83 protein-coding genes and 1 pseudogene are annotated in these 91,894 nt (G+C 73.3%); 36 read left to right on the top strand and 48 right to left on the bottom strand.

Annotated features, from left to right (window positions below):
• Positions 1 to 123: 123 nt before the first annotated feature.
• The 3 genes and pseudogenes from M3185_RS11000 to M3185_RS11010 all read right to left on the bottom strand — a co-directional run bounded on the left by M3185_RS11000 (position 124) and on the right by M3185_RS11010 (position 3,799).
• A pseudogene (locus tag M3185_RS11000) lies at positions 124 to 1,288 on the bottom strand (IS3 family transposase).
• 434 nt (positions 1,289 to 1,722) lie between these two features.
• Complete coding sequence (locus M3185_RS11005) at positions 1,723 to 2,835, bottom strand: zinc-binding dehydrogenase (protein ID WP_251333721.1); 1,113 nt, start codon at positions 2,833 to 2,835, stop codon at positions 1,723 to 1,725.
• A gap of 61 nt (positions 2,836 to 2,896) precedes the next feature.
• Positions 2,897 to 3,799, bottom strand: coding sequence for a LysR family transcriptional regulator (locus tag M3185_RS11010; protein ID WP_251333722.1), 903 nt, complete (start codon positions 3,797 to 3,799; stop codon positions 2,897 to 2,899).
• Between the two features lie 178 nt (positions 3,800 to 3,977).
• Here M3185_RS11010 and M3185_RS11015 point away from each other — a divergent pair, with 178 nt between their 5' ends.
• From M3185_RS11015 to M3185_RS11030, 4 genes are all read left to right on the top strand, one after another.
• Positions 3,978 to 5,372: an MFS transporter gene (locus tag M3185_RS11015; protein ID WP_285859772.1), complete on the top strand. Its 1,395-nt coding sequence runs from the start codon at positions 3,978 to 3,980 to the stop codon at positions 5,370 to 5,372.
• Between the two features lie 106 nt (positions 5,373 to 5,478).
• A complete protein-coding gene (gene mmsB, locus M3185_RS11020) occupies positions 5,479 to 6,456 on the top strand; it encodes a 3-hydroxyisobutyrate dehydrogenase (protein ID WP_308222198.1) in 978 nt (325 codons plus the stop codon).
• A gap of 43 nt (positions 6,457 to 6,499) precedes the next feature.
• The gene (locus tag M3185_RS11025) at positions 6,500 to 8,065 is read left to right on the top strand and encodes a CoA-acylating methylmalonate-semialdehyde dehydrogenase (RefSeq protein WP_251333724.1); all 1,566 of its coding nucleotides are present in this window, start codon (positions 6,500 to 6,502) and stop codon (positions 8,063 to 8,065) included.
• Between the two features lie 608 nt (positions 8,066 to 8,673).
• The gene (locus tag M3185_RS11030) at positions 8,674 to 8,898 is read left to right on the top strand and encodes a hypothetical protein (RefSeq protein ID WP_251333725.1); all 225 of its coding nucleotides are present in this window, start codon (positions 8,674 to 8,676) and stop codon (positions 8,896 to 8,898) included.
• Positions 8,899 to 9,086: 188 nt separating this feature from the next.
• On the opposite strand, the gene M3185_RS11035 is transcribed toward M3185_RS11030, so the two are convergent.
• A complete protein-coding gene (locus tag M3185_RS11035; protein ID WP_251333726.1) occupies positions 9,087 to 9,608 on the bottom strand; it encodes a MarR family winged helix-turn-helix transcriptional regulator in 522 nt (173 codons plus the stop codon).
• A 72-nt stretch (positions 9,609 to 9,680) separates the two neighbouring features.
• Between M3185_RS11035 and M3185_RS11040 the strand changes: the two genes are divergently transcribed.
• Positions 9,681 to 11,612, top strand: coding sequence for an ABC transporter ATP-binding protein (locus M3185_RS11040; protein ID WP_374238501.1), 1,932 nt, complete (start codon positions 9,681 to 9,683; stop codon positions 11,610 to 11,612).
• A gap of 74 nt (positions 11,613 to 11,686) precedes the next feature.
• The gene (locus M3185_RS11045; RefSeq protein WP_251333727.1) at positions 11,687 to 11,869 is read left to right on the top strand and encodes a hypothetical protein; all 183 of its coding nucleotides are present in this window, start codon (positions 11,687 to 11,689) and stop codon (positions 11,867 to 11,869) included.
• A gap of 20 nt (positions 11,870 to 11,889) precedes the next feature.
• On the opposite strand, the gene M3185_RS11050 is transcribed toward M3185_RS11045, so the two are convergent.
• Positions 11,890 to 12,618 carry a hypothetical protein gene (locus M3185_RS11050; RefSeq protein ID WP_251333728.1) on the bottom strand — a complete coding sequence of 243 codons (729 nt, stop codon included), beginning with the start codon at positions 12,616 to 12,618 and terminating at the stop codon, positions 11,890 to 11,892.
• Between the two features lie 316 nt (positions 12,619 to 12,934).
• On the opposite strand from M3185_RS11050, the gene M3185_RS11055 reads away from it, so the two are divergent.
• The gene (locus M3185_RS11055; protein ID WP_251333729.1) at positions 12,935 to 14,152 is read left to right on the top strand and encodes an MFS transporter; all 1,218 of its coding nucleotides are present in this window, start codon (positions 12,935 to 12,937) and stop codon (positions 14,150 to 14,152) included.
• An 11-nt stretch (positions 14,153 to 14,163) separates the two neighbouring features.
• Here M3185_RS11055 and M3185_RS11060 read toward each other — a convergent pair whose 3' ends face one another.
• Entirely contained in the window at positions 14,164 to 15,426 is a 1,263-nt protein-coding gene (locus M3185_RS11060; protein WP_251333730.1) for an MFS transporter, read from the bottom strand.
• A 3-nt stretch (positions 15,427 to 15,429) separates the two neighbouring features.
• Entirely contained in the window at positions 15,430 to 15,789 is a 360-nt protein-coding gene (locus tag M3185_RS11065) for a universal stress protein (RefSeq protein WP_251333731.1), read from the bottom strand.
• 290 nt (positions 15,790 to 16,079) lie between these two features.
• On the opposite strand from M3185_RS11065, the gene M3185_RS11070 reads away from it, so the two are divergent.
• The 3 genes from M3185_RS11070 to M3185_RS11080 are packed head-to-tail and all read left to right on the top strand — an operon-like array spanning position 16,080 to position 19,118.
• Positions 16,080 to 17,039, top strand: a complete 960-nt coding sequence (locus M3185_RS11070; protein ID WP_251333800.1) for a tripartite tricarboxylate transporter substrate binding protein — start codon at positions 16,080 to 16,082, stop codon at positions 17,037 to 17,039.
• Complete coding sequence (locus M3185_RS11075) at positions 17,036 to 17,611, top strand: tripartite tricarboxylate transporter TctB family protein (protein WP_251333732.1); 576 nt, start codon at positions 17,036 to 17,038, stop codon at positions 17,609 to 17,611. Before M3185_RS11070 ends, M3185_RS11075 begins: the two co-directional genes overlap by 4 nt.
• A 1-nt stretch (position 17,612) precedes the next feature.
• Positions 17,613 to 19,118, top strand: coding sequence for a tripartite tricarboxylate transporter permease (locus M3185_RS11080; RefSeq protein ID WP_251333733.1), 1,506 nt, complete (start codon positions 17,613 to 17,615; stop codon positions 19,116 to 19,118).
• A gap of 202 nt (positions 19,119 to 19,320) precedes the next feature.
• Here the strand turns inward: M3185_RS11080 and M3185_RS11085 are convergent, their stop codons facing one another.
• Positions 19,321 to 20,862, bottom strand: coding sequence for an NCS1 family nucleobase:cation symporter-1 (locus tag M3185_RS11085; protein ID WP_251333734.1), 1,542 nt, complete (start codon positions 20,860 to 20,862; stop codon positions 19,321 to 19,323).
• 270 nt (positions 20,863 to 21,132) lie between these two features.
• On the opposite strand from M3185_RS11085, the gene M3185_RS11090 reads away from it, so the two are divergent.
• From M3185_RS11090 to M3185_RS11100, 3 genes are all read left to right on the top strand, one after another.
• Positions 21,133 to 21,633 (top strand): RNA polymerase sigma factor, encoded by a 501-nt coding sequence (locus M3185_RS11090; RefSeq protein ID WP_251333735.1) that lies wholly within the window; start codon positions 21,133 to 21,135, stop codon positions 21,631 to 21,633.
• Complete coding sequence (locus M3185_RS11095; RefSeq protein WP_251333736.1) at positions 21,630 to 22,250, top strand: methylated-DNA--[protein]-cysteine S-methyltransferase; 621 nt, start codon at positions 21,630 to 21,632, stop codon at positions 22,248 to 22,250. The genes M3185_RS11090 and M3185_RS11095 overlap by 4 nt, the downstream gene beginning before the upstream one ends.
• Before the next feature lie 154 nt (positions 22,251 to 22,404).
• Positions 22,405 to 23,982 (top strand): sodium:solute symporter family transporter, encoded by a 1,578-nt coding sequence (locus M3185_RS11100; protein WP_251333737.1) that lies wholly within the window; start codon positions 22,405 to 22,407, stop codon positions 23,980 to 23,982.
• An 85-nt stretch (positions 23,983 to 24,067) separates the two neighbouring features.
• Here M3185_RS11100 and M3185_RS11105 read toward each other — a convergent pair whose 3' ends face one another.
• From M3185_RS11105 to M3185_RS11125, 5 genes are all read right to left on the bottom strand, one after another.
• Positions 24,068 to 25,189 carry an NAD(P)/FAD-dependent oxidoreductase gene (locus tag M3185_RS11105; protein ID WP_251333738.1) on the bottom strand — a complete coding sequence of 374 codons (1,122 nt, stop codon included), beginning with the start codon at positions 25,187 to 25,189 and terminating at the stop codon, positions 24,068 to 24,070.
• Between the two features lie 62 nt (positions 25,190 to 25,251).
• Positions 25,252 to 26,298 carry a Gfo/Idh/MocA family protein gene (locus tag M3185_RS11110; RefSeq protein WP_251333739.1) on the bottom strand — a complete coding sequence of 349 codons (1,047 nt, stop codon included), beginning with the start codon at positions 26,296 to 26,298 and terminating at the stop codon, positions 25,252 to 25,254.
• Positions 26,298 to 27,059, bottom strand: coding sequence for an amino acid ABC transporter ATP-binding protein (locus M3185_RS11115; protein WP_251333740.1), 762 nt, complete (start codon positions 27,057 to 27,059; stop codon positions 26,298 to 26,300). Before M3185_RS11115 ends, M3185_RS11110 begins: the two co-directional genes overlap by 1 nt.
• Positions 27,056 to 27,865 carry an amino acid ABC transporter permease gene (locus M3185_RS11120; protein WP_251333741.1) on the bottom strand — a complete coding sequence of 270 codons (810 nt, stop codon included), beginning with the start codon at positions 27,863 to 27,865 and terminating at the stop codon, positions 27,056 to 27,058. Before M3185_RS11120 ends, M3185_RS11115 begins: the two co-directional genes overlap by 4 nt.
• 76 nt (positions 27,866 to 27,941) lie before the next feature.
• Positions 27,942 to 28,799 carry an ABC transporter substrate-binding protein gene (locus M3185_RS11125; protein ID WP_251333801.1) on the bottom strand — a complete coding sequence of 286 codons (858 nt, stop codon included), beginning with the start codon at positions 28,797 to 28,799 and terminating at the stop codon, positions 27,942 to 27,944.
• Positions 28,800 to 28,983: 184 nt separating this feature from the next.
• Here M3185_RS11125 and M3185_RS11130 point away from each other — a divergent pair, with 184 nt between their 5' ends.
• Complete coding sequence (locus M3185_RS11130) at positions 28,984 to 30,066, top strand: LacI family DNA-binding transcriptional regulator (protein WP_251333742.1); 1,083 nt, start codon at positions 28,984 to 28,986, stop codon at positions 30,064 to 30,066.
• 63 nt (positions 30,067 to 30,129) lie between these two features.
• Here M3185_RS11130 and M3185_RS11135 read toward each other — a convergent pair whose 3' ends face one another.
• Genes M3185_RS11135 through M3185_RS11155 form a run of 5 tightly spaced genes read right to left on the bottom strand, consistent with a single transcriptional unit; the run spans position 30,130 to position 37,117 of the window.
• The gene (locus M3185_RS11135; RefSeq protein ID WP_251333743.1) at positions 30,130 to 30,549 is read right to left on the bottom strand and encodes an allophanate hydrolase-related protein; all 420 of its coding nucleotides are present in this window, start codon (positions 30,547 to 30,549) and stop codon (positions 30,130 to 30,132) included.
• The gene (locus M3185_RS11140) at positions 30,539 to 31,891 is read right to left on the bottom strand and encodes an allophanate hydrolase (protein WP_251333744.1); all 1,353 of its coding nucleotides are present in this window, start codon (positions 31,889 to 31,891) and stop codon (positions 30,539 to 30,541) included. The genes M3185_RS11135 and M3185_RS11140 overlap by 11 nt, the downstream gene beginning before the upstream one ends.
• The gene (uca, locus tag M3185_RS11145) at positions 31,888 to 35,538 is read right to left on the bottom strand and encodes an urea carboxylase (RefSeq protein WP_251333745.1); all 3,651 of its coding nucleotides are present in this window, start codon (positions 35,536 to 35,538) and stop codon (positions 31,888 to 31,890) included. The genes M3185_RS11140 and uca overlap by 4 nt, the downstream gene beginning before the upstream one ends.
• Positions 35,539 to 35,540: 2 nt before the next feature.
• Entirely contained in the window at positions 35,541 to 36,215 is a 675-nt protein-coding gene (locus M3185_RS11150) for an urea amidolyase associated protein UAAP2 (RefSeq protein WP_251333746.1), read from the bottom strand.
• Between the two features lie 50 nt (positions 36,216 to 36,265).
• Positions 36,266 to 37,117, bottom strand: coding sequence for an urea amidolyase associated protein UAAP1 (locus M3185_RS11155; protein WP_251333747.1), 852 nt, complete (start codon positions 37,115 to 37,117; stop codon positions 36,266 to 36,268).
• A 146-nt stretch (positions 37,118 to 37,263) separates the two neighbouring features.
• Here M3185_RS11155 and M3185_RS11160 point away from each other — a divergent pair, with 146 nt between their 5' ends.
• From M3185_RS11160 to M3185_RS11175, 4 genes are all read left to right on the top strand, one after another.
• Positions 37,264 to 37,944 carry a TetR/AcrR family transcriptional regulator gene (locus tag M3185_RS11160; protein ID WP_251333748.1) on the top strand — a complete coding sequence of 227 codons (681 nt, stop codon included), beginning with the start codon at positions 37,264 to 37,266 and terminating at the stop codon, positions 37,942 to 37,944.
• Positions 37,945 to 38,017: 73 nt separating this feature from the next.
• Entirely contained in the window at positions 38,018 to 39,802 is a 1,785-nt protein-coding gene (locus tag M3185_RS11165; protein WP_251333749.1) for an N-acetylglutaminylglutamine amidotransferase, read from the top strand.
• A gap of 88 nt (positions 39,803 to 39,890) precedes the next feature.
• Entirely contained in the window at positions 39,891 to 40,616 is a 726-nt protein-coding gene (locus M3185_RS11170) for a hypothetical protein (RefSeq protein WP_251333750.1), read from the top strand.
• Positions 40,617 to 40,686: 70 nt separating this feature from the next.
• A complete protein-coding gene (locus M3185_RS11175) occupies positions 40,687 to 41,862 on the top strand; it encodes a zinc-dependent alcohol dehydrogenase (RefSeq protein WP_251333751.1) in 1,176 nt (391 codons plus the stop codon).
• A gap of 45 nt (positions 41,863 to 41,907) precedes the next feature.
• On the opposite strand, the gene M3185_RS11180 is transcribed toward M3185_RS11175, so the two are convergent.
• Both M3185_RS11180 and M3185_RS11185 read right to left on the bottom strand, forming a co-directional pair.
• A complete protein-coding gene (locus M3185_RS11180; protein WP_251333752.1) occupies positions 41,908 to 42,645 on the bottom strand; it encodes a neutral zinc metallopeptidase in 738 nt (245 codons plus the stop codon).
• Between the two features lie 115 nt (positions 42,646 to 42,760).
• Positions 42,761 to 44,059 (bottom strand): saccharopine dehydrogenase NADP-binding domain-containing protein, encoded by a 1,299-nt coding sequence (locus tag M3185_RS11185; protein WP_251333753.1) that lies wholly within the window; start codon positions 44,057 to 44,059, stop codon positions 42,761 to 42,763.
• 127 nt (positions 44,060 to 44,186) lie between these two features.
• Here M3185_RS11185 and M3185_RS11190 point away from each other — a divergent pair, with 127 nt between their 5' ends.
• The 3 genes from M3185_RS11190 to M3185_RS11200 all read left to right on the top strand — a co-directional run bounded on the left by M3185_RS11190 (position 44,187) and on the right by M3185_RS11200 (position 48,320).
• Positions 44,187 to 45,017, top strand: a complete 831-nt coding sequence (locus M3185_RS11190; RefSeq protein WP_251333754.1) for a tryptophan-rich sensory protein — start codon at positions 44,187 to 44,189, stop codon at positions 45,015 to 45,017.
• Positions 45,018 to 45,171: 154 nt separating this feature from the next.
• Complete coding sequence (locus tag M3185_RS11195) at positions 45,172 to 46,863, top strand: FAD-dependent oxidoreductase (protein ID WP_251333755.1); 1,692 nt, start codon at positions 45,172 to 45,174, stop codon at positions 46,861 to 46,863.
• Complete coding sequence (locus M3185_RS11200; RefSeq protein WP_251333756.1) at positions 46,860 to 48,320, top strand: ATP-binding protein; 1,461 nt, start codon at positions 46,860 to 46,862, stop codon at positions 48,318 to 48,320. The genes M3185_RS11195 and M3185_RS11200 overlap by 4 nt, the downstream gene beginning before the upstream one ends.
• Before the next feature lie 3 nt (positions 48,321 to 48,323).
• On the opposite strand, the gene M3185_RS11205 is transcribed toward M3185_RS11200, so the two are convergent.
• Positions 48,324 to 50,258 carry a glycoside hydrolase family 15 protein gene (locus M3185_RS11205; RefSeq protein ID WP_251333757.1) on the bottom strand — a complete coding sequence of 645 codons (1,935 nt, stop codon included), beginning with the start codon at positions 50,256 to 50,258 and terminating at the stop codon, positions 48,324 to 48,326.
• 92 nt (positions 50,259 to 50,350) lie between these two features.
• On the opposite strand from M3185_RS11205, the gene M3185_RS11210 reads away from it, so the two are divergent.
• A complete protein-coding gene (locus M3185_RS11210) occupies positions 50,351 to 51,706 on the top strand; it encodes a glucose-6-phosphate dehydrogenase (RefSeq protein WP_251333758.1) in 1,356 nt (451 codons plus the stop codon).
• Between the two features lie 58 nt (positions 51,707 to 51,764).
• Here the strand turns inward: M3185_RS11210 and M3185_RS11215 are convergent, their stop codons facing one another.
• Positions 51,765 to 52,673 (bottom strand): PIG-L deacetylase family protein, encoded by a 909-nt coding sequence (locus tag M3185_RS11215; protein ID WP_251333759.1) that lies wholly within the window; start codon positions 52,671 to 52,673, stop codon positions 51,765 to 51,767.
• A gap of 215 nt (positions 52,674 to 52,888) precedes the next feature.
• Positions 52,889 to 53,338 carry a DUF6640 family protein gene (locus M3185_RS11220; protein WP_251333760.1) on the bottom strand — a complete coding sequence of 150 codons (450 nt, stop codon included), beginning with the start codon at positions 53,336 to 53,338 and terminating at the stop codon, positions 52,889 to 52,891.
• A gap of 172 nt (positions 53,339 to 53,510) precedes the next feature.
• Here M3185_RS11220 and M3185_RS11225 point away from each other — a divergent pair, with 172 nt between their 5' ends.
• Complete coding sequence (locus M3185_RS11225; RefSeq protein ID WP_251333761.1) at positions 53,511 to 53,732, top strand: hypothetical protein; 222 nt, start codon at positions 53,511 to 53,513, stop codon at positions 53,730 to 53,732.
• 87 nt (positions 53,733 to 53,819) lie between these two features.
• Here the strand turns inward: M3185_RS11225 and M3185_RS11230 are convergent, their stop codons facing one another.
• Together M3185_RS11230 and M3185_RS11235 are read right to left on the bottom strand one after the other, a co-directional pair.
• Complete coding sequence (locus M3185_RS11230; RefSeq protein ID WP_251333762.1) at positions 53,820 to 54,665, bottom strand: hypothetical protein; 846 nt, start codon at positions 54,663 to 54,665, stop codon at positions 53,820 to 53,822.
• Between the two features lie 286 nt (positions 54,666 to 54,951).
• Entirely contained in the window at positions 54,952 to 56,451 is a 1,500-nt protein-coding gene (locus M3185_RS11235) for an FAD-dependent oxidoreductase (RefSeq protein ID WP_251333763.1), read from the bottom strand.
• A 119-nt stretch (positions 56,452 to 56,570) separates the two neighbouring features.
• Here M3185_RS11235 and M3185_RS11240 point away from each other — a divergent pair, with 119 nt between their 5' ends.
• Positions 56,571 to 57,638, top strand: a complete 1,068-nt coding sequence (locus M3185_RS11240; RefSeq protein ID WP_251333764.1) for a spore photoproduct lyase family protein — start codon at positions 56,571 to 56,573, stop codon at positions 57,636 to 57,638.
• Positions 57,639 to 57,651: 13 nt separating this feature from the next.
• On the opposite strand, the gene M3185_RS11245 is transcribed toward M3185_RS11240, so the two are convergent.
• The 5 genes from M3185_RS11245 to M3185_RS11265 form a co-directional block, all read right to left on the bottom strand.
• The gene (locus M3185_RS11245) at positions 57,652 to 58,002 is read right to left on the bottom strand and encodes a cupin (RefSeq protein WP_251333765.1); all 351 of its coding nucleotides are present in this window, start codon (positions 58,000 to 58,002) and stop codon (positions 57,652 to 57,654) included.
• 51 nt (positions 58,003 to 58,053) lie between these two features.
• Complete coding sequence (locus M3185_RS11250) at positions 58,054 to 58,572, bottom strand: methylated-DNA--[protein]-cysteine S-methyltransferase (protein ID WP_251333766.1); 519 nt, start codon at positions 58,570 to 58,572, stop codon at positions 58,054 to 58,056.
• Between the two features lie 9 nt (positions 58,573 to 58,581).
• On the bottom strand, positions 58,582 to 59,319 hold the full coding sequence (locus M3185_RS11255; protein ID WP_251333767.1) for a hypothetical protein: 738 nt from the start codon (positions 59,317 to 59,319) through the stop codon (positions 58,582 to 58,584).
• A gap of 90 nt (positions 59,320 to 59,409) precedes the next feature.
• The gene (locus tag M3185_RS11260) at positions 59,410 to 60,513 is read right to left on the bottom strand and encodes an alkene reductase (protein ID WP_308222196.1); all 1,104 of its coding nucleotides are present in this window, start codon (positions 60,511 to 60,513) and stop codon (positions 59,410 to 59,412) included.
• 60 nt (positions 60,514 to 60,573) lie between these two features.
• Entirely contained in the window at positions 60,574 to 61,401 is an 828-nt protein-coding gene (locus M3185_RS11265; RefSeq protein ID WP_251333768.1) for a helix-turn-helix domain-containing protein, read from the bottom strand.
• A gap of 84 nt (positions 61,402 to 61,485) precedes the next feature.
• Between M3185_RS11265 and M3185_RS11270 the strand changes: the two genes are divergently transcribed.
• Positions 61,486 to 62,046 carry a VOC family protein gene (locus M3185_RS11270; protein WP_251333769.1) on the top strand — a complete coding sequence of 187 codons (561 nt, stop codon included), beginning with the start codon at positions 61,486 to 61,488 and terminating at the stop codon, positions 62,044 to 62,046.
• A 32-nt stretch (positions 62,047 to 62,078) separates the two neighbouring features.
• Here M3185_RS11270 and M3185_RS11275 read toward each other — a convergent pair whose 3' ends face one another.
• The 4 genes from M3185_RS11275 to M3185_RS11290 all read right to left on the bottom strand — a co-directional run bounded on the left by M3185_RS11275 (position 62,079) and on the right by M3185_RS11290 (position 66,551).
• The gene (locus M3185_RS11275; RefSeq protein ID WP_251333770.1) at positions 62,079 to 62,507 is read right to left on the bottom strand and encodes a VOC family protein; all 429 of its coding nucleotides are present in this window, start codon (positions 62,505 to 62,507) and stop codon (positions 62,079 to 62,081) included.
• A gap of 431 nt (positions 62,508 to 62,938) precedes the next feature.
• Complete coding sequence (locus tag M3185_RS11280) at positions 62,939 to 64,528, bottom strand: alkaline phosphatase D family protein (RefSeq protein ID WP_251333771.1); 1,590 nt, start codon at positions 64,526 to 64,528, stop codon at positions 62,939 to 62,941.
• Positions 64,529 to 64,687: 159 nt separating this feature from the next.
• Entirely contained in the window at positions 64,688 to 65,512 is an 825-nt protein-coding gene (locus tag M3185_RS11285; RefSeq protein ID WP_251333772.1) for a PKD domain-containing protein, read from the bottom strand.
• A gap of 238 nt (positions 65,513 to 65,750) precedes the next feature.
• The gene (locus M3185_RS11290; protein WP_308222197.1) at positions 65,751 to 66,551 is read right to left on the bottom strand and encodes a DUF6318 family protein; all 801 of its coding nucleotides are present in this window, start codon (positions 66,549 to 66,551) and stop codon (positions 65,751 to 65,753) included.
• A gap of 95 nt (positions 66,552 to 66,646) precedes the next feature.
• Here M3185_RS11290 and M3185_RS11295 point away from each other — a divergent pair, with 95 nt between their 5' ends.
• Genes M3185_RS11295 through M3185_RS11315 form a run of 5 tightly spaced genes read left to right on the top strand, consistent with a single transcriptional unit; the run spans position 66,647 to position 72,398 of the window.
• A complete protein-coding gene (locus tag M3185_RS11295; protein ID WP_251333774.1) occupies positions 66,647 to 67,330 on the top strand; it encodes an NUDIX hydrolase in 684 nt (227 codons plus the stop codon).
• Position 67,331: 1 nt separating this feature from the next.
• The gene (gene nadA / locus M3185_RS11300; RefSeq protein ID WP_251333775.1) at positions 67,332 to 68,630 is read left to right on the top strand and encodes a quinolinate synthase NadA; all 1,299 of its coding nucleotides are present in this window, start codon (positions 67,332 to 67,334) and stop codon (positions 68,628 to 68,630) included.
• Positions 68,627 to 70,333 carry an L-aspartate oxidase gene (nadB, locus tag M3185_RS11305; protein WP_251333776.1) on the top strand — a complete coding sequence of 569 codons (1,707 nt, stop codon included), beginning with the start codon at positions 68,627 to 68,629 and terminating at the stop codon, positions 70,331 to 70,333. The genes nadA and nadB overlap by 4 nt, the downstream gene beginning before the upstream one ends.
• Positions 70,327 to 71,226: a carboxylating nicotinate-nucleotide diphosphorylase gene (gene nadC / locus M3185_RS11310; protein WP_251333777.1), complete on the top strand. Its 900-nt coding sequence runs from the start codon at positions 70,327 to 70,329 to the stop codon at positions 71,224 to 71,226. The genes nadB and nadC overlap by 7 nt, the downstream gene beginning before the upstream one ends.
• A 2-nt stretch (positions 71,227 to 71,228) precedes the next feature.
• Positions 71,229 to 72,398 (top strand): cysteine desulfurase family protein, encoded by a 1,170-nt coding sequence (locus M3185_RS11315; RefSeq protein ID WP_251333778.1) that lies wholly within the window; start codon positions 71,229 to 71,231, stop codon positions 72,396 to 72,398.
• A gap of 19 nt (positions 72,399 to 72,417) precedes the next feature.
• Here the strand turns inward: M3185_RS11315 and menE are convergent, their stop codons facing one another.
• Together menE and M3185_RS11325 are read right to left on the bottom strand one after the other, a co-directional pair.
• A complete protein-coding gene (gene menE, locus M3185_RS11320) occupies positions 72,418 to 73,950 on the bottom strand; it encodes an o-succinylbenzoate--CoA ligase (protein ID WP_251333779.1) in 1,533 nt (510 codons plus the stop codon).
• A gap of 126 nt (positions 73,951 to 74,076) precedes the next feature.
• Complete coding sequence (locus M3185_RS11325; RefSeq protein WP_251333780.1) at positions 74,077 to 74,559, bottom strand: MarR family winged helix-turn-helix transcriptional regulator; 483 nt, start codon at positions 74,557 to 74,559, stop codon at positions 74,077 to 74,079.
• 181 nt (positions 74,560 to 74,740) lie between these two features.
• Between M3185_RS11325 and M3185_RS11330 the strand changes: the two genes are divergently transcribed.
• From M3185_RS11330 to M3185_RS11345, 4 genes are all read left to right on the top strand, one after another.
• Positions 74,741 to 75,691, top strand: coding sequence for an SDR family NAD(P)-dependent oxidoreductase (locus M3185_RS11330; RefSeq protein ID WP_251333781.1), 951 nt, complete (start codon positions 74,741 to 74,743; stop codon positions 75,689 to 75,691).
• 81 nt (positions 75,692 to 75,772) lie between these two features.
• Positions 75,773 to 76,666, top strand: a complete 894-nt coding sequence (locus M3185_RS11335; protein ID WP_251333782.1) for an amidohydrolase family protein — start codon at positions 75,773 to 75,775, stop codon at positions 76,664 to 76,666.
• Positions 76,663 to 77,859, top strand: a complete 1,197-nt coding sequence (locus tag M3185_RS11340; protein WP_251333783.1) for an acyl-CoA dehydrogenase family protein — start codon at positions 76,663 to 76,665, stop codon at positions 77,857 to 77,859. Before M3185_RS11335 ends, M3185_RS11340 begins: the two co-directional genes overlap by 4 nt.
• Before the next feature lie 35 nt (positions 77,860 to 77,894).
• Positions 77,895 to 78,371, top strand: a complete 477-nt coding sequence (locus M3185_RS11345; protein ID WP_251333784.1) for a MaoC family dehydratase — start codon at positions 77,895 to 77,897, stop codon at positions 78,369 to 78,371.
• Positions 78,372 to 78,476: 105 nt separating this feature from the next.
• Here the strand turns inward: M3185_RS11345 and M3185_RS11350 are convergent, their stop codons facing one another.
• From M3185_RS11350 to M3185_RS11395, 10 genes are all read right to left on the bottom strand, one after another.
• On the bottom strand, positions 78,477 to 79,097 hold the full coding sequence (locus M3185_RS11350) for a superoxide dismutase (protein ID WP_251333785.1): 621 nt from the start codon (positions 79,095 to 79,097) through the stop codon (positions 78,477 to 78,479).
• Positions 79,098 to 79,213: 116 nt separating this feature from the next.
• Positions 79,214 to 79,744, bottom strand: coding sequence for an SRPBCC family protein (locus M3185_RS11355; protein WP_251333786.1), 531 nt, complete (start codon positions 79,742 to 79,744; stop codon positions 79,214 to 79,216).
• 425 nt (positions 79,745 to 80,169) lie between these two features.
• On the bottom strand, positions 80,170 to 81,378 hold the full coding sequence (locus M3185_RS11360; protein ID WP_251333787.1) for an MFS transporter: 1,209 nt from the start codon (positions 81,376 to 81,378) through the stop codon (positions 80,170 to 80,172).
• Positions 81,375 to 81,752 carry a DMT family transporter gene (locus M3185_RS11365; protein WP_251333788.1) on the bottom strand — a complete coding sequence of 126 codons (378 nt, stop codon included), beginning with the start codon at positions 81,750 to 81,752 and terminating at the stop codon, positions 81,375 to 81,377. The genes M3185_RS11360 and M3185_RS11365 overlap by 4 nt, the downstream gene beginning before the upstream one ends.
• On the bottom strand, positions 81,742 to 82,059 hold the full coding sequence (locus tag M3185_RS11370; protein ID WP_251333789.1) for a DMT family transporter: 318 nt from the start codon (positions 82,057 to 82,059) through the stop codon (positions 81,742 to 81,744). Before M3185_RS11370 ends, M3185_RS11365 begins: the two co-directional genes overlap by 11 nt.
• A 3-nt stretch (positions 82,060 to 82,062) precedes the next feature.
• Positions 82,063 to 83,985, bottom strand: a complete 1,923-nt coding sequence (locus M3185_RS11375) for an amylosucrase (protein ID WP_251333803.1) — start codon at positions 83,983 to 83,985, stop codon at positions 82,063 to 82,065.
• A 370-nt stretch (positions 83,986 to 84,355) separates the two neighbouring features.
• Positions 84,356 to 85,294, bottom strand: a complete 939-nt coding sequence (locus M3185_RS11380) for an ABC transporter substrate-binding protein (protein ID WP_251333790.1) — start codon at positions 85,292 to 85,294, stop codon at positions 84,356 to 84,358.
• Positions 85,295 to 85,361: 67 nt separating this feature from the next.
• A complete protein-coding gene (locus tag M3185_RS11385) occupies positions 85,362 to 86,033 on the bottom strand; it encodes an ABC transporter permease (RefSeq protein WP_251333791.1) in 672 nt (223 codons plus the stop codon).
• A complete protein-coding gene (locus tag M3185_RS11390; RefSeq protein ID WP_251333792.1) occupies positions 86,030 to 86,719 on the bottom strand; it encodes an ABC transporter permease in 690 nt (229 codons plus the stop codon). The genes M3185_RS11385 and M3185_RS11390 overlap by 4 nt, the downstream gene beginning before the upstream one ends.
• Positions 86,716 to 87,825: an ABC transporter ATP-binding protein gene (locus M3185_RS11395; protein ID WP_251333793.1), complete on the bottom strand. Its 1,110-nt coding sequence runs from the start codon at positions 87,823 to 87,825 to the stop codon at positions 86,716 to 86,718. The genes M3185_RS11390 and M3185_RS11395 overlap by 4 nt, the downstream gene beginning before the upstream one ends.
• A 105-nt stretch (positions 87,826 to 87,930) precedes the next feature.
• Between M3185_RS11395 and M3185_RS11400 the strand changes: the two genes are divergently transcribed.
• On the top strand, positions 87,931 to 88,458 hold the full coding sequence (locus M3185_RS11400) for a 2'-5' RNA ligase family protein (protein ID WP_251333794.1): 528 nt from the start codon (positions 87,931 to 87,933) through the stop codon (positions 88,456 to 88,458).
• A gap of 27 nt (positions 88,459 to 88,485) precedes the next feature.
• Here M3185_RS11400 and M3185_RS11405 read toward each other — a convergent pair whose 3' ends face one another.
• Complete coding sequence (locus tag M3185_RS11405; RefSeq protein WP_251333795.1) at positions 88,486 to 88,941, bottom strand: GNAT family N-acetyltransferase; 456 nt, start codon at positions 88,939 to 88,941, stop codon at positions 88,486 to 88,488.
• A 67-nt stretch (positions 88,942 to 89,008) separates the two neighbouring features.
• Positions 89,009 to 90,010, bottom strand: coding sequence for a LacI family DNA-binding transcriptional regulator (locus M3185_RS11410; protein WP_251333796.1), 1,002 nt, complete (start codon positions 90,008 to 90,010; stop codon positions 89,009 to 89,011).
• 238 nt (positions 90,011 to 90,248) lie between these two features.
• On the opposite strand from M3185_RS11410, the gene hisD reads away from it, so the two are divergent.
• Complete coding sequence (hisD, locus tag M3185_RS11415) at positions 90,249 to 91,595, top strand: histidinol dehydrogenase (RefSeq protein ID WP_251333797.1); 1,347 nt, start codon at positions 90,249 to 90,251, stop codon at positions 91,593 to 91,595.
• Positions 91,596 to 91,894 lie beyond the last annotated feature (299 nt).

Raw genomic sequence — 91,894 nt, forward strand, 5'->3', positions numbered from 1 at the left:
AGCAGGCCTCGATGATCCGCCGCTACATCGCCTGGCGTAACCGCCACGCCCACGACCACCGCCTGGTCGAAGTTCTCGACAAAGCCGCCACCATCCACATCGCAAAAGCTGCCTGACACGGCACTAGCTTCCAGCGGTGGTGAGCGCCTGCGGCGTTCGAGCGAGGTCGTAGTCGTGCGGGGTGGCGTACTCGAGTGCGTAGTGTCGGCGGCGTCGGTTGTAGAACACTTCGATGTACTCGAAAACCGTGTTCGCCAGCTCGATCCGGGTCTTCCACTTCTGGCGGTTCAGCAGTTCGACCTGCATCGTCGACCAGAAAGCGTCTCCATCACGGCATTGTCGAGGCCGTCGCCGACCGTGCCGAACGACGGCAGCAGCCCGGCCGAGCGGATCTTCTGCGTGAACACCCACGAGGTGAACTGAACCCCGTGATCAGCGTGGACGATGCCGCCGGCACCGGGGTCGCCGGGCGCGGATGGCCATGTCCAGGACATTGATGACCAGGGTGGAGTCCTGCTTGGAGTCGATGGCCCAACCGATGATCTTGCGGCTGCAGGCGTCGAGCACCGCCGCGCAGTCGACCGTGCCCTCCCGGGTGGGATGCTCGGTGCTGTCCGTGACCCACAGTTCGTGCAGCGCCAGGCGGTGGAACGTCCGGTTGACGAGGTCGTCTGCGCTCACCACGCCTCCAAGGCGATTGATGCGGGCCGGGCAGCCCGCCGCTTCTTGCGCGCGTCATCAGCACGGAGATAAGCCGGCTCGAGCAGGGGATGCCCATGCCGATGGTGAGTTCCGCGTGGATGCGGCGGTACCCGTAGGTGCCCCGAGAGGCCACGTAGATCTCGCGGAACAGCCCGGTGAGCCAGCGTCGACGGAGGTCAGTGGAGCTGGTCGCACGCTTGGGCGTACCGGTAGTAGCCCTGGCGGGAGACGCCCAGAATGCGCCAGCAGGTGTGGACGGGAGCCCCGGCCTCGACGAGACGATCGATCACCGGGTGCGCCCTTTGGGGCAGACTCCGTCCTGCTCATCGAGCCAGGTGGCCGCGCGGCGCAGTATCGCGATCTCCTGCTCGAGCTGGCGGATGCGGCCCCGGGCCGCCCGCAGCTCAGCCGATTCCCGGGTGCTGCGACCGGGCCGGCGGCCCTGGTCGATGTCGTCCTGGCGCAGCCAGAACTGGAGCGTGACGGGGTGGATACCAAGATCAGCCGCAGTCTGCTTGACCTGACGGCCCTCACGCACGAGAGCGATCGCTCGCGCACGGACCTCAGGAGGGTAGGGGTGAGGCATAGCGACGAGCCCTCCATGAAGGCCTTCGGCTAGCGACCACGACCGGAAACCGAGCTGCAGGTCAGGTCAAGGTGCCACCTATGTGTGTATCAGCCCCTTTCTCTCCCAACACGAAGTATAAGAACTATGCCATTTCTGAGAACCAGTTCCACTGGGAGTCGCAGAATTAAACCACTCCGCAGCCCCCGGTAGGTCAGCGTTATCATCACCACGTTGAGCGGGCAGCAGCATCATGCTCTTTGTCAGAGACTTTTAAACTAACGACGTTGGGACGTCTCTCTATATTTTCCTGGGCCCAGTGGACTACGTCTCGCATGAGGGCTTCAGGCCCATGTCAATCATGTGACGTCTACGACGGTCGATGCCCTCGACAGTGTTTACCGCCCCGAGCACAGTAGCCCCCCAGCAAGGCACCACCGGTCCGAGATTGGGCGTCAGTCCTCCGGAAACTCGATGATCTGACGTACCGCCCGCCCCGCGTCCAGCTCGTCCATCGCCTCGTTGATCTGCTCGAGCTGAACGTGGGAGGTGATCAGCTTCTCCAGCGGCAGCACGCCGTCGCGCCACATTCGCTCGTACTTGGGGATGTCCACCGCCGGCACGGCCGAGCCGAGGTAGCTGCCGATGATCTGCCGGGCCTCAGCGGTGATCTTCAGCGGCTCGATGCTGGACATCGCGCCGGGCGCGGGCAGGCCCACCGTGACGGTCACGCCGCCGGCGGCGGTGGCGTTGACCGCCGTCTCGAACGCCCGCGGGTGCCCGGCAGCCTCGATGACGACGCGCGGCTTCTCCTCCAGGGCCACCAGCTCGTCCGGGGTGAGCGCCTCGTCGGCACCGAACTCCTTGGCCAGCTCCAGCTTCTCGGCCAGCGCGTCCACCGCGATCACGCGGCGGCAGCCCACCGCCTTGGCCACCAGCAGCGCGGCCAGCCCCACGCCGCCGAGGCCGACCACCGCCACGGCGTCGTCGGGAGTGGCCTTCGCCGCGTTGATCACGGCCCCTCCCCCGGTGAGCACCGCGCAGCCCATGACGGCCGCGACCGCGGCGGGGACGTCCTCGCCCACGGGGACCACGGAGCGCCGGTCGACCACGGCGTGGGTGGCGAACCCGGAGACGCCCAGGTGGTGGTACACCTGGCCGCGCTCGTCGGAGAGGTGCATGGAGCCCTCCATGAGGGTTCCCGCGGTGTTGGCCTTCGTGCCGACCGTGCAGGGCAGCAGCCCCTCGGTCCGGCACGCGGCGCACTCCCCGCAGCGCGGCAGGAACGCCATGACCACGTGCTGGCCCTCGGCCAGGTCGGTCACCTCTGCGCCCACGGCCTCGACGACGCCGGCCGCCTCGTGCCCCAGCAACATCGGCAGGGGCCGCGGGCGGTTGCCGTTGACCACGGAGAGGTCGGAGTGGCACACGCCGGCCGCCGTGATCCGCACGCGCAGCTCGGTGGGCCCGGGCTCGCCGAGCTCGAGTTCCTCGACGCGCAGGGGCTGCGACTCGGCGTACGGGGCGGAGGCCTCCATGGTCTCCAGGACGGCTCCACGAATCTTCACGACGACCTCCGCAACGAGAACTGAGCTGTGACGCCGTTCACGGTACCGCCGGAACGCGCGATCAGCGAGGTGCCGCGAGAAGCTCGGCCCGCATGTCGTCCACGGCCGCCCGGATCGCGGCCGTCACGGCCTGCACCGCGGGCCGGCGCAGCAGGTCGGCGCGCGAGACGACCCAGTAGGAGACGGGGAACGTCAGCTCGTACGGGAACAGCCGCACGAGGTCCCCGGCGCGCTCGGCCAGGAAGCACGGCAGCAGCCCGATCCCGGCCCCGGCGCGGGTGAGCTCCACGTGCACCACGGAGGACGTCGCCCCGACCGCCTGCCGCATCCGGGGGAAGTGGGCGCCCGGGATGGCCAGCTCCGCGACGTCCTGCATGGACTCCACGAAGTAGATCAGCGGGTGCTCCTGGACCTGCTCGGGGGACTCGATGGCCGGGTGGGCGGCGAGGTAGTCCGGCGAGGCGTAGACGCCCAGGGAGTAGTCGGCCAGGTGGAAGGCCTCCTTGCGGGAGACGTCCGGGCGCCCGACGACCACCTCCAGGTCGATGCCCACGGGGTTGGTCTGCGCCCGGCGGGCGGCGTTGATCATCTCCAGCCGCACCCCGGGCTGCTCCTCGATGAGCCGCCGCATGGCCGCGCCCATGACCACGCCGCCGAAGCCGTCGGGGGCGATCGCCCGGACCACGCCGCTCACCGAGCTCCCGCGCCCGCCCGGGGCCAGCGGCAGGGAGCCGAGGGCCAGCTCGATCTCCTCACCGGCCGCCACGAACGTCCGGCCCAGCTCGGTGGGCTCCCACATGTCCCCCGAGCGCACGAGCAGGCGGGCGCCCACGGTGCGCTCGAGGCCGGCCATGCGCCGGGAGACGGTCGTGTGACTGAGCCCGAGGGCGCTCGCCGCGCCCGAGTAAGACCCGTGCCGCACCACGGCCAGCAGCAACAGGAGGTCATCTGCACCGTGTGACAAGGCCATACCTTCCCTGATTCGCCGACTGCCGGGGGTCGACGCGCACTACCGACCAGTATGTGCGTTTTTGCACAGGCGGGGCGATGTTCTGGTCATTGAGATCCACATCACAGCGTCGCACACTGGACGCACCGTGGCCTGATCGGACGCACGGGGCATTTCACCTGGGAGGACGAGCATGAGCACTGAGGACAGGGTCGCCGCCGTCGCCGACCCGAACGACTCTCCCGAGAACCGGGGCGGCCTGAGGAAAGTCGTGGCGGCCTCCATGGCCGGCACCGTCGTGGAGTGGTACGAGTTCTTCCTCTTTGCCACCGCGTCCACCCTGGTCTTCGGCCCGCTGTTCTTCGTGGACACGGGCAACCCGCTGGACGGCATCATCAAGGCCTTCCTCATCTACGCCGTCGGCTTCGTCGCCCGGCCCCTGGGCGGCATCGTCTTCGGCCACTTCGGCGACAAGTACGGCCGCAAGCACCTGCTGCAGGTGGCCATCGTCCTGGTGGGCGTGGCCACGTTCCTCATGGGCTGCCTTCCCACCTTCCAGCAGGTCGGCTACTGGGCGCCCGCGCTGCTCGTGGTCCTGCGCTTCGCCCAGGGCTTCGCCGTCGGCGGCGAGTGGGGCGGAGCCGTCCTGCTCGTGGCCGAGCACTCCCCCAACAAGGAGCGCGGCTTCTGGGCGAGCTGGCCGCAGGCCGCCGTGCCGCTGGGGAACCTGCTCGCCACCATCGTGCTGCTGATCCTGTCCTCCGTCCTCACCGACGAGCAGTTCCTCTCCTGGGGCTGGCGCGTGGGCTTCTGGCTGTCCGTGATCATCGTGGCCGTCGGCTACTACATCCGCACCCACGTCACGGACGCCGCGATCTTCAAGGAGACCCAGGAGGAGGTCATCGAGGCCAAGGGCGCCGCCTACGGCGTGGCCGAGGTGTTCCGCCGATACCCGCGCGGCGTCTTCGGCGCCATGGGCCTGCGCTTCGCGGAGAACATCCTCTACTACATCGTGGTGACCTTCTCGATCACCTACCTGAAGACGCAGCTGGAGATGGACACCAGCCGCGTCCTGCTCCTGCTCCTCGTCGCCCACGTGATCCACGCGATCACCGTGCCGATCGTGGGCCGCTTCACCGACAGGCTGGGCCGCCGCCCGGTCTACGCTTCCGGCGCCACGCTGGGCATCGTCTGGGGCTTCATCGCCTTCCCGATGTTCAACACCGAGAACGACTGGATCATCCTGGCGGCCATCGTCCTGGGCCTGATGATCCACGCGCTGATGTACGCCGGGCAGCCGGCCATCATGGCGGAGATGTTCCCGACCCGCATGCGCTACTCGGGGGTCTCCCTGGGCTACCAGGTCACCTCGATCGTCGCCGGCTCGCTGGCCCCGATCATCGCCACCGCCCTGCTGCGGCAGTTCGACTCCTGGGTGCCGATCTCGATCTACATCGCGGCCGCCTGCGTCGTCACCCTGGTCGCCGTAGCCACGCTGAAGGAGACCCGCGGGATCTCCCTGCAGTCGGTCGACGCCGAGGACCGGCGCCGGCTCGACGCGGAGCGCGCCGAGGGGCGCAGCCGCTGACCGCCGACGGCCCGCGCGACCGCCCCGGGACGGACCGAGCCATCGGTCCGTCCCGGGGCGCGCGCCGCGCTCCGGGACGGAGCGCAGGGAACCAGCCGGTGCAGGCATCGGTGAGGACTCCAGTGAAGACACCAGAGAAGCAGCACTCAGAAGGGACTCGACCATGACCACCATCACCTGGATCGGCCTGGGGCACATGGGCAACCCCATGTCAGCCAACCTCGTCAAGGCCGGCTACGACGTCCGCGGGTTCGACCTCAGCGAGGAGGCCATGAGCGCGGCGGAGGCCAACGGCGTGCGCACCTGCCGCTCCATGCAGGAGGCCCTCCAGGGCGCCGACGTCGTCTTCACGATGCTCCCCAAGGGCGAGCACGCCCGGGCGGTGTACCTGGGCGAGGAGGGCATCCTCGAGTCCGCCCCCGAGGACGCCCTGCTCATCGACAGCTCCACGATCGACGTCGAGTCGGCGCTCGCCCTGCACAAGGCCGCCGACGCCGCCGGGTACGTCTTCGTGGACGCCCCGGTCTCCGGCGGGATCAGCGGGGCGGCCGCGGGCACCCTGACCTTCATGATCGGCGGCCACCCCCGGGCCGTGGAGGCCGCCTCCCAGTACATCGAGCCGATGGCGGGCAAGATCGTCGCCACCGGCGAGGCCGGGACCGGGCAGGCCGCGAAGATCGTCAACAACATGATGCTGTTCATCTGCCTGGAGGCCTGCGCCGAGGGCTCGGTCCTCGCGGACCGGCTAGGCCTGGACCCGCAGGTCTTCTGGGACATCGCCTCGGTCTCCTCCGGCAACTCCTGGGCGCTGCAGACCTGGTACCCCGTGCCCGGCATCGTGGACTCCGCCGCGGCGAACAACAACTTCGAGGCCACCTTCAGCGCGGTCCTCGCCGCCAAGGACGCGGGCCTTGCGCTGATGGCCGGCGAGCAGACCGGCGTGGACCTCCCGGCCGCGCAGCTCGTGGCGGAGCGGCTGCAGCGGCTCATCGACGAGGGCTACGGGAACAAGGACTGCTCCCTCATCGCCAAGTACGCCGCACCGGACGGCAGGATCCGGGGCTGGGATCCGGAGCAGGCCTGAGCGCCTCCCCACGACCGGCCACCGAACAGGACAGGACAGGACCATGCAGGACACCAAGCACAGCGCCGAGAACACCGCCGCGAGCACGCCCCGGGAGACCGCCGAGGGCGTGGCCGAGGAGGTGACCGGCAGCGTCGTCGAGCACTGGATCGGCGGCCGGCGCCACGGCGGCTCCCAGCGGACCGCCCCCGTCTACGACCCCGCGACCGGGGAGGTCACCAAGCACGTGCTGCTGGCGTGCCCCGAGGAGGTCGCGACCGCCGTGGAGAACGCCGCGGCCGCGCTGCCCGCCTGGCGGGCGACGAGCATGTCCAAGCGCACCACGATCATGTTCAAGGTCGAGAACATCATCCGCGAGCGCATCCAGGAGCTCGCGGCGGTCATCACCGCCGAGCACGGGAAGGTCCTCTCCGACGCGGCCGGGGAGGTGGCGCGCGGGCTGGAGAACGTGCAGTTCTGCACGGGGCTGATGCACCACATGAAGGGCGAGTTCCTCGAGCAGGCCGCCACCGGGGTGGACGTCCACCAGACCCGCCAGCCCGTGGGCGTGGTCGCGTGCATCACCCCGTTCAACTTCCCGGCCATGGTGCCGCTGTGGATGATCACCACCGCGATCGCCGCCGGCAACACCGTGATCCTCAAGCCCTCCGAGCGGGACCCCTCCGCCGCGGTGTGGATCGCGGAGGCCTTCACCGAGGCCGGGCTGCCGGACGGGGTGCTCAACGTGGTGCACGGGGACAAGGTGGCGGTGGACGAGCTGCTGACCAACCCGCTGGTGAAGGCCGTGTCCTTCGTGGGCTCCACCCCGATCGCCAAGTACATCTACGAGACCTCCGCCGCCAACGGCAAGCGCGTGCAGGCCCTGGGCGGGGCGAAGAACCACATGGTGGTCATGCCCGACGCCGACCTCGACGGCGCGGCGGACGCGGCCGTGTCCGCCGCCTACGGCTCGGCCGGGGAGCGCTGCATGGCGATCTCGGTGGTGGTGACCGTGGGGGACGTGGCCGACCCGCTGATCGACAAGATCAGGGAACGGATCGGGAAGCTGACCATCGGCCCGGGCAACGACCCGGCCTCGGAGATGGGGCCGCTGATCACCGCCCAAGCCCTCGAGCGGGTCAACGGCTTCGTGAGCGGGGCGGAGGCCGAGGGCGCGACCGTCGTGGTGGACGGCACCCGGCAGCAGTTCGACGCAGGCGGGTTCTTCACGGGTGTCTCGCTGATCGACCACGTGCGCCCGGGGATGAAGGTCTACGACGAGGAGATCTTCGGCCCGGTGCTGTCCGTGGTGCGAGTGGACAGCTACGAGGAGGCCGTGCGGCTGATCAACTCCAACCAGTACGCCAACGGCACGGCCGTGTTCACCCGCGACGGCAAGACCGCCCGGGAGTACGAGTTCGACATCGAGGTCGGCATGGTGGGCGTCAACGTCCCGATCCCGGTGCCGATCGGGGCGTTCTCCTTCGGCGGCTGGAAGAGCTCCCTGTTCGGGGACACCCACATGTACGGGCCGGAGTCGTTCAACTTCTACACCCGCCGCAAGCTCGTCACCACCCGCTGGCCCGAGCCCTCGGAGTCCCAGATCAACCTGGGCTTCCCGACCCACTGACGGTCCGGCCTCCCGGACCCCGACGACGCCGGCCCGCGCCTTCCGCACGGAGGGCGCGGGCCGGCGTCGTCACACAGCAGGCGACAATGTCATATTGTCCATCGCGAAGAATTTGGCTCTGCAATATGCGATGAATGAGGAAAGACGAATGGAATAGCTTTGCGCCAGCCAATTCCTGCATTCCCTGAGGGCTGCCCCGCTGTGACCAGGAGAAACGGGCGGACCGACCGGTCATGAGCACGGGGGAGGGGCCCGGAGGCCACCGTGCTGAGCGGGGGCCACGGCACCGACTTCAGCGGCGGGCGGGGCCGAGACAGAGCTGTTACGGTGTTCTCCCTGGTCGCAGGCTTGAGGCCCGCGCAGGCACGCTCCTACGGTGATATCACCTGGCTCGCAGTCGGACCTGCGGCCCAGGCCGGAAAACAACCTCCCGCGTGCATGGACGTCTCCTTTTCATGCCATTTCTCAGGCCGCGTCATGCATGCCTTTCCTTAGGAAACATCATGGAGAATCTGCGCAGGAATCTTGCGAGCGCTTTCATCGCCGCCGCCCTTCTCGGGGGATCCGCCGCCACCCCGGCCGCCGCAGGCGGTGATTACGACGACGACGTGTACTACTACTGCGATGAGCACGATGAGTACTACGAGAAGGACGAGTACTACAAGCACCACCACGACCACGACGACGACAAGGACGACGACGACCACGACCACGACTGGGCGTGGCATTACGACGACAAGGACGACGACTGGGACGACCACGACGATGACGATGGGGAGGGGAAGCACGAGAAGGACGACGACGACCACGGGCACCACCACGGGCAGCACTAGGAAGGTGCCCGCAGTCAGTGATCCGGCAGTCACGGGACCGAGCGAGGCGCTTCAGGCGAGGGGCGTGAGTGCCTGACGTCCCCGCGGGCGAACGCCTCGCGGCAGCTCTCCGCACAGCATCGGTGCCCCACCCGCCCGGCGGGTGGGGCACCGATGCTGTGCGCCGCCCGGGGACTTCCCCGCTGCAGTCACCCGGACAGCGGCGGCCCCTGCTCCGGGGCGTCCGTGGTGAGCAGGCGGAGCAGCCGCTCCAGCTCGGCGCGGTCCTGTGCGCCCAGCCGTGAGAAGTACTCCTCGGACTCGCGGTGCCGGTCCTCCCGGACCCTCGCGCGCAGGGCCTCCCCCCGGGGCGTCAGCGACACCAGGGTGGCGCGCCGGTCGGTGGGGTCGGGCACCCGTTCCACGAGGCCCTTCTCCTGCAGCAGGTCCACGACCTCGGTGGCCGAGCGCGGGGCGATGTGCAGGACGTCGGCCAGCTGCTTCAGGCGCAGCCCGGCGGCCCCGGAACCGGCGCCGGAAGAGCAGGTCCCGTGCCGCTCGGAGCCGTGCTCCCGCGGCCCACGGTGCCCGGCGATGGCGTTGAGCGCCCGGAACTGGTGCGGGGTCAGGCCGAACGGCGCCAGCTGCAGGGCCCACCGGTGCCGCAGCCGCCGGAAGACGATGTGCAGGAGCTCGCCGAGGGGGGCCGGGTCGGGATCGCAGTGGGGCATGGCCCCATCCTAATGGTCTTGTCGGTTACCTCATAGAGAGGTAACCTCCTTAATACTTCCCGAGGAGGTCCCATGACGACGACCCAGGACACCGGCCGCGCCCGCACGTCCCCGCACCACGGCGGCGGGTCCGGTGGCGGCGTGCCCGGCATGCCCGGCGCCAGCCCCTCCGGCGGGGGCGGCGGCCGTCCCGCCCGGCTCGACCCCGCGGACCGCGAGCAGCTGGCCGGCCACCCCGTGAGCCTGCGCCGCATCGCGGCGCTGTTCGCCCCGCACAAGGGCACGATCGCCGTCGTCGTCCTGCTCATCACCGCGTCCTCGGTGATCAACCTCGCCCAGCCGTTCCTGGTCCGCGGCGTCATCGACGACGCCCTGCCGCAGCGGGACACCCGTCTGCTGCTGCTGCTGACCGCCGCGATGGTCGGGATCGCCGCGCTGACCGCCGTGATCGGCGTCGTCCAGACCTGGATGGCCACCGCGATGGGCCAGCGGGTCATGCACGCCCTGCGCGTGGACCTCTTCACCCACCTGCAGGCCCAGTCGCTCGGGTTCTTCACCCGGACCCGCGGCGGGGAGGTGCAGTCGCGGCTCACGCACGACATCTCCGGCATGCAGTCGGTGGTCACCACCTCCGCCACCGGGGTGGCCTCCAACCTCACGACCGCCGTGGCGACGGCCGCGGCGATGGTGGCGCTGTCCCCGGCGATGAGCCTCGTCTCCCTGGTGGTCCTGCCCCCGGCCGTCTGGCTCTCCCGCCGCGTGGCGCTGATCCGGCGCGACGTCACCGACGAGCGCCAGCGGGAGCTCGCCCTGCTCCACACCCAGGTCGAGGAGGGGCTCTCCGTCTCCGGGGTCCGGCTGGCCAAGACCCTGGGCACCACCGCGCGGGACGCCGCCCGCTTCACCGACCGCTCCGGCACGCTCGTGGGCCTCGAGCTGCGCAGCCAGCTGGCCGGGCGCTGGCGGATGGCGACCATGCAGGTCGTCTTCGCGGCCATCCCGGCGGTCATCTACCTCGCCGCCGGCTTCCCGGCCACCAGCGGCGGGATGACCATCGGCACCCTGGTGGCCTTCACCGCCCTGCAGGGCACGATCTTCCGCCCCGTCATGGGACTGCTGAACATCGGCGTGCAGTGGGTGTCCGCGCTGGCCTTCTTCAGCCGGATCTTCGAGTACCTCGACCTCGAGCCGCAGGTCAAGCCGCCGGCCGTGCCCGTGCGGCTGGACCCCGCCACCGTGCGCGGGGAGGTGCGCCTCGAGGGCGTGCACTTCGCCTACGACGGCGGGACCGAGGTCCTGCGCGGCATCGACCTGGTCCTGCCCGCGGGGACCACCACCGCCGTCGTCGGCCCCACCGGCTCCGGCAAGAGCACCCTCGGCTCCCTGCTGCCGCGGCTCAACGACGTGACGGAGGGCCGGGTGACGATCGACGGCACCGACGTGCGCGACGTCGACCCGGCGGACCTCGCGCGGATCGTCGGCGTCGTCTCCCAGGAGACCTACCTGGTCCACGCCTCCGTGCGCGAGAACCTCCTGCTCGCCGATCCGGAGGCCCCGGACGCCGAGCTGTGGCGGGCGCTGGGGGCCGCGCGCATCGCCGACACCGTCGCCCAGCTGCCGGACGGGCTGGACACCCTGGTGGGCGCCCGCGGCCACCGCTTCTCCGGCGGGGAGCAGCAGCGCCTCGCGATCGCCCGGACCATCCTGCGCAACCCGCCCGTGCTGGTCCTCGACGAGGCCACCAGCGCGCTGGACAACACCACCGAGGCCCAGGTCCAGGAGGCCCTCGACCGCCTCGCCGCCGGCAGGACCACCCTGACCATCGCGCACCGGCTCTCCACCGTCGAGAACGCCGACCAGGTGGTGGTGCTCGAGGGCGGACGCATCGCCGAGCGCGGCGCGCCGCGGCAGCTGCGCGCCGCCGGCGGCCCGTTCGCCCGGCTCGCCGCGCGCACGGGCCGCGGGGACGGGGACGCCGCCTCCGGAGCCCTGTTCACGCGCTGAGGGGCGCGGCACCGGCCCGGTACGCTGGATCCGCACCCGCCCCACGCCCACGAGGCCCCGGAGAGGACGCCGCCATGAGGACACTCGTCGCCACGCTGCTCGTGGCCGCCCTGGTCATGACCTCGGCGGGGGCGCTGCTGACGTCCGTGGGCGTCGGGGAGTGGCTGCCGGTCGTGCTGCTCGCCGGCCTCGCCCATCTCGGGACGTTCCACCTGTACCGGCGCTGGCGGGAGAAGCTGGACCGCCCGGAGGACTGAGCCCCCGCAGGCCGGTCGGCTCAGGCGAAGTCGGCCTTCTCGAGCACCACGTGCACGCTCGCGGGCCCATCCCCGGCCGGGCAGGTCACGAACCCGGCCGTGGCCGCGAGGTAGGCGCGGGCGATCGCGCGGTCCATGCCGCGGTCGTGCTCCAGGAAGTCCAGGGCGGTGGCCATGGCCCGGCGCAGCGTCGAGGCCTGCCGGCAGGTCCCCCCGTCGGCGTCGTCCTGGGCGTCCGCGTCCGGCGTCCCGAGGGCGACCCAGCGCTCGCCGGTCTCGGCGAACGCGTGCCGGAAGGCCACCGAGGGCGCCAGCCCGGACCCGGGCCGGCACACGGTCAGGCGCAGCGGCCCGTGCGGGGTCCCGTCGGTGTCACCCTCGCCCGGGACAGGCCCCGTCACGGAGAACACCGCCCCGTCGGTGCGCACCGGCAGGTAGAGCACGGCGCGGGCCGGCGCCAGCGGGTCCTCCGCAAGCGCCTCGACCTTCACCACGTCCCCGGGCCGGGCCTCGGCGAGGAGCACGCAGCCCGCTTCCCCGGAGCGCTCGTCGTCAGCGGGGTCCACGCGGCCCCACGGGATGCTCCCGGGCACGGTCTGCGCGCCGGCGGAGCGCCGCACGCCCACGCCCGAGGAGGGGTGGGCGGCCATCGCCGCGGCGGTCGCGGCGGGCACACCGGCGACCACCCGCAGCGCCGGGCGGCGTCGGGGCCGGGGCGCGGGGGCGCGGCGGCCGGCGTGGTCGGTCATGGTGGTCTCCTCGGGGGGAAGGTCGAGCGCGATGGTCCGACAGTAAGGAGGGCGTGTTTCCGCACGGTCACCCGGTGTTTCCGGGCCGTGACGGGCCCTGCCGTACCCATGATGCAGGGGCCACCCCAACGTGTGACAGTGTTGCGCGCCCCGTCCCGGCCGGCCCTTTGTCCGGACATTTGTGCGGTCAATCTGACCAAGATCACATCCCAGGGGCCTTGGGCGTGGCCGGCAGCGGGCATAGCATCGATCGAGTCCCCTTCTCGGGCTCGATGAAGAGCCACCACGCCCGCTCTTCCCGCCCGGAAGGAATCCCATGTCGGCACCCCGCACCGCCCTGCTCCAGATCGTCAACGCCCCCGGCCCCACCGGCACCCGGCTCGCCCTCCTCGCCCTCGCCCTGGGCGGCTTCGGCATCGGGACCACCGAGTTCGCCTCGATGGGCCTGCTGCCGTTCGTGGCCGAGGACTTCGGCGCCTCGATCCCCGCCGTCGGCCGGTCGATCTCCCTCTACGCCCTGGGAGTGGTCGTCGGCGCGCCCCTCATCACGTCCCTGGCCGCCCGGGTGGAGCGCAAGACGCTCCTGCTCGCGCTGATGGTCGTCTTCACCGTGGGCAACGGCCTGTCGGCGGCCGCGCCCTCCCTCGAGTGGCTCTACGTGGCGCGCTTCCTCTCCGGCCTGCCCCACGGGGCCTACTTCGGGGTCGCCGCCGTGGTGGCCGCCTCCCTCGTCGCCCCCGGGCGCCGCGGCACCGCCGTGGCCCGCGTCATGCTGGGCCTGACGATCGCCAACATCGTCGGCGTGCCCGCCGCCGCCGCGCTCGGCGGCGCCCTCGGCTGGCGCACGGCCTACCTGCTGGTCGTGCTCCTCGGTGCCCTGACCGTCACCGCGCTGGCCCTCTGGGTGCCGCGCACGCGCAGCGAGGGCATGGCCTCGGCGGCCCAGGAGATCCGCGCCCTGAGCCGGCCGCAGGTGGCCCTGACGCTGCTGGCCGGGTCCGTCGGCTTCGGCGGCATGTTCGCGGTCTACACCTACATCTCCCCCACCCTCACGGAGCTCACCGGCCTCGACATCGGCACCGTCCCGTGGGTGCTGGCGGTGTTCGGCGTGGGCATGACCGTGGGCTCGCTGCTGGCCGGCCCGCTGGTGGACCGCTCGATCGAGGGCTCCGCGCTGGGCGCCGGAGCCGTCTCCGCGGTGGCCCTGGCCTTCTTCGGCCTGTTCGTCCACCTCCCGGCCGCGGCCGTGCTCGGCGTGCTGTGGATCGGGATCATGGGCTCGATCTTCACGACCTCGCTCCAGGTGCGCCTGCTGCGCGAGGCCAAGGACGCCCCGTCGCTGACCGCCGCGATGAACCACGCGGCCTTCAACCTGGCCAACGCCCTGGGGGCCTTCCTGGGCGGCGTGGTGATCTCCGCCGGATGGGGTTACCGCGCCCCGGCCTGGACAGGCGTCGGCCTGGCCGTGGTCGGCCTGCTCATCCTGGGCAGCGCCATCCGGCAGCGCCGGAGTGCCGCGGCCGAGCGCCGGTAGCGCGCCACGGCCTATCGCCGGGCCGTCTTCTCGGCCCCGCTCACCACGAGCACCGCGCACGTGAACCAGATGGCCCCGGCCGGGCCCAGCGGCGCCGCGACGAGACCGGCCAGCAGCGGCATCGCCACCTGCCCCACCCGGTTGCCCACGAGCCGGACCGCGAGCGCCGAGCCGCGCCACGAGTCGGGCACCGCGGTGGACACCAGCGTCATGGTGATCGGCTGCCCCAGGCCCAGGCAGAATCCGCCGACGAACAGCAGCACCGCGGCGAGCCAGGGCATCTCGATGACGGCCGGCGGAAGAGCGAGGGCGAGCCCCGCGCCGTAGAGGCTGACCAGCAGCATGGCCCGCCGGGACATCCGGTGGGCGAGCCAGGGCAGCAGGACGCGGGAGAGGATCGAGGCGCCGCCGCGCACCGCGAGCAGGGCCCCCACCCACGCCGGAGAGACCCCGGCCCGCTCCCCCACCAGGGGCAGGAACGCCGTGAGGATGTCGAGCATCGCCAGCAGGGCCAGGGATGCCAGCATGTGCGAGGGAATCCCGGGCACGCGCAGGATCCGCGCCATCGACGCCCGCGGCGCCGGCTCCTGGACCGCCTCGAGCTCGGCCGTGGCGGGATGGGCCTGCACCGCGGCGGCGCCGTCGGTCCGCTGCGCCCGCCCGCGCCCCGCCCCGGCGGCGAGGGCACGCAAGAGCATCACCGGGACCACGAGCAGCGAGAGCCCGGCCCCGATCCACAGCGACAGCGTGATGTCGGCGATCCGCTCGGAGGAGGCGACCCCGTTGCCGGAGCCCAGCAGCAGGCCGGCCAGCAGCGGTCCCGCCAGCTGGCCCGCCGAGAACGCGGCGGTGAACCAGCCGAAGCCCTTGTCCAGCTGGCCCTCCGGGGAGTAGCGGGCAACCGCCGCCTGCCCTGCGATCGTGAACACCAGGTGGCCCATGCCCAGCACGGCGCTCGCCACCGCGACGAGCGCCACGCCGGGCGCTGCGGCCAGGCCCAGCGCCCCGAGGCTCAGGACGAGGGCACCGGCGACCACCATGGTCCGCAGCTCCCGCACGCGGTCGGTCATCCGGCCCAGCCACATGGCGGTGGCCAGGGGCAGCACGGCGTAGGAGGCCGTCACCAGGCCGACCGTCACGGAGTCGGCGCCCAGGGCCAGGAGCTTGTAGGTGGTGACCGGGCGGACCAGGTTCAGCGCCGTCTGCGTGAGCAGCGCACCGATCACCAGGAACCACAGCCACGCCCCGGAGCGGGCGGAAGCAGCTGGCGGCATCCCTCAGGAGCGCCGGGGCTTGACCGCGATCACCGGGGCGTTGGCCTCGAGGAGGACCTGCTGGGCCGCACTGCCGAGCAGCAGCTTGCCGACCGGGCTGCGGTGCTTCACCCCGATCACGATCGCGGAGGCGCCGACCTCCTCCGCCGCGTCGAGCAGCTCGCCCACGGCGTCGCGGTTGCGGGCGTCGGGGGTCCGGAAGCTGACGGGCACGCCGTCGAGCTCCGTGGTCTCGGGGTCCAGCTGGGTGCCCTCGAGGTTGAAGACCAGCAGGTCCTCGCGGCGGCGGGCGGACTCCTCGACGGCGGCCGCGAGCGCGGCCTCGCCCTCGGGGGTGCTGGTTCGGGCGACGACGACGGTCATGGGGGCCTCCGCAGTGGGGACGGGAATGGGGACGAAAAGCGAGTCCCACCCTACGGCGGAACCTGTGACGGGTCTCTCCTTGCGCGTGAGCAGAACGAGCAGAACCAGCACAACAATCACTACCGTGTGAAATCGAACACAACCCCGGGGCGTGATCCCTGTCACGTTATGTTTCCGTGAGCGGCTCGGTCAGAGCCACGCACCGGTCCATCACGACGGAAGGCACGATCTCCGTGAGCTCATCTCCCGCCCCGGCACCGCCGGGCACACGGCGCAAGCACCCGATCGCCATGACGGTCTACGGCATCGCCGCCGCCGTGGTCATCGGACTGGCCTCCTTCTTCTCGATCCAGTCCGCCAACGCCGGCTCCGACCTCCGCTCCAACCTCACCCTCATCGCCCCGGCGAGCCCGGGCGGCGGCTGGGACACGTTCATGCGCGAGCAGCAGCAGGCCATGCGGGCCAACAGCCTCGTGAACAACACCCAGGTGGTCAACATCCCGGGCGCCGCGGGCACCATCGGCCTGGGCCAGTTCTCGACCATGGCCGGCCGGGCCAACAACCTGATGGTCACCGGCGCGGGCCTGGTGGCGGGCGTCGAGCAGCTGGACTCCCCGGTCACCCACGAGGACGTGCGCCCGATCGCCCGCGTGGTCGAGGAGTACGACGTCGTGGTGGTCCCCGCGGACTCGCCCTACGAGACGCTGGAGGACCTCGTGACCGCCTGGAAGGCCGACCCCAAGGCGGTGGCCTGGACGGGTGGCGGCACCTTCGACCAGCTGGTGATGGCCGAGTTCGCGGTCGCCGCGGGGATCACGCCCTCCCAGACCACCTACATCCCCAAGTCCGGCGGCGGCGAGGCCACCCAGGCCCTCATCACCGGCACGGCGCAGGCGGCCACCTCCGGCTACAAGGACGTCGCCGACCAGATCGACGCCGGGCGCCTGCGCGCCCTCGGCCTGGCGGCGCCCCAGAAGCTGGAGGGCGTCGACATCCCGACGCTCACGGAGCAGGGCTACGACGTGGACCTGGCCAACTGGCGCGCCGTGCTCGCGCCCCCGGGGATCACCGACGAGGAGTTCGCCGAGCTCAAGGCTCTGCTGGAGGAGACCATCGCCACCCCCGAGTGGCAGGACGCCGTGGAGCGCAACAAGTGGACCGAGGCCTACCTGGACGGGGAGGAGTTCACGGACTTCCTCGCCGCCGAGGAGGAGCGGATCGCAGAACTGCTGGAGGCAATGGACCGATGAGCACTTCGTACACCGACAACACGACCGAGCCCTGGTCGGCCGCCGGGGACGACCCGCAGCAGCCGCCACGGGAGACCGGCTCCGGGCACGGCTTCTGGCGCGGCCGCAGCGGCCTGGTCCTGCCCCTGATCATGGCGGCCTTCAGCACCTACCTGCTGCACGGCATCCTCACCATGGAGGTGCCCGAGGGCACCGACTTCCCGGGCCCCCGGTTCTTCCCGGGCCTGCTCATGGTGGCCGGCTACGTCCTGGCCGCCCTGCTGGTGCTCCACTACCTGCGCTCCCCGGAGCCGGCCGAGGAGCTCTCCGACCGGACGTACCGCACCTACACGGACTGGTCCGCCCTGGCCTGGGCGGTGGGGGGCTTCATGCTCTTCGCCCTGCTCCTGGAGCACCTGGGCTGGATCCTGGCCGCGGCGCTCCTCTTCTGGTGCGTGGCCCGCGGGGTGGGCTCCAAGCGCCACCTCTTCGACATCTCTCTGGCGCTGACCCTGTCGAGCGTCATCTATCTGGCGTTCGACGTCGGACTCGGGCTCAACCTCCCGTCCGGCATCCTGGGAGGCGGTTTCTGACATGGACACACTCAGCCTGTTGATGCAGGGCTTCGAGGGAGCCCTCACCCCGATGAACCTCATGTGGGTGGTGATCGGCTGCCTGCTCGGCACCGCGGTGGGCACCCTGCCCGGCATGGGCTCCTCGATGGCGGTGGCCCTGCTGCTGCCGCTGACCTTCTCGCTGGACCCCACGGCGGCGTTCATCATGTTCTCCGGCGTGTACTTCGGCGGCCTGTTCGGCGACTCGACGATGGCCATCCTCATGAACACCCCGGGCCAGGGCTCGGCGATCGCCTCCACCTTCGAGGGCCACAAGATGGCCAAGGACGGCCGCGCCCCGCAGGCGCTGGCCACCGCGGCCATCGGCGCCTTCATCGGCGGCATGACCGCCTCCGTCGTGGTCGTCTTCCTGGCCCCGGCGCTGGCGAACCTCTCCGCGAACTTCGGCCCCGCCGAGTACTTCGCCCTGGCGCTGTTCGCCTTCGTCGCCACCTCCTCGGTGGTGGCCGACTCGGCGATCAAGGGCCTGGCCGCCCTGGTCATCGGCCTCGGCATCGCCACCGTGGGCATCGACTCGATCTCCGGCACCGAGCGCTTCACCCTCGGCTCCCCGGACCTGTTCGACGGCGTCTCCCTGATCACCGTCTCGGTGGCCGTCCTGGCCCTGGGCGAGGCCCTGCACGTGGCCTCGCGCATCCGCCGCGACCCGGCCGCCCACCAGATGAAGCTCGCCTCCCGGCCCTTCCTCTCGCGTAAGGAGTTCCGCGAGGCCCTTCCGGCCTGGGCCCGCGGCACCGTGATCGGTCTGCCCTTCGGCGTCATCCCCGTGGGCGGGGCCGAGGTGCCGACGTTCATGTCCTACGACCTCGAGCGCCGCCTGGACCGCCGTCGCCCGGCCCCGACCTTCGGCCGCGGCTCCATCCGCGGCCTGGCCGCCCCCGAGGCCGCCGGCAACGCCACCACCGGCACCGCCATGGGTGCGCTGCTGGCCCTGGGCCTGCCGATCTCCTCCACCGCGGCGATCATGCTCGCGGCGTTCCAGCAGTACGGCCTCCAGCCCGGCCCGCTCCTGTTCGACCGCGCCCCGGACCTGGTGTGGTCCCTGCTGGCCAGCTTCTTCGTGGCGATGCTCGTGCTGATCGCCATCAACCTGCCCTTCGCCCGGGTCTGGGCCAAGCTGCTGCGGATCCCCCGCCCCTACCTCTACGCGGGGATCACGGTGTTCTGCGGGCTGGGCATCTACGCGACCTCCGGCTCCACGTTCGACCTGTTCCTGCTGCTCGGGCTCGGCCTGCTGGGCTTCGTGATGCGCCGCCACGGCATGCCGCTGGCCCCGCTGATGATCGGCATCGTGCTCGGCCCGCTGGCCGAGACCAGCATGCGCGACGCCCTGCTGTCCTCCAACGGCGACTACTCGGTGTTCGTCTCCGGGCCCATCCCGCTGGTGCTCTACGGCCTGCTGCTCGTCGTGCTGGTCGTGACGGTGCGCAACAAGATCGTCAACCGCGTGAAGCAGGACGTCTAGTCCCACCCGCCCCACGGACGAACGGCCCGGCCGGAGGATCTCCTCCGGCCGGGCCGTTCGTCCGTGGGGCGGGCTCAGGCCACCGTGAAGGCCTGGAGCAGGCCCGGGCACCGCCGGGGCCGCGGCGCGGCGAGCTCCCCGCGCGACGCTCCGGGCGCGCCCGGGGTGGTGTTCGGGTCGACCACCGGGAGCCGCGGGCCGCTCACGGGCGCGCCTCCGCAGCCGCGCCGGGGGTGGCCCCGGCCGGGGCCTCGGCGGTCTCCTTCCAGGGGCCGTGCACCGAGGCCACCCAGTAGATCGCCGCCCCCAGGGCGCACCCGATGAACCAGTTGAACGCGGCCGCCCCCGCCAGGCTCGGCACCAGCACGATGACGAGCCCGACCAGCGCGGCGGCCGCCGTGGCGAGGACCGCGTTGGGGTTGACGCCGTTGCGGTACCAGTACCTCCCGCCGGGGTCCATCGAGTAGAGGGCCTCGACGTCGATGCGCTGCTTCTTGACCACGTAGAAGTCGACCAGCAGCACGCCGAAGAGCGGGCCGATGAACGCGGCCAGGGTGTCGAGCGTGTAGTGGATCAGCTCGGGGCTGCTGTAGAGGTTCCAGGGAGTGATGAGCACCGAGCCCACGGCGGCGATCATCCCGCCCGCGCGCCAGGAGATCCTGCGCGGGTCGACGTTGGAGAAGTCGAAGGCCGGGGAGACGAAGTTCGCCACGATGTTGATCCCGATGGTCGCCACCGTGAAGGTCAGCGCGCCCAGGAGGATCGCCCAGGTGCTGTCGAGCCGGGCGACGGTCTCGATGGGGTCGGTGAGGAGCTCCCCGTAGACCGGGACGGTGGCCGCCGCGCAGGTGACGGTCAGCAGGGCGAAGAGGGTGAAGTTCACGGGCAGGCCCCAGAAGTTGCCGCGCTTCACGTCAGCGAAGCTGCGGCTGTAGCGGGAGAAGTCGCCGAAGTTGAGCAGGGGTCCGGAGAAGTAGCTGACCACCAGGGCCACGGCGGTGAGCATCACGGGCAGCGCCTCCCAGCCGGTGAACTCCACGGTGCCCAGCGTCCAGTTCACGTTCTGCCACCCGGCGGTGGCCACGAGGTAGATCGCCAGGGCGAACATCACCACGTACACGGCGGGCCCGGCCCAGTCGATGAACCGGCGGATCGAGTCCATGCCGCGCCAGAAGACGAGGGCCTGGGCGACCCACAGGACCGCGTAGCCGACCCAGCCGAGCGCGGAGAGCCCGAGGAAGCCGTGCTGGTCCACGTCGGCGTACGCGCCGAGGGACGGCCACAGCCGGAGCATGACCACGACGAGCGCGTTGGAGGCCAGGTAGGTCTGGATGCCGTACCAGGCCACGGCGATGAGCCCGCGCACGACCGCCGGCAGGTTCGCGCCCCGGACCCCGAAGGCCACGCGCGCCGTCACGGGGTAGGGCACCCCGGCCTGCTGGCTGGGCTTGGCCACGAGGTTGGCGAAGACCTGGACGATCACGATGCCGACGACGAGGCAGACGAGCACCTGCCAGCTGGCCAGGCCCAGGGCGAAGAGGCTGCCCGCGGTGACGTAGCCGCCGACCGAGTGCACGTCGGACATCCAGAACGCGAAGATGTTGTACCAGGACCACTTCTGGTCCTTCAGCGGGGCGAGGTCCTCGTTGCTGAGGCGCTCGTCGTGGCCGGGGCGCACAGCCCCCCGGGCCGGAGCAGGTGCCGCGGCGGCCGGCGGGACGGAATCAGGAGCGACGGTGGACATGGCGTCGGCCTTCCAGAGGGGCGCTCCGCGGCGTGCGCGGGGCACGGCGGGGACGCAGTGGATGAAACGTCGGTATCGACAATTTCAGTCAACGGGCGTCTTGTTTCATCACCGTTTCCGCACGGGGCACAGCCCGTTAACACCGGAACCCACCGGTAGTCCGGCGTCCCCGGCGCCGCCGGCGCCGCCCGGCATCCCGGGGCGGCGCCGGGCACGGCGGGTTCCGGCGCGGCACCTCACGTTCCGGCCGCCGCGGACGTCTACGGGGTGATGGAGACGAAACAGCCTTTCGAGACGGTGGTCGCCCGGCACGGCCCGGTCGTGTGGCGGGTCTGCCGAGCGGTGCTCGGCGGCCACGCCGACGCCGAGGACGCGTGGTCGGAGACGTTCCTGGCCGCGCTGCGCGCCTACCCGGTGCTCCCGGCGTCGGCGGACGTGCAGGCCTGGCTGGTCACGATCGCCCACCGGAAGGCGATCGACGTGGTCCGCGCACGGACCCGTCGGGCGGTGCCGGTGGCGGCCCTGCCGGAGCGGGCCTCGTCCCCGGGCGTCCCGCCCGAGGACGCCGCACCGCTGTGGGCCGCGGTGGCCGCCCTGCCGCCCAAGCAGCGCCGCGTCGTCGCCTACCGCTACCTGGGCGGGCTGCCCTACCGGCAGGTCGCCGAGCTGGTGGGCGGGACCCCCGAGGCCGCCCGCCGCGCCGCCGCCGACGGCCTCGCCACCCTCCGCCGCACCCTGGCGGAGCCCGACCGGAAGGAGCACGAGCGATGAGCACGGACACCGAGGACGGGGCGCTGCAGGAGCTGCTGGGCGCCGCGCCCGCCCCCGAGGACCTCCTGCGCCGGCTGCACGGCCGGCTCGAGGACGACGCCGCCCGGGCGGGGGTCCTCGACGTGGCCTGGACGACCGTCGACACCCCGGTGGGCCCGCTGCTGCTGGCCGCCACGGAGCACGGGCTCGTCCGCGTGGCCTACGAGCGGGAGGACCACGGGACGGTGCTGGAGGAGCTGGCCCGGCGGATCAGCCCCCGGGTCCTGCGCGCCCCGGCCCGCCTGGAGCCGGCCGTGCAGCAGCTGCAGGAGTACTTCGCCGGGACCCGCACCCGCTTCGACCTCCCGCTCGACCGGTCCCTCTCCCGCGGCTTCCGCCGCCTGGTCCAGGAGCACCTGCCCGAGATCGGCCACGGGCGCACGCAGAGCTACGGGGACGTCGCCCGCGCCGTGGGCCGCCCCGGCGCGGGCCGCGCGGTGGGCACCGCCTGCGCCACGAACCCCCTGCCCGTGGTCGTCCCGTGCCACCGGGTGCTGCGCAGCGACGGCAGCCTCGGCGGGTACGTCGGCGGGCCCAGGGCCAAGACCGCGCTGCTGGCGCTGGAGGGCGCGGCCTGACCCGGCACCGGCGGCCCGCCCCGGCCCCAGCCGCCCGGCGCGGTTAAACACGACCGTTACGGAGGAGAAACGGCCGCGCCGCACCCCGCCGGTAGAACTTATCTGTCAGATGACAGAAACTCCGCTCGGGCGGAGCCCAGGCTGGGAGAAGCACATGATCATCATGGGGGTCGGCATCACCGTTCTGGCGGTGCTCATCATCGGCGTGGTCGTCGCCCGCAAGGTCGACGGCGACAGCACCAACTACCTCGTGGCGGGGCGGCAGCTGGGCATGCCCCTCGTCGCCGTGTCGCTCACCGCCGCCGCGGTGGACTCGAACGCGACCGTCGGCAACACGGACCTCACCTCCAGCTACGGCTTCTGGGCGGGGGCGTCCCTGGCCCTGGGCCTGGCGCTGTGCCTGCTGCTCGCCGGGCTCTTCCTGGCCAGGCCCATGAACCGGATGCGGCTGTTCACCCTCGGCGACTTCTTCCGGATCCGCTACGGCCGGACCACGGAGGCCACGGCCTCCGTCATCATGATCTTCGCCTTCACGTTCCTGCTGGCCGGCAACCTGGTCGCCTGCGGCTTCCTGCTCGAGTACTTCGCGCACGTCCCGTACTCGCTGGGCGTGGTGGTGGCCAGCGCACTGGTGCTCAGCTACACCCTCGCCGGCGGGCTGTTCTCCGACGCGTACACCGCGGTGCTGCAGACCGCGATCACCGTGGTGGCCGCCGTGGCGCTGATCGTGTGGGTCGCCCTCACCTACGGCATCGTCGTCCCGGAGGGCATGGGCCCGTTCGACCTCGAGCAGCTGACCTCCTCGGAGGCCGGCGCCCCCGTCAACTGGGCCACGCTCATCGCCCTCGGCGTCGGCGACCTCGTGGCCATCGACTTCATGCAGCGCATCTTCGGCGCCAGGAGCCCGAAGGCCGCCCAGCGCTCCTGCTTCCTGGCCGCGGGCACCACCGCGGCGATCGGCACGGTCTTCGCCCTCGTGGCCCTGACCGCCTCCTCCGTGCTGGGGCTCACCGCCGAGGACGGCCCGATCCTCTACACCCTGCTCGGGGAGTACGCCCCGCCGCTGCTGGCGGTGCTGGTGCTCTCCGGGATCGTGGCGGCGTCCTTCTCCACGGCCTCCGGGGCCATCCTGGCGACGTCCGCCGTGACCGTGCGCAACGTGTTCAACGTGCGCCGCACCGAGATCACCGGCGCCCACGACCCGCTGCTGCGCTGGACGCGCCTGGCCATGCTCCCCGTGGTGGTCGTGGGCATCCTGCTGGCCGTCCGGGTCAGCCAGACCGGCATCCTGCTGACCCTGGCGTTCGACCTGATGCTCGCGAGCCTGTCCGCCTCGTTCCTCCTGGGCACGTTCTGGAAGCGCCCCGGGGCCCGCGCCGCCCTGGCCGCCGCGGGCGTGGGCCTGGTCTCGCGCCTGGTCTTCCTCGTCCTGACGCCCACGATCTACGGGGCGCCCAACGACCTCCTGTACGTGCAGAACCCCGTCTTCACCAGCGCGTTCGACGGCTGGGCCACCCTGGTGGCCGGGGCCCTCGGCTGGCTCACCTACGTCGCGGTCGGCTGCACGGCGCCGCGCCCGCAGGCCGAGACGGACACGCAGCGGATCGAGCTCTACCGCCTGTACCGCGAGCAGACCCCCTCCGGGTTCGCGCCGCGGGTCCGCACGGCCCCGGCCGGTACGGCACCGCAGGCCGCCACCCCGGCGGAGGAACCGCTCCCGGCGGGCCTCTGAGCAGCGTCCCCCCACACCGCACGGGGCGCCGGTCCGACGGACCGGCGCCCCGTGCGCCGTGCGCCGTGCGGGCTTCCCGCAGCGGCTACTGCGCGAAGCGCTCCGGCCGGAAGGTCTCGAGCAGGGGGTGCTTCTGGCCGGACAGCACCTCCCCGGCGAGCAGCTCGCCGGCGATCAGGCCCAGCGTGGCGCCCGAGTGCGTGAAGGCCACGAAGCAGCCCGGGACCTTCTCCAGCTCGCCGAACACCGGCTCGCCGTCGCCCGGGATGGGCTTGTGGCCCAGCTTCCAGTTGCCCGGGGCGAGCCGCGGGTTGCCGGCGACCAGCGCGGAGGCCTCGTCGAGCAGCTCCTGGACGACCTCCTCGGAGACGGTGAAGGAGCCGTCCTCGTGCTCGACGATCTGCTCCTCGTACCAGTCGTGGTCCACGGCCAGCGTGCTGCCCGGGTTGGGCCGCACGGCCGCCCGCGGGGTGTTCAGCACCGCCGTGACGCCGTGGTCCACCGGCTCGGTGACGACGAGCATGGAGACCGGGGACCCGTTGTCGATCACGACCCCGTGCTCGGCCACCACGGACGGGGTCGCCGCCCCGCAGGCCACCACCACGGCGTCGGCGGCGTGGACGGTGCCGTCCGCGGTGCGCACGCCCGTGGCGCGGCCGCCGGCGGTCTCCACCGAGCACCGCCCGGCCCCGGTGACCAGCTCTCCGCCGCGGGCGGTGAACTCCTCCATGAGGTGCTCGACCAGGTGGGGCAGGCTGACCCAGCCCTCCCCCGGGTTGAAGACGGCGACGTCCTCCACGGCGGTGGCGTCGATGTTCGGGGTCACCTCGGCGACCTGCTCGGGCTTGAGCAGCAGGGAGGCGTAGCCGTGGGCGGCCTCGTGCTCGTGGCGGGCCTCGGTGGCGGTCGCCTGCCCGGGCACGTCCCAGAACAGGCCGCCGTCGAAGCGCAGCCAGTCCCGCCCGGGGTCCTGGGCGAAGAGGGTGCGGTAGCGGTCGACGCCCAGGGTGCGCAGCCGGTGGTACGGCTCCGACCGGGCACCGGCCGAGTTGAGCCAGGACAGGGACCGGCCGGTGGCCCCGCTGGCGAGCTCCGTCTCGGTGACCAGCGCGACGGAGGCCCCGCCGCGCAGGAGGTGGACGGCGGTGGAGACGCCGAGGACGCCGCCGCCGAGGACGACGACGTGCTGGGGGTGGGTTGCGGACACGGTGCACGCTCTCTTTCTGTGGGTTCTGGATCGGGGCCCGCCCCGCCGGGGGCGGGCGGAGGTCAGTTCAGGCCGTGGACGCGCTCGATGACGCGCAGGACCTCCACGGCGTCGGCCGGGTCCACGGGCACCGGCCCGTCCCGGCGCAGGCACGCGGCGAGCCGGCGGTAGAAGGCGGGGTAGTCCCCGCGCTCGGCCGGCACGGGGGCCAGGTCCTCGCCGGCCCCGAGCACCCCCCAGCGGTCCTCGGGCTCGACGCCGTAGCCGGGGTCGGTGGGGGCCGTCCCGGCGTCCAGCGCCGGCTCCTGCCCGTCCAGGCCCCACTTGGTGTACGCGGCCTCGGAGCCCAGCACGTGGAAGCGGGGGCCGACCTGGGCGGCGAGCCCGTTCATCCACAGCCGGGAGCGGACGCCGCTCTCGTGCAGGAGGGAGACGAAGGTGTCCTGGTCGGCGTCGGAGACCCCCGGGTCCCCGTGCCGGGCGGCCTCGGCGTGCACGGCCCGGACCGGGCCGAACAGCTGCAGGGCCTGGTCGACGAGGTGGGCGCCGAGGTCGTGCAGGATCCCGCCCGCCTCGGCGACGGGGGCCTCGTCCTTCCAGGACCCGAAGCCCTCCGGCATCCACCACTCGAAGCGGGACTCGAAGGTGCGCACGTCGCCGAGCGCGCCGGCCTCGACCAGTTTGCGCAGGGTGAGGAAGTCGGCGTCCCAGCGGCGGTTCTGGAACACGGTGAGCACCACGCCGGCCGCGGCCGCCCGCCGGACCAGCTCCTCGCCCTGCGCCGCGGTGGGGACGAAGGGCTTGTCCACCACCACGTGCAGCCCCCGCTCGATCGCGGCGCCCGCCTGGGCGAAGTGGGTGCCCGGCGGGGTGCCGAGCACCACGAGGTCCAGCTCCAGCTCGCCGGCGTCGACCAGGGCGAACAGCTCGTCGCCGCTCGCGACGACCCGGGCCCCCGGGTGCTGCCCGGCGGCCCGGGCGGCCCGGCCGGGATCACCGGTGACGACCGCGTCCAGGGAGTACTGGGGGTCGGCGGCGATCAGGGGCGCGTGGAAGACCCGCCCGGAGACGCCGTAGCCCAGGACCGCGGTGCGGATCGGCGCGGGCATCAGAGCACCTCCGAGAGGAAGCGGCGCAGCCGGTCGCTGCGCGGGTCGTCGAAGATCTGCTCGGGGGTGCCGGCCTCCACGATCTCGCCCTCGTCCATGAACACGACCTGGTCGGCGGCCTTGCGGGCGAAGTTCATCTCGTGGGTGACCACCACCATGGTGATCCCGGTGCGCCCGAGCCCGGCCATGAGGTTGAGCACCCCCTTGACCAGCTCCGGGTCCAGGGCCGAGGTGGCCTCGTCGAAGAGCATGACCTCCGGCTCCATGGCCAGGGCCCGGGCGATGGCCACCCGCTGCTGCTGGCCCCCCGACAGGTCCCGGGGCCGGTGGTCGGCGCGCTCGGCCAGCCCCACCTCGGCCAGGTGCTTGCGCGCCAGGGCGCGGGCCTGGGCCTTGGGCAGGCTGCGGACCCGGGCCGGGGCCAGGGCCACGTTCTCCAGGGCGGTGTGGTCGGGGAAGAGGTTGAAGTGCTGGAAGACCATCCCGATCCGCCGGCGCAGCACGTCGGGCTTCACGCCCAGCACGCTCTGCCCGCCCAGCAGCACCTCCCCGCTGCGGGGCTCGTGCAGGCGGTTGATCCCGCGCAGCAGGGTGGACTTGCCGGACCCGGAGGGGCCGATGATGCAGGTGGTGGTCCCGGCCGGCACGGTCAGGCTCACGTTGCGCAGCACCTCCACCTCCCCGAAGGCCAGGGTGAGGTCGCGGATCTCCAGGGTGGAGCCGTGGTAGGTCTCCACGGGGGCGGTGGCGGCGGCGGTCATGCTCTGCTCCCAACGGTCGGTGCGGTCGTTCCAGCGGTCAGCGGTGCGGCGGCGTCGAGCTCCTCGACTTCCTCCAGCCCGCTGGAGGGGGCCACGGCGCGGCGGCGCCCGGCGCGGAAGCGGTGGTCGAAGTAGTTCACCAGGTGGGTCAGCGGGACGGTGATGATCAGGTAGAACACCCCGGCCATCACCAGCGGGGAGAGGTTGCCGGTGAGCACCGCCGCGTCCTGGCCCACCCGGAACAGCTCGCGCTCGGAGACCAGCAGGCCCAGGAAGTACACCAGGCTGGAGTCCTTCACGATCGCGATGAACTCGTTGACCAGCGCCGGCAGCACCCGGCGGATCCCCTGCGGGACCACCACCAGGTACATGGCCCGGGAGTAGCTCATGCCCAGGGCCCGGCAGGCCTCCAGCTGGCCCTTGTCCACGCTCTGGATCCCGGCGCGGAAGATCTCCCCGATGTAGGCGCTGGCGATCAGGGCCAGCGCGGCGATGCCCAGCGGGTACGGGGAGGCCCCGAAGATCGACTGGCTGAACCGGGCGAAGCCCTGCCCGATCAGCAGGATGGTCAGGATCGCGGGCAGCCCGCGGAAGATGTCGGTGTAGATCCGGGCCGGGACCCGCAGCCAGCGGGTGCGGGAGATCCCGGCCACGGCCACGACCATGCCCAGCACGAGGCCGATGGCGGTGGCGCACACGGAGATGATGAGGGTGTTGACCAGCCCGACGGTCAGCAGCTGCGGCAGCACCGCGAGCATCGCGTCGACGTCGAGGAAGGTCTTGGTGATCGTGTCGATCCAGTCCATGAGGTGCTCTCAGACGCTCGGAGGAACGGCGGGGACGGGGCGGGGGTCCGGCGGCGGGCCGGACCCCCCGGGACCGTCAGGAGGTGGGCTCGGCGCCGGCGGTCTGCTCGGCCTCGGGCAGGTACTGGTCGGGCATCGGGGAGCCGGGGAACCACTTCTGGTACAGCTCCTTCCAGGTGCCGTCCTCCATCGCCTCGGCGAGGCCCTCGTTGAGGGCGTCGCGCAGGGCGGTGTTGCCCGGGGCCACCGCGAAGCCGGCGGGGGCGTCGAAGGAGGGGATGTCGGCGGCGCTGACCAGGTCGTACTGCTCGATGTAGGACTTGGCGGCCTCGTAGTCGAGGAAGTGGGCGTCCACGGCGCCGCTGTTGACGGCGGAGATCGCGGCGTTGTTGTCCGGGAAGCGCACCAGCTCGGTGCCGGTGAAGTTCTTCACCGCGTAGGCCTCCTGCAGGGTGCCCTGCACCACGCCCAGCCGGCGCCCGGCCAGGTCCTCCACGGATCCGATGCCGGAGTCCTTCGGGGTCACGGCCGAGAGGTAGCCGGCGAGGTAGCCGTCGGTGAAGTCCACGGTCTGCTTGCGCTCCTCGGTGATGCCGATGGCCGCCACGCCGACGTCGAACTGGCCGTTGGCCACCGCCGAGAGCAGCCCGGAGAAGTCCTGGCCGGTGAACACGACCTCCTCGATCCCGGCCCGCCCGGCGACGTCGCGGAAGAGCTCGACGTCGAAGCCGGTGAACTCCCCGCTCTCGTCGGTGAAGGTGTACGGCTTGGAGTCCCCGAGGCTGGCCACGCGGATGGTGCCCGGGTCGATGAGGTTGTACGGGTTGTCCTGCGCGGACTCGGCGGCGTCGCTGCCGGCGCACCCCGTGAGGGCCAGCAGGACGGCGCACAGGGCGGCCACGACGGCCAGGAGGCGGGAGGTGGTGCGTCCCATCATGTTGTTGCTCCAATGCTCGGGAGTCGTCGTCGGGACCGGAGGCCCCCGGACTCGCCAGGTCGAGTTCACCTGCTTTGAGACCGGTCTCAACCGGCGGGTTGAGACCGGTCTCAGAACTGGTATGTTGAGAGAACTTACGTAGTGATCCGCGCCACGTCAAGAGGTGTCACGAAAGGTTTACATGAGCCCCGATCCCGCCCGGCCGCGAGAGGTCACCGTGGCCGACGTCGCCCGGGAGGCGCGCGTCGCCAAGGCCACCGCCGCCCGCGCCCTGGGCGGCTACGGGGCCGTCAGCGACGCCGCCCGCTCCCGCGTGCTGGCCGCGGCGGACGCGCTGGGCTACCGGCCCAACGAACTGGCCCGCAGCATGAACACCGGGCGCTCGCACACCATCGGGGTGGTGGTCGGTGACATCGAGAACCCCTACTTCGGCGTGGCCACCCGGGGGATCTCCGACACCGCCAAGGCCGGGGGCTACGACGTCATCCTGATCAACACCGACGAGGAGGTGGAGGCGGAGGTCGACGCGGTGCGCGTGCTGCTGGACAAGCGCGTCGACGGGCTCGTCGTGGCTCCCTGCTCGTCCTGGAGCACCGGCCACCTCGCCGAGGTGACGGCGTCCGGGCGGCCCCTGGTGCTGCTGGACCGCCGGCTCGACGGCCTCGGGGTCGACGCCGTGGAGGCCGACATGGTGCCCGCGGCCCGGGAGTGCACGCGCCACCTCGTCGAGGCCGGCCACGAACGGATCGCCTACGTCTCCACGGCGGACGAGCCGGCCGGGGGCTACCGCTTCGGCGCGCCCCTGCAGGCCTCCCCGGTGACCGACCGCCTCGCGGGCATGGCCGCGGCGCTGGACGAGGCGGGGCTGCCGCGCCGGCCCGAGTACGTCCGCCTCGGCGCGCGGACCGAGGCGGACGTCCGGCGCGTCACCCGCGAGCTGCTGGAGGCCCCGGAGCCGGTCACCGCCGTCATCGCCTCCGACAGCCTGGTCGGGGTGAGCGTGCTGACCGCCGTGCGGGAGCTCGGCCTGCGCGTCCCGGAGGACCTGTCCTTCGTCATGTTCGACGACCTGCCGTGGACCACCCTGGTCGACCCGCCCATCACCGTGGTCGCCCAGCCGACGTTCGACATCGGCACCGCCGCCGCCGCCGTCCTGCTGGAGCGGCTCGAGGGGCACGGGGGCCCGCCGCGCACCCAGAGCTTCCCGGCCCGCCTGGTGCGGCGCGGGTCCGTAGGCCCCCCGCCGGCCGGGCCCCGCCGGTGACGCCCCGCCCGTGACGCCCCGGCGGTGAGGCGCCGCCGGCGAGGAGGGCGGCGCGCGGCCCGCTCAGGCCGCGGACTGCCGGTACGCCGCCCAGCCGCCGTGGGCGGTGATGTCCTCGGCCCCCTCGACGGCGTAGGGCTCCACGAGGAACCCGGGCAGCCCGCGGCCGTCGGCGAGGGCGACCTTGCCGATGGCCATGGGGGCGGGCAGCCCGGCCACGAACGCCCCGAAGGCGGCAGGGGCCAGCGCCCAGACCTCCACGGCCAGGGCTGCCCCGCCGTCCGGGGCGCGGACCACGCCCGGCTTGGGCGGCACGGTGTCCAGGGCGAACATGCGGTACTCGGCGGCCGTGGTGGTGGCCTGCACGAACCGGGCGGACAGCGCGAGCAGCTGGGCGTTGAGCGGCTGGCCGCGCAGGTGCGCGCCCGCGACCACGAGCAGCACCTCCGCGGCCCCTGCGCGGGCGGGGGGTTCAGCAGTCACCGAAGCCGCCCTCCCGCGCCACGTCGACCAGCCGGTCGTCCTCGAACGTGCCGCCGACCAGCTGGACGCCGAACGGCAGGCCGTCCACCCGCCCGGCGGGCACCGCGAGCGCGCTGAGGTCCAGCAGGTTCACGAAGTTCGTGAACCGTCCCATCCGGCTGTTGGCGCCCACGGGGTCGGCCTCGACCTCGGCCAGGGTGGGGTGGAACGTGGTGGTGGGCAGCACGAGCGCGTCGACGGTGGCGAACACCGAGCGGGCCCGGCGGGTGCAGCCGTCCAGGAACTCCTGGTCGGCGAACACCCGGTGGGCGGGGATCTGCCCGGCCGCGGCGATGATTCGCCCGACGGTGGGGTCCACCGCGTCCCGGTGGGCGTCGACGAACGCGCCCACGGCCGTGTACCGCTCGGCGACGAACGCGCCGTCGTAGAGCAGGGACGCGGCGGCGAGGAACGGCTCGACGTCGACGGGCACCGCCCGGAAGCCCCGCTGCTCGAACTGGCGCACGGCCCCCGCGTACGCCTCGGCCCAGCCGGGGGCGAGCTCCCCGAGCTGCTCGGCGGGGGCGTAGCCGACGACGCGGTCGAGACCGGCCGGCCGCAGCGGGGCGCTGGCCCGGGAGCGGGCGTCGCCGTCGTCGATCCCCGCCATGACGGAGGCGGCGAGGCGGGCCAGGCCGAGGTCCCGGGACATGGTGGTCACCACGTCCTGGGTGCGGCAGGCGGGCACGACCCCGGTGGAGGGCACGACGCCCTTGGTGGGCTTGACCCCGTACAGCCCGTGCAGGGCCGCGGGCACCCGGCCGGAGCCGGCGGTGTCGGTGCCGAGGGCGAAGTCCACGAACCCGAGGGCCACGGCCACCCCGGAGCCGCTGCTGGACCCGCCGGAGATCCGGGCGGGGTCCTCGGCGTGCCGGACGGCGCCGTAGGGGCTGCGGGTGCCCACGAGCCCGGTGGCGAACTGGTCCAGGTTGGTGCTGCCCATGACCACCGCGCCCGCCTGCTTGAGCCGGCGCACCACGGCGGCGTCCTGCGCCGGCTCGTAGCCGAACGCGGGGCACGCGGCGGTCGTGGGCAGGCCGGCCACGTCGATGTTGTTCTTCACCGCGAACAGGGTCCCGGCCAGGGGCAGGTGCTCGCCGGCGGCGCGGGCGGCGAGGGCGCGGGCGACGTCCCCGGCCACGTCCTGCGGGGGGCGCAGCCCGATCCAGACCTCGGGCCGGTCCGCCTCCTCGACCAGCCGGTAGCGCTCGGCCACCAGCTCGGCGGCCTCGCGCGCCGCCGCGGTCGCCGGTGCGCCCGCCGGTGCGCCCGCCGGTGCGCTCGTCGCTGCTGTCGTCGTCATCGGTGCTCTCCTCGCTCCTGGATGCCTTCTCGGCCCGTTGCGGCCGGTGCCGGCTCGGCCGCGTCCGTGCGGACCACGGCCAGCACCGCCCCGGGGCTCACCTGCGCGCCGGGCTCGACGACGATGCGCTGGACCACGCCGTCCGCCGGGGCCTGCACGGGGGCCTCCATCTTCATGGCCTCGACCGCCATGAGGGTCTGGCCCTCGCGGACCCGGTCCCCCACCTGCACGTCCACGCGGAAGACGTTGGCGGCGAACTGGGCCTCGACGCCCTCGCACCCGTCGGGGATCTCCACGGCGACGTCGTCGGGCGCGGCCAGCCCCTCGAGGGCGGCGGCGCGCTCGAACTCGCCGGCCTCGTCCCACGCCTGGCGCTCGGCGTCGAAGGCCGTCTGCTGGCGGTCCTTGAACGCGTCGATGCTCTCGCGGTTGTCGGCGAGGAAGCGCTCGTACTCGGCCATGGAGAACTCGCCCTCCTCGATCCGCAGGGGCAGCCGGCCCGCGGCCATGTCGGCGCGCATGGTCGCGAGCTCCTCGGAGGAGACGGGGTACCACTTGATCCGGTCGAAGAAGCGCAGCAGCCACGGCGTGCCCTCCTCGTAGGGCCCGCGCTGGCGGTGCGTGGACCAGACCTGCGTGGTGCGGCCCACGAACTGGTAGCCGCCCGGGCCCTCCATCCCGTAGATGCACAGGTAGGCCCCGCCGATGCCCACGGCGTTCTGCGGCGTCCAGGTCCGGGCCGGGTTGTACTTCGTGGTGACCAGCCGGTGCCGGGGGTCCACCGGGGTGGCGACGGGCGCGCCGAGGTAGACGTCGCCGAGGCCCAGGACCAGGTACTCGGCGTCGAAGAGCACGGAGCGGACGTCCTCGACGGAGTCCAGGCCGTTGATCCGGCGGATGAACTCGATGTTCCAGGGGCACCACGGGGCGTCGTCGCGCACGCCCTTCTCGTAGCGGCGGATGGCCTCGCGGGTCGCGGGGTCGTCCCACGACAGGGGCAGGTGCACGGTGCGGCTGGGCAGGCGCAGGTCGTGGGTGGCGGGCAGCTGCGCGTCCACGGCGAGCACCCGCGCCAGCGCCTCGTCCAGGCCGAGCCGGTCCGGGTCGAGGTGGACCTGCAGCGAGCGGATGCCGGGGGTCATCTCCAGCACGCCGGCCAGGGCGCCGTCGTCGACCTGCTCCTGCAGGGCGCGGCGCAGGGCCTCGACGCGCATCCGGGAGGCGATGTCCAGGGTCATCTCGCCGTACTCGACGAGCACGTTGGAGTCGCCGCTGCGCCGCACGGTCAGGGACGGGCGCTCGGCGCTCCCGGGCACCGCGGCGACGATCCCGCCGTCGACGACGGCGTCCCGCCCGGCCACGACCTGCGCCCGCGGGCGGGCGCGCAGCTCGGCGGCCTGGGCCTGGGTGATGGGCACGAACCGCACGCGGTCCCCGGCGCGCAGCTGCCCGAGCTTCCACTTCTGGCCGTCGGCCACCGTGGCGGGGCAGGTGAACCCGCCCAGGCTGGGGCCGTCGGGGCCCAGCAGGATGGGCATGTCGCCGGTGTAGTCGACCGCGCCCACGGCGTACGGGGTGTCGTGGATGTTGGAGGGGTGCAGGCCCGCCTCCCCGCCGTCGCGGCGCGCCCACTGCGGCTTCGGCCCGACCAGCCGGACGCCGGTGCGGTCGGAGTTGAAGTGGACCTCCCAGTCGACGGCGTAGAACTCCTCCATGCCGGCCACGGTGAAGAACTCCGGGGCGGCGTGCGGGCCCTCCAGGACGCCGATCTCCCAGTACGCCCCGACCTGCGGGCGCCGGGCGAGCGGGACGTCGGCGACCTCGTGGGGCACGGCGGGGGTGTTGATCCCCAGGACGTCGCCGGGGGCGAGGGCGCGCCCGGCGGCCCCGCCGATCTCGCCCTGCACGAAGGTGGCCGCGGAGCCCAGCACCAGCGGGACGTCGAGGCCGCCCTCCACCAGCAGGTAGGAGCGCATGCCCTGCTCGGCCCGGCCGATCGTCAGGACGGCGCCGGCGGGCAGCTCCAGCACCGTCCACTGCTCGGCGGGGCGCTTGTCGAGGAGGACCTCGACGGGGGCGCCGGTGACCACCGCGCGGGTGGGCGTGTGGAAGCGCAGGGTCGGTCCGGCCACGGTGATCTCGAGGCCGGCGGCGCGCTCGGGGTTGCCGAGGGCCTCGTTGCCGAGCCGGAAGGACAGCTCGTCCATGGGCCCCGACGGCGGGATGCCCACCGGCCAGTAGCCGATCCGGCCCGGCCGGTCCTGGACGGTGGTCATCAGCCCGGAGCGCAGCACCTCCACGCGGGGCTGCGCGCTGCGCACCCCCTCGAGGGTGGCGGTGGAGTGCTCGACGGCGGCGACCGCGGGCAGGCCGGTGATGGCGCGCAGCAGGCCCAGGTTGGTGGCCACGCCGTGGACGCGGGCGTCCTCGAGGGCCCGGGCGAGGGCGGCCCACGCCTGCTCGCGGTCCTCCCCGTGGGCGACGAACTTGCTCAGCAGCGGGTCGTAGAACGCGCTGACCTCGGTGCCGACCTCGACCCAGGAGTCCACCCGGATCCCCTCGGGGACCACGAGGCCGGTGACGGTGCCGGCGCTGGGCAGGTTGTCGAGGTCGGTGTTCTCGGCGTACACGCGGGCCTCCACGGCGGCGCCGCGGGCGACGAGCTCCGTGTCCATCATGGAGCGGTCGCCGCCGGCCAGCCGGATCATCCACTCGACGAGGTCCACGCCGTAGACGGCCTCGGTCACGGGGTGCTCGACCTGCAGGCGCGTGTTGACCTCGAGGAACGCCGCCTCCTCCCGGACCGGGTCGTAGATGAACTCCACCGTCCCGGCGGAGCGGTAGGCCACGGAGGCGCACAGCCGCCGGGCGGCGTCGTGGATCGCGGCGCGCACGGCGCCGGGCAGGCCCGGGGCGGGGGCCTCCTCGACCACCTTCTGGTGGCGGCGCTGGAGGGTGCAGTCGCGGTCGCCGACCACGAGGACCTCGCCGAGGCCGTCGCCGAAGACCTGGACCTCGACGTGCCGGGCCCGGTCCACGAGCCGCTCGAGGAAGACCCCGGCGGAGGAGAAGTTGGCCCCGGCCACGCGGCGGACGCTCTCCCACGCCGCGCGCAGGTCGGCGGCGTCGCGGCACTCCTGCATGCCGATCCCGCCGCCGCCGGCGGTGGCCTTGAGCATGACGGGCCAGCCGATGGCCTCGGCCTGGGCGAGTGCGTCCTCGAGGGAGTCGAGCAGCCCGGTGCCGGCCAGCAGGGGCACGTCGGCGGCCACGGCGGCGTCGCGGGCGGTGTGCTTGGCGCCGAAGACGTCCAGCTGCTCCCGGGTGGGGCCGACGAACGCGATCCCGGCGGCCTCGCAGGCCGCGGCGAACCCGGTGTCCTCGGAGAGGAAGCCGTAGCCGGGGTGGATCGCCCCGGCGCCGGTGCGCTGCGCGGCGGCGAGGAGCCGGTCGATGTCCAGGTAGCTCTCCGCGGCGGGGGCGGGACCGAGGTGGACGGCCTCGTCGGCGGCGCTCACGTGCAGGGCGCCGCGGTCGGCGTCCGAGTAGACGGCCACGGCCCGCAGGCCGAGCGCCTGGACGGAGCGGATGATCCGCACGGCGATCTCGCCGCGGTTGGCGACGAGGACGGTGTCGAAGGCGCGCACGCTCAGGCCTCCTGGGTTCCGGTGGTGCCGGCGGAGACGATCATCTCGGCGCGGGAGGGGTCGAAGCCGTTGCAGGGGTTGTTGACCTGCGGGCAGTTGGAGACGACCACGAGCACGTCGCGCTCCGCGCGCAGGCTCACCGACAGGCCCGGCGCGGAGATGCCGTCCACGATCCCGAGGGCGCCGTCCGGGTCCACCGGCACGTTCATGAACCAGTTGACGTTGGAGACCTGGTCCCGCTTGCCCATCCCGTACTTGGAGAGCTCGGCCAGGAAGTTGTCGGCGCACCCGTGCTGCGACCACGTGTGGTGGCCGTAGCGCAGGGTGTTCGACTCCTTGGAGCACGCCCCGCCGAGGGTGTCGTGGCGCTCCACGTCCGTGCCGACGACGGTCAGCAGCGGGTCGTGCTCGTTGGTGCGCAGCACCGAGCCCTCGGTGAGGTAGACGCTGCCCTGCCCCTGCAGGGTGGCCTGCACGCTGTAGGCCCGGGACGTGTCCTCGGCGTCGTAGGCGAGGAAGTCGACGGCCTGGTTGCCGTCCACGTCCACGATGGTCAGGACCTGCCCGGCCGTCAGGACGGCGGACCAGGGGGCGCGCGGGGCCACGGTCTCGCGGGAGAACTCGGGGCCGAAACCGGTGGTGGAAGTGGTGGTGGGAGCGGTGGTGGGAGCGGTCATGGTGCGGTTCCTTCTGTCGTCGCTCGTCGCTGCGGTGTCGGGGGCTCGGCTCAGGCCAGGCCGCGGGCGCGGAGGTACTCGGCGGTGTTCTGGTAGGCGCGGCGGCGCTCGGGGGCCGAGCTCCAGGCGGGCGCCTCGGGGGTGGTGGGCTGGGCGCGCCAGGCGACGACGTCGAGCGGGGTGCTGACGTACTCCTCGCGCGGGTCCAGCGGGTGGGCGGCGTTGGCGATCAGCAGCACGCACGGCATCTCGGTGACCAGGGTCAGGGAGGCGCCAGCCCCGGCCGAGCCGGTGAACACGGGGTGGCCGGAGGGGGCGATCTCGACGCCCTGGAAGAACGAGACGCAGGGCGGGACGTCGCGGCGGGTGAGGCCGTGCTTGGCGCCGGCCAGGACCAGCAGCTCGCGGCCGGCGGGGCTGGGCCCGTGCGCCTGGCCGTCGCCGTAGCGCTCCTCGTTGCGCGCCCGGGAGCTGGCCCCGTACACCGCGTCGTGGCGGCCCGAGCTGTCCTCGACGACCGTGGCCATCGCCCGCCCCTGGTCGGAGAGCAGGACCTGGCCCGCCCCGGAGTAGACCTGCCACTGGATCTTCATGGTGTCGGCCACGTTGAGCCGCTCGAAGGGCTCGGCCGCGTTGTAGAGCAGCACCGAGGCGCAGGCGTCCCCCTGCACGTCGGTGAGCCGCACCGCCACCCCGCGGTCCAGGACCTTGTGGGTGTAGTTGCCCCCCGCGACGCGCTCGGCCCACACGAGGTCCTGCGGGGCCACGCGGGCCGGGGCGCCGGTGTGGTTGGTGGACGGCACGGTGGGGCCGCACTCGACGACGGTCCCCTCCTGGGCGCGGGCGTGGGCCCGGGCCCCGGCGGTCGTGCCCGTCGAGGACGTGGTCTGGGTGTCGGTCATGACCGGCTCCTTCGCTTCTGCGGTCGCGCTTTTCTGTCGCTTGACAGAAATCAAAGCAGGCCGGGATTTCCGCGGGGTGTGGCCCCTGTTTCGGTCGTGTAACCGCCTCCCGGGCCCTGCCCGCGCGGGTTGATAGGTTCGGTGGGATGACGAAGTCCCGAGGCCGCCCGCGCAAGAACCCCGCCTCCCCCACGGGCCGGGGGGCCGAGCAGGACATCCTGCACGCCGCCGGGGAGCTCTTCGCCCGGAGGGGCTTCGGCGGCACGAGCACGCGGGCGGTCGCGGAGCTCGCCGGTCTGCAGCAGGCGAGCGTCTACCACTACTTCAGCTCGAAGGAGGACGTCCTCCTGCGCCTCGTGCTCGGCACCGTGGTGCCGTCCCGGCGGTTCGCGGAGCGCCTCGTGGCCGCGGACGCCCCCGCGCACGTGAAGCTGTGGGCCCTGTGCTTCGCCGACACGCGCCTGCTGCTCGAGGACCCGCAGAACCTGGGCGCCCTCTACTTCTCCCCCGAGCTGCGCGCCGAGGGCTTCGAGGAGTTCCACGAGAACCGCGACGCCCTGGAGGGCATCTACGGGGACCTGCTCGAGCGGACCGCCGGCCGCCCGGCCACGCCGTTCGAGGCGGCCATCGTCATGGGCCTCGCGGAGAACGTCATCCTGCAGCGCCAGCGGGCGCACCCGCACCTGCCGGAGGACGCGGCGGAGCGGATCGCCGACGCCGCCCTGCACCTCGCGGGGGTCCCGCACCTGGTCACGGAGGACAACCGCCGGCGGGCCCGGGCCCTGGTGGAGCACCTGGCCGGGGAGCCCGGCACCGGGGACGCGTAGCATTGGAGGATGTTCCTGCGCCTCGGACCGCCCTGCCCGACCAGCCCGCGGCCCCGGGACGGGGTGAGCGCTGATGTGCGGCCTCGCCGGTGAGGTCCGCTTCGACGGCGCGGCCGCCGACCCCGGCACCGTCCACCGCATGACGTGCGCCCAGTCCTTCCGCGGCCCCGACGGGTCGGGGGCCTGGGCCCAGGGCCCCGTGGCGATGGGCCACTGCCGGCTCAGGATCGTCGACCTGAGCCCCTCGGGCAACCAGCCCATGGTCGACGCCCCGCTGGGGCTGTCCATGGTGTTCAACGGCATGATCTACAACTACCGGGAGCTGCGCGAGGAGCTGCACGGCGCCGGCTACCGGTTCTTCTCCACCTCGGACACCGAGGTCGCGCTGAAGGCGTACCACCGGTGGGGCACCGGGTGCGTGGAGCACTTCCACGGCATGTTCGCCTTCGCCGTCACCGAGCACGCGACCGGGCGCACGGTCCTCGCCCGCGACCGGCTCGGGATCAAGCCCCTCTACGTGGACCACACCGCCGACCGGCTGCGCTTCGCGTCCACGGTCCAGGCGCTGCTCGCGGCCGGCGGGGTGGACACCTCCGTCGACCGCACCGCCCTGTCCTACTACCTGACCTTCCACTCCGTGGTCCCCGCCCCGCGCACCATCCTGCAGGGGGTCCGGAAGCTGCCTCCCGCGACCGTGCGCACGGTCGAGGCCGACGGGTCCGCCACGGACCACGAGTACTGGAACCCCCGGTTCACCCGGGACGAGGACCGCTCCGGGTGGTCCGAGCGGGACTGGCAGGAGGGCCTGCTCGAGAAGCTGCGCACCGCGGTCCGGCGGCGCATGGTCGCGGACGTCCCCGTGGGCGTGCTGCTCTCCGGCGGGATCGACTCCAGCCTCGTCGTCGCGCTGCTGGCCGAGAGCGGTCAGCACGACCTGCAGACGTTCAGCATCGGCTTCGAGTCCGTGGGCGAGGAGGCCGGGGACGAGTTCGAGTTCTCCTCGCGGGTCGCCCGCCGGTTCGGCACCGACCACCACCAGATCGCGATCGACGACGCCCGGCTGGTCCCGGCGATCGACCGCACCGTCGCGGCGATGAGCGAGCCGATGATCAGCCACGACTGCGTGGCCTTCTACCTGCTCAGCGAGGAGGTCTCGAAGTCGGTCAAGGTGGTCCAGTCCGGCCAGGGCGCCGACGAGGTCCTGGGCGGCTACCACTGGTACCCGCCGCTGGCCGGCGTCGAGCGGGAGCAGGCGCAGGAGACCTACGCGGCGGTCTTCTTCGACCGCCCGTGGTCGCGGCTGGCGAAGGTCCTCTCTCCCGAGTGGATGGCCGGCCACGACGCCCCGTCGGCGTTCATCGAGCGCCACTTCGGCCGCCCGGGCGCGGAGACCGCCGTCGACGCCGCCCTGCGCACCGACTCCACCGTGATGCTCGTGGACGACCCCGTGAAGCGCGTGGACAACATGACCATGGCCTGGGGCCTCGAGGCGCGCGTGCCGTTCCTCGACCACGAGCTCGTCGAGTTCGCCGGCCGGATCCCGCCGGAGCTCAAGCTCGCCGACGGCGGCAAGGGCGTGCTCAAGCGCGCGGCGCGCGGCGTCGTCCCGGACGAGGTGATCGACCGGAGGAAGGGCTACTTCCCCGTCCCGGCGATCCGCACGCTCGAGGGCGGGACGCTCGCCCGGGTCGAGGCGGCGCTGACGGACCCGTGCGCCGTGCGCCGCGGGCTGTTCGACTCGGACGTCGTGGAGACCCTGCTGGCGGACCCCAACGAGCACCACACGCCGCTGCGCTCCAACGTGCTGTGGCAGCTGGGCCTGCTGGAGATGTGGCTGCAGGAGAACGGGATCCGCTGATCCGCTCCCGGCCGCCCGGGCCCGCACCCTTGCAGGGCGCCGCCGGGCGGGTGGGGCGGACGGCGGATCCCGAGGACGGGCGGGCGGCGTGGTGAGGCGGACGGTGGACCCGGCCCGGCAGGCCGAGGAGCTCGGCGCGGCCGAGGCGCTGGCGCGCCGGCTGGACCGGCCCATGGGCATCCTGGGCGTGCTGTTCCTGTTCGTGGTGCTGGGCCAGCTGCTCGCGCGGGACCCGGCGCTCTCGGCGTTCTTCGACGTGACGGGCTGGGTCTTCTGGGCCGTGTTCGCCGGCGAGTTCCTCCTGCGGGCGTACATCGCGCGCTTCTCCGCCCGGTTCTGGCGGCGCAACTGGTGGCAGGTGGTGTTCCTGCTGGTGCCGTTCCTGCGCTTCTTCCGGGCGTTCCAGGCCGCCCGCCTGCTCCGGGCGGCCCGGATCGCCCGGCTGGCCCGGGTCGGGGGCGTGCTCTCGGCGGGCGTGCGTAGCTCCCGCTCCGCCGGGAAGCTGCTGTCCAACCGGATCGGCTGGCTGGCGGCGGTCACCGGCGTCGTCGTCCTCGCCTCCAGCCAGCTGCTCTACGTCCTGGGGGCCTACGCCGACTACGGGACGGCCCTGTCCGACGCGGCGATGTCCACGATCACGGGCCAGGCGCTGAGCGCGCAGGGCGCGTTCCCCCGGGTGCTGGAGGTGGTCCTGGCCCTCTACTCGGTGGCGGTGTTCGCGACGCTCGCCGGCTCGACGGGGGCGTACTTCCTGCACGGGGGAGCGGGCACGGCGGCGGGATCCCCACGTGCCCCCGAGCGGGCGGACGAGTAGGATCGTCCTGACCGAACAGATCAGTAGGCTGTCGTTCCGACCGGTGCGGCGGCCCTGAGAAGGAGGATCGATGAAGGCTCTGACATGGCAGGCGAAGCGCTCGGTGAGCGTCGAGGAGGTCCCGGACCCCCGGATCCAGGAGCCCACGGACGCGATCGTGCGGATCACCTCGAGCGGCATCTGCGGATCGGACCTGCACCTGTACGAGGTGCTGGGCCCCTTCATGGACAAGGGCGACGTGATCGGCCACGAGCCCATGGGGATCGTGGAGGAGGTCGGCTCCGCCGTCACGAACATCAAGGCCGGGGACCGCGTGGTGATCCCCTTCAACATCTCGTGCGGGCACTGCTTCATGTGCACCAGCGGCCTGCAGTCGCAGTGCGAGACCACGCAGGTCCGCGAGTACAACAGCGGCTGCGCCATCTACGGCTACTCCCGCATGTACGGCTCCGTGCCCGGCGGGCAGGCGGAGTACCTGCGCGTGCCGCACGCGGACTACGGGCCCATCAAGGTCCCCGAGACCGGTGAGGACGAGCGCTACCTGTACCTCTCCGACGTCGTGCCCACCGCGTGGCAGGCCGTGCAGTACGCCGCGCCGCCCGAGGGCGGGACGCTGGCGGTGCTGGGCCTGGGCCCCATCGGCCAGATGTCGGCGCGGATCGGCCGCCACCTCGGCTACCGCGTGCTCGCCGTGGACCCCGTGGCCGAGCGCCGGGCCATGGCCGAGCGGCACGGCGTCGAGACCCTCGACCTGCACCCCGGCGTCGGCGACGAGCTGCGCGAGCGCACCGGCGGCCGCGGCCCCGACGCGGTGGTGGACGCGGTCGGCATGGAGGCGCACGGCTCACCGGTGGCGGGCGCGGCGCACCAGGCGGTCGGGCTGCTGCCCGGGCCTTTGGCCCGCAAGGCCATGGAGACCGTGGGCACCGACCGGCTCAACGCCCTCAACACCGCGATCGACGCCGTCCGCCGGGGCGGGACGATCTCGCTCAGCGGCGTCTACGGCGGCACGAAGAGCCCGCTGCCGCTGCTCACCATGTTCGACAAGCAGATCCAGCTGCGCATGGGCCAGTGCAACGTGAAGAAGTGGATCGACGACCTGCTCCCGCTCGTCGACGACCCCTCGGACCCGCTCGGCGTGCTCGACCTCGCGACCCACACGGTGCCCCTGGACCAGGCGCCGCTGATGTACGAGAAGTTCCAGAAGAAGGAGGACGGCTGCATCAAGGTGGTGCTCAAGCCGTGAGCCCGTCCGCGCCCCCGTCCGCCCCGCCGGCGCCGCTCGCCGGTGCTAGGGGTGGATGGGGGTCGCGGGGGTGTACTCGTTGCAGCCCTCCAGGCCGTTGTCGTACCCGTTGCTGAGCGCCTCGGTCCGCTCCGCCAGCGTGCCGTGGGTCCGCTGCTCCGACTCGACGTGCGCGATCCGCTGCAGCAGCCCGTTGACGTCCTCGACGTCGTCGGGGTACTCCAGCTGCCCGGCCCGGTCGGCGTAGCGCAGCCAGGCACCGGCGACGCAGTCGGCCTGGTTCTCGACCACCACGGACTCCTGGGGCGTGCGCGGCGCGGGAACCCCCATGATCGTCTGCACGTGGTGGCCCAGCTCGTGGGCGTAGCCCGCCGCGGGCGCGGCGTCGCCCAGCTCCGAGTAGAACTCCCACAGCTGGTCCTGACCGACGTAGACGGAGCGGTCGCCGGGGCAGTACATGAAGGACATGCTGTTGTACGGGGCCGGGGAGCCGTCCGCCGGGTTCCCGCAGCCCGTGAACCCGACCTGGCCCGCGGCCACGTAGTACGTGGCCGCCGGACGGTTGCCGACGCCGTAGACCTCGTCGAACATGGGCTCCACCATGGCCACGACGTGGCCGAGGTAGACGTCCATGTCCTCGTAGGCGTGGCAGCCCTCGTGGGACCCGCTCGGGCAGCTCGACTCCACCTGCGGGGTGATCACGGCCCCGGCCGGCGCGGGGGCGACCACCCCCACGCCGGCGGCGAGGACGAAGGCGACCAGGGCGGAGGGTGCGCGGAGCATGACGGACTCCTCGGATCGGCGGGCAGGTTCCTCCGAGGGTAGGACTCCCGGGCCGCGACCGGGGAACGTTACGTGATCGGGTCGGCCCCGGCCGGGTCCGGGCCGGCGCCCCCGGTCACCGGCCCACGGTGATCCGCACCCGCGCGGGCAGCAGCGCCGCGAGGTCGCCGTCGAGGGCGAGGGCCGGCGTCGTGGAGCCCAGGGCCGCGTCCGGGACGCCCCGGGTCGCCATGCGCAGGGCCAGCTCCGCGGTCAGCCACGGGGTGGTGCCGTAGCCCGGGTTGCCCTCCGCCTCGAGCAGGCCCGGGAAGACCGTCCCCTCGCGGGTGGTGAACGTGCCGCGGGTGGTCCACGACCAGCCGGTGAGCACGTCGCCCTCCGGGCCGGTCCCGGCCGCGGGCAGCACCCGCGCCAGGACGTCGGCGAGCCGGGCGCGCACGGGGTGCGGCAGGCGGGTGGCGAGACCGGCGAGCGCCTGGAACGCGGCCACCGCCTCCGCCGCCGCGAACCGCCCGGCGCCCGGGGCCCCGCCCCACGGGCCGAGGGACATGGCCTCCCGGAACGCCAGCGGGTGCGCCGCGGCCCCCGGCACGGGGCTGAGCGCCTGGGTGCGGTGGACCACCGGAGGGTTGACCGCGGCCAGCGGGCTCATGGGCGCGAGCACCCGTCCGCCGGCCGTGCGGGCGCGCAGCCGCAGGGGGCTGGTCCGGCGCACCGCTTCGGGGTCGGCGGCGGTCCCGGTGCCGGGGGCGGGGTGCGGGACGCGCGCGGCGACGTCGCCCGTGCGGGCGGGGTCGGGATCGCGCAGGACCTCGACGAGGCTCTGCACGGTCCCGCCGGAGACCGACTCCGAGAACCGGCTGCCCGGCGGGGTGCGCACGCTCGTGACGAGGTCGGCGCTGCGCAGGGTCTCCCCCGTCGCGGCCGCGTGCCGGCGGGCGGCGTCGACGAGCACGTCGGGCGGCAGGGCCTCGAAGCCCGCCGTGTGCACGAGCGCCACCCCCGCGGCCCGGGCGGCGTCGTGCAGGTCCCGGTCGGTGCGCAGGACGAGCGGCAGCTCCCCCGTGAGGTCGAGGTAGTGGGTGCCCTCGGCGACGCACGCGGCGAGCACGGGCGGGGCGAGGCGGGTGTAGGGCCCGGCGAGGTTCACCAGCACGTCCGCCCGCCGCACGAGCGTCCGCAGGGAGGCCTCGTCCGTGACGTCCGTGCGCACGGTCTCGGGCACGGGGACGGCCCGTGCGGCGCACAGGGCCCGCACGCGCCCGGGGTCCCGGGCGCCGACGACGACGTCCACGCCCGCTTCGGCCGCCCTGGCCACCAGGTGGGCCAGGGCCACCCGCCCGGTGATCCCGGTGGCCCCGAGCAGGCCCACGACGGGCCGGTCGTCGCGCGCTGCGCTCGTCGGTTCGTTCATCAGCCCACTGTAGGGAACCGCCCCGGCCGGGTCGAGAGGCCGGGGCGGGAGGCGGTGCCCTGGGAGCTCCCAGCACCCCGGCCTACGGTGTGGCCAGGACCCGCACCGCTCGAGGAGAGGCCCCGCCGTGAGCACGACCCCCACCCGGACCGGCCACGACGCCGCCCGCGCGACTGCGCGGGACCGCGTCCGCCAGGTCGTCGTCACCCTCAGCGAGATCGCCTGCGTGCTCGGCACGCTGGTCGGGATCGGCCTGTTCGGCACCCGGGTCGAGGAGTCCTCGGGCGGCAGCCTCGCCGCGGACGCCACCCTGCTCGCCCCGGCCGGGCCGGCCTTCTCGATCTGGTCGGTGATCTACCTGGGCCTGGCCGCCTACACGCTCTGGCAGTGGTGGCCGCCGCGGGCCGCCGACCCTCGGGCGCGGGCCACCGGCTGGCTCGCGGCGGCGTCGATGCTGCTCAACGCCGGCTGGCTGCTGGTCACGCAGCAGGGCTGGATCTGGGCGAGCGTGGTCGTCATCGTGGCGCTGGTGCTCGTGCTGGGCCTGCTGGTGCAGCGCCTGGCGCAGGCCCCGGGCCGCGGCGGGCCGGTGGAGCGGCTGGTCGTGGACGGCACGTTCGGGCTGTACCTGGGCTGGGTGTCCGTGGCCACGGCGGCCAACGTGGCGGCCGCCCTGGTGTCCTCGGGCGCGTCCCAGCAGGGGCGGGGCGCCGAGTGGATCGGCGTCGCCGTGGTGCTGCTCCTCGCGGCCGTGGTCGCGGCGGTCCAGCGGCGGGTGGGCGCCCGCTGGGCGGTGGCCGCCGCGGCGGCGTGGGGACTGTCCTGGATCGCCGTCGGCCGCGCCGCGGACGAACCGCGGTCGGTGCTCGTGGCCGGAGGGGCGGCCGCGGCGGCGGTGCTGGTCGTGCTCGCCACGGCGGCGCTGCGCCGGCCGGGGCACGGCCGGCGGCCGGGCTGACGGTTCCCGGGACGGGGGCTGCTCCCCGCCACGGGGACCGTTGACGGGTCGGTGCGCCCCTTGTAGTTTCGGCACATGCGCCGGGCCCCCGGCCCCGGTCGGCGGCCGCCCGCCGGGCACCGGTCCGGGCCCCACCGCCGAGCGACGGAGGACCGTGACCTCTCCCACCAGCGCATCCGACAGCCGCGACGCCACCGTCGCCATCGTGTCCGTGGACGACGACCCGGGGGTGTCGCGGGCGGTGGCGCGGGACCTGCGCCGCCGCTACGGCGAGCACTACCGGATCGTGCGCAGCAGCTCCGGCGCCGAGGCCCTCGAGGCCCTGCGGGAGCTGAAGCTGCGGGGCAGCGACGTCGCGCTGCTCATCGCGGACCACCGGATGCCGGAGATGAACGGCATCGAGTTCCTGGAGCACGCCCTCGACCTGTTCCCCACCGCCAAGCGCATGCTGCTCACCGCCTACGCCGACACCGGCGCGGCGATCGACGCCATCAACGTCATCGACCTGGACCACTACCTGCTCAAGCCGTGGGACCCGCCGGAGCAGAAGCTGTACCCGGTGGTCGACAGCCTGCTCGAGTCGTGGTGGGCGACGGAGCGGCGCACCGCGCCGGCCACGACCATCGTGGGCCACCGGTGGTCCGCGCGCTCCTTCGCGGTCCGTGACTTCCTCGCCCGCAACCAGCTGCCCTACCGGTGGGTGTCGGCCGAGGACCCCGAGGGCGGGCGCCTCCTGGCCGCGAGCGGGGTGGACGCCTCGGTGCTCCCGGTGGTCGTGACCGAGGCCGGCACCGCGCTGGTGGGCCCCAGCGACTCGGAGCTCGCCCGGCACGTCGGCCTGCGGACCGCCCCGCTGGACGACTTCTACGACCTGGTGGTGGTCGGGGGCGGGCCGGCAGGCCTGGGCGCCGCCGTCTACGGCGCCTCGGAGGGACTCCGGACCGTGCTGGTCGAGCGCAGCGCCACCGGGGGGCAGGCGGGCCAGAGCTCCCGGATCGAGAACTACCTGGGCTTCCCGGACGGGGTCTCCGGCGCGCAGCTCGCCGACCGGGCGCGGCGCCAGGTCTCCAAGTTCGGCGCCGAGGTCCTCACGACGCGCCACGTGACCGGGATCGAAGCGCGCGGCGGGGCCCGGGTCGTGGCCCTCGACGACGGCACCGAGATCGCCGGGCACACGGTCGTGCTGGCCACGGGGGTCGACTACAGGACGCTGGACGGCCCGGGCCTCACCGACCTCACCGGCAGGGGGGTCTTCTACGGCTCGACGACCACCGCGGCCTCGGACTGCCGCGACGCCGACGTCTACGTCGTGGGCGGGGCGAACTCCGCGGGGCAGGCGGCGATCCACTTCGCCCGCACGGCCCGCACCGTCCGGGTGGTCATCCGCGCGGGCTCCCTCCAGGCGTCCATGTCGCAGTACCTGATCGACCAGATCGCCGCGACCCGCAACATCGAGGTGGTCACGGACACCGAGGTGACCGCGGCCCGGGGCGAGGAGCACCTCGAGGGGATCACGCTCGCCGACCGGGTCACGGGCGCCACCGAGGAGGTCCCCACGAACTGGCTGTTCGTCTTCATCGGCGCGACGCCCCGCACGCAGCACCTGGCGGGCGTCGTGGCGCGGGACGACCGCGGATTCGTCCTCACGGGCAGCGACCTGCTCCGGGAGAACCAGCCGCCGGCCGGCTGGCACCTCGACCGCCCGCCGTACTCCCTGGAGTCGAGCACCCCCGGCATCTTCGTCGCGGGGGACGTCCGGTCCGGGTCGGTGAAGCGGGTCGCCTCCGCGGTCGGGGAGGGCGCTCTGGCGGTGACCCTCGTGCACAAGTACCTGGCGGACCGGTGAGCCCGGTGCGCTGCAGCCCCGAGGAGCTGCGCACGCTGTTCCTCTTCGAGGAGCTGGACGAGGACCAGCTGTCGTGGGTCGCGGAGGCCGCGCGCGTGGAGAGCGCCGGGCCGGGCCCCGTCTACCAGGAGGGGATGCCGGCGGCGCAGCTCTACGTCCTGCTCGGCGGGGAGCTCGTGCTCACGCGGCGCGTCGGCGAGGACGAGGTGGAGCTCGTGCGGACGTCCCGGCGGGGGGTGTACGCCGGGGCGGTGCACGCCTATCTGGGGGACCGGGTTCCGCAGCGGTACGCCAACTCGATGCGGGCGAGCGCCCGCAGCTCCTTCCTGGTCCTGGACGCGGCCGACTTCGCGGTCATGGTGTCCCGGTGGTTCCCCATGGGCGTCCACCTGCTCGAGGGCCTGCTCTTCGGCCTGGAGAGCACGCGCGAGGCCGTCGGGCAGCGGGAGCGGCTGATGGCCCTGGGGACGCTGTCGGCCGGCCTCACGCACGAGCTGAACAATCCCGCCGTCTCCGCGCTGCGCTCCGCCGAGGCGCTGCGCGAGGTGACGGCGGAGCTGGAGGGGACCATGAGCAGGACGCTCTCGGCGGCCACGCCCGAGGAGATCGCCCGGCTGACGGCCCTCCGGGACGAGGGCCACCGCCGGGCCCGCTCGGCGTTCCCCCTGCGGCCCATGGAGGTGGTCGACCGGGAGGACGCCCTCGCGGACTGGCTGGACGCCCACGGCGTCGAGGGGAGCTGGGAGCTCGCGGCGGCCTTCGTCCAGGCCGACGTCGACGTGGACTGGCTCGAGAGCACGGCCGCGGCCGCCAGCGACCTCGACGGCGCGCTGCGCTGGTTCGCAGCGGCGTTCTCGGCCGCGAAGCTGCTCGAGGAGATCCAGGACTCGGCACGGCGGATCTCCACCCTGGTGGACGCCGCCAAGCAGTACTCGCAGATCGACCGGGCGCCCTTCCAGGACGCCGACGTGCGGCAGCTGCTGGACAGCACCCTGGTGATGTTCCAGCACCGGATCGACCGGAGGATCGACGTCGTGCGCGACTACGCTCCGGACCTCCCGCCGGTCCCCTGCTGTCCCGCCGAGCTCAACCAGGTGTGGACGAACCTGATCGACAACGCGCTGGACGCCATGGGCGGGCACGGGACCCTCACCGTCGGGGCGCGCCGGGAGGGCGACGCCGTCCTCGTCGAGGTGGGCGACACCGGCCCCGGGGTCCCGGAGGGGATCCGGGAGCGGATCTTCGAGCCCTTCTTCTCCACCAAGCCCGTGGGGCAGGGCACGGGCCTCGGCCTGGACATCTCGTGGCGCATCGTCGTGCAGAAGCACCGGGGCGGCCTGCGCCTGGCGGGCGGGCCCGGGGACACCCGCTTCCAGGTGCGTCTTCCCGGCCGCCCGGGCGGTGCGCGCCCCGCCGCTGCGCCGCAGGAGCGGCCCCGGCCGCCTGCCGGGGCCTGAGCGCTACTCGGACTTCGCGCGCGCCCTGACCACCGCGTCCACGGCGCGGATGAAGCCGAGGTGGCTGAACGCCTGGGGGTAGTTCCCGGCGAGCCGGCCGCTGCCGGGGTCGTACTCCTCCGCGAACAGGCCCAGGTCACTGGCGTAGCCGGTGAGCTGCTCCAGCAGGATCCCGGCGTCGTCGGTCCGCCCGCTGCGCGCGTACTGCTCCACGAGCCAGAACGAGCAGATGAGGAACGGGTACTCGTCGCCCGGCAGCCCGTCCAGCCCGGCCTCGGTGCGGTAGCGGTACAGCAGCCCGTGCTCCCCGCGCAGCTCCTGCTCGATCCGGGCCACGGTGCCGAGCATCCTCGGGTCGTCGTAGGCGATGAACCCGGTGTGCGGCAGCTGCAGCAGGGAGGCGTCCGCCTCGGTGTTGGAGTAGGTCTGGGTGAAGGAGTTGAGCTCCTCGTCGAAGCCGTGCTCCATGATCTCGGCGCACAGCCGCTCCCGCAGCTGCCGCCACCGCTCGACGGGGCCGGAGAACCCGTGCTGCTCGACGGCGCGCACGCCCTGGTCGAAGGCCGCCCACATCATGGCCCGGCCGTGCACGAAGAACTCCGCCGGGCCGCGCATCTCCCAGATGCCGTGGCCCTTCCGGTCGTAGTGGTCCTCGCAGTAGCGCAGCAGGTTCTTCTGCAGCCCCCACGACCAGCGGTCCTCGTGCACCCCGGCGTCGCGCAGGGCCGCCAGCGCGAGCATGACCTCCCCGACGACGTCGGCCTGGAACTGTCCCACGGCGCCGTTGCCGACCCGCACGGGCCGCGAGCCCTCGTAGCCGGCCAGGTGGTCCAGCTCGTGCTCGGGCAGCTGGCGCTCCCCGGCCACCCCGTACATGATCTGGAGGTCCTCCGGGTCCCCCGCCACGGCGCGCAGCAGCCAGTTGCGCCAGTGCAGCGCGCCGTCCGTGAAGTCGTGGGCGACGAGCACCTCGATGGTCAGGGCGGCGTCCCGCAACCACGTGTACCGGTAGTCCCAGTTGCGCACGCCGCCGAACTCTTCGGGCAGGGACGTGGTCGCCGCCGCCACGATGCCCCCGGTGCCCCGGTCGGTGAGCGCCCGCAGCACCAGCAGGGAGCGGAGCACCGCCCGCTCGTGCCGCTTGTGCGTGCCCACGTGGGAGGACCAGTCCGCCCAGAACGACACCGCCCGGTCGAGCGCCCGAGCGGGATCCACCGGGACGGGCTGGGCGTGGTGGGACTCGTGCCAGGTCAGCACCCAGTCGTGGGACTCGCCCGCGGACAGGACGAAGCGCCCGCCCAGCCGGTCGGACACCGCGCCCTCGTAGTCGTCGGGGTGGCCGTCGGCGAGCTCGGCGCCGGAGCCGTCCGCCGGGTGGTCCCCCTCCAGCGGCCCGACCTCGGGGGCCTCCTGCGGGTGCAGCATCGGCCCCGTCAGCAGCAGCGCGTCCGGGCCGGCGATCGACAGCAGCCCGCCGACGCCCTCGGTGCCGTCGACGTCGACCCGGCGGGTCCACGGCTTCGCGCGGCCGTAGTCGAAGCGGATCCGCAGGTCGTGCTCGACCTCGACCTCCCCGGACACGCACTCGACGCGCCGGACGAGGTCGGCGTGGTCGGGGTGGCCCTCCCCGGCCTGGCCCGGGGGCAGGAAGTCGGTGACCACCACGGTCCCCGTGGGCGTGCGCCACGTCGTCTCGAGCACGAACGTGCGCGGGAGGTAGCGGCGGGAGACGACCTCGCCGTCGACGGCCGAGAGCTTCCAGCGCCCGTCCTCGGGCGTGCCGAGCAGCGCGGCGAACACCGACGGGGAGTCGAAGCGCGGCAGGCACAGCCAGTCGATGCTGCCGTCCCGGGACACGAGCGGGCCCGTGTGCAGGTCGGACAGGAGGGCGTAGTCCTCCAGCGGGGTGGACCGGGGCCGGGCGGGCTCGTCGCTCATGCGCCCATTCAACCAGCCGGACCGCGGCCCCGGTCCCGCCCCGCCGCGGACACGACGGGCCGGAGCGTCCCGCGCCGGGGTACCGTGCACGCATGAAGAACATCAGGACGCTTGTCATTCTCGGCGCCACCGGCGACCTCACGTCCCGCCTGCTCCTGCCGGGGCTGGGCACCCTGCTGACCTCGTACCCGGAGCTGCGGATCGACGTCGTCGGCTCCTCGCGGGAGCCCGCCGACGACTGGGAGCGGGTCGTGGGGAGCTCCTTCGACTCGGTCGGCGCCTCCGGCCCCGCCGTCGCGCACACGCGCGGGGCGGCGCGCTACGTGCAGTGCGACGTCACCGACCCGGAGGAGGTCCGGTCCCTGCTCGACGGCGTCGAGGGCCCGGCCTGCCTGTACTTCGCCCTGCCCCCCGCCGTCACGGCGAGCGCGTGCGAGGTCATGGCCGGTCTCGAGCTGCCGGACGATCTGGTGCTGGCCCTCGAGAAGCCCATCGGCTCCGACACGGCGACCGCGCGGGAGCTCAACCGGCTGGTGGCGCGCCTCGTGCCGGAGGACCGGACGTTCCGGGTGGACCACTTCCTGGGCATGCCGGCGGTGCTGAACTTCGTGGGCCTGCGCTTCGCGAACCGGCTGCTGGAGCCGCTGATGAACCGGGAGCACGTGCAGTCCGTCGAGATCGTCTTCGACGAGACCCTGGGACTGGAGGGCCGCGCGGAGTTCTACGACTCGACGGGCGCGCTGCGCGACATGATCCAGTCCCACCTGCTGCAGGTCATGGCGCTCGTGATGATGGAGCCGCCGTCCTCCTTCGATCCGGTGGAGATCCCCACCCTGACGAGCCACGTGCTGCGCGCCGCGAAGCTGTGGGAGGGCGACCCTGCGCGGGCCGCGGTCCGCGGGCGGTACACGGCCGGGGCCGTGGACGGCCGGCGGATGCCCGACTACGCGGCCGAGCAGGGCGTGGACCCCGAGCGCGGGACGGAGACGTTCGCGCAGGTCACGCTCGAGGTGGACACGTGGCGCTGGAACGGTGTGCCGGTCACCCTGCGCTCGGGCAAGGCCGTCGGCAACCCGCGCCAGGAGATCGCGATCACCTTCCGGCGCCCGCCGCACGACTACGAGCAGTTCCCGCGCTCCGGCGAGGTCGCCCCGGCGGTGCTGCGCATGGGCCTCGAGGAGGAGCAGCTGACGCTCGAGCTCAACGTCGGCGGACCCTTCGACTCCCGCGGGATGACGCGCGTGACGCTGTCCTCCGGCATGGCCGAGCCGGGCCTGACCGCCTACGGCAGCGTGCTGCGGGGCGTCCTCGAGGGCGACCCCACCTTCAGCGTCCGCGGGGACGCGGCCGAGCAGGGCTGGCGGATCGTCGAGGAGGTCCTGGCGGCCTTCGAGGACGGCAGCGTGCCCCTGCTCGAGTACCCCGCGGGCAGCGCCGGCCCGGTCTGAGCGGCCCGGGCGGGGCGGGCCGCCCCGGGGCCGCCCCGCCCGGCCCCCGTCGTCAGGACTACAGGTCGCCGATGGCGGAGCCGAGCAGGCGGATCGGTTCGAAGGCCTCGGCGTTGACGTTCTTGGCCTGCGCCCCCCGGAACGCGGCCATGCCCCGCACCCGGCCCGGGGTCATGTACGGCCTGCCGGCCGGGTCGCGGTGCGAGAGCACGGCCTCGACCTTCACGTCCACGTAGCCGTCGATGTCCACGAACACGCTCGGGTCGAAGTCGCGGGTCACCGACGGGGACTCGAAGCACAGGATCGAGTGGTGGGCCCGGGCGGCGCGCAGGGTGGCCCGGTGCACCGCGTAGTGGTCCTGGTCCTGGTCGTGGGCCGAGTGGGTGAAGATCACGTCCGGGCCGAACTCGTTGACCGCGGCCTCGATGGCCCGCACCATGCCGTCGCTGACGGTCTCCAGCCGGGTGTCCGGGAAGTCGTGCACCCGCAGCCCCGACAGTCCCAGGAAGGCGGCCCCGTGGCGGGCCGCCGCCGGGCGCACCCCCTGGTCCCCGCCGGCCTCGCCGGCGCTCATCACCAGCCCGCGGACCTCGTGGCCGGCGTCGACGAGCTTGGCCAGCGTCCCCCCGCAGGCCAGCTCGAGGTCGTCGGGGTGGGCCCCCACGGCCAGGACCTTGCGCCGCTGCACCACCATGGTGGCCGGGATGCGCCGCTCGGCGATGACGAGCCCGAAGGCTCCCGTCGCGAGCAGGGTCATGACGGCGATGGCGTCCGAGACCATCGCGTGGGTCGCCGCCACGGCGCACCACAGGTTGAGCGCCAGCAGCACCGAGTAGACGGCGACGACGGCCCGGCGCAGCGCCCTCGCGCCGATGATGGACCGCTTGTGCCGCGTGGTGGCGGCCTTCGACAGGACGTACGCGAGAACGGCGACGCTCAGCAGAGCGCCGACGACGGATGGCAGCATGTTTCCCCCAGAGATCATCGGCCGGTCGGCGGCTCCCCGCCCCCGGGTCGTCGACGCCGCCGGCCCCCCGGCCGGTTCGACGCCGACCCGGCGGCGGTGGTGCGTGCCACCGCGCCGGGTATCGATCAGTTTGCATGAAGAAATACGTTTTTGCATCGGTCGGCGGCCGTTCGGGTGGCCCCAAAAGCGCCCACAGCGCCCCGGCGGATCAGCGGTCAGGGCGTCGCGGCAGGCCCGCTCGCGGGGGCCGTCCCGCGTGCCCGCCGGTCCAGGCCGTAGCCGAGGGCCGCCAGGCCGAGCATCCCCGCGCCGGCGAAGCGCTCGTCGATCCACACGCCCCGCACGCGGGGGACCAGGCCGGGGAACTCCCCCTGCAGCCCCTGCGTGCCCGGGAAGGCGAACGCGGCGCCCATGGACGCCCAGAAGGCGGCCGGCAGCAGGGCGCCCAGCGCGGCGTCCCGGCCGGGGTCGGAGCCGCGGCGGCCCAGCGCCCACAGGCCCCCGGCGCCGAGCAGCGCGCCCAGGGCGATGGTCTGGGCGTCGTGGAAGCGGGCGTGCGGCGGCCAGGCCGGGTTGAACAGATGGGTGCGGTTCCAGTCGGCCGCGAAGCCCCCGGCAGCCGTGGCGCCGGCGACGAGGCGGAGGATCGTCCGTCCTGCTGACATGGGCCCAGCGTATGCCCCCGTCGCCCGGCACCCCGGACGAGCCCTTCCCGGGCACGGCCCTCGCCAATATCGTCAGCCTGCTTTTCTATTTGTCCGGATCATGTTTGACTGGGTGGACACGGTTCGATGAACTCACCCTTGCCGGTGACCACGACAGGAAAGAGGTATTTCCATGATCAGCACGATCCAGAACCTTGGCATCCGCAGCGAGCACGCCTACACGGCCGGCTTCGCCTCCATCGGCCTGTCCGTCCTCTCCTGGGCCGTCAGCCTCGGCAAGAGCAAGTCCAAGCCGCAGGCGGACCGCTGGGGCCTCTTCGTGGGCGAGTGGACCCCGACCTTCTTCGCCATCGGCATCGCCCTGAAGCTCGAGGAGAACTCCTCCAAGAAGTAGTCCCCCGGGCACGTCTCCGGGCATGACGGAGGCCCCTACCCGGCCGGGTGGGGGCCTCCGTCGTGCCCGGAACGGCCGGCGGGGAGCTCAGGCCCGCTCGAGCCGGCGCATCCGTGCGGCAGCCGCGGCGGGAACGGCGATCCCGGCCGCGGCCAGCGCCGCCACGAGGGCCGCCCCGGGCTGCGCCTCCGGCTCCGCGGCGGTCTGGATGTTCATGCCCGCGTTCACGGCCACCGGTGCCGCCGGGGCCGGTGCCGGCACGACGGGAGCGGCCGGGACGGGCGCGGGCGCCACGGGGGCCGCCTGCTCCGGGGCCGCAGGCACGGGGACGGTCTCCCCCGGCACGGCCGGGGCCGCGACGGGGGTCGTGCCCACCGGGGCGACGACGGGGCTCCCGCCGTCGGCGCCCGCGCAGGCGGTGAGGAACTGCTTGAACAGGCCCAGGAGCTCGTCCGCGGTGGCCTCGTCCAGGTCCACGCCCGTCAGGAGCTCCTCGAACTGGGCGCCGGCGGCCAGCAGCGCCTGCTCGGCGGCGGCGAGCTCGGGGGTGTCCATGGCCGCGCTCATGGCCTCCTCCAGCTGCAGGACCGCGGCCTCGGCGGCGGCGACCGCCTCCGGGTCACCGGACGCCTCGGCGTCGTCCAGGGCGAGCAGGGCGGTGTCCAGCTCCACCGCCAGGTCGCCGGTGACCGACTCCACGAGGGCGTAGTAGTCGGCCTCGGCGGCCGTCACGGCCGCGGCCGCCTCCTCCAGCGCCGTCACCGACACGGCGGTGATCCCGGCCGCGGCCAGGGCGGCGTTGAACTGGCCCGAGGCCTGCAGGCAGGCGGCGTCTTCCGGTGCAGCGACGGCGGCCGGGGCGCCCAGGAGGAGCCCTCCCAGTAGCACCGTGGCCGTGGACCCGGCGGCGGCCCATCTCTTGGCAGCAGTCATCTCGTGCGTCTCCTCGTTCCCTCAGGGGCCCCAGGGCTGTCCCGGGGCCGCCAGCACGCGGGGTGACGTCCTGGACGCCACGGGCCCGCGCCGGAGCGCGGGCGGTGCCGGGGAACGGTCCTCCTGCTGGTCGTCCGGCACCGGAGGACCGGCACCGGGTGCCGGGGCCCGGGTGCGGGCCGGAGGACTGCTGTAGGGCCAAAATAGGGGACGGACGACCGCATGCACGGAAGCGAACCCGTGAGCGGTGTGTCGCGCCCGGGCCCCGGCGGTCGGCCCGGGCGGCCTAGGACCCGAGGCGGGGCAGGTCCTTCACGGCGGGCCCCTCCAGCAGGGATCCGTCGGCCGCGAAGCGGGAGCCGTGCAGGGGGCAGTCCCACGAGCGCTCGGCGTCGTTCCAGCTGAGCACGCCGCCCAGGTGGGTGCACACGCCGGAGAGCCTGCAGGTCGTCCCGTCGACGGTGGAGACGGCCACGGGCCGGCCGTGCTCGCGCCCGACGACGCCCTCCCCCTCTCCGGGCGAGTGCTCGGGCAGCTCGCTCAGCTCCGCCCGGATCCAGTCCTTGGGGGCGTGGAAGCCCACGCTCCCGTTGAACTTCACCGCGGTGAGGACGTCGGCCGGCGAGGTCGTGCGCCGCCCGAGCACCTGCGCCCACGGGACGCTGCCGCCGAGGATCTCGGCGCTGAGGGCGAGCGCGGCGGCGACGGCGTTGCTCATCCCCCACTTGTTGTAGCCGGTGGCGAGGTAGATGCCGCCGCCCCCGCGCGGCAGGGTCCCGATGAAGGGGACGGCGCCGACGGACTGGTAGTCCTGGGCGGACCACACGTGGGTGCGCTCGGCTCCCGGGAAGTGGCGCTGCGTCCACTGCTCGAGGTCGTCCACGGCCGCCCGGGGCGACGGGGAGCGGCCCACCACGTGGTCGTTGCCGCCCACGAGCAGCAGCTCCTCCTCGCCGACGGGCACGGTGCGCAGGGTGCGTGTGGGAGTGTCGGCGGTGATGTACATCCCCGCCGGGATGGAGGCCGGCGCGCCGGGGACGCGGTAGGTCATGGCGTAGGACCGGCTCGGGGAGACCTTGGCGAAGTACCCGCCGCGGTCCAGGACCGGGATGCCGGTGGCCAGCACGAGGCGGTCGGCGCGGACCGGGCCCTCGGTGGTCCGCACCGTGAGCGGCGAGCGGATCCCGGCGCCGGTGATCCGCACGCCCTCGGCCAGGGTGCCGCCGCGTTCGCGCAGCTCGGCGGCGAGGGCGCCGAGCACCTCCATCGGGTGGAACTGGGCCTGGTCCGGCAACGTGATCGACCCGGAGACCTCGTAGGGCAGCTCCGTGTCACGGGTCCAGTTCACGTGCAGCCCGGCGGCCCGGGCCGCCTCCAGCTCCTTCCGGAGGGAGGCCGCCCCCTTGGACGTGGTCGCGTAGGTCCAGGCGTCGCGGCGCTGGTACGGGACGCCGCGCTCGTCGAGGTAGCGCCGCAGCCAGGCGGTGCCCTCCCGGTTGCCCTCCACGTAGGCGCGGAGCACCTCCTCCGAGTGGTGGCGGCGGATCTGGGAGAGCGTGGTGCCCTGCAGCAGCGACAGCTTCGCGGTGGTGTTGCCCGTGGTCACGGCCCCGACGGTGCGTGCCTCCAGGACCGCGACCCGCTGCCCGGCGCGGGCCAGCAGGACCGCCGTGGTGAGCCCGGTCAGCCCCGCGCCCGCCACCACGGTGTCGTAGTGCGCCCCGGGCACGAACTCGTCCGCTGCGGCGGCGGGGACCTGGTGTGTGTCGAGCCATACGGATCTCATGGGCCCATCCTGGCGGCCCGGGGGCGCCCGGTCCACTGCCGGACCGGGGAAGTCCGCCGGGAGCACGGCCGGGCGCCCCGGGGGAACCGGGTGTCGGAGGGCGCCCGTAGGGTGGTCCCATGCCCTCGGACCCGTCGATGGTCGACATCACCCGCATCTACTACGAGCCGGCGGCGGCCGAGCTGCCCCGGGGGCGCGAGGTCCTCGAGCGGTGGCCGGACGCGACGCTCGTGGAGGTGCCGAGCCACTGGCAGATCCCGGAGCTGCACGGCAACGAGGCCAACGCGCGGCGGTGGGTGCGGATCAAGCGCGAGGCGCTGGTGCTGGGGGTCAAGAAGTCCCTCGCGGCCCGGCCCAACGGCCGCTCCGCGGACTTCATCGCGCCGTCGACCGCCAACGGCTGCGCCATGGCCTGCGCCTACTGCTACGTGCCGCGCCGGAAGGGCTACAGCAACCCCGTGACGGTCTTCGCCAACATCGAGCAGATCACCGGCTACCTGGACCGGCACATCCGCCGGCAGGGGGCCAAGCCGGAGCCCAACCAGTGCGACGAGCACGCGTGGGTGTACGACCTCGGGGAGAACAGCGACTGCTCCGTGGACGCGCTGCTCAGCGAGAACGTGCACGACCTCGTGGACCTGTTCCGCCGCCACCCCACGGCCAAGGCCTCCTTCGCCACCAAGTACGTGAACCGGCAGCTGCTGGACTGGGACCCCCAGGGCCGCACCCGGGTGCGCTTCTCGCTGATGCCCGCGCACCTGGCCAAGCTGACGGACATCCGCACGACCCCCGTGCCCGAGCGGATCGCGGCGATCGACGACTTCGTGGCGGCCGGCTACGAGGTGCACGTGAACTTCTCACCGGTGATCGTCACGGACACCTGGCTCCAGGACTGGGCGGAGCTGTTCGACCAGCTCGACGCCGGCCTCGGCCCCGCGGCGAAGGAGCAGCTCGCGGCGGAGGTCATCTTCCTGACGCACAACGCGCAGCTGCACGAGGTGAACACCCAGTGGCACCCCAGGGCGGAGGAGGTGCTGTGGCGCCCCGACCTGCAGGAGACCAAGCGCTCCCAGAACGGCGCCCTGAACGTGCGCTACCGCTTCCGTGACAAGCAGCGCTACCTGGAGCAGTTCCTCGAACTGGTGGGGCGCAAGCTGCCGTACTGCGACGTGCGCTACGCGTTCTGAGCCGGCGCGGACGTCAGGCGACCCGCGGGTTGCCGTCCCCGGGGTCGCCCGAGACCGTGGTCAGGAGGAACACCGAGTGCTCGATCGCCTCGACGGAGTGCCGGGAGCCCGTGAGGGAGAGCAGCGCGCCCGGGACGAGCTCCTCGGCGAGCTGGCCGCGCTTGAGCACGCGGACCCGGCCGTGGAGCAGCTGCAGGGTCGCCGCGGGCGGGGCGTCCTGCTCGGAGAGCTCCGTGCCGGCGCGCAGGCCCATCACCGTCTGGCGCAGCACGCCGTCGTGGACCACCTGGTCGGCGCACCGCCCGTTGCCGGCCGTGCGGGCCTTCTCGAGAACGACCGCGGCGCGGTCGTGGAGCTGGGGCATCGCTCCTCCTTCTGCTGCGGGGTCAGCGGTCGGTGATCCGGAGGGGAACGGTCAGAGCAGGGCTCCCTCGAGGCGCAGCAGGTACTCCTTGCGCGCCATGCCGCCCGCGTACCCGGTGAGCCGGCCGTTGGCGCCGACGATCCGGTGGCACGGGACGAGCAGGCTCACGGGGTTGCGGCCGTTGGCGGCCCCGACCGCCTGCGCGGCCTTCGGCGCACCGATCTCACGGGCGACCTGCCCGTAGGTGCCGGTCGTCCCGTAGGGGATCCCGGCCAGCGCGTTCCACACCCGCACCTGGAAGGGCGTGCCGTGCAGGACCACGGCGGCGTCGAAATCCCGGAGCCGTCCCGCGAAGTACTCGTCGAGCTGCTCGCGCACGTGCGGGAGGACGGCGTCGTCCCGCACGCCGAAGGAGCCGGGCACCGGTCCCTGCCGCGCGCCCTCGACGGAGAGGGCCGCGAGCGCGCCGTCCTCCTCGACGAGCGCGAGCGGGCCGATGGGCGAGTCCACCATGGCGTAGCGGCGGTCGGCGGGCGTGGTCGGGGATGCAGGGCGCAGTGTCAGTCCCATGGTGCGAGTCTACGCCCGGCCCAGCTCTTCCCTGGGGCGGCGGGCCAGGGAGTAGGAGGGCTCGCGCAGCCGGTGGGTCCAGCCGTAGTTCTCGGCGCCGACGGGGACGTTGAGCAGGGGGTCGAAGCGCTCGGTGTGGTCGACCGGGGCCCCGGCCTGCAGCTCCGCCGTGCCGAAGCGGCGCCACGGCCCGAGAGGGGTGGCCCAGTAGAGGCCGAGGACCCACGGCTCGGCGGCGACCGCCTCCCGGAAGCGGTCGGGACGGGCGGGCAGCGGCTCCGCGCGCGGCTCGGAGCGGACGGCGACGAGCACCGGCCCGTGCGTGCCGCGGTAGGGCATGAAGGAGGCGAAGGCGCCGTCGGGCACGTACCGGTGGAGCGTCGGGACGAAGCGGGAGAGCCGCCCGCTGCCGGCGGTGGCCAGGAGGACGTCGGCGCGGCCGTCGTGGCCCTCGGCGTCGCCCCCCGCGCCCTCCCCCGCGGGGACGGGCACGCGCAGGGCCAGGCCCAGGATGTCGGGCCAGCCGTGCGGGAGGCCGGCGGAGCGCGAAAAGCGGGCGCGCACGGGCTCCTGGCCGGGCTCGTCGATCCAGCGGATGCCGCTGTCCCCGCCGCCGGTCCGGGTGAGCGTTCCGTCGAGGCCCGTCCCCTCCGGGTGGATGGGCCGGTGGGGCCGGAACCGCTTGAGCACGACGAACGGGGCGCGGGCCGCGGAGCCGAGCAGGGCGCTGACAGGTGCGGTCGTCATGGGCCCACGCTACCCGCCGCACCGGCCCGGCGCGCCGGTGCCGGTCGCCACGCAGCAGTGCGTGCGCTCCGTGACGACCGGTCCTGCGGCTCAGCTGCGGGCGGTCTCGGGGGTCGCCTCGTAGACGGGGTAGTCCGTGTAGCCCTCGGCGCCCTGGGAGTAGAAGGTCCGGGGGTTCGGCTGGTTCTCCGGCAAACCCTCCGCCCAGCGGCGGACCAGGTCCGGGTTCGCGATCGCGGGGCGCCCGACGACGACGCCGTCGGCCACGTCCTCCTCGAGCAGCCGCACGCCCTCCTCGCGGCTGGTGGGGGTGCCGAAGCCGCTGTTGGCGAGGAACACGCCGCCGAACGCCCGGCGCAGCCCCTGCACGAGCTCGCCCTCCGGCTCCCGGTGCAGGACGGAGAGGTAGGCCAGGCCCAGGTCCTTGATGCCGTCCACCAGGGCGGTGTAGGTGGCCACGACGTCCTCGTGGTCCAGCTCCCAGGCGTCCTGGATGTTGTGCTCCGGGGAGATGCGCAGGCCCACCTTGTCCGCGCCGATCGCCTCGGCGACCGCCCGGACGACCTCGACGACGAGGCGGGCGCGGTTCTCCGGGGTGCCGCCGTACTCGTCGGTGCGCTGGTTGGCGCCCGGGGCGAGGAACTCGTGCAGCAGGTAGCCGTTGGCGCCGTGGAGCTCCACGCCGTCCAGGCCGGCCTCGACCGCGTTGCGGGAGGCCTGCACGAAGGTCGCGACCACCCCGGGCAGCTCCTCGGCGGTCAGGGCGCGCGGGACGGGCAGGCCGACCTTGCCGCGGTAGGTGTGGATCTCGCCCTCGACCGCGACCGCGCTCGGCGCGACGGGCTGGGCACCGCCGTTGAGGTCCGGGTGGGAGACCCGCCCGGCGTGCATGACCTGCATGAAGATCCGGCCGTCGGCGGCGTGCACGGCGTCGGCCACGCGGCGCCAGCCCTCGACCTGCTCGGGGGTCTGGATGCCGGGCTGGAACGCGAAGCCCTGGCCCACCACGTCCGGGTACGTGCCCTCGGTGACGATCAGGCCCATCGAGGCGCGCTGGGCGTAGTGCTCGACGTTGAGGTCGCCGGGGACGCCGTCCCGGCCGGAGCGCATGCGGGTGAGCGGGGCCATCACGAGGCGGTTCGGCAGCTTCAGGGAGCCGACGGTGAGCGGGGTGGTGAGGGTGGACTCAGGCACGGGGCCGTCCTTTCGTCGGGAAACGGTGGTCTGCTTCTCCCAACGACGAACAGCGCCCTGTTATTTGCCTCCTCCACTGTTCGATCCGTCACATCGCTCTGCGCCGTAGCCCCGCGGCGTGCGGCCGAGGACCGCGCGGAACTCGCGGGTGAGGTGGGACTGGTCGGCGAAGCCCAGGTCCGCGGCGAGCGCGCCGAGGTCCGCGGCCGGCTCCGCCCGCACCCGCTCGGCCGCCTCCTGCAGGCGGCGCCGCCGGAGCAGCCGCTGCGGCGGCATCCCCACGAACCGGGCCGCGAGCCGCTGGAGCGTCCGCTCGGACACGTGCAGCTCGTGCGCGAGCTCGGCCGGGCTGCGCGTGCCCGGACCGGTCTCGACGAGCTCGACCATCCGGTTCGCCACCGTCCCCTCCTGGAGGACCTCGTCCGGCACCGCCGCGGCCCGGGCCCGGACGTGCTCCAGGAGCCGCCCGGCGGCCGCGGCGCGGCGGGCCCCGGGGTCCGGACCGGCCATGGCCTCCACCACGCAGCGGTGCAGGTCCGGGGCCTCCAGCGGCGCGGAGCGGTCGAGCAGCTCCGCCGGGCGGTCGGTGAGCAGCAGGACCCCGGCCGGGCGCAGCAGCGCACCCACCGCCCAGCCGGTCCCGGTCAGCACCCGGGTGGAGGCCCGCGTGGTGGGCCCGTGCACGGCCACGCCGCCGGGCTCGACCACCACGTTGCTCGCGGGGTAGCCGAGCACCAGCTGCTCGACCCGCTCCCCCGCCGGCAGGTCCCACTCCGGGATCCACAGCTGCCGGACCAGGTGGGCGACGTCGTCGGGTGCGGGAAGGCGCGTCACGGTGGCCCGCGGTCCCGGCGTGAGGTGGCCCCGCGTGGTGGGCGGCTCGGTCATGGCACGAGCGTAGCCAGCGCCGCGGCCGCGACCCTGGCGGAAATCTTCAAGCATCCCGGCCGCCCCGGCCCCTAGCCTCGGAGCATGAGCGCAGCACAGAGCACCCCGGGCGCCACCGGCGCGCACACCACGGACGGGACGCCGCACGGCTTCACGTCCCTGACCCCCTTCCTCGCCGTCGTGGACGCCGCCGGCGCCCTCGACTTCTACGGCCGCGTCCTCGGCGCCACGCTTGTGGACCGGACCGAGATGCCCGAGCCCGACGGGACGCCCGTCGTGGTCCACGCGACCCTCGACCTCGGCCGGGGCCGGCTCCAGGTGGGGGAGGCGAATCCCGCCTTCCACCTCGTGCCCCCGCCCGCGGGCGAGGACGACTGCTACTCCCTGGGCCTGTACGTCCCGGACGTCGACGCCGTCGTGGCCCGCGCGGTCGAGGCCGGCGCCACGGTCCGCGAGCCGGCCACCGACTTCGCCTCGGGCGACCGGTACGCGAGCATCCGGGACCCCTTCGGGGTGCGGTGGTCGATCATGACGCGCGTCGAGGACCTCTCCGACGAGGAGAGCGCCGCGCGCGTCGAGGACCTCTCCGACGAGGAGAGCGCCGCGCGCGTCGCGCAGTGGGCGGCGTCGCTGAGCGGGCAGTGACCGCGGGGCCCGGCGCGGCCGCGGGCCCGTGCCTACCCCTGGGCGGGGGCGTGGAGCTCCAGGGCGATGTTGTCCGGGTCGCGGAACTCCAGGATGTGGCCGGCCCCGATGTCCTTGATCGTCCCGTGGGCGACCTGCAGCTCGTCGAGCACGGCGACCGCCTCCTCGAGGTCGGCCCGGGACGCCACGGTGAAGCTCAGGTGGTCGAGGCCGACCCGGTCCTCGTCGTGCCGGTCCGGGTCGGAGGCGGCCGGGCGCAGCCCCAGCAGGCCTCCGTCGAAGCGGTAGATGACGCCGCCGAACAGGAAGGACAGCTGGTCCTTCGTCGCCTGGTCGGCGTCCTCGGGCGGGGCCTCGAAGGCCGTCTCGAAGCCGAACACGGCGTCGTAGAAGGCGCGGGAGCGGTCGATGTCCGTGACGGTGAGGCGGACGTGGGCGTAGTCGGTGACGTGGATGGGCACAGTGCGCTCCCGTGTCGTGGAGGTCGGGCTTCGGGGTGTGGCGGACCTCGCACTCTACGGGGCTGCGCCTGCCCCGGCGAGGGGCGGAGGCGTTCGCCCCTCCCCGGAAGGGGACCGGGCCCCGCGCGAGGTCTCGCCGCTCGCGCGGGGCCCGGTCTCCGGGGGACCGTCCGGACGACGCGGGGGACGGTGCGCCGGCCGGTGGTCCGTTCCCTCCCGAGGAGTCCCGGAGTGCTCCCTCGCAGGATCCAGGAGACCACGGACGTCCTGAGGACCGGCTGAGGAGCGCCGGGAAGGACCTGGGTCCACCGTGCGCCGCGCGCATCCCCGACGACCTCGGCGCCTTGGCGCTGCAGCCGCCGGGGACGCAGGAGAGCGGCGAGCGCCGCGTCCCGCTGCGGGAGGGCGTCGTCCCGTCCGCGAAGTCCCGCTCAGGCGCGGCGCTGGAGGCCCCGCACCCCGTCCTCGAGGACGAACGACGCCTTGGTGTAGACGGGCGCGCCGGGGGTGGTGACCCGGTCCAGGACCCGGAAGTCCGCCGTCATCGCGTCCTTCGTGATGGTCGTGCGGACGTAGCCGCGCTGGTCGTTGAAAAACTTCAGGTGAGGGTTCCACGCCATGACCCGGTCGGCCACCGAGCCCGAGCCGTCGCCGGTCGAGGTGATGGACGTGCAGACCAGCTCGGAGCCCACCACCGGGGCGTCCGGGTCCTGGAAGTCGGTCTTGATGTCGTTGGCCCAGTTCCGGTGCACGTCGCCGGTGAGCACCACCGGGTTGCGGACCCTGGCGTCCTGCCAGCCCCGCACGATCCGGTCGCGGGACGCGGCGTAGCCGTCCCAGCCGTCCATCGAGACGTCGTCGACGTCCGGGGCCTGGGCCCGGTCGCGCTCGGCGAAGAACACCTGCTGGCCGAGCAGGTCCCATCGGGCGGTGGAGGAGCGGAAGCCGTCGATCAGCCACTTCTCCTGGGCGCCGCCCGTGATGGAGCGCGACGCGTCCCAGCGCTCCTCGACGTTCTTGTCCCAGCCGTCGCCGGCCAGCTGGTCGTCGCGGTACTGGCGGGTGTCCATCATGTGGAAGTTCGCCAGCTGCCCCCACTGGACGCGGCGGTAGATCTGCATGTCGATGCCCGCGGGCATCGCAGGGCGACGCAGCGGCATGTTCTCCCAGTACGCCTGGAACGCGGCGGAGCGGCGTGCCCGGAAGCGCTCCGTGGTGTCGTTCCACTGGGCGGCGTCCCGGTTCTCGGGGATCTCGTCGGCCCAGTTGTTGTCCACCTCGTGGTCGTCCCAGACCACCAGCCACGGCGCGACGGCGTGGGCGGCCTGCAGGTCCTCGTCGGTCTTGTACTGGGCATGACGGAGGCGGTAGGTCGCCAGGTCGACGGTCTCGGGGCCGTCGTGGTCGCGGACGTTGCCGTCCCCGGACACGTAGGTCCTGGCCCTGTACTCGTACTGGTAGTCGCCCAGGTGCAGGACGAGGTCGGGCCGGTCCTCGGCGAGACGCCGATAGGCGGTGAAGAAGCCGTGCTCGTACTGGGAGCAGCTGGCGAAGGCCATGGTCAGGGCGGCCGGGGTCTCGCCCCACGCCGGGGTGGTGAGCGCGCGGCCCACCGGGGAGACGTGCATCCCGGTGCGGAAGCGGTACCAGTACTCGCGGCCCGGCCTCAGACCGTGCAGCTCGACGTGGACGGAGTGAGCGGAGCCGGGGCGGGCGTGCTCGACGCCGCGCTTGACGACCTTCCGCATGCCCTCGTCCTCGGCGACCTCCCACGCGACCTGGACGGGACGGTTCGGCATGCCGCCGAGGCCGTCCTCGGCCAGCGGCTCGAGGGCGAGGCGGGTCCAGAGCACGAAGCCGTCGGGCCAGGGGTCGCCGGAGGCCACGCCCAGGGTGAAGGGGTTGGCGGTGAGGGCGGCGCCCTGGGCTCTGGTGGGAGCGGCGACGGACAGGCCGGGCACGGCGGCGACGAGGCCGACACCGAGACCGGCGGTCAGGAGGGTTCTGCGCGAGGGGGTCATGCACCCGACGCTAGGGAACGGCGTTGAACCGTCCCGCGCCGCGGCGTGAAAGATGCATGAACATCCAGTGGAGGCCGCCCGCCGCACCGTGCGCCTTCGCAGACCGACAAGGAGCGCGACGTACTCCTGGGGCACGGAGCCTCCGGCGCAGGGCGCGGATCAGCAGCCCGCGCCCTGCGGGTTCTCCAGGCAGTCGTCGGCGAAGTTGCGCACCGTGGAGCGCCAGACGCTGAGCGGCACCGGCGCGCTCGTGACGTCGTTCAGGCCCACCACGGGCAGCCACGGCCCGCCGGCGACGGAGTACTCGCCGTAGAAGTACGTGGTCAGGGTGACGGCGTAGTCGCCGGTCTGCGTGTAGACGTGGCTGGTGTCGGTGGGCACGTCCCACGCGCCCGGTTCGAGCGGGGCGCCGCTGAGCTCGGTGGGGCCGAGGGTGGTGCCGTCGCCGTAGTCCCAGAGGTACTGGACGGGCACGGCCCGCACCTGCACCGGGAAGCCGCCCAGCTCGGTGGTGAACTGCTGCGGCTGAGCGGTGGCGAAGACGTTGGTGTGCATGCCCCGGAGCGTGTCCGGGGAGGGCTCGACGGCGCTCGCGGCCGGCGCGACGTCGAGGGTCTCGAAGTCCTGCAGGGTGAAGGTCGGCAGCTCGATGACCTCCTCACCGCCCTCCGCCTCGGCGACCGAGACGCACATGGGCTCGCCCCAGGCCGTGCGGTCGTCTCCCTCCCCCACGACCACGTCCATGTAGACGCCCTCGCCATCCCCGGCGGGGGTGCACTGCTGCTCCGCCAGGCAGTCGTCGAGTCCGTTACCCTCCTCGGCGACGCAGGGGTTCTGGAGGCCGAAGTTCTGGCTCTTCGCTCGAGCCATGGAGTCAGGATCGAAGAACTGGGGCAGCTCCTGGTCCATCAGGTGATTGCGGAGGGCCTTCTGGAAAGCGGGGTCCTTGTCGGGGTCGTAGGCGACAGCTTCCGCCTCACCCACATCGGTTTGGTTCGGCCCCCCCCGTTGCCCTTCGAAGCTTTGCCGGGCATAGAGGCATCGAGATGAACCTTGCTTCCGTCCGCTATCGCATCCATATGTACGGGCGATTTTTGAAGTTTGTTCGATCCGAATACATTGTCGCCTGTGGCGTCATCCTTAATGGAAAGCGGAAGCATGGATATAGACAAACAGGGGGCAAGGATTATCGATGCCAACAAGGAAGTAAGCGAATTCACGGTTATTCCTCCCCCGCAATAGGGGCCAGCGTGATGTACACCCATCCCGTATCGGTGTAGTCAATATAAACAAGAGACGGATCATTCGGCTCGCCAGCCGCTCTCCTTTTGACTTTTCCTTTCTTGACTAGTTGCCCGTCCTCACGAGAGTACTGAACCATCGGTTTATACACTTCATCAGGTGCTTCAACCAGTTCGGCGTCGAGAATTGTGATCGAATCACGCCCACCTACTGTCCACATACCTTCCGCGTAAATTTCTTCGAGGTCATCGAACTCAGCTACACATGCCTCACAGTGCGGAGAAGTAATATCACGCACCAGGGAGGAGTCTCCGGTCTCATACGCATACCACTTTGCGTCCGACCAATAGTCCAGGAACGCCTGCGCTCCCTCCTTCGACTCCTGCTTCGCCAGCTCGGGCATGACCGGCTTCGGCACGTTCTGCGCGGGCCCGTCGAGCGACGCCGGCACGTAGTCGGCGGGAGTGGCACCGGGACTGGGCGTGACCGCAGCCGAGGCAGGGGCGGAGTGCTGGCGGAGGCCGCGCTGGAAGGTGACGCCGGGGCGCCGTCGTCGCTGTCGCCGCACCCCGTGAGGAGCAGCGCCACCAGGAGGGCGCTGCCGACGGAGGCGCTGATCGCGCAGGAGCGGTCCATGGATTCCCCCGAACTCCCTCGCCGGTGCCGGACGCACCGGCGGAATGACCCCGATAGTAGGTCCGGCCGTCTGTGCGTGAGCAACCCCTGTGGACGACGAAGAAGCCCCGGATGCATGGGGCTTAGTCAGGCGGCGGACGGTCACGGAAACGTTAACGTCAAAGTGACCAGAACAGTGTTACAGTCATTGCAACCTGAAGGCCCCTCAACCCCCGGGAGGTGACTGTGCACGTTCCGCACGTGGCTCTGGCCGTATCGACCGTCATCTTCGCCGCCCGCGGCACGGGGCCCGACGGCCGCAGGGAGCTCTGGCTGCCCCTGGTCCGCCGGATCCGCGACCCGTTCCGCGGCCTGTGGGCCCTGCCCGGCGGGCCGCTGCGCCCGGACGAGGACCTCGAGGCCTCCGCCGCCCGCTCCCTGCACCTCACCACCGGCCTGCAGCCGGGATACCTCGAGCAGCTCTACGCCTTCGGGGGGCTGACCCGCTCCGCGAACGCCGACGAGCGCGTGGTCTCGGTCGTCTACTGGGCCTCGATCCGCGCCGACCAGGCCTCGGAGCTCCACGCCGACCTCAACGTCACGTGGATGCGCGCCGCCGAGCTGCCGCCCCTGGCCTTCGACCACAACGACATCGTCGACTACGCGCTCTACCGGCTGCGCAACAAGATCGGCTACAGCCGCGTGGCGCACTCCTTCCTCGGCGAGACCTTCACCCTCGCCGAGCTGCGGGAGGTCCACGAGGCGATCCTCGGCCACGCCCTGGACCCCGCGAACTTCCGCCGCCAGGCGCTCGCCTCCGGGGCCGTCCTCGACACCGGCACCCGCCTGGAGGGCACCCCGCACCGCCCACCCCGGCTCTACCGCTACAACACCGACCTCGACCTCGCCGACCGCGCCCCGCTCGGCAGCACCACCAGGAGCTGACATGACCTCCGTCGCCACCCGCATCGACCTGCTGCCCACCAAGCCCGCGAACCTGCCGGGCGCGCCCCTGACCGGGCAGAGCACGTGCAGCTCGGACCTCGCGACGAACCCGTGGGACTTCGCGCCCGCCGTCTCGGCCGGCTACGGCCCGGGCGCCTCCCAGGACGACGCCGTGCCCGCCGGCTCCCCGGCCCAGCCGGTCATCCCCGACGAGTACAAGCAGGCCTCCGCCGAGGAGCTCGACCACCGGATCACGGCCGCCAAGGCGGCACTGGGCGAGCGCGTGGTCGTGCTCGGGCACTTCTACCAGCGCGACGAGATCGTCCAGCACGCCGACTTCCTGGGCGACTCCTTCCAGCTCGCCCGGGCGGCCAGGAGCAAGCCGGAGGCCGAGGCCATCGTCTTCTGCGGCGTGCACTTCATGGCCGAGACCGCCGACATCCTCTCCGGCGACCACCAGTCCGTGGTCCTGCCCAACCTCGCCGCCGGGTGCTCGATGGCCGACATGGCCGACGAGGACTCCGTCGAGGAGGCCTGGGAGCAGCTCATGGACGTCCTCGGGGAGACCGCCGAGGACGGGAGGCAGACGGTCGTCCCCGTCACCTACATGAACTCCTCCGCGGCGCTCAAGGCGTTCTGCGGCCGCCACGGCGGGATCGTGTGCACCTCCTCCAACGCCGCCACGGTGCTGGAGTGGGCGTTCGAGCGCGGGCAGCGCGTGCTGTTCTTCCCCGACCAGCACCTGGGCCGCAACACCGCCAAGGCCATGGGGATTCCGCTCGGGCGGATGCCGATGTGGAACCCCGCCAAGGACCTGGGCGGCAACAGCGCGCAGGACCTGCGGGACGCCAAGGTGATCCTGTGGCACGGCTTCTGCTCCGTGCACCGCCGCTTCACCGTGGCCCAGATCGAGCAGGCCCGCGCCGAGCACCCCGGGGTGCGCGTGATCGTCCACCCCGAGTGCCCCATGCCCGTGGTCGACGCCGCCGACGAGCGCGGCTCCACCGACTACATCCGCAAGGCGATCGAGGCCGCCGAGCCCGGGACCACCTTCGCCATCGGCACCGAGGTCAACATGGTCAACCGGCTCGCCGACCAACACCCCGAGCACACGATCTTCTGCCTCGACCCGGTGGTCTGCCCCTGCTCCACGATGTACCGGATCCACCCCGGCTACCTCGCCTGGGTGCTCGAGGAGCTCGTCGCCGGCCGCGTGATCAACCAGATCACGGTGGATCCCGAGACCGCCCGGGACGCCGAGGTGGCGCTCGAGCGGATGCTGGCGGCGCTGCCGCGGTGACCACGCACCGGACCCCCCGCGTGGTCGTGGTGGGGAGCGGCATCGCCGGCCTCACCGCGGCCCTCGAGGCCTCGGCGCGAGGCCTCGACGTCGTGCTGCTGAGCAAGGCCGGGCTGGCGGACACGAACACCGCCCGGGCCCAGGGCGGGATCGCCGCCATGACGGCGTCCCTGCCCAGTGGACAGGCCGGCGACACCGCCCTCCTCCACGTCCAGGACACCCTGGCCGCCGGGGCCGGGCTCTGCGACGACGACGCCGTGCGCACCCTCGTGCGGGCGTCGGCGGCCGCCGTCTCCGGCCTCGTGGAGCGCGGCGTGGAGTTCGACCGCACCGCCGGCCCGGACTCGCCCTGGGTCGAGGGCCTCGAGGGCGCCCACTCCGTGCCGCGGATCCTGCACGCCGGCGGTGATGCGACCGGGCGGGAGATCGAGCGGGCCCTCCTGGCCGCGGCCCTGGACGCCGAGGCCCGCGGGCGGCTGCGGATCCTGCGGCGGACGATGCTCCTCGACCTCGTCGTCCCGGCCGGGCACCGGGTGACCGGCGTCCTCGTGCTGGAGTCCCCGGACGACCGGCTGCACCGGCTGCCCGCCGACGCCGTGGTGCTCGCCACCGGCGGGGCCGGCCAGCTCTATCCGCACACCACGAACCCGGCCGTGGCCACCGGCGACGGCATCGCCGCCGCCCTGCGGGCCGGGGCCGCCGTGGCGGACCTCGAGTTCGTCCAGTTCCACCCCACCGCGCTGGCCGCCCCCGGGTGCTTCCTCGTCTCCGAGGCCGTGCGCGGCGAGGGCGCCGTGCTGCGCGACGCCACCGGCCGGCGCTTCCTCAAGGGTGCGCACCCGCGCGCCGAGCTCGCCCCGCGCGACGTCGTGGCCCGCGAGAACGTCCGCCGCTGCCTGGAGCAGGGCGGGCGGCCGGTGCTGCTCGACTGCACCGGGATGCTCCCCCCGGAGGGAGGCCCCCACGCGGGCCGCACGACCGCCGAGTTCCTCGCACGCCGCTTCCCGACCATCGACGCGGCCGTGCGCGCCCACGGGATCGACTGGTCCCGGGAGCCCGTGCCCGTGACCCCGGCGGCGCACTACCTCATGGGCGGGATCGCCACCGACGACGCCGCCCGCACGACCGTCCCCGGCCTCTACGCCGTGGGCGAGTGCGCGGCCACGGGCGTGCACGGGGCCAACCGGCTCGCCTCCAACTCCCTGCTCGAGGGCGCGGTGTTCGGGGCCCGCGTCGCGGCCGCGCTGGCGGCGGACCTGCGGGACGGGCCCGGCCCACGGATCCGTCCCGCTCCGGTCGCCTCCGCCCCCCGGGTCCTGCCGGGAGCGGCGGCGGACGGTCCCGCGTTCGACCGGGGCGGGTTCCAGGCCGCGATGTGGGCCGGCGCCGGCGTGCTGCGCGACGGCCCCGGGCTCGAGGCGCTCGCACGGCGGCTCGCCGCCCTCCGTCCGCCGGCGGGGCTCTCCCGCGCCGCGGTGGAGGACCGGAACCTGCTGGCCGTGGGCCGGGCCCTGGTGGCCGCGGCGCTGCACCGCACCGAGTCCCGCGGGGCGCACCACCGCGCGGACACCCCCGTCCCGGACCCCGCGCAGGCCCGGCGGACCTTCTGGCGCGTGGCGGAACCGGCCGCAGTCCGGACCGGTACGTCCCTGACCCGTTCATATGCCCCCAACGCCATGTTCGAGAGGATCCCCGCATGCTGACCCGAGCCGCCATCACCGAGGTCGTGGAGCGAGGGCTCGCCGAGGACGCCCCCTGGGGGGACATCACCTCGGAGCACCTCATCCCCGCGGCCACCACGGCCCGCGCCGAGCTCGTGGCCCGGGAGGCCGGGGTCTTCTCCGGCGGCCAGGTCCTCGCCGCGACCTTCACCGCCGTTGACCCGGCCGTGGTCGTGGAGCTGCTCCTCGCCGACGGCGACCCCTTCGACGCCGGGGCCGTGCTCGCCACCGTAACCGGGCCCGCCCGCGCCGTGCTCACCGGTGAGCGGGTGGCCCTGAACCTGACGCAGCGGATGTGCGGGATCGCCACGCTCACGGCCCGCTACGTGGCCGCGGTCGAGGAGACCGTGGCCCGCGTGGAGCAGGCCGCGAACCTCCCGCCCGGGACCATCACGCGCACCCGCGTGGCCGACACCCGCAAGACCACCCCGGGGCTGCGGGCGCTGGAGAAGCACGCCGTGCTCAGCGGCGGCGGCCACAACCACCGGCACTCGCTCTCGGACGCCGTGATGGCCAAGGACAACCACCTCGCCCTGCTCACGGCCGACGGGACGGACCTGACCGGCGCGCTGCGCGGGCTGCGCCGCCGCCTGCCCCACACGGTGCACCTCGAGGTCGAGGTGGACCGGCTCGACCAGATCGAAGCGGTCCTGGCCGGCGGGGCGGACACCGTCCTGCTGGACAACTTCTCGGTCGACGACCTGGTCAGCGGTGTCGCCATCATCGACGGGCGCGCGACCGTCGAGGCGTCCGGCGGCGTGAGCCTGGAGACGATCGGGGACATCGCCGCCACCGGGGTGGACGTCGTCTCGGTGGGCGCGCTCACCCACTCGGCCCGGAACCTGGACCTGGGCCTGGACGTCCGGCTGGACTGACCGTGCTGTACCTGGACCACGCCGCGACCACCCCCGTGCGACGGGAGGTGCTCGAGGCCATGTGGCCGTACCTGACCGGGACGTACGGCAACGCGTCGAGCCACCACGAGGCCGGCCGCCGGGCCCTGGCCGGGCTGGACGCGGCCCGCGCGACGGTCGCGGAGGTGCTCGGCTGCCGGCCGGCCGAGGTGGTCTTCACCTCCGGCGGCACGGAGGCCGACAACCTCGCGGTCAAGGGCATCGCCCTGGGCCGGCGCGACCGCGACCCGGGGCGCACGCACGTCGTGACGAGCGCGATCGAGCACTCCGCGGTCCTCGGCTCCGCCCGGGACCTGGCCCGCTGGGACGGCTTCGGGCTCACCGAGCTGGGCGTCTCCTCCGAGGGCCTGGCGGACCCGGCGGAGCTCGCCGGGGCTGTCCGCGCGGACACGGCGGTGGTATCCGTGATGCATGCGAACAACGAGACGGGTGCGGTTCAGGCGATCGCCGAGCTGGCTGCGGTGGCTCGGGCGCGGCAGGTCCCGTTCCATACGGATGCGGTCCAGGCGGCCGGGTCGCTGGAGCTGGACGTACACGCGCTCGACGTGGCGGCGCTGAGCGTCGCCGGGCACAAGATCGGGGCGCCCAAGGGCACCGGCGCGCTCTACCTGCGCCGCGGCACGCCGCTGCGGCCGCTGCTCAGCGGCGGCGGGCACGAGCGCGGCCGGCGCTCCGGGACCTCGGACGTGGCGGGGGCGGTCGGCCTCGCCGTGGCGCTGCGGCTCGCCGCCGAGGAGCGGCCCGCCAAGGCCGCCCGGCTCTGCGCCGTGCGGGACCGGCTGATCGCCGGGATCCTCGCCGCCGTGCCCTCGGCCGTGCTGACCGGTCCCGATCCGTGGCGGCACCCGGCGGCACGGCTGCCGGGCCACGCCTCGTTCTGCTTCCCCGGCGTCAACGGGGAGTCGGTCCTGGTGGACCTGGAGGCCCGCGGGCTGCTCGTCTCCTCCGGCTCGGCCTGCGCCGCCGGGGGCACCGAGGCCTCCCACGTGCTCACCGCCATGGGGTATCCGCCCGAGGTCGCCACCACGGCCGTGCGGTTCACCCTGGGCGCCGACCTCGCGCCGGAGCAGGTGGACGCCGTCGTTGCGGCGACCCGGGACGTCGTCGAACGGCTCTCCCCGGCCCCGGGCTGACCCGCCGGTCCGCTCCCGGTCAGCGGGCGGCCTGCTCGCGCAGGACGTTCTTGCGGATCTTGCCGGACGCGGTCCGGGGCATCTCGGCCACGAGGCTCAGCGTCTTCGGGATCTTGTAGCGGGCCAGCCGGCCCGCGAGGTGCTCCTGGACCTGCTCCGCGGTGAGCTCGTGCCCCTCCCGCGGGACGACGACGGCGTGCGGGACCTCGCCCCACTTCTCGTCGGCCACGCCGATGACCGCGACGGCCGCGACGGCCGGCAGCTCGAGGATCGCCGCCTCGACCTCCGCGGGGTAGATGTTCTCCCCGCCGGAGATGATCATGTCCTTGATCCGGTCGGAGACGAACAGGTAGCCGTCCTCGTCCAGGTAGCCCATGTCCCCGGAGTGGAACCACTCCCCCTCGAAGGAGCCGGCGGCGTCGGGGCGGTTCCAGTACTCCGTGATCACGTTGGGCCCGGAGACGAGGATCTCGCCCTGCTCGCCCGGGCCCACCGGCGTCCCCGCGGGATCGGCGATCCTCACGTCGGTGAAGAAGTGCGGCAGCCCGGAGGAGCCCGCCTTCTCCCGCGACTTCGCCGCGGGCAGGTGGGTGGCGCCGGGGGCCGTCTCGGTCATCCCGTAGTTCATGGTGAACGCCAGCCCGCGGCTCTCGTAGGCCTCGAGGACCCGCAGGGGCACGGCCGAGCCGCCGCACGAGAGCTTGGTGAGCGAGGAGAGGTCCGTCGACTCCCACGCCGGGTGCTCGCACAGCAGCTGGAAGGTCGTGGGCACGCCGGAGAGCGAGGTGACCCGGTGCTGCTCGACGAGCTGCAGCACGCGGCCCGGCTCGAACTTCGACTCGAGCACGAGCGTGGCGCCCTTGAGCAGCGCGGGCAGCACCCCCATCCCGAGCGAGGCGACGTGGAACATCGGGGAGATCATGAGCGACACGTCGGTGGAGGCCAGGTCGTAGTCGACCAGGACGTTGAAGCAGTTCCACGTGAAGTTGCCGTGCGTGAGGCAGGCTCCCTTGGGGCGGCCGGTCGTGCCCGAGGTGTAGAGGATGAGGGCGAGGTCGTCGAGCGCCACGGGGACGTCCTGCGTCCAGGGCTGCGCCGCGTCGGCCACCGACGCGAGCGTGGGGACCTCGCCGGCGGTCTCCTCGCCGGCGGTCTCCACGGCGACGACCCAGCGGGTGAGCCGCGGGAGGCCCCGGGCGGCCGGCTCGGCCAGACCCGTGAGGGCCGCGTCGTGGATCAGCACCGACACGCCCGCGTCCTCGAGCTGGTAGCGGATCTCCGGGGCGGCCAGGCGGGTGTTGAGCGGGACGAGCACCGCCCCGAGCGCGCCCGCCGCGAACAGGACCTGGAGGAACTCGGGGCTGTTCTCCCCGAGGACCGCCACGCGGTCGCCGGGACGCACGCCGTGGGCGGACAGCGCACCCGCCAGCCGGTGGGTCCGGTCGTGCAGCTCGGCGTAGGTGAGGGCGCGCTCCCCGTGGACCACGGCCGTCTTCGGGCCCGACTTCTCCAGCCGGCGGGTCAGCCACGATCCCAGTCCCTGATTGCGCATGCGGTCGCCTCCTGAGGCACTCGTCCATACCAATAGTTGAAAAAATCTATTATTGGTGGGGTCAGACTAGTGAGAGGTGCATCACGTTGTCCAGGGGCGGCGGAGGGTTTCTCCGGGCCCCGTGGACTAGAGGGCTGCCTTCTGCAGGAGGCGGAGCAGGTCCTGGCGCTCGGCCACGGAGAGCCCGTCGAGCGACTCGGCCGCGGCGGCCGCCACGAGCCCCTGGGCCTCGGCGTAGAGCTCCCGGCCCGCCCCCGTGGGCGCCACGATCTTCGAGCGGCGGTCCCGGGGGTCGGTGCGGCGCTCGACGGCGCCCCGCTGCTCGAGCTCGTCGATGATGGAGACGATCTGGCTCGGGTCCAGCACGAGGAACTGGCTGAGCTCCCGCTGGGTGGGCTCCTCCCCGCTGCAGGCCAGCGCCAGCACGGAGTAGTGGCGCACCTTGAGCCCCAGGTCCGCGAGCGCGCGGTTCGCCGCGGCGGAGCCCGTCGAGGCGAGCCGGGCCATGAGGAAGAACGACTCGCCGGCCAGGTCGGTCCCCGCCAGGCGCTCGATGCCGCCGGGGAGAGAGTCGTCCCGGGCGGTGAAGGCGGGCGGCTGTGCGGTCATGGCGGCGGTCCTCCGGCGGGGGCGATGGGTCTCCAGGATAGGAGGGGACGACACCAGCATAGATGGAACTTCTTAACTGTTGACATTTTCAACTAACGGCGGTGGAATGGTCGGGACCCCACAGCGGTGACCGGCGTCACGCACGGCGGCCCCCCGGACCCGAGCACGAGGAGTTCCTCCCATGACCGACAACAGCACCGCACCGCTGACCGGCAAGGTCGCCGTCGTCACCGGCTCCGGCCAGGGCCTCGGCCTGGCCTACGCCCAGGAGCTCGCCCGCCAGGGCGCGGCCGTGGTGATCAACGACGTGGACCAGCAGACCGCCGAGGCCGCGGTGGCCTCCATCACCGGGGCCGGCGGGCGCGCCGTGGCCGTGGTGGCCCCGGTGGGCACCACCGAGACCGCCACCGCCCTGGTCGCCGGCGCCGTGGAGGCGTTCGGGCGCCTGGACGTCCTGGTCACCAACGCCGGGGTGCTGCGCGACAAGTCCCTGCTGAAGATGACCGACGAGGACTTCGACCTGGTGATCCAGGTGCACCTGCGGGGCACCTTCACCTGCGTGCGCGAGGCCTACCGGTACTTCAAGGACAACGGCGTGGCCGGGCGCATCATCACCATCGGCTCCCCCACCGGCCAGTACGGCAACTTCGGGCAGACCAACTACGCCGCCGCCAAGGCCGGCATCGTGGGCATGGTCCGCACCTGGGCCCTGGAGATGAGGAAGGCCGGTGTCACCGCCAACGTCGTCGTCCCCGTGGCCGCCACCGCCATGACCGAGACCATCCCCTACTTCGCCTCCGCCGTCGAGGCCGACCGGGCCGGGGAGCCCATGCCCGCGTTCTTCCGCAAAGAGCTGGGCTTCGGCACTGCCGCCGACGTCGCCGGGCTGGTCGCCTACCTCGCCTCCGACGACGCCGCCGGGATCACCGGCCAGGCCATCGGCGCCGGCGGCGACCGCCTCCAGGTGTTCAGCCACCCCCGCCCCGTGGTCACCGAGTACCACGACGGGGGCTGGACCTTCGAGGCCCTGCGCGAGCAGTTCCCGGCCATCATCGAGGGCCACCTCCAGCCGGTCGGCGAGACGTTGCCGCCGCTGCCGGAGGAGCTCCAGCCCGAATCCGCGACCCAGTAATTCCGGGGACCAAGCACTCCCCTACAGACCCACTGAACACTTCGTAGATCCGCAACCAGTCGCGGATCCGAAAGGACCGCTATGACCTACGAGTACGGGCTCGACCTCGCGTCCCTGGACGCCATCGACATGCACGTGCACATCGAGTGCGACGGCCACGGGCACTCCTCCCTGCCGGAGGTACTGAACGAGGCGTCCGCCAAGTACTTCAAGGCGGAGGACCGCTCCCCGTCCCTGGACACCATCGCGGAACGCTACCGGCAGTGGAACATGGCCGCCGTCGTCTTCACCGTGGACGCCACCACCGCCCTGGGGCATGCGCCCAACTCCATCGAGGAGATCGCCGAAGGGGCCGCTCGCAACAACGACGTGCTCATCCCCTTCGGCTCCGTGGACCCGCACCAGGGTGCCGCGGCGGTGGAGCGGGCGAAGAAGCTCGTGGAGCACCACGGGGTGAAGGGCTTCAAGTTCCACCCCTCCCTGCAGGGCTTCGATCCCTCGGACCAGCGCTTCTACCCCCTCTACGAGGCGATCCAGGCCCTCGGGGTGCCGGCGCTGTTCCACACCGGGCAGAACGGCATGGGCGCGGGCCTGCCCGGCGGGGGCGGGATCAAGCTGGGCTACTCCAACCCGCTGCTGCTGGACGCGGTGGCCGCGGACTTCCCCGAGCTGCAGGTGATCATGGCCCACCCCTCGGTGCCGTGGCAGGAGGAGGCCAACTCCATCGCCACGCACAAGGCCAACGTGTGGATCGACCTCTCCGGCTGGTCGCCCAAGTACTTCCCCGAGTCCCTGGTGAAGGCCTCCAACGCGATGCTCCAGGACAAGGTCCTCTTCGGCACCGACTACCCGCTGATCACCCCGCAGAAGTGGCTGGGCGCCTTCGAGCAGCAGTCCTTCAAGGACGAGGTCCGCCCGAAGATCCTCAAGGACAACGCAGTGCGCCTGCTGGGCCTGGACGGGGCCGCGTCGTGAGCGCACAGCCCGGGCGGACCCGCCTCTACGCGGACTGCGACCCCTACGGGGTCGAGAACCGGCTGACCGAGGCGGAGAAGGCGCCGCTGCACCGGCTGCGCCGGGTCCTGGAGGACGAGGTCAGGCCGCTGCTGGCCGAGTACTGGGAGGCCGGCGAGTTCCCCGACCAGATCGCCCCGTCACTGCGCGCCCTGGACCTCATGGCCCCGCCCGAGCTCACCGCCGGCGGCGGAACCCCCCGCTCGCTCTACCACGGGTTCCGGACCTTCGAGCTCGCCCGCACGGACGCCTCCGTCGCCACGTTCTACACCGCCCAGGCCGGGCTGTTCCGCACGGCCTGCCGCGTGGGGGCCACGCCCGAGCAGTTCGCGCAGTGGGACCCGAGGATCACCTCCTTCGAGATGACCGGCGTGTTCTGCCTGACCGAGCCCGACCACGGCTCCGACATCGCCGGCGGCCTGGCCACCACGGCCCGGCGCGAGGGCGACCAGTGGGTGCTCACCGGCGCGAAGCGCTGGATCGGGGGCGCCTTCACCGCGGACCTCCTGGCCGTCTTCGCCCGCGACGAGGCCGACGGGCAGGTCAAGGGCTTCCTCGTGGACCGGCAGGCCCCCGGCGTGCGGCTGGAGAAGATCCGCGGCAAGACCTCCCTGCGCATGATGCAGAACGCCGACATCCACCTCGAGGACGTCCGGGTGCCCGAGTCCATGCGGCTGGGCCGGGTGAACTCCTTCAAGGACGTCGCCGCGATGCTGCGCGCCATGCGCTCGGACGTCGCGTGGATCGCCACCGGCATCCAGGCCGGCGCCTACGAGGCCGCCCTGCGCTACGTGCGGCAGCGCGAGCAGTTCGGCCGCCCGATCGGCAGCTTCCAGCTGGTCCAGGAGAAGCTGGCCCGCATGCTCGGCAACGTCACGGCGTCGCTGGCCATGGTCGCCGGTCTGGCCGAGCAGCAGCAGCAGGGCGTCTACCGGGACGAGGACTCCGCCCTGGCCAAGATGTGGATCAGCCTGCGCATGCGCGAGACCGTCGCCCTGGCGCGGGAGCTCGTGGGCGGCAACGGCATCACCCTGGCCCACGACGTCGCCCGCTTCCACGCCGACGCCGAGGCCGTCTACTCCTACGAGGGCACCCACGAGATCAACGCCCTCGTGGTCGGCCGCTCGCTCACCGGCACCAGCGCCTTCGCCTGACCTCCCACCGACCACCAGCACCCAAGGAGAACACCATGACCGCAGCACCGACCCAGCCCAACACCGTCGTCGCCTTCGACCAGGTCAAGGACCTGATCGGCAAGAACCTCGGCCACTCCGCCTGGCGGGAGATCACCCAGGAGCAGGTGAACACCTTCGCCGAGGCCACCGACGACCACCAGTGGATCCACGTCGACCCGGAGCGGGCCAAGGAGGGCCCCTTCGGCGCCCCGATCGCCCACGGCTTCCTGACGCTGTCCCTGCTCATCCCCATGTGGTCCGAGCTCTTCGACGTCACCGGCGTGAGCACCAAGGTCAACTACGGCCTGGACAAGGTCCGCTTCACCGCCCCGGTCAGGGTGGGCTCGCGGATCCGCATGACGGTCACGATCACCGACGTCCAGGAGGTCAAGGGCAACGGCCTGCACCTGGTGGCCGACGGCACGATCGAGATCGAGGGCGAGGAGCGGCCCGCGGTCGTCGCGACGTTCCTCAACCGCTTCTACGCCTGAGCGCGGGCCCCGGTCCCGCAGCGGCACAGGACCCCCGGACCGTGCGGTCCGGGGGTCCTGCTCGCGGCTGCCGGCGCGGTCCGCGCCGACGGTGCGGGGCGGGGATCAGATGAGCGACTTGGCCCCGGCGCGCGCGGCCTCGAAGCGGGCCTGGACGTCGGCCCAGTTGACGATGTTCCACCAGGCCTTGACGTAGTCGGCCTTGACGTTCTGGTAGTCGAGGTAGAAGGCGTGCTCCCACATGTCCAGCTGCAGCAGCGGGATCGTGGCGACCGGCACGCCGTTCTGCTGGTCGTACATCTGCTCGATGACCAGGTTGCCGCCGATCGGCTCGTAGGCGAGGATCGCCCAGCCCGAGCCCTGGATGGTGGTGGCCGCAGCGGTGAAGTGCGCGCGGAAGCCGTCGAAGGACCCGAAGTGGTCGTCGATGGCGGCCGCCAGCTCGCCCTCGGGCTTGTCGCCGCCCTCCGGGGAGAGGTTCTGCCAGAACACCGAGTGGTTGACGTGCCCGCCCAGGTTGAACTGCAGGTCCTTGGACAGCTTGGCCGCCGCGGCGCCGTCGCCGTTGGCGCGGGCCTCCGCCATCTTCTCCAGGGCGGTGTTGGCGCCCGCCACGTAGGTGGCGTGGTGCTTGTCGTGGTGCAGCTCCATGATGCGGGCGGAGATGTGCGGCTCCAGCGCGGCGTAGTCGTAGGGGAGATCGGGAAGGGTGTACTTCTCGGCCATAGGAGAGTCCTTTCGATAGCTGTCGTGTGGTCCCACCCTCGTCCCGCCCGCGACGGGGGGTCAAGGAGGTTCCGCCACCAGCGTACGGTGCCCGCCCGGTCGGGGACGGCGGGGCCTCAGAAGAACTCGGGCGGCGGATCCTGCGTGCAGCGCGGCGGGTGCGGGGTCAGCACCGACGGCACCGTGAACTCGAACTGCCCGGTCTCCAGCAGCCGCTTGAGCGTCTCGAGGTTGCGCCGCACGTTGCGCCGCGAGGTCGCCTCGACGGCGGGGGTCAGCCACGCCTTGGACTGGGTGCAGCGGGCGTCGAGGACCGTCTCGATCCGGGTGCCGCCGTCCGTGGCGTCCCAGCGGGTGTCCACGAACAGGTCGACCAGTCCCCGGGTGGTGCGCATGGCGACGTTCCGGCCCGGGACGTGCTCGGAGACGATGGTCACGTAGGGGAAGCGGAGGGGTCCGTAGCGGCCGGTGAACTCCAGGCACGTACCGGTCTGGAGCACCGGGGTGCTGGCCCGCACCTCTCCGCGCACGCCGCGGTGCCACGCGGCGAAGCACCCCGGGTCCAGCAGGAACCGCTCGACCAGGCCGGCCTCGGCCGCCACGAGCGTGCTCCCGACCACGCGGAACGTCGCGGAACCCTGGGCCATGGCATCCTCCGTCGCTCCCCGTCGGTCCGGCACCCGCGCAGCACGGGAGTGCACACGGCGGGCAGCGCGTTCACATGTGCACACATCTACTGTACCGAGGAGCCGGGTCCGGGCACAGCGGCTCCGTGCACATCCCGTGGAGAAGGTTGTCCACAGGTGTGGACGACCGTGTGAAAAAAGCCCCCGCCGGCCGGACGGGGACCGCTCGCGCCGCGCCGTGGCAGGCCCGCGCCGGGCCGGGCACCCCGGCGGAGGCACGATTCCACCCGTGCAGGTTATCCACCCTGTGGACGAGCGCTGTGGACAAGCTGTGGGCAGCTGCGGGCAGGACCACCCGGGCGCTGCCCCGGAGGGGGGGCACGCCGCCGCCCGTCCACGGAAACGGGGACGACAGGGCGGTCGGCGGTCCGCCGGACGGGGGACGTCTAGCGCCGGGGCCGCGCCCGGGCGAGCACGCAGAGCCCGGCGCAGCCCAGGTAGCAGCCGAGCACCACGGCCCAGCCGGCGCCGAAGGAACCGGTGAGCTGGACGACACCGCCCATGACCAGGGGGCCGCTGCAGAACCCGGCGTAGAGGCCCCTGGTCACGACCCCGGAGGACGCTCCCACCCGGTCGGCAGGCACCGCCCGCATCGCCCCGGACATCACCACCACGCTCACCGCGAGCGCGGCCCCGCCGTGCAGCACCGCGGCGGGCCACACGGCCCACGCGAAGCCGGGGACCAGGGGCGCGGCCAGCAGCAGCACGGCGCTCACGGCCGCGCCCAGGGCCATGAGCAGGAGCAGCAGGAAGCCGTCGGTCCCGGGCCGGTCCATGACGCGGGCCCACAGGACGCGGGAGGCGATGCCCAGCAGCGCGGAGACCGACACCGTGGCCCCCGCGGTGACGAGGTCGAACCCGAGCGCCCGGTGGGCGAACAGGGGCAGGTACACGTTGCCCGCCTGCATCCCGAGCCCCATCAGCGCGGCGGCCGCGGCGTACGCGTGGACGACGCCGGGCATCCGGGCCCGGACCGGGCCGGGGCGGGGCGCGGGCGCCCGTGCCGCGCCCGGGTCGCCGTGGTTGTCCGGGACCGTGGCCCACCCGTGCACGAGCAGGACGAGGGTGAGGACCACGGCCACGACGACGGCGGCCCGCCAGCCGAGCAGCAGCCCGAGCACGGGGAAGCTCAGGCCCGCCACGAGCTGCGCGGCCTGCACCCCGGCCTGCTTGACCCCCAGCCAGCTCGCGCGCCGGGTGGCGGGAACGTGCAGGCGGATGAGACGGTTGGTGGCGGGGTTGGCCATCACCTGGCCGAGCCCGGAGAGGACCATGGCCGCGAGCAGCACCGCGTAGTCCGGGGCGAGGGCGGAGAGGACCATCGACGCGGCGGCCCCGCCGAAGATGACGGCCAGCAGGGTGCGGGCCCTCAGCCGGTCCGTCCAGCGCCCCGTGCGCACGGCCGTGGTGGCGGCGGTGAAGAAGGTCACCGCCGCGAGCAGCCCGAACTGGCCCTCCGTGATCCCCAGGTCGGCGATGACCAGCGGGGCCATGGCCGAGAGACTGTGGTTGAGCAGGGGGCCCACCGCCATGGTCGCGACGAGCACGACCATGAGAGCGGGCCCGGGCGCCGCCGCGCCCGCCGGCCGGCTCACCGGCCCTCCTCGGGGGCCCGGCCCTCGGCGGCCCGCAGCCCCACGACGCAGGCGACGATCCCGGCGAGGAACAGGGTCTTCAGCGGCGACAGCTGCTCCTGTCCCGTGGCGACGGCCCACGCGACGGTCAGCACCGCGCCGATGCCGGTCCACACGGCGTAGGCGGTGCCCATGGGAATGGTCCGGGCGGCCCGGCCCAGGGTCAGCATGCTCAGGGCGAGCGCGAGAGCGAACACCACGGTCGGACCCGGCCGGCCGAAGCCCTGGGAGGCGCCCAGGGCCGTGGCCCACACCGCCTCCAGGATCCCGCTGAGCACGAGCAGGGCCCAGGCCCGGGAGCGCCGGGCCCCCGCGGCGGAGGAGTCAGCCGACAAGCTTGAGCCCGATCACGCAGCCGATGATGCCGAGCACCAGGAGGACCTTGGCGGGCGTCGCGGACTCCCGGCCGGTCAGCATCGACCAGGCGACGGTCAGGGCGCCCCCGATGCCGGCCCACACCGCGTACGCGGTGCCGGTGGGCACGGACGTCATGGCGTGGGCGAGGCCCAGCATGCTCGCGGTCGCGGCCACGGCGAACACCGCGACGGGCACGGGCCGGCGCAGGCCCTCGGACGCGGCGAGGGCGGAGGCCCACACCGCCTCCAGCACGCCGGAGAGCACCAGCACGATCCACGCGCCCACAGGTCAGCTCTTCGGCACGGCCCGGACCCACAGGAACCCGTGGGCGTCGAGCAGCACGCCGTTGCGCAGGTCGAGCTCGGTGTTGCCGTGCAGCTCGACCGCCTGGGGCAGGAAGCCGGAGAGGGTCTCGCCCGTGACGAACTGGGACCAGTCCGAGAAGTTGGCCAGGCACAGCACCACCGTGTTGACGCCGGGGCGCTGGTAGCCGAGCACGTGGGGGTTGCGGGCGTCGAAGGGCACGAGCGCGTTGCCGTCGAACTCGGGGGCGTTCCGGCGGACCTCGACCATCCGGCGGATGCCGCCGAAGATCCGGCCCTGCACCGAGAAGAGGTCGTGGCGGCGCTCGTAGTCCTGCACCGGCCGGGGCGGGCGGTGCACCCACCGGGCGTCGCCGGCGTGGGTGGGGTCCTGGTCCCAGGCGGGGTCGTTGAGCTGGCCGACCTCGTCGCCGAGGTAGAGCAGGGGCACCCCGCCGGTGCTCATCGCCACGGAGTGGGCCAGCAGGATCCGGTCCACGGCGGGGCCGGGCTCCGTGGCGAGGCCCAGCAGCGAGGCCGTGGTGCCGCACACCCGGCAGTCGCCCGTGCGCGGGTTCTCCTGGAACGGCACGCCGTCGGCGAAGCTGCCGGGGAAGCGGCCGGTGTAGAAGGCGTTGAGGAAGCGGCGGTGGTCGTGGCCGTTGACGCCGAGCCGGGCGGCGTCCTCGTCGGAGAACGTCCAGCCGATGTCGTCGTGGCCGCGGACGTAGTCCACCCACGCGGTGCCCGGGGGCAGGGCGTGGCGCTCCGCGAGCGCCTGCGCCAGCAGCTTCGGCTCGCGGGTGGCCATCGCCTCCCACGTGAGGGCCATCTGCAGGGGGTTGTAGGAGAGCTGGCACTGGCCGGGCTCGATGTAGCGGGCGACCTCGTCCGGGTGCACGATGGCCTCGGACTTGAAGAGCACCGACGGCGCGGCGATCCGGCACACGGCGTTGAACGCGCGCAGCAGCACGTGCGCCTGGGGGAGGGACTCGCAGGGGGTGCCCAGCTGCTTCCAGATGAACGCGACCGCGTCCATCCGCAGCACCTCGACGCCCTGCGCGGCGAGGAAGAGCATCTCCGCCGCCATGGCGCGGAAGACCGCCGGGTTCGCGTAGTTGAGGTCCCACTGGAACGAGTAGAAGGTGCTCCACACCCAGCGGGGGTCGTCCTCGTGCGCCCGGACCCGTGTGAAGGAGCCCGGGTGGTCGTCGGGGAAGATCTCGCGGGTGGTGCGCTCGAACTGCTCCGGCACGGTGCGGTCCGGGAAGATCCAGTAGTAGTCCTCGTACTCGCGCTCGCCGGCGGCCGCCCGCCGCGCCCACTCGTGCTCGTTCGAGGTGTGGTTGAAGACGAAGTCGAGGACCAGGCTGATGCCGTGGCGGCGCAGCTCCCGGCCCAGCTCGGCGAGCTCCTCCATGGTGCCCAGCCGGGGGTCCACCCGGCGGTAGGAGGAGACGGCGTAGCCGCCGTCCGAGTTGCCCTCGGGCGCCTCGAACAGGGGCATGAGGTGCAGGTACGTCAGGCCGAGCTCCTGGAAGTACGGGATCCGGTCGCGGATCCCCTGCAGGCTCCCGGCGTAGCGGTCCACGTAGCAGACGCCGCCGAGCATCTGCCGCGAGCCGAACCACGCGGGGTCCTGCTCGCGCCGGGCGTCGAGCTCCTTGAGGTCCTCCGGGCGCTCCTGCCAGGAGCGCAGCAGCAGCAGGGCCAGCTCCGTGAGCTGGTCCAGGAAGTCCTCGCGCCTGCCGTAGATCTCGGCGAAGAGGAGGGTGAGCCGGGGGAAGTGCGCGTCGAACCGGCGCGCGAAGTCCTCCCATCCGGGACCCGGTGCGCGGCGGCCCTGGATCCGCTGGCGCACGCACGCGGTGATGACGCGCGCCTGGTTCTCCGGCGACAGCCCGGGCATCCCGGACGGACTGGTGTTCGGCACACTGCTCCCTCGGTCGTCCGCCCCGGGGAGGGGGCGGTCTCCGAGCTCGAGATCCTCCTTGACGCCGAGCCCACGAATCGGTTCCGGGCACACCCCGGCCGCTGCGGCGAGGGGGTGGCCCGCCTCTCAGCATACTGATGTGCCCGCGCCATTTCAGCGGATGACCGGCGCGCTCTCCACACACCTGTGCACAGAGTTCTCCACAGGTGTGGACACGGTGTGGGGAAACCGGCGGCGGACCGGCCCCGGCTCCCTGTCTCCCCACGTCAGGCGGGGACCGCCGGGGGCCCGGGGCTGGGGACGGCGTGTGGACAAGGCTGTGCAACGCGCCGGGTGCGTCCCCGGCTCAGTACCCGTTGGCGGAGAGCCACTCCTGTGCGGCGTCGGCGGGGCTGGCCTGCTCCTCCCCGCCGACCTTCCGGTTGAGGTCGGTGAGGTCCTCCGTGGTGAGCTTCGCGGAGAGCCCGTCGAGGGCCTCCACCGCCTCCGGGGACAGCCGGTCCTCGGCCGCCAGCGGGAGCACCTGCTGGGCGATGAAGAGGTTCTCCGGGTCCTCCAGCACCACGAGGTCGTTGTCGGCGATGGCCGGCGTGGTCGTGAAGATGTCCGCGACCTGCACGTCCCCGTCGAGGAGGGCCTGGACGGTCAGGGGCCCGGCGGCGTCGTTGATCGCCTCGAAGGACCTCGGCACGCAGCCGTACTTCTCCTCGAGGCCGGGCAGGCCGTAGGCGCGCTCGGCGAACTCGGGCGGGCCGCCGATCACCAGCTGGTCGCAGACCTCGGCCATGTCGACGATGCTCGTCAGCCCGTAGCGGTCCGCGGTCTGCCGGGTGACGACCATGGCGTCCTTGTTCTGCGCCTCGGCGGGCTCGAGCACCGTGAGGCCCTCGGGCAGCGCGTCCGGCAGGGCGGTCACGATCTCCTCGGCGGAGCTCGCGGTGGCCTCGGGGTCGGCGAAGAGGAGCAGGTTGCCGGAGTAGTCCGGGACCACGTCCACGGACCCGTCCTGGACCGCCCCCACGTACGCCTCGCGGGCGCCGATGCCGGGGCTCGTCTCCGCCTCGATCCCGGCGGACTCCAGCGCCCCGGCGTAGAGCTCGGCCACGATCTGGCTCTCGGTGAAGTCCGCGGAGCCCACGGTCACGGTCTCCCCGGAGGCCGCCGTGGTCCCGGCGTCCCCGGCGAGGGGGTCGCCGCTCGAGCCGCAGGCGGTCACGCCCAGCAGCAGGGCCGCGAGCACGGCGGGCGCGGCGAGCCGCAGGCGGGAGGCGGGAGCAGGGGTCATGGTGGTTCTCCTGTCGGTCGGTGCGGGCGGGTCGGGCGCGGGCCGGACGGGGCCGGGGACCAGCGGGTCAGGCGGCGGCGAGGCGCAGCCCCGGGGAGGTGGACAGGCGCTGGACGAGGGCGAGGACGGCGTCCACGGCCAGCGCCAGCACGGCCACGAGCACCACGGAGCCGAGCATGCGGGCGTAGTCGCGCACCGCCAGCCCGTCGATGAGGTAGCGGCCGAGGCCGCCGAGGTTGATGTAGGCGACCACGGTGACGGTCGCCACGACCTGCAGGGCGGCGTTGCGGATCCCGCCCAGCACCACGGGCAGCGCGTTGGGCAGCTCCACGCGGGCCAGCAGCTGGCGGGGGGTCATGCCCATGGCGGTCCCGGCGTCCTTGAGGGCCGGGGACACGTTGGCGATCCCCGCGTAGGTGCCCGAGAGGACCGGCGGGATCGCGAGGAGCACCAGCGCGAGGACCGGCGGCAGCAGGCCGAGCCCCAGGAGGAGGGTGAACAGGGTGAGCAGCCCGAGGGTCGGCAGCGCGCGCAGGGCTCCCGCGAGGCCGACGACGACGCCGCTGCCGCGCCCCGTGTGCCCGACCCACAGGCCCAGCGGGACCGCCACGGCCAGGGCGAGCAGCAGCGTCAGGCCACTGTAGGCCAGGTGCTCCAGCATCCGCGCCGGGATGCCCGCGGGCCCGGACCAGTTCCCGGGGTCGGCCAGCCAGTCGAGGGCGGCGGCGAACAGGCTCATGCGGCGGCCCCCCGGCCCAGGGCGAGGACGCGGGCCGTCGCCGGCCGGGCGGTCCCGGCGCGCTGCCAGCGCGTCAGGGCGGAGCCGGCCCCGCGCAGGACCAGGTCCAGGAGCACCGCGAGGACCACGGTGAGCGCGATCCCCACGGCGATCTCCTCGAGGATCGACCGCCGCAGCCCGTCGGTGAACAGGGTCCCGAGGGACTGGACGCCGATCACGGCGCCCACGCTGACCATGGAGATGTTGCTGACGGTGGCCACGCGCAGCCCGGCGACGAGCACGGGCACCGCGAGGGGCAGCTCCACGGCGAGGAACCGCCGCAGCGGCCGGTAGCCCATCGCGGTGGAGGCCTGCAGCACGTCCGCGTCCACGGACTCGAAGGCGTCCACGGAGGAGCGCACGAGGATCGCCACGACGTAGAGGCTCAGCGCCACGACCACGTTGACCACGGAGGTGATCCGCGTGCCGAGCACCAGGGGCAGCACCACGAACAGGGTCAGGGAGGGGATCGTGTAGAGCAGCGAGGAGCCGGTGACGACCAGCGGCCGCAGCACCCGGTGGCGGGTGGCCAGGCGGGCCAGCGGGATCGCGACCAGGGTCCCCAGGAGCACGGGCAGCACCGACTGGAGCAGGTGCATGCCCGTGAGCTCGAGGACGAGGGGCCAGTTCCGGCCCGTCCAGCTCATCGCCGGGCCCTCCCGCCCAGCCGGGCGTCCTCGACGGCCGCGACGATGTCCGCGGGGTCCATGACCCCGACGGCCCGCCCGGCCTCGTCCACGACCACGGCGAGGCCCGAGGGGGAGGACAGGGCGGCGTCCAGGGCGCTGCGCAGGGACCCGCCGGGCCGGTGCAGGGTGCCTCCGACCACGGGGTCGTCCTCGGCGCCGGTGCGCACCCAGCCGCGCGGGGCGCCGTCGTCGTCGACCCGCAGGGACCACCCCCCGGGGAGGGGTCCGTCCCCCGGGCCGACGACGCCCGGGGAGCCGTCGGGGCGCACCGTCCCGACCGGGCGGAGCGGGATGTCGCGGGCCGAGTCGAAGGTCAGGGAGCGGAAACCGCGGTCACGGCCCACGAAGTCGGCCACGAAGTCGTCGGCGGGCGACCGGAGCAGCTCCTCCGGGGTCGCGTACTGGGCGAGCCGGCCGCCCGCGGCGAAGACCGCGACCCGGTTGCCGAGCAGGATCGCCTCGTCGATGTCGTGGGTGACGAACACGATGGTGCGGTGCAGGCGGCGCTGGAGGTCCAGCAGCTCCCGCTGCAGGTCCTGGCGCACCACGGGGTCCACGGCCGAGAACGGCTCGTCCATGAGCAGCAGCGGCGGGTCCGCGGCGAGGGCCCGGGCCACGCCCACGCGCTGCTGCTGCCCGCCCGAGAGCTGGGCGGGATAGCGCCCGGCCAGCGACGCGTCGAGGCCCACCGTGGCCAGCAGCTCCCGGGCGCGCTCGCGGGCCTGCCGCTTGGGCACGCCGTTGAGCCGGGGGACGGTCGCGACGTTGTCGACCACGGTGCGGTGCGGCAGCAGGCCCGACTGCTGCATGACGTAGCCCATGGAGCGGCGCAGCTCGTGGGCGGGGACGGAGGCGACGTCGCGGCCCTCCACGGTCACCGTGCCCGACGTCGGCTCGACCATGCGGTTGATCATGCGCAGGGAGGTGGTCTTGCCGCAACCGGAGGGGCCCACGAAGACCGTGAGGGAGCCGCGGGGGATCTCGAGGTCGAGGGCCTCGACGGCCGTGGTGCCGTCGGGATACGTCTTGCCGGCGCCGTCGAAGCGGATCGCGATGTCCGTCATGGAGGTCCTCCCGTAGCCGTGCCGCCAGTATAGGGCGAGGCCTTCCCGGGACCGCCGGCGTCCTGTCCGTAGAATCCCCAGCAGGATCCCCACAGGAGGTGGCCGGTGCACAGCCTCGAACTGCTGCTCGACGACGCGGCGGAGGCCAGCGTGCGCGCGGACTGGGACCGGCTGCTGGCGGCCGGGCTGCCCAGCTCGGGCCGGCACGGCTCCCCCACCAACGCCCCGCACATCACCCTCGTCGCGGCCCCGTCCCTCGCCCCGGAGACCGTCCCGGGGATCGACGAGCGGGTCGCCGCGGCCGCCGGGTTCGTGGACCTGCCCCTGACCAGCGCGGGCGTGCTGCTGTTCGGGCCGGGCCGGGGCGGCTACGTGCTGGTGCGGCAGGTCGTCACCACGCCCGAGCTGCTCGAGCTGCACCGGCGCGTGTGCACCGCCGTGCGCCCGGTCCCGGGCCAGGTGCGCACCTCGTACCCGGGGGCCTGGACCCCCCACATCACCCTGGCCCGCCGGATGCGCCCCGAGCAGCTGGCCCAGGCGCTGGCGGTCCTGGAGCCGCCCCCCGAACCGCTGCGCGCCGTGGGCCTGCGCCGCTGGGACGCCGACGCGCGCACGGTGGTGCGGCTGGCCTGAGCGCCCCGGCCCCGCCGGGACGGCGGCTCACAGGGCGAGCTCGTAGTAGAAGGACAGGGCGCCGTCGCCGTCCTCGAAGCGCCGGAAGCCCATCGACTCGTAGAGCCCGCGCGCGGCCACGTCGTCCTCCGTGGTCGTCAGGTCCACGAGGTCGGCCCCGCCGGAGCGGGCCCCCTCGACCACCGCCGTGAGCAGCGCCCGGCCCACCCCCTCGCCCCGGCGCTCGGGCACCACGTAGAGCTCGGCGAGGTACCACTCGTCGCCGGGCGACCACAGCGAGGGCCGGACCCGGACCACGGCGATCCCGTCGGGGCCCCCGCCCGCCAGCAGCACGAGCGTCCCGCCGCGGTCCACCAGCTCCACGAGCCGGCGCGCCAGCCAGCCGGCGCCCGGGGTGGGCGCGGCGAACTCCGTGTTGAAGGCGTCGAGCAGCCGGCCCGCCGCAGGGGCGTCCCCGGGGCCCATGGCCCGTACGTGCACCATGCGCCGATGCTCCCACCCCGACGGGCGCCCCGGCCAGGGCCCGCTGCCCGGGACCGGGCCGGCCCCCTCACGCCGTGGCGGCCGCACCGGTGCTGCCCCGCACGATGAGCTTGCACGGGAAGGACCGCTGCTGCGCCGGCCGGGCGGGGTCCGCGAGGCGCTCGAGGAGCATCCGAGCCCCGGCACGGGCCATCTCGCGGCTGGGCTGGCGGACCGTGGTGAGGTCGAAGGAGGGCCAGGAGGCCATGTCGACGTCGTCGTAGCCGATGACCCAGCAGTCCCCCGGAGCGGACAGGCCACGGCTCCGCAGCGCGTCCAGGGCGCCGAAGGCCATGTAGTCGTTGGCGCAGAAGACGGCCTCCGGCGGATCCGCGCGCGCCAGCAGCCGGCTCGTCACGTGCTGGCTGGCATCGTGCGAGAAGTCGGCGTGGAACCGCAGGTCCTCCGGCACGGGGTGGCCCAGGTGCTGCATGCGCTCGAGGAAGCCGCGGGCGCGGTCACGGGACGTGCTGGCGCCCGGGAGGCCGCCGATGTACGCGGCGCGGGTCCGGCCGTTCTGGTGGAGGTAGTCGGCGACCGCCGCCCCTCCGGCCACGTTGTCGCTGACGACCTGGTCGGCGTCGAGGCCCTCGACGACGCGGTTGATGAGCACGATCGGGCTCTGCTTCTCGACCGCCACCTGCAGCTCGACCGTCTCCCCCGTGGCGGTGGTGAAGATCACCCCGTCCACGGCGCGCTCGCGGATCGCGCTGAGCGCGTCGTGGTGGCTGCCGCCCCCGGCGTTCCACAGGACCACCCGGTAGCCGGCGCCGTCGAGCTCCCGCGTGAGCTCGTCGAGGACCTCGGGATAGAAGGGGTTGGTGACGTCCTTGACGACGACCCCGACGGTGCGCGCCCGGCGGGTCTTCATCGCCTGCGCTCCGGCGTGGGGGACGTAGCCGAGCGCCTCCATCGCCGCCTGCACCTTGAGCCGGGTCTCGGGGGCGATGTTGGTCGCGGAGGACAGGACCCGCGACACCGTCGCCTGCGACACGCCCGCCAGTCGCGCCACGTCGCGGCTCGTCACCATCCGGCTCTCCTCCCGTGGCCCCGTGATCGTCGGTCCGAGGTCACTGTATCCGCCCGCGGCCCGGGATCCGGGCGCTCCCGGGCGGGGATGCCAGCGAGTGGTGCATACGTATTCACAGTGCGTCACAATCCGTGACGCACCACTGTGAATACGTATACAGTAGTGCTGTGTCCTGGCTCACAGGGACTGACGGGGGGCGCCGGTGCGCCCCTCCGACCGACCAAGGAAAGGCACTTCCATGTCCACAGGAACGACCACGCCCTCGCCCGTCACCTCCACGATGCTCAAGAGCCCGGGGAAGAGCGACGCCGGCCGCGGCAGCTCCCCCGAGGTCCGGGCCATCGTGGAGGGTGTCATCGCCGACATCCGGGAGCGGGGCGACGCGGCGGTGCGCGAGTACTCGCAGAAGTTCGACAACTACGGCCCCGACTCCTTCCTGCTCACCGACGAGCAGCTGGACGAGGTCATGGCGCGGGTGCCGCAGCAGGTGATCGACGACATCACCTTCGTCCAGGAGCAGGTCCGGCACATGGCCCAGAAGCAGCTCGAGTCCCTGCAGGACTTCGAGATCGAGACCCGCCCCGGGGTGCACCTCGGGCAGAAGAACGTGCCGATCCGGGCCGCCGGCGCCTACATCCCCGGGGGCAAGTACCCGCTGCTGGCCAGCGCCCACATGACCATCGTCACCGCCAAGGTCGCCGGGGTCGAGCGGGTCGCCGCGTGCACCCCGCTGATCAAGGGCGAGATGCCGGACGCGACGATCGCGGCGATGCACCTGGCCGGCGCCGACGAGATCTACCTGCTCGGCGGCATCCAGGCCGTGGCCGCGATGGCGGTGGGCACCGAGACCATCCAGCCGGTGAACATGCTGGCCGGGCCGGGCAACGCGTTCGTCGCCGAGGCCAAGCGGCAGCTCTTCGGGGAGGTGGGCATCGACCTGTTCGCCGGGCCCACCGAGGTGCTCATCGTCGCCGACGAGCACGCCGACCCGTTCGTCGTGGCCGTGGACCTGCTCTCCCAGGCCGAGCACGGCCCCGACTCCCCCGCGGTGCTCATCACCACCAGCGAGGAGCTGGGCCGGAAGGTCATCGAGCACGTCGACGAGCTGCTCGTCGACATGCCCACCCGCGACTTCGCCGCGCCGGCCTGGCAGGACTGGGGCGCGGTGCACGTCGTCGAGACCCTCGACGACGCCTACGCCCTGGCCGACTCCTACGCCTACGAGCACGTGCAGATCCTCACGGAGAACCCCCGCGAGGCCCTCGAGAAGATGCACGACTACGGAGCGCTCTTCCTCGGCGAAGGCACCTGCGTGTCCTACGGCGACAAGGTCATCGGCACCAACCACGTGCTGCCCACCCGGGGCGCGGCGCGCTACACCGGCGGCCTGTGGGTGGGCAAGTACCTGCGCACCGTGACCTACCAGGAGGTCACCGACCGGGACTCCAGCGCCTTCTTCGGCGAGCTGTGCGGGCGCGCCTCGCGGGTCGAGCGCTTCGAGGGCCACGCCCGCTCCGGCGACGTGCGGGTCGCCAAGTACCGCGGCGGCACGCTGCCCTGGTCCGAGCACACCTTCGGGAACTGAGCCGCCGGACCGTCCTCGCCCGTCCGCTCCCCGCCCCCGGTTCCGCCGCGGGCCGGGGAGCGGACGGGCGGAGCCCCACCTCCTCCATCGCCGGTCGCCCCGCGACCACCGTCCTTCCGGAACGGAGCCTTCCATGGCCATCACCGCCTCCATGACCCCCGAGCAGGTGCGCCGCCGCACCCTGTACTCGGGCACCATCGGCGCCATCGTCGAGTGGTACGAATACACCGTCTACGCCACCGCCGCCGCCCTGGTCTTCGGGCCGCTGTTCTTCCCCGCCATGGCCCCGGGCATCGGGC

The organism is Kocuria rosea, from assembly GCF_023715525.1.
In the GTDB taxonomy this organism is placed as follows: domain Bacteria; phylum Actinomycetota; class Actinomycetes; order Actinomycetales; family Micrococcaceae; genus Kocuria; species Kocuria rosea_A.

Bases quoted from the DNA above. Each gene is read 5' to 3' on its own strand.
- M3185_RS11215 (WP_251333759.1), bottom strand. From the start codon at position 52,673: ATGCTGCCATCCGTCGTCGGCGCTCTGCTGAGCGTCGCCGTTCTCGCG.
- M3185_RS11185 (WP_251333753.1), bottom strand. From the start codon at position 44,059: ATGAACGAACCGACGAGCGCAGCGCGCGACGACCGGCCCGTCGTGGGC.
- M3185_RS11175 (WP_251333751.1), top strand. From the start codon at position 40,687: ATGAAGGCTCTGACATGGCAGGCGAAGCGCTCGGTGAGCGTCGAGGAG.
- M3185_RS11380 (WP_251333790.1), bottom strand. From the start codon at position 85,294: ATGACCCCTGCTCCCGCCTCCCGCCTGCGGCTCGCCGCGCCCGCCGTG.
- M3185_RS11405 (WP_251333795.1), bottom strand. From the start codon at position 88,941: ATGGTGCACGTACGGGCCATGGGCCCCGGGGACGCCCCTGCGGCGGGC.
- M3185_RS11125 (WP_251333801.1), bottom strand. From the start codon at position 28,799: ATGGGACGCACCACCTCCCGCCTCCTGGCCGTCGTGGCCGCCCTGTGC.
- M3185_RS11235 (WP_251333763.1), bottom strand. From the start codon at position 56,451: ATGAGATCCGTATGGCTCGACACACACCAGGTCCCCGCCGCCGCAGCG.
- M3185_RS11245 (WP_251333765.1), bottom strand. From the start codon at position 58,002: ATGCCCCAGCTCCACGACCGCGCCGCGGTCGTTCTCGAGAAGGCCCGC.
- M3185_RS11265 (WP_251333768.1), bottom strand. From the start codon at position 61,401: ATGACCGAGCCGCCCACCACGCGGGGCCACCTCACGCCGGGACCGCGG.
- M3185_RS11150 (WP_251333746.1), bottom strand. From the start codon at position 36,215: ATGACCGCTCCCACCACCGCTCCCACCACCACTTCCACCACCGGTTTC.
- M3185_RS11040 (WP_374238501.1), top strand. From the start codon at position 9,681: ATGACGACGACCCAGGACACCGGCCGCGCCCGCACGTCCCCGCACCAC.
- M3185_RS11100 (WP_251333737.1), top strand. From the start codon at position 22,405: ATGATCATCATGGGGGTCGGCATCACCGTTCTGGCGGTGCTCATCATC.
- M3185_RS11240 (WP_251333764.1), top strand. From the start codon at position 56,571: ATGCCCTCGGACCCGTCGATGGTCGACATCACCCGCATCTACTACGAG.
- M3185_RS11230 (WP_251333762.1), bottom strand. From the start codon at position 54,665: ATGACTGCTGCCAAGAGATGGGCCGCCGCCGGGTCCACGGCCACGGTG.
- M3185_RS11165 (WP_251333749.1), top strand. From the start codon at position 38,018: ATGTGCGGCCTCGCCGGTGAGGTCCGCTTCGACGGCGCGGCCGCCGAC.
- M3185_RS11255 (WP_251333767.1), bottom strand. From the start codon at position 59,319: ATGACGACCGCACCTGTCAGCGCCCTGCTCGGCTCCGCGGCCCGCGCC.
- M3185_RS11270 (WP_251333769.1), top strand. From the start codon at position 61,486: ATGAGCGCAGCACAGAGCACCCCGGGCGCCACCGGCGCGCACACCACG.
- M3185_RS11335 (WP_251333782.1), top strand. From the start codon at position 75,773: ATGACCTACGAGTACGGGCTCGACCTCGCGTCCCTGGACGCCATCGAC.
- M3185_RS11110 (WP_251333739.1), bottom strand. From the start codon at position 26,298: ATGCCCGCGCCGATCCGCACCGCGGTCCTGGGCTACGGCGTCTCCGGG.
- M3185_RS11210 (WP_251333758.1), top strand. From the start codon at position 50,351: ATGAAGAACATCAGGACGCTTGTCATTCTCGGCGCCACCGGCGACCTC.
- M3185_RS11050 (WP_251333728.1), bottom strand. From the start codon at position 12,618: ATGACCGACCACGCCGGCCGCCGCGCCCCCGCGCCCCGGCCCCGACGC.
- M3185_RS11250 (WP_251333766.1), bottom strand. From the start codon at position 58,572: ATGGGACTGACACTGCGCCCTGCATCCCCGACCACGCCCGCCGACCGC.
- M3185_RS11385 (WP_251333791.1), bottom strand. From the start codon at position 86,033: ATGAGCCTGTTCGCCGCCGCCCTCGACTGGCTGGCCGACCCCGGGAAC.
- M3185_RS11085 (WP_251333734.1), bottom strand. From the start codon at position 20,862: ATGTCCACCGTCGCTCCTGATTCCGTCCCGCCGGCCGCCGCGGCACCT.
- M3185_RS11155 (WP_251333747.1), bottom strand. From the start codon at position 37,117: ATGACCGACACCCAGACCACGTCCTCGACGGGCACGACCGCCGGGGCC.
- M3185_RS11345 (WP_251333784.1), top strand. From the start codon at position 77,895: ATGACCGCAGCACCGACCCAGCCCAACACCGTCGTCGCCTTCGACCAG.
- M3185_RS11090 (WP_251333735.1), top strand. From the start codon at position 21,133: ATGGAGACGAAACAGCCTTTCGAGACGGTGGTCGCCCGGCACGGCCCG.
- M3185_RS11095 (WP_251333736.1), top strand. From the start codon at position 21,630: ATGAGCACGGACACCGAGGACGGGGCGCTGCAGGAGCTGCTGGGCGCC.
- M3185_RS11035 (WP_251333726.1), bottom strand. From the start codon at position 9,608: ATGCCCCACTGCGATCCCGACCCGGCCCCCCTCGGCGAGCTCCTGCAC.
- M3185_RS11045 (WP_251333727.1), top strand. From the start codon at position 11,687: ATGAGGACACTCGTCGCCACGCTGCTCGTGGCCGCCCTGGTCATGACC.
- M3185_RS11130 (WP_251333742.1), top strand. From the start codon at position 28,984: ATGAGCCCCGATCCCGCCCGGCCGCGAGAGGTCACCGTGGCCGACGTC.
- nadC (WP_251333777.1), top strand. From the start codon at position 70,327: ATGCTGACCCGAGCCGCCATCACCGAGGTCGTGGAGCGAGGGCTCGCC.
- M3185_RS11410 (WP_251333796.1), bottom strand. From the start codon at position 90,010: ATGGTGACGAGCCGCGACGTGGCGCGACTGGCGGGCGTGTCGCAGGCG.
- hisD (WP_251333797.1), top strand. From the start codon at position 90,249: ATGTCCACAGGAACGACCACGCCCTCGCCCGTCACCTCCACGATGCTC.
- M3185_RS11220 (WP_251333760.1), bottom strand. From the start codon at position 53,338: ATGTCAGCAGGACGGACGATCCTCCGCCTCGTCGCCGGCGCCACGGCT.
- M3185_RS11115 (WP_251333740.1), bottom strand. From the start codon at position 27,059: ATGACCGCCGCCGCCACCGCCCCCGTGGAGACCTACCACGGCTCCACC.
- M3185_RS11080 (WP_251333733.1), top strand. From the start codon at position 17,613: ATGGACACACTCAGCCTGTTGATGCAGGGCTTCGAGGGAGCCCTCACC.
- M3185_RS11070 (WP_251333800.1), top strand. From the start codon at position 16,080: ATGACGGTCTACGGCATCGCCGCCGCCGTGGTCATCGGACTGGCCTCC.
- M3185_RS11375 (WP_251333803.1), bottom strand. From the start codon at position 83,985: ATGCCCGGGCTGTCGCCGGAGAACCAGGCGCGCGTCATCACCGCGTGC.
- M3185_RS11180 (WP_251333752.1), bottom strand. From the start codon at position 42,645: ATGCTCCGCGCACCCTCCGCCCTGGTCGCCTTCGTCCTCGCCGCCGGC.
- M3185_RS11025 (WP_251333724.1), top strand. From the start codon at position 6,500: ATGCAGGACACCAAGCACAGCGCCGAGAACACCGCCGCGAGCACGCCC.
- M3185_RS11205 (WP_251333757.1), bottom strand. From the start codon at position 50,258: ATGAGCGACGAGCCCGCCCGGCCCCGGTCCACCCCGCTGGAGGACTAC.
- M3185_RS11325 (WP_251333780.1), bottom strand. From the start codon at position 74,559: ATGACCGCACAGCCGCCCGCCTTCACCGCCCGGGACGACTCTCTCCCC.
- M3185_RS11075 (WP_251333732.1), top strand. From the start codon at position 17,036: ATGAGCACTTCGTACACCGACAACACGACCGAGCCCTGGTCGGCCGCC.
- M3185_RS11060 (WP_251333730.1), bottom strand. From the start codon at position 15,426: ATGCCGCCAGCTGCTTCCGCCCGCTCCGGGGCGTGGCTGTGGTTCCTG.
- M3185_RS11065 (WP_251333731.1), bottom strand. From the start codon at position 15,789: ATGACCGTCGTCGTCGCCCGAACCAGCACCCCCGAGGGCGAGGCCGCG.
- menE (WP_251333779.1), bottom strand. From the start codon at position 73,950: ATGCGCAATCAGGGACTGGGATCGTGGCTGACCCGCCGGCTGGAGAAG.
- nadA (WP_251333775.1), top strand. From the start codon at position 67,332: ATGACCTCCGTCGCCACCCGCATCGACCTGCTGCCCACCAAGCCCGCG.
- M3185_RS11395 (WP_251333793.1), bottom strand. From the start codon at position 87,825: ATGACGGACATCGCGATCCGCTTCGACGGCGCCGGCAAGACGTATCCC.
- M3185_RS11355 (WP_251333786.1), bottom strand. From the start codon at position 79,744: ATGGCCCAGGGTTCCGCGACGTTCCGCGTGGTCGGGAGCACGCTCGTG.
- M3185_RS11350 (WP_251333785.1), bottom strand. From the start codon at position 79,097: ATGGCCGAGAAGTACACCCTTCCCGATCTCCCCTACGACTACGCCGCG.
- M3185_RS11120 (WP_251333741.1), bottom strand. From the start codon at position 27,865: ATGGACTGGATCGACACGATCACCAAGACCTTCCTCGACGTCGACGCG.
- M3185_RS11160 (WP_251333748.1), top strand. From the start codon at position 37,264: ATGACGAAGTCCCGAGGCCGCCCGCGCAAGAACCCCGCCTCCCCCACG.
- M3185_RS11015 (WP_285859772.1), top strand. From the start codon at position 3,978: ATGAGCACTGAGGACAGGGTCGCCGCCGTCGCCGACCCGAACGACTCT.
- M3185_RS11330 (WP_251333781.1), top strand. From the start codon at position 74,741: ATGACCGACAACAGCACCGCACCGCTGACCGGCAAGGTCGCCGTCGTC.
- M3185_RS11055 (WP_251333729.1), top strand. From the start codon at position 12,935: ATGTCGGCACCCCGCACCGCCCTGCTCCAGATCGTCAACGCCCCCGGC.
- M3185_RS11390 (WP_251333792.1), bottom strand. From the start codon at position 86,719: ATGAGCTGGACGGGCCGGAACTGGCCCCTCGTCCTCGAGCTCACGGGC.
- M3185_RS11140 (WP_251333744.1), bottom strand. From the start codon at position 31,891: ATGACGACGACAGCAGCGACGAGCGCACCGGCGGGCGCACCGGCGGGC.
- M3185_RS11280 (WP_251333771.1), bottom strand. From the start codon at position 64,528: ATGACCCCCTCGCGCAGAACCCTCCTGACCGCCGGTCTCGGTGTCGGC.
- M3185_RS11225 (WP_251333761.1), top strand. From the start codon at position 53,511: ATGATCAGCACGATCCAGAACCTTGGCATCCGCAGCGAGCACGCCTAC.